This is a genomic window from Candidatus Edwardsbacteria bacterium (assembly GCA_031082425.1).
Lineage (GTDB): Bacteria > Edwardsbacteria > AC1 > AC1 > EtOH8 > UBA2226.
Window position 1 is genome coordinate 1 of record JAVHLB010000002.1, and the last position, 115,343, is coordinate 115,343.

General features: G+C 56.2%; 97 protein-coding genes and 3 tRNA genes (1 of these 100 running past the window's edge). 13 read left to right on the forward strand and 87 right to left on the reverse strand.

The annotated features are described in order from the left end of the window. Window positions 1-26: 26 nt before the first annotated feature. The 40 genes from RDU76_01845 to RDU76_02040 form a co-directional block, all read right to left on the reverse strand. Complete coding sequence (locus tag RDU76_01845) at window positions 27-446, reverse strand: hypothetical protein (GenBank protein MDQ7797673.1); 420 nt, start codon at window positions 444-446, stop codon at window positions 27-29. Next, the gene (locus RDU76_01850; protein ID MDQ7797674.1) at window positions 446-1,060 is read right to left on the reverse strand and encodes a hypothetical protein; all 615 of its coding nucleotides are present in this window, start codon (window positions 1,058-1,060) and stop codon (window positions 446-448) included. Before RDU76_01850 ends, RDU76_01845 begins: the two co-directional genes overlap by 1 nt. Beyond that, on the reverse strand, window positions 1,047-1,460 hold the full coding sequence (locus RDU76_01855; protein ID MDQ7797675.1) for a hypothetical protein: 414 nt from the start codon (window positions 1,458-1,460) through the stop codon (window positions 1,047-1,049). Before RDU76_01855 ends, RDU76_01850 begins: the two co-directional genes overlap by 14 nt. Window positions 1,461-1,651: 191 nt before the next feature. Continuing rightward, the gene (polA, locus tag RDU76_01860) at window positions 1,652-4,258 is read right to left on the reverse strand and encodes a DNA polymerase I (GenBank protein MDQ7797676.1); all 2,607 of its coding nucleotides are present in this window, start codon (window positions 4,256-4,258) and stop codon (window positions 1,652-1,654) included. A gap of 56 nt (window positions 4,259-4,314) precedes the next feature. Beyond that, complete coding sequence (locus RDU76_01865; protein ID MDQ7797677.1) at window positions 4,315-5,997, reverse strand: hypothetical protein; 1,683 nt, start codon at window positions 5,995-5,997, stop codon at window positions 4,315-4,317. Between the two features lie 115 nt (window positions 5,998-6,112). Continuing rightward, entirely contained in the window at window positions 6,113-7,924 is a 1,812-nt protein-coding gene (locus tag RDU76_01870) for an ABC transporter ATP-binding protein (GenBank protein ID MDQ7797678.1), read from the reverse strand. An 82-nt stretch (window positions 7,925-8,006) separates the two neighbouring features. Then, window positions 8,007-9,794, reverse strand: coding sequence for an ABC transporter ATP-binding protein (locus RDU76_01875; protein ID MDQ7797679.1), 1,788 nt, complete (start codon window positions 9,792-9,794; stop codon window positions 8,007-8,009). A 53-nt stretch (window positions 9,795-9,847) separates the two neighbouring features. Then, on the reverse strand, window positions 9,848-10,966 hold the full coding sequence (gene rsgA / locus RDU76_01880) for a ribosome small subunit-dependent GTPase A (protein MDQ7797680.1): 1,119 nt from the start codon (window positions 10,964-10,966) through the stop codon (window positions 9,848-9,850). Window positions 10,967-11,581: 615 nt separating this feature from the next. Further along, complete coding sequence (locus RDU76_01885) at window positions 11,582-12,445, reverse strand: cation diffusion facilitator family transporter (protein ID MDQ7797681.1); 864 nt, start codon at window positions 12,443-12,445, stop codon at window positions 11,582-11,584. A gap of 105 nt (window positions 12,446-12,550) precedes the next feature. Further along, complete coding sequence (gene typA, locus RDU76_01890; protein ID MDQ7797682.1) at window positions 12,551-14,386, reverse strand: translational GTPase TypA; 1,836 nt, start codon at window positions 14,384-14,386, stop codon at window positions 12,551-12,553. 20 nt (window positions 14,387-14,406) lie between these two features. Beyond that, entirely contained in the window at window positions 14,407-15,441 is a 1,035-nt protein-coding gene (locus tag RDU76_01895; protein ID MDQ7797683.1) for a HEAT repeat domain-containing protein, read from the reverse strand. Between the two features lie 23 nt (window positions 15,442-15,464). Further along, entirely contained in the window at window positions 15,465-16,697 is a 1,233-nt protein-coding gene (locus RDU76_01900; GenBank protein MDQ7797684.1) for a lipoprotein-releasing ABC transporter permease subunit, read from the reverse strand. Between the two features lie 85 nt (window positions 16,698-16,782). Continuing rightward, window positions 16,783-18,258 carry a lysine--tRNA ligase gene (gene lysS, locus RDU76_01905; protein ID MDQ7797685.1) on the reverse strand — a complete coding sequence of 492 codons (1,476 nt, stop codon included), beginning with the start codon at window positions 18,256-18,258 and terminating at the stop codon, window positions 16,783-16,785. 99 nt (window positions 18,259-18,357) lie between these two features. Next, window positions 18,358-18,819 carry a hypothetical protein gene (locus RDU76_01910; GenBank protein ID MDQ7797686.1) on the reverse strand — a complete coding sequence of 154 codons (462 nt, stop codon included), beginning with the start codon at window positions 18,817-18,819 and terminating at the stop codon, window positions 18,358-18,360. Next, window positions 18,807-21,311 carry a mannose-1-phosphate guanyltransferase gene (locus tag RDU76_01915; protein MDQ7797687.1) on the reverse strand — a complete coding sequence of 835 codons (2,505 nt, stop codon included), beginning with the start codon at window positions 21,309-21,311 and terminating at the stop codon, window positions 18,807-18,809. The genes RDU76_01910 and RDU76_01915 overlap by 13 nt, the downstream gene beginning before the upstream one ends. A gap of 2 nt (window positions 21,312-21,313) precedes the next feature. Beyond that, window positions 21,314-22,540, reverse strand: coding sequence for a putative sugar nucleotidyl transferase (locus tag RDU76_01920; GenBank protein ID MDQ7797688.1), 1,227 nt, complete (start codon window positions 22,538-22,540; stop codon window positions 21,314-21,316). A gap of 140 nt (window positions 22,541-22,680) precedes the next feature. Beyond that, complete coding sequence (locus tag RDU76_01925; GenBank protein MDQ7797689.1) at window positions 22,681-24,723, reverse strand: OmpA family protein; 2,043 nt, start codon at window positions 24,721-24,723, stop codon at window positions 22,681-22,683. 80 nt (window positions 24,724-24,803) lie between these two features. After that, window positions 24,804-25,778 (reverse strand): RluA family pseudouridine synthase, encoded by a 975-nt coding sequence (locus RDU76_01930; protein MDQ7797690.1) that lies wholly within the window; start codon window positions 25,776-25,778, stop codon window positions 24,804-24,806. Between the two features lie 8 nt (window positions 25,779-25,786). Beyond that, on the reverse strand, window positions 25,787-29,143 hold the full coding sequence (locus tag RDU76_01935) for an ABC transporter substrate-binding protein (GenBank protein ID MDQ7797691.1): 3,357 nt from the start codon (window positions 29,141-29,143) through the stop codon (window positions 25,787-25,789). Beyond that, the gene (murI, locus tag RDU76_01940; protein MDQ7797692.1) at window positions 29,140-30,033 is read right to left on the reverse strand and encodes a glutamate racemase; all 894 of its coding nucleotides are present in this window, start codon (window positions 30,031-30,033) and stop codon (window positions 29,140-29,142) included. The genes RDU76_01935 and murI overlap by 4 nt, the downstream gene beginning before the upstream one ends. A 34-nt stretch (window positions 30,034-30,067) precedes the next feature. Then, a complete protein-coding gene (locus RDU76_01945) occupies window positions 30,068-30,868 on the reverse strand; it encodes a GNAT family N-acetyltransferase (GenBank protein ID MDQ7797693.1) in 801 nt (266 codons plus the stop codon). A 73-nt stretch (window positions 30,869-30,941) separates the two neighbouring features. Further along, complete coding sequence (locus RDU76_01950) at window positions 30,942-32,144, reverse strand: N-acetylmuramoyl-L-alanine amidase (GenBank protein ID MDQ7797694.1); 1,203 nt, start codon at window positions 32,142-32,144, stop codon at window positions 30,942-30,944. Next, window positions 32,141-33,211 (reverse strand): hypothetical protein, encoded by a 1,071-nt coding sequence (locus tag RDU76_01955; protein MDQ7797695.1) that lies wholly within the window; start codon window positions 33,209-33,211, stop codon window positions 32,141-32,143. Before RDU76_01955 ends, RDU76_01950 begins: the two co-directional genes overlap by 4 nt. Window positions 33,212-33,220: 9 nt before the next feature. Next, window positions 33,221-34,135 carry a GNAT family N-acetyltransferase gene (locus RDU76_01960; GenBank protein MDQ7797696.1) on the reverse strand — a complete coding sequence of 305 codons (915 nt, stop codon included), beginning with the start codon at window positions 34,133-34,135 and terminating at the stop codon, window positions 33,221-33,223. 210 nt (window positions 34,136-34,345) lie between these two features. Beyond that, complete coding sequence (locus RDU76_01965) at window positions 34,346-35,614, reverse strand: PEGA domain-containing protein (protein ID MDQ7797697.1); 1,269 nt, start codon at window positions 35,612-35,614, stop codon at window positions 34,346-34,348. Further along, a complete protein-coding gene (locus tag RDU76_01970; GenBank protein ID MDQ7797698.1) occupies window positions 35,595-36,095 on the reverse strand; it encodes a ferredoxin-thioredoxin reductase catalytic domain-containing protein in 501 nt (166 codons plus the stop codon). Before RDU76_01970 ends, RDU76_01965 begins: the two co-directional genes overlap by 20 nt. After that, a complete protein-coding gene (locus RDU76_01975) occupies window positions 36,092-36,370 on the reverse strand; it encodes a glutaredoxin family protein (protein MDQ7797699.1) in 279 nt (92 codons plus the stop codon). The genes RDU76_01970 and RDU76_01975 overlap by 4 nt, the downstream gene beginning before the upstream one ends. A gap of 9 nt (window positions 36,371-36,379) precedes the next feature. Then, window positions 36,380-36,961: a DOMON domain-containing protein gene (locus tag RDU76_01980; protein ID MDQ7797700.1), complete on the reverse strand. Its 582-nt coding sequence runs from the start codon at window positions 36,959-36,961 to the stop codon at window positions 36,380-36,382. 19 nt (window positions 36,962-36,980) lie between these two features. After that, window positions 36,981-37,616, reverse strand: coding sequence for a DOMON domain-containing protein (locus tag RDU76_01985; protein ID MDQ7797701.1), 636 nt, complete (start codon window positions 37,614-37,616; stop codon window positions 36,981-36,983). Window positions 37,617-37,651: 35 nt separating this feature from the next. Then, window positions 37,652-38,161: a flavin reductase gene (locus RDU76_01990; protein ID MDQ7797702.1), complete on the reverse strand. Its 510-nt coding sequence runs from the start codon at window positions 38,159-38,161 to the stop codon at window positions 37,652-37,654. A gap of 24 nt (window positions 38,162-38,185) precedes the next feature. Further along, window positions 38,186-38,551, reverse strand: coding sequence for a hypothetical protein (locus RDU76_01995; GenBank protein ID MDQ7797703.1), 366 nt, complete (start codon window positions 38,549-38,551; stop codon window positions 38,186-38,188). A gap of 21 nt (window positions 38,552-38,572) precedes the next feature. Next, the gene (locus RDU76_02000) at window positions 38,573-38,938 is read right to left on the reverse strand and encodes a hypothetical protein (GenBank protein ID MDQ7797704.1); all 366 of its coding nucleotides are present in this window, start codon (window positions 38,936-38,938) and stop codon (window positions 38,573-38,575) included. Window positions 38,939-38,952: 14 nt separating this feature from the next. Continuing rightward, on the reverse strand, window positions 38,953-39,807 hold the full coding sequence (locus tag RDU76_02005; protein ID MDQ7797705.1) for a 2-oxoacid:ferredoxin oxidoreductase subunit beta: 855 nt from the start codon (window positions 39,805-39,807) through the stop codon (window positions 38,953-38,955). A gap of 3 nt (window positions 39,808-39,810) precedes the next feature. Next, a complete protein-coding gene (locus RDU76_02010) occupies window positions 39,811-42,870 on the reverse strand; it encodes a T9SS type A sorting domain-containing protein (protein ID MDQ7797706.1) in 3,060 nt (1,019 codons plus the stop codon). Further along, window positions 42,867-44,621 (reverse strand): 2-oxoacid:acceptor oxidoreductase subunit alpha, encoded by a 1,755-nt coding sequence (locus RDU76_02015; protein MDQ7797707.1) that lies wholly within the window; start codon window positions 44,619-44,621, stop codon window positions 42,867-42,869. Before RDU76_02015 ends, RDU76_02010 begins: the two co-directional genes overlap by 4 nt. A gap of 49 nt (window positions 44,622-44,670) precedes the next feature. Continuing rightward, entirely contained in the window at window positions 44,671-45,495 is an 825-nt protein-coding gene (locus tag RDU76_02020; GenBank protein MDQ7797708.1) for an MBL fold metallo-hydrolase, read from the reverse strand. Window positions 45,496-45,535: 40 nt separating this feature from the next. Then, window positions 45,536-46,702, reverse strand: coding sequence for an HD domain-containing protein (locus RDU76_02025; protein ID MDQ7797709.1), 1,167 nt, complete (start codon window positions 46,700-46,702; stop codon window positions 45,536-45,538). Window positions 46,703-46,814: 112 nt separating this feature from the next. After that, window positions 46,815-47,009, reverse strand: a complete 195-nt coding sequence (locus RDU76_02030; protein ID MDQ7797710.1) for a rubredoxin — start codon at window positions 47,007-47,009, stop codon at window positions 46,815-46,817. Between the two features lie 27 nt (window positions 47,010-47,036). After that, window positions 47,037-48,212 carry a tetratricopeptide repeat protein gene (locus tag RDU76_02035; GenBank protein ID MDQ7797711.1) on the reverse strand — a complete coding sequence of 392 codons (1,176 nt, stop codon included), beginning with the start codon at window positions 48,210-48,212 and terminating at the stop codon, window positions 47,037-47,039. Next, the gene (locus tag RDU76_02040; protein MDQ7797712.1) at window positions 48,209-48,889 is read right to left on the reverse strand and encodes a hypothetical protein; all 681 of its coding nucleotides are present in this window, start codon (window positions 48,887-48,889) and stop codon (window positions 48,209-48,211) included. The genes RDU76_02035 and RDU76_02040 overlap by 4 nt, the downstream gene beginning before the upstream one ends. A 142-nt stretch (window positions 48,890-49,031) precedes the next feature. Here RDU76_02040 and RDU76_02045 point away from each other — a divergent pair, with 142 nt between their 5' ends. The 5 genes from RDU76_02045 to RDU76_02065 all read left to right on the forward strand — a co-directional run bounded on the left by RDU76_02045 (window position 49,032) and on the right by RDU76_02065 (window position 51,667). Beyond that, a complete protein-coding gene (locus RDU76_02045) occupies window positions 49,032-49,751 on the forward strand; it encodes a UDP-2,3-diacylglucosamine diphosphatase (protein MDQ7797713.1) in 720 nt (239 codons plus the stop codon). Window positions 49,752-49,777: 26 nt separating this feature from the next. Continuing rightward, window positions 49,778-51,055: a phosphopyruvate hydratase gene (gene eno / locus RDU76_02050; GenBank protein ID MDQ7797714.1), complete on the forward strand. Its 1,278-nt coding sequence runs from the start codon at window positions 49,778-49,780 to the stop codon at window positions 51,053-51,055. A gap of 9 nt (window positions 51,056-51,064) precedes the next feature. Beyond that, a complete protein-coding gene (locus tag RDU76_02055) occupies window positions 51,065-51,391 on the forward strand; it encodes a septum formation initiator family protein (protein MDQ7797715.1) in 327 nt (108 codons plus the stop codon). A 49-nt stretch (window positions 51,392-51,440) separates the two neighbouring features. Further along, window positions 51,441-51,517 (forward strand) — tRNA-Met (locus tag RDU76_02060). A gap of 73 nt (window positions 51,518-51,590) precedes the next feature. Beyond that, window positions 51,591-51,667 (forward strand) — tRNA-Met (locus tag RDU76_02065). Window positions 51,668-51,937: 270 nt separating this feature from the next. Here RDU76_02065 and RDU76_02070 read toward each other — a convergent pair. The 14 genes from RDU76_02070 to RDU76_02135 form a co-directional block, all read right to left on the reverse strand. Further along, window positions 51,938-53,752: a peptidylprolyl isomerase gene (locus tag RDU76_02070; protein MDQ7797716.1), complete on the reverse strand. Its 1,815-nt coding sequence runs from the start codon at window positions 53,750-53,752 to the stop codon at window positions 51,938-51,940. A gap of 192 nt (window positions 53,753-53,944) precedes the next feature. Next, a complete protein-coding gene (locus RDU76_02075) occupies window positions 53,945-55,354 on the reverse strand; it encodes an aminopeptidase (GenBank protein ID MDQ7797717.1) in 1,410 nt (469 codons plus the stop codon). Between the two features lie 31 nt (window positions 55,355-55,385). Beyond that, entirely contained in the window at window positions 55,386-56,699 is a 1,314-nt protein-coding gene (gene tig / locus RDU76_02080) for a trigger factor (GenBank protein MDQ7797718.1), read from the reverse strand. Between the two features lie 125 nt (window positions 56,700-56,824). Further along, window positions 56,825-56,909, reverse strand: a tRNA-Leu gene (locus RDU76_02085). 303 nt (window positions 56,910-57,212) lie between these two features. Continuing rightward, window positions 57,213-59,615, reverse strand: coding sequence for an LPS assembly protein LptD (gene lptD / locus RDU76_02090; protein ID MDQ7797719.1), 2,403 nt, complete (start codon window positions 59,613-59,615; stop codon window positions 57,213-57,215). 79 nt (window positions 59,616-59,694) lie between these two features. Then, a complete protein-coding gene (gene lspA, locus RDU76_02095) occupies window positions 59,695-60,243 on the reverse strand; it encodes a signal peptidase II (GenBank protein ID MDQ7797720.1) in 549 nt (182 codons plus the stop codon). A gap of 7 nt (window positions 60,244-60,250) precedes the next feature. Further along, a complete protein-coding gene (locus RDU76_02100) occupies window positions 60,251-60,649 on the reverse strand; it encodes a TraR/DksA C4-type zinc finger protein (GenBank protein MDQ7797721.1) in 399 nt (132 codons plus the stop codon). Window positions 60,650-60,664: 15 nt separating this feature from the next. Continuing rightward, window positions 60,665-63,916: an isoleucine--tRNA ligase gene (gene ileS / locus RDU76_02105; GenBank protein MDQ7797722.1), complete on the reverse strand. Its 3,252-nt coding sequence runs from the start codon at window positions 63,914-63,916 to the stop codon at window positions 60,665-60,667. Between the two features lie 49 nt (window positions 63,917-63,965). Next, window positions 63,966-64,844 carry a CsgG/HfaB family protein gene (locus tag RDU76_02110; protein MDQ7797723.1) on the reverse strand — a complete coding sequence of 293 codons (879 nt, stop codon included), beginning with the start codon at window positions 64,842-64,844 and terminating at the stop codon, window positions 63,966-63,968. 107 nt (window positions 64,845-64,951) lie between these two features. Then, window positions 64,952-65,866, reverse strand: a complete 915-nt coding sequence (locus RDU76_02115; GenBank protein ID MDQ7797724.1) for a PfkB family carbohydrate kinase — start codon at window positions 65,864-65,866, stop codon at window positions 64,952-64,954. 68 nt (window positions 65,867-65,934) lie between these two features. Then, on the reverse strand, window positions 65,935-66,762 hold the full coding sequence (locus RDU76_02120) for a purine-nucleoside phosphorylase (protein MDQ7797725.1): 828 nt from the start codon (window positions 66,760-66,762) through the stop codon (window positions 65,935-65,937). After that, the gene (locus RDU76_02125) at window positions 66,759-67,490 is read right to left on the reverse strand and encodes a DivIVA domain-containing protein (protein ID MDQ7797726.1); all 732 of its coding nucleotides are present in this window, start codon (window positions 67,488-67,490) and stop codon (window positions 66,759-66,761) included. The genes RDU76_02120 and RDU76_02125 overlap by 4 nt, the downstream gene beginning before the upstream one ends. Window positions 67,491-67,508: 18 nt before the next feature. Then, complete coding sequence (locus tag RDU76_02130) at window positions 67,509-67,814, reverse strand: YggT family protein (GenBank protein MDQ7797727.1); 306 nt, start codon at window positions 67,812-67,814, stop codon at window positions 67,509-67,511. 130 nt (window positions 67,815-67,944) lie between these two features. Then, the gene (locus tag RDU76_02135; GenBank protein ID MDQ7797728.1) at window positions 67,945-68,631 is read right to left on the reverse strand and encodes a YggS family pyridoxal phosphate-dependent enzyme; all 687 of its coding nucleotides are present in this window, start codon (window positions 68,629-68,631) and stop codon (window positions 67,945-67,947) included. 220 nt (window positions 68,632-68,851) lie between these two features. Between RDU76_02135 and RDU76_02140 the strand changes: the two genes are divergently transcribed. The 8 genes from RDU76_02140 (at window position 68,852) to RDU76_02175 (ending at window position 76,010) form a co-directional block, all read left to right on the forward strand. Then, entirely contained in the window at window positions 68,852-71,002 is a 2,151-nt protein-coding gene (locus tag RDU76_02140) for a PBP1A family penicillin-binding protein (GenBank protein ID MDQ7797729.1), read from the forward strand. A 71-nt stretch (window positions 71,003-71,073) separates the two neighbouring features. Then, window positions 71,074-71,427, forward strand: coding sequence for a GIY-YIG nuclease family protein (locus RDU76_02145; GenBank protein MDQ7797730.1), 354 nt, complete (start codon window positions 71,074-71,076; stop codon window positions 71,425-71,427). A 51-nt stretch (window positions 71,428-71,478) separates the two neighbouring features. Beyond that, window positions 71,479-72,222 carry a hypothetical protein gene (locus RDU76_02150; GenBank protein MDQ7797731.1) on the forward strand — a complete coding sequence of 248 codons (744 nt, stop codon included), beginning with the start codon at window positions 71,479-71,481 and terminating at the stop codon, window positions 72,220-72,222. A gap of 20 nt (window positions 72,223-72,242) precedes the next feature. Beyond that, window positions 72,243-73,172: an alpha/beta hydrolase gene (locus RDU76_02155; protein ID MDQ7797732.1), complete on the forward strand. Its 930-nt coding sequence runs from the start codon at window positions 72,243-72,245 to the stop codon at window positions 73,170-73,172. 1 nt (window position 73,173) lies between these two features. Further along, entirely contained in the window at window positions 73,174-73,647 is a 474-nt protein-coding gene (locus RDU76_02160; protein MDQ7797733.1) for an isoprenylcysteine carboxylmethyltransferase family protein, read from the forward strand. Between the two features lie 40 nt (window positions 73,648-73,687). Continuing rightward, window positions 73,688-74,569: a hypothetical protein gene (locus RDU76_02165; GenBank protein ID MDQ7797734.1), complete on the forward strand. Its 882-nt coding sequence runs from the start codon at window positions 73,688-73,690 to the stop codon at window positions 74,567-74,569. Between the two features lie 21 nt (window positions 74,570-74,590). After that, the gene (locus RDU76_02170; protein ID MDQ7797735.1) at window positions 74,591-75,343 is read left to right on the forward strand and encodes an MBL fold metallo-hydrolase; all 753 of its coding nucleotides are present in this window, start codon (window positions 74,591-74,593) and stop codon (window positions 75,341-75,343) included. Window positions 75,344-75,356: 13 nt separating this feature from the next. Further along, on the forward strand, window positions 75,357-76,010 hold the full coding sequence (locus tag RDU76_02175; protein MDQ7797736.1) for a YkgJ family cysteine cluster protein: 654 nt from the start codon (window positions 75,357-75,359) through the stop codon (window positions 76,008-76,010). Between the two features lie 80 nt (window positions 76,011-76,090). Here the strand turns inward: RDU76_02175 and RDU76_02180 are convergent, their stop codons facing one another. The 33 genes from RDU76_02180 to RDU76_02340 form a co-directional block, all read right to left on the reverse strand. Further along, window positions 76,091-77,479 carry a tryptophanase gene (locus tag RDU76_02180; protein MDQ7797737.1) on the reverse strand — a complete coding sequence of 463 codons (1,389 nt, stop codon included), beginning with the start codon at window positions 77,477-77,479 and terminating at the stop codon, window positions 76,091-76,093. Between the two features lie 127 nt (window positions 77,480-77,606). Continuing rightward, on the reverse strand, window positions 77,607-78,647 hold the full coding sequence (lpxD, locus tag RDU76_02185) for a UDP-3-O-(3-hydroxymyristoyl)glucosamine N-acyltransferase (GenBank protein ID MDQ7797738.1): 1,041 nt from the start codon (window positions 78,645-78,647) through the stop codon (window positions 77,607-77,609). Continuing rightward, window positions 78,644-79,603: an OmpH family outer membrane protein gene (locus RDU76_02190; GenBank protein MDQ7797739.1), complete on the reverse strand. Its 960-nt coding sequence runs from the start codon at window positions 79,601-79,603 to the stop codon at window positions 78,644-78,646. Before RDU76_02190 ends, lpxD begins: the two co-directional genes overlap by 4 nt. Before the next feature lie 28 nt (window positions 79,604-79,631). Beyond that, entirely contained in the window at window positions 79,632-81,836 is a 2,205-nt protein-coding gene (gene bamA, locus RDU76_02195; protein MDQ7797740.1) for an outer membrane protein assembly factor BamA, read from the reverse strand. A 210-nt stretch (window positions 81,837-82,046) separates the two neighbouring features. Further along, complete coding sequence (locus RDU76_02200) at window positions 82,047-84,527, reverse strand: ATP-dependent Clp protease ATP-binding subunit (GenBank protein ID MDQ7797741.1); 2,481 nt, start codon at window positions 84,525-84,527, stop codon at window positions 82,047-82,049. Window positions 84,528-84,571: 44 nt separating this feature from the next. Beyond that, window positions 84,572-85,642 (reverse strand): ATP--guanido phosphotransferase, encoded by a 1,071-nt coding sequence (locus RDU76_02205; protein ID MDQ7797742.1) that lies wholly within the window; start codon window positions 85,640-85,642, stop codon window positions 84,572-84,574. Further along, window positions 85,639-86,148 (reverse strand): UvrB/UvrC motif-containing protein, encoded by a 510-nt coding sequence (locus tag RDU76_02210; protein ID MDQ7797743.1) that lies wholly within the window; start codon window positions 86,146-86,148, stop codon window positions 85,639-85,641. The genes RDU76_02205 and RDU76_02210 overlap by 4 nt, the downstream gene beginning before the upstream one ends. A gap of 178 nt (window positions 86,149-86,326) precedes the next feature. Then, window positions 86,327-89,572 (reverse strand): transcription-repair coupling factor, encoded by a 3,246-nt coding sequence (mfd, locus tag RDU76_02215; protein MDQ7797744.1) that lies wholly within the window; start codon window positions 89,570-89,572, stop codon window positions 86,327-86,329. Between the two features lie 657 nt (window positions 89,573-90,229). Further along, window positions 90,230-91,009: a GNAT family N-acetyltransferase gene (locus RDU76_02220; GenBank protein MDQ7797745.1), complete on the reverse strand. Its 780-nt coding sequence runs from the start codon at window positions 91,007-91,009 to the stop codon at window positions 90,230-90,232. Between the two features lie 59 nt (window positions 91,010-91,068). Continuing rightward, window positions 91,069-92,445: an MATE family efflux transporter gene (locus RDU76_02225; protein ID MDQ7797746.1), complete on the reverse strand. Its 1,377-nt coding sequence runs from the start codon at window positions 92,443-92,445 to the stop codon at window positions 91,069-91,071. Between the two features lie 192 nt (window positions 92,446-92,637). Beyond that, window positions 92,638-93,429, reverse strand: coding sequence for an abortive infection system antitoxin AbiGi family protein (locus RDU76_02230; GenBank protein ID MDQ7797747.1), 792 nt, complete (start codon window positions 93,427-93,429; stop codon window positions 92,638-92,640). 29 nt (window positions 93,430-93,458) lie between these two features. Continuing rightward, entirely contained in the window at window positions 93,459-93,830 is a 372-nt protein-coding gene (locus tag RDU76_02235) for a cupin domain-containing protein (protein ID MDQ7797748.1), read from the reverse strand. Window position 93,831: 1 nt separating this feature from the next. Beyond that, window positions 93,832-94,206, reverse strand: coding sequence for a DHCW motif cupin fold protein (locus RDU76_02240; GenBank protein MDQ7797749.1), 375 nt, complete (start codon window positions 94,204-94,206; stop codon window positions 93,832-93,834). Window positions 94,207-94,615: 409 nt separating this feature from the next. Next, window positions 94,616-95,605, reverse strand: coding sequence for an alpha/beta hydrolase-fold protein (locus RDU76_02245; GenBank protein ID MDQ7797750.1), 990 nt, complete (start codon window positions 95,603-95,605; stop codon window positions 94,616-94,618). Between the two features lie 141 nt (window positions 95,606-95,746). Further along, window positions 95,747-98,185, reverse strand: a complete 2,439-nt coding sequence (locus tag RDU76_02250) for a heavy metal translocating P-type ATPase (protein MDQ7797751.1) — start codon at window positions 98,183-98,185, stop codon at window positions 95,747-95,749. Next, window positions 98,182-99,609: a tetratricopeptide repeat protein gene (locus tag RDU76_02255; GenBank protein MDQ7797752.1), complete on the reverse strand. Its 1,428-nt coding sequence runs from the start codon at window positions 99,607-99,609 to the stop codon at window positions 98,182-98,184. Before RDU76_02255 ends, RDU76_02250 begins: the two co-directional genes overlap by 4 nt. 10 nt (window positions 99,610-99,619) lie before the next feature. After that, window positions 99,620-100,252: a histidine phosphatase family protein gene (locus RDU76_02260; protein ID MDQ7797753.1), complete on the reverse strand. Its 633-nt coding sequence runs from the start codon at window positions 100,250-100,252 to the stop codon at window positions 99,620-99,622. A gap of 94 nt (window positions 100,253-100,346) precedes the next feature. Continuing rightward, window positions 100,347-101,468: a tRNA guanosine(34) transglycosylase Tgt gene (tgt, locus tag RDU76_02265; GenBank protein ID MDQ7797754.1), complete on the reverse strand. Its 1,122-nt coding sequence runs from the start codon at window positions 101,466-101,468 to the stop codon at window positions 100,347-100,349. A gap of 112 nt (window positions 101,469-101,580) precedes the next feature. Next, entirely contained in the window at window positions 101,581-102,600 is a 1,020-nt protein-coding gene (gene queA, locus RDU76_02270; GenBank protein MDQ7797755.1) for a tRNA preQ1(34) S-adenosylmethionine ribosyltransferase-isomerase QueA, read from the reverse strand. 143 nt (window positions 102,601-102,743) lie between these two features. Further along, on the reverse strand, window positions 102,744-103,511 hold the full coding sequence (locus RDU76_02275; protein MDQ7797756.1) for an ABC transporter ATP-binding protein: 768 nt from the start codon (window positions 103,509-103,511) through the stop codon (window positions 102,744-102,746). Further along, the gene (gene cbiQ, locus RDU76_02280) at window positions 103,508-104,317 is read right to left on the reverse strand and encodes a cobalt ECF transporter T component CbiQ (protein ID MDQ7797757.1); all 810 of its coding nucleotides are present in this window, start codon (window positions 104,315-104,317) and stop codon (window positions 103,508-103,510) included. Before cbiQ ends, RDU76_02275 begins: the two co-directional genes overlap by 4 nt. A gap of 101 nt (window positions 104,318-104,418) precedes the next feature. Then, on the reverse strand, window positions 104,419-105,465 hold the full coding sequence (locus tag RDU76_02285) for an energy-coupling factor ABC transporter permease (protein ID MDQ7797758.1): 1,047 nt from the start codon (window positions 105,463-105,465) through the stop codon (window positions 104,419-104,421). A 32-nt stretch (window positions 105,466-105,497) separates the two neighbouring features. Further along, window positions 105,498-106,364 (reverse strand): zinc ABC transporter substrate-binding protein, encoded by an 867-nt coding sequence (locus RDU76_02290; protein ID MDQ7797759.1) that lies wholly within the window; start codon window positions 106,362-106,364, stop codon window positions 105,498-105,500. 16 nt (window positions 106,365-106,380) lie between these two features. Further along, entirely contained in the window at window positions 106,381-107,076 is a 696-nt protein-coding gene (locus tag RDU76_02295; GenBank protein MDQ7797760.1) for a hypothetical protein, read from the reverse strand. A 97-nt stretch (window positions 107,077-107,173) separates the two neighbouring features. Then, on the reverse strand, window positions 107,174-107,599 hold the full coding sequence (nikR, locus tag RDU76_02300; GenBank protein MDQ7797761.1) for a nickel-responsive transcriptional regulator NikR: 426 nt from the start codon (window positions 107,597-107,599) through the stop codon (window positions 107,174-107,176). A gap of 17 nt (window positions 107,600-107,616) precedes the next feature. After that, window positions 107,617-108,153: an epoxyqueuosine reductase QueH gene (locus RDU76_02305; protein ID MDQ7797762.1), complete on the reverse strand. Its 537-nt coding sequence runs from the start codon at window positions 108,151-108,153 to the stop codon at window positions 107,617-107,619. Window positions 108,154-108,156: 3 nt separating this feature from the next. Beyond that, window positions 108,157-109,038: a 4-hydroxy-tetrahydrodipicolinate synthase gene (gene dapA / locus RDU76_02310; GenBank protein MDQ7797763.1), complete on the reverse strand. Its 882-nt coding sequence runs from the start codon at window positions 109,036-109,038 to the stop codon at window positions 108,157-108,159. A 75-nt stretch (window positions 109,039-109,113) separates the two neighbouring features. Then, window positions 109,114-109,767: a deoxynucleoside kinase gene (locus tag RDU76_02315; protein ID MDQ7797764.1), complete on the reverse strand. Its 654-nt coding sequence runs from the start codon at window positions 109,765-109,767 to the stop codon at window positions 109,114-109,116. Window positions 109,768-109,770: 3 nt separating this feature from the next. Beyond that, window positions 109,771-110,292, reverse strand: a complete 522-nt coding sequence (folK, locus tag RDU76_02320; GenBank protein ID MDQ7797765.1) for a 2-amino-4-hydroxy-6-hydroxymethyldihydropteridine diphosphokinase — start codon at window positions 110,290-110,292, stop codon at window positions 109,771-109,773. Next, window positions 110,289-110,804, reverse strand: a complete 516-nt coding sequence (locus tag RDU76_02325; GenBank protein MDQ7797766.1) for a dCMP deaminase family protein — start codon at window positions 110,802-110,804, stop codon at window positions 110,289-110,291. Before RDU76_02325 ends, folK begins: the two co-directional genes overlap by 4 nt. A gap of 3 nt (window positions 110,805-110,807) precedes the next feature. Then, window positions 110,808-111,221, reverse strand: coding sequence for a hypothetical protein (locus RDU76_02330; GenBank protein ID MDQ7797767.1), 414 nt, complete (start codon window positions 111,219-111,221; stop codon window positions 110,808-110,810). A 3-nt stretch (window positions 111,222-111,224) separates the two neighbouring features. Beyond that, on the reverse strand, window positions 111,225-112,532 hold the full coding sequence (gene glyA, locus RDU76_02335; protein MDQ7797768.1) for a serine hydroxymethyltransferase: 1,308 nt from the start codon (window positions 112,530-112,532) through the stop codon (window positions 111,225-111,227). Window positions 112,533-112,567: 35 nt separating this feature from the next. Then, window positions 112,568-115,343, reverse strand: the 3' portion of a protein-coding gene (locus RDU76_02340; GenBank protein MDQ7797769.1) for a FlgD immunoglobulin-like domain containing protein. Its footprint extends 272 nt past the window's final position; 2,776 of the gene's 3,048 nt are visible here — the last part of the coding sequence; the start codon falls outside the window, past its right edge; it ends in the stop codon at window positions 112,568-112,570.

The window sequence follows — 115,343 nt, forward strand, 5'->3', positions numbered from 1 at the left end:
GGGGCTTTTTGAAAATAAGCTATAAACTATTTTTCTTCAATAATCTTCACTTCAAAGGTGTACACCGGTTCAATACAATCAACTTCCTTTTTTTCTTTAAAAAGGTGTAGCTTAAAAATAATTTTACCAACATCTGGTATAACATAATTATTCACTAAAGCAAGATTTATATATTTTACTGCTTCAGGTATTACTAACGCACCTTCAACCTGTGCTAATTTTCCTTTTGTATCATGTAATAACTCTAATAAAAAAGCATCAGGATTTTCTGCTTTTTTATCCACTATACATCTTATAAAAATACCCAACTTAATCATTGCAGGCAATACTGGCTTTTGCCCTTTTCTCTGGGTAAAATTTATATCACCATAAAGGCCAACTAGTGTATGTTTTTCACCTATTTCAAAACGGATATCATCACAAATTATAAAATCAACTAATTTCATTAGATTAATGCTCCTCTTATTTGATTACTGCTACTTGCATTAATAACGGGGGCACACTCAGGCTCTTTTGTATATTCAAGTTTTATGCTTAAATTAGTAATTGTGGCCTTTGCATGCAATGATTCTGGGTAATATCCATCCCGCAATACAACCACGTCCAACGCTGCTATTGCATTTTTAGCTAATAACTCATTAGCGGTATGACTATCATATTTTGTATCTGCTACTTCAATAATCCATGGGTATGTTTTAATTATTCTTAGCAAAGCTACACCCGCAGCCGAAAGATCTCTACCTGCTTTCCACTGGGACATGGTCCGTTGTGGTAATTCCAAAGCGCGTTCCATTGCCGCTAAGCTGTAGCCCATCTTTAAAAATGATCCCAAGATTAACGCAATAGATTCTTTTTTAGATCTCGCTAAAGCTTTGCTGTATGAATCTTCGGCAATATTATCGCCCGAAAAAGTTGCTTCACATGTATTGCATTTAATTACTTTTTCTTTAAATGGCACAATCGTACCAAAAACTGCTTGTGCTGTATCTTCATTATAACTAACAGTTGTATTCTTTGACCCACAAGCAGAACATTTGTTAGAATTTTTAAATATTTTCATTTTTTTCTTCTAAATGTTTTTGTTGTTCGACTACTTTCATTAATTTATCGCCGAAGGAAGTATCTTGTTTATTATTTGGTTTAAAAGATTTAATTGCCCATTTTTTTTCATATTTTATATACATAAATGCAATATACCCTCTTTTTAACCCCGTCTTAAAACCATATGCATAAACATTAACCGGTATGTGTGGTTTTGGATTGTTCTTCCAAGGCTCAACATCCTGTAAAACTAGTTCCTCTAACCCATCATTTGAAATAAATTTAAAAATACTTTCTTCTGTCTGCAAATTGAAAAAGGTACGTGCATCTTTTTTTGCATCCAAAAATACACGTATATTACGCTTAGCCTTACAAGCAGCCAAGAAATCGTTTAAAATCTCACGTGATTGGCTATACATGTAAGGTTACCGAATATGTAAAATTTATTGCTTTATACATAATGTAACACAACGTTACCCTTTTGTCAATGGTTTTATACGTTACGATACGTTTTATTTCTTATTGTGTTAATTTCTCTTCCAGTGCGTTCATATTATCCGGCGTGATAATGAATTAGCAAATCGGTATTTATCCATGTCCAATATACGACTCAGTGCGCCTGGAACCAGTTCTCCCCCTCGCCCATCTCCACCACCACCGGCACCGAGATCTCGATGGCGTTCTCCATCTCCTGCTTGACTATCTTTTTCACCCTGGCCAGCTCGCCCTTCTCCACCTCGAACAGCAGTTCGTCATGCACCTGCAGGATCATCCGGCTTTTCAACTTTTCCTTTTGAAATATGGCCTGAATGTTGACCATGGCCAGTTTGATCAGGTCGGCGGCCGTCCCCTGGATGGGGGTATTGACCGCGGTGCGCTCGGCAAAGGCCCGCCGCTGGCCGTTGTCGGAGTTTATCTCCGGTAGGTAGCGCCGGCGGCCCAGCATGGTGCAGACAAAGCCGTCCTTCTTGGCCTGGGCGGTGGTCAAGGCTATCCAGGCCTGAACCTGGGGAAACTGTTGGAAATATTGTTCTATGAAGGCGGCCGCCTCGCCCACTCCGATGCCCAGCTGCTGGGCCAGGCCATATGGTCCCATGCCGTAGATAATGCCGAAATTGATGGCCTTAGCCTTGCGCCGCATGTCCGGAGTAACTTCGTTACTTTCTATGCCGAACACGGCGCAGGCCGTCTCGGTGTGAATATCGCGCCGGGACTTGAAGGCCTGCTGCAGGCGCTGGTCCCCGGATAGGTGCGCCACCAGCCGGAGTTCCACCTGGGAATAATCGGCCGATAACAACAGATGGCCCTTCTCGGCAATGAACCCCTTGCGGATCTCCCGGCCCACCCCCTCCCGCATGGGGATGTTCTGGAGGTTGGGATCGGAGGAGGACAGCCGTCCGGTCTCGGTCAGGGCCTGGTTGAAAGTGGTGTGCAGCCTGCCGGTCCTTTCGCTGACCAGGGCCGGCAGGGCATCCACGTAGGTGGATTTTAACTTGAACAGCTGGCGGTAATCCAGGATCAGCCGCGGCAGGGGATGGACGTTGGCGAATGATTCCAGCACCGAAACGTCGGTGGAGTATCCGGTCTTGGTCTTTTTGGCCTTGCCCACCTTCAATTTCTCGAAAAGGATCACCCCCAGTTGCTTGGGAGAATTGATGTTGAACTCTTCGCCCGCCTCTTTATATATCTGCTTCTCCAATTTGCCGATCTGCTTTTCCAGATCGCGTGACATGGTTTTGAAAATATTCAGGTCCAGCAGGACCCCGAACGATTCCATCTCCGCCAGCACCGCCAGCAGGGGCATCTCCACCTTTTGGAACAGCTCGGTCAGGTTTTTTTCATCCATCTCCCGCTGGAATTTTTCCTTGAGGGATTTTATGGCGTCCAGCCTGCGCCCCAACAGCTGATCGCGGGTCTGGTCGTCGATCTCGAATGCCAGCTCGGTCTGCTTCTTGGCGGATGGCTGGGCCGCCTCGAAGGCCAGGCCCAGATGCTCCCCGGCCAGGGAATCCAGGGACTGGTGATGCCTCCAGGACGGGTCTATCAGATACGATGCCAGCATGGTGTCGAACATCGGGCCGCCCATATCCAGGTCGCTCTTTCGGATGGTAGATTTAAGATCATGGCCGATCTTGGTGATCTTGTGGTTCGCCCAAATCGGCTTGAGCTTGGCCAGGTTCTTGTTCTCCACTATCAGCGGCTTGCCGTCCACCATCACCGCCGCCCGAAACATTTGATCTTGGCGGAACTCCGGCTCGAAATATAATTCCCCGGTCTTCTTGATCTTGCCCAGCACCAGCTCCAGGTCGGTCCCCGCCTTGACGGTCTGGAACTCCACGCTTTTCACCTGCCCGGCCTGGAACTCCCTCAGCAGCGAACCAAACTCCAGTTCCCGGAACAATTGGGACACCCTCTCCCGGTCCGGCTCATGGACCCTCAGGTCCGACAGCGAGACCAGCGGCAGTTCATCCAGGTGCAGGGTCACCAGTTCCCGGGACATCACGGCCTGCTCCCGGTTATCCTCCAGAAGTTTTTTTATGCGGGGCTTCTTGACCTGGTCCAGATTCTGATATAGGTTATCGAACGACCCGAATTCTATTATCAGCTCGGTGGCGGTCTTGGGTCCGATGCCCGGCACGCCCGGGACGTTGTCCGCCGCATCTCCGGACAGGGCGAAGATGTCCTTGATCTTGTCGGGGATCACCCCGTATTCCCGTTGGACCTCGGCCGGCCCGAAGATCTGCTCCTCGTTCTTGCCGGTCCGGGGGCGGATCACCTTGATCTTGTCAGTGACGATCTGCAGCAGGTCCTTGTCGCCGGTGACTATATAGCTGGGCCAGTTCTTGGCCTCGGCCTGCTTGGCCAGCCCGGCCAGGACGTCGTCGGCCTCGTAGCCGTCGTTCTCCAGCACCGCTATCTCCATGGCCCTCAGTACCTGTTTGATGCGCGGCAGCTGCGCTTTCAGCTCGTCCGGCATGCCGGGACGCTGGGCCTTGTAGGCCTCGAACTTTACGTGGCGAAAGGTGGGGGCCTTGGTGTCGAAGGCCACCCCCAGATAATCCGGCTGATGTTTCTTGAGCAGATTGACCAAGATGGTGGCAAAGCCATAGCTGGCGCTGGTGTTCTCCCCCTTGGAGTTTATCAGCGGGTTGCGGATGAAGGCAAAATAGGCCCGGTAGGCCAGGGCCGTGCCGTCGACTAGCATTACTGTAGGCATGACCATTCACCGATTTTAAAATTAAGAAAGAAATATGGAATGTGCAAAATAATGTCCTACCAATGTGATTGTTTATAAAATTCTGTTTTCTCTAAATGCCTCATTGCCTCTTTTAAATTAACAACTGCTACTGCATGAAAATCTTTCTCTGTCTTACGATAACATAGAACATATGCCGTTGTTCCGTAATCTTTCACTTCCCATATTTGTCTTGGTTTTTCAACATAAAAAGAACCTTCATGGATCAAGCTATTCATATCAATTACGTGAATCCTGCTTAGGTGTGGTTCCATATATAATAATTTCCTAAAATCTTCATTTACATACCAGGGCTTAAAATCACTTATACATTCCAATGTTTTCTCTACAGCATATGTATTTAAATTTATTTTGAGAAATCTATCGTGATTTTTTGCATACATATAACCATTAGATACATGATTTATAAAACCAAGGTTTCTTATGCCTTTTTCATTAAAAGAAATCACCTTTTTATTATTTAAATCAATCTCCACAACGTCAATACCACACAAATATATCTTGTTACATGCTTTATCAAAAAAGCATTTATTGCAATATTCTATTTTTGGATAAAATAACACAATAGAATCTATCATCTTATCAGTCTTGGCGTCCAATCTTCGGATTATTAGGCGATGTTTATAACTGTTAATAATAAAAACATATTTCTCGGAAACAACATAACCACATAAATTTTTCAAACTATCAAGGTCAGCTACTTTTTGCTTCTTATTAGTTTTGAAATTATAAACCCAAAGACTTCTTACCTCAGTCCCTTCAAAATAATAACCCTTAGATAAAGTCGGATGATTCGCTGTATAAATTTGATATTTTTTATTTTCTGTTAAATATTCCCACTCGGGAAGACAATTTACAATATACGTTGCATCACCGCATATATAATCCTTTATTATGCTGTCTCGATAATCTGTATTTTTTTCAGGGAAATATCTTTGAATGGTTTTTTGATTTTGAACATCGTCAATATATACATCTATGTTATATTTTTTCACAACACTCAAACCAAGCCATCGACAAAAATTAACCGACATGTCTTCCGTCGGTTCCCAATTTTTAAAATGCCAGGATATAGTATCATTCTTTAGTTCGTAGTTTTGAGGAGATGCTACCAACTTCGTATGTTTTAATCTTTCTTTAAAATATTCATTTGAAAGGTCAACATAAATATCTGCTTTTCCTATTGGCCCTTTCCATAATGCACCTGTTTTTACGACATAAGACAACGATTCTACTTCCACAATACCCGGACGATATGCCATTCCGTTTATTGTATAATTAAACTCAATTAGCACAGTTTCCTTTGGTTTCCAGTCAACATACCATGTCTTAAATTCGTTAAACGGCAAAGAATCTAATATTTGATATTTAGTATATTCGTTTTTCTTTTTATATTTGGCTCTATGGGTGGACGCTGTGGTTTTATTGCCATTAATCATAAGTTCGTAACCACCTATTTCACCAGGAAAAGCAACCAGCATTCTGACATTTTTATTTAAGGTGTTTTTCATCCAAAATTTGCACTCAACTTGGTGGTCGCTAATATTAACGATTTCCTTTTCCATTTCTACCGGCACTTCTTCAGTGGCCGGCATTATCACATTACCAATTTGGGTTGTAACCGGCAAGATATCAGCAAAAGAATGGCTGTTAAATATGCAATACCCTATTAAAAGAATATTGAAATAATATTTCTTCATGTTATCACTATCCAACAAAGGTTAATTTTGTTATTAAGATATCACACCCTATTCTAAAAAACAAGCAAAAACAAGAGCCTCCGGAATACCCGGAGGCCCTGGCAATATTTTCCATTTATTTAATTTTTACATTCCCATTCCCGTTCTCTTGGAGTTTCTCCTTCTCCCGAAGGGTCACATAATAACCATCTTTGGCCATCAGCTCTTGGTGGCTGCCCTGCTCCACGATCTGGCCATCTTTGAGGACCAGTATCTTGTCGGCCCGCTCGATGGTGGAGGTCCGATGCGAAATGATGAAACAGGTGACCTTCGGCAGTTTCTCATTGAGCTCTTGCCAGACCAAGGCCTCGGTGGTGCCGTCCAAAGCCGAGGTGATGTCGTCCAGAATCAATATCTGGGGATGCCCCTGAGCGATCCTCTCCACGATGGCCCGGGCCAGCGATGCCCGCTGTTTCTGGCCGCCGGAGAGGCTGGTGCCGCGCTGCCCGATAATGGTGTCGTATCCCTTGGCAAAGCCTTTGACCTCCTTCTCCAGCTGGGAGATGCGCCCGGCCTCCACCGCCCGTTCCTGATCCACCTCTTCCCGGTGGAAGATGACGTTGTTGAGAATGCTGTCCGAGAACAGCAGGGCCTCCTGCGGGGCATAGCCGATGATACTGCGCAGCCCGGCCAGGCTGAAATCTTTTAGGTCAATGCCGTCGATCTTCAGCGAACCGGAAGTCGGATCGTGCAGGCGGAGCAGCAGGTGCACCAAGGTGGTCTTGCCGCAGCCCACCTCTCCCATCAGGGCCACCTTCTGCCCCTTGTCAACCCTGAAACTAATATCTTTAAGCTGCAGCTTATCGCTTTTCCCATAGCCGAACGATACCTTCATAAAATTAATTGACCGGTTGAAGGATATTTCCCTGGGGCTGGCCGGATCGCTGACCTCGGCCAATGCTGTCTCCAATTCATGGGCCCGGGCATAGGACACCGAGCCCCGCTTGGCGGTCACGAAGAAATACCCGATGTTCCACAGGGGTTCGATCAGCATCAGGCTGTAGGTGTTGAAGGCCACAAAGCTGCCCAGGGTCAGGCTCCCCTTGATGACCAGGTATCCGCCCACCAACAGAACCACCAGAACCCCCAGCTGATCGATCAGGATATTTGACGAATTGAACAGCCCTTCCGACTGGATGCTTTTTACCTCGGCCTTTATCCGGTGGTCCATGGCCCGGGCGAAACCCTGCCTCTGATGCTCCTGGCGATTATAGACCTTGAGCACCCGGATCCCGGAGAAGCAGGCCTCCAGAAAATCATTGACCGCCGAGATGGCGCCCTGCAATTTATGATAGCGTCTCTCAAAGGTCCTCTCGTTGAACAGAAACAGCCCGGCCACCACCGGCACCGGCAGCAGCGAAAAGGCCGCCAGGGTGGGGTTCATCCGGAACATCACTATCAGAATGAAGCTCAACAGCACCAGGCCCTGCACCGCCCGGAACAGTCCGGAGCAGGTGAACCAGGATAGTTTCTCCGCCAGGTCGTCGGTCAGCCGGGTGACCACGTCCCCGGTCCGGTAGGAGGACAGGGTTGACGGCCCCAGCCGGGTGAGGTTGGCAAAGATGTTGTTCCTGAATTCGGCCTCGATATTCATGTTGGTCCAGCCCCGGGTGGACATCAGTATCCAGTTGACCAGGGCCGCCCCGGCCCCCAACAGCAACAGATACAGCACGTAGCGGTTCAACTGATGCGCCGGAAGCTTGTTGACCAGACCGTCCACCACCATCTTGAAGAAGATGGGGTAGCTGATGGCCAGCGCGGTATAGACCAGGGTCATGATCAGCAGCACCAAAAGCTTTAGTTTGTGCGATCCCCAGTAGCGATAAAGCCATCCGAAGATGAGTTTTAAACTGCCGGTGTCTTTTTTATTTTCACTTTTATTTGACATATAAACCTAATACATTTTTATTGTTGAATAAATGCTTTGAGTCATTCCCGCGCAGGCAGGAATCCATAATTAATAATGATCATCAAGCAAACTGTATCCGGTACAGCTTGGCATAATAACCATTTTTTTCTAAAAGTTCCGAATGTCTGCCGGATTCCACGATCCGCCCCTTGTGAACCACCATTATCTTATCGGCGTCCAGTATGGTGGAGAGCCGGTGGGCCACGATAACCGCGGTCCTGCCCTCCAACAGGCGTTTTATGCCCTGCTGGATCAGCCTTTCCGACATGGGGTCCACCGAGGAGGTGGCCTCGTCCAGGATCAGGATCTGGGGGTCGAAGGCCAGGGCCCGGGCGAAGGATACCAGCTGGCGCTCGCCCTGCGAGAGGTTGGCCCCCCTTTCGGCCAGTTCCGAGTCCAGTCCGCTGGGCATCTTGTCCAATATCCTCTGCAGTCCCAGTATCTCTACCGCCCGGTCTAGCTGCTCTTTGGTCATCTCCGCTCCCAGGGTCAGGTTCTCCCGCACCGTTCCCGGAAACAGGAACACATCCTGCAACACCAGGCCGAAGTGCCGGCGCAGTTTGTCTAGGGATATTTCCCTGATGTCGATCCCGTCGATGGATATCCTGCCCGCCTGGGGGTCGTAGAACCTCAGCATCAAATTGATGATGGAGCTTTTTCCCCCGCCGGTGGCGCCCACCAGCGCTATCTTCTCACCCTTGGTGATGGTAAAATTGATGTCGCGCAGCACCCAGTCCGGCTCGTCGTTCCCGGCCCTGGTGACATAGGAAAAATCAACGCCTTGGAATTCAATTGAATTCTTAAAAATGTCCCAGCTGCCGCCCGAAGCGGCATTGATCACCTGGGGTTCGATATCCATGATCTCAAAGACCCGCTGGGCGGCGGCAAAGGCCCGCTGCATGATGCCTACCTGCTCGGAGAAAGCGTATACCGGCATGAAGAATTGCCTTAAATACCCCAGAAACAGCACCATGGCCCCGATGGTCAAAAGTCCCTGGGCCACCATGTTTCCGCCCACCGTCAGGATGATGGCCAGCCCGATTATTTCGAATACCCCCACCAGGCTGAAGAAACCCATGGTCAGCACATCCGCCGGCAGCAGGGTCTTGATATACGACCGGTTGAGCTGAGCCATCTTTTGTTTGACCGCGTTCTCCCGGGAAAAGGCCTGGATCACTTTCATGCCCTGGACCATCTCGGTAAGATAGGCCACGATCTCGGCGTATTTTTTGCGGACCACCAGGAATAGCGGCCGGACCTTTTTCTGGAACAGGATGGTCAGCAGGAATATCACCGGGACCAGGGTGGAGATCGCCAGGAAAAGCGGCAGGCTGACCTTTATCATGATAAAAATCATCCCGGCCAGGCTGACCACCGCCCCCAGCACGGTGAACATGGTGGAGGTGAACAGCCGGCGGATGGCCTCGGTATCGCTCTCCACCCGGGCGATCAGCCGTCCCACCGGGTGCTGGTCGAAATAGGCGATGTCCAAGCCCAGCATATGGCCGAACAATTGCTCCTTCAGGGCTGAAACTATCCGGACCCCCAGCGATTCCAGCACCACCAGCATCAGGTAGTTGACCCCGAAGGTGGCCAATTGAAGCAAAACATACAGCCCTACGGTTATAAGCAACCCGTTGAAATCCGAACCGGCGATGTTGACATCTATGGACCGCTTGAGCAATAGCGGAGGCAATAGTCCCAGCCCGGATGACACCACCAGTATCAGCCCGCCGCCCAGGATCCTCATTTTGAAGGGTTTCAGCAGCGGCAGCATCCGTTTTAACATCTGTCGGTCGTATATTTTCTTCCCGGCGGGAAGATCGTCCAAATTTTCGTCGAACCACATATGTTTGTCTCTTTTTTTATGATTTGCGTTAATTCGTTGAGATTCGAGCCGCGTCAAAGAGTTGTTGAATCCTTATTTATATGTCTTCTAGTCTTGGCGATGGCCTTCCATCTCTTTGACTGCTCCATCCGAACCTTGGCATTGTGCCGCGCTTCCTGGAACCTAAGCTCCCGTTGCAGTTTCAGGAAATTCTTAAATCGGACCTGGGCAACCTCCCCTTTTTCCAAAGCCAGCCTTACGGCGCAATCCGGCTCATCCTGGTGGCGGCAATCATTGAACCGGCATTGGGCAGCCAACTGTTCGATGTCATCGAAGGTTTCGGAAAGCCCCTGTTCACCCTCCCAAAGCTGCAGCTCCCTCATGCCCGGGGTGTCTATCACGATGCCCCCGCCCTCCAGAAGGTACATCTCCCGGCTGGTGGTGGTGTGCCGCCCCTTGTCCTTGTAATCGGACGTCTCCACCACCTTGATGACATCCCGGCCCAGCAGCCGGTTGATGATGGTGGATTTCCCCGCACCCGAGGAGCCGATGAATACCGAGGTCCTGCCGTTTTGAAGATATGGCGACAATTGCTCCAATCCCTCCCCTTTAGCCGCGCTGATGGCATGAACCGAGACCCCCACCGCGGTCTTTTCCATTTCCACGATCTTGGCGTCAACTTCGGTGCAGAGATCGGACTTGTTGAGCAGTATCACCGGGACCGCCCCGCTGTTCCAGGTTGTGACCAGGTACCGCTCGATCCGGCTGGGATTGAAATCGGCATTGAGAGCGGCCACGATAAAAGCGTAGTCGATGTTGGCAGCTATCACCTGCTCCTGCGAGGTGGCGCCGGCGGCATTCCGCGAGAACTTTGTTTTCCGGGGCAGCACCATCCTGATAATTCCGGAGTTATGCTGCTGGTCATGGATCATCATCACCCAGTCGCCCACCGCCGGAAAGGCCGGCTCCGGTGTCTCTCCGTTCGGAGAGGTGGTCTCGTTGTTGATCTTATCCCTCATTTTGCCCGATACCTGGGCGGTGACCTCGCCGCCCCCGGTCAGGACCTGGCATAAATTGGTATGGACGGCCGAAACCCGGCCCACCAAAAAGTCATAATCGTATTTGGCCTTGTTTTTTATTTGTTTCAGATGTTCCTCAAAAAAAGGATCCCACCCGATGTTTTTCAGGTCCATGGTATGATTTCCTTATTGTGCTGTTTGGGTTTTGGACATTGGCCTGTTCTATAGGTTTTCAAAGGCCAACATCCATTTTTCAATTCAGCAGCGCTTTGCCGCTGATGACCCGTGAATCATTTGATAAACTGTTATTAATGATCTGTTGGATCACATACAATTTACTCAATTCGGGGTCGCTTTTAAGACATTGTTCCAATATCTTCAGCATAATCTGTCCCCCCTTCGTTGTCGTGGCTGAACTTGCCCTTACATTTCCCTCCCCTGATGTTTAGGAGAGGGGCAGGGGTGAGGTCAAATAAAAAAGCCACAGGTTTTATTGTTTTCCTGCGGCTTTTATGGTTTACCATCGTAAAATGGCAAAAGAAAAAGGCCACAGGTTTTGGTGAACCCATGGCCCGTAAAATTATTCAGATCATACGGTATGGCCGATGGGCGCACCTATCCCACGATCAGTCGCGGGAACTGCAAAATTGCGATATTTAAGCATATCGTGGATCATTTCTTGCTATCGCCCTCTCGGCACTAAAAGGTTAACGGTTTTTGTTGACAACCGGATTGTATACCAAATAGTATATCTTGTCAAGAGAAATTTTTTAATAAAACCAAAAATCTTCATTTCTTGGGCGGGGTTTCCACATGGATGGTCATTGAGACCTCCGGCATCTCGCTCTGCAGATCCTCCTCCAGATGATCGGTCAGGTTGTGGGCCTCCTCCACCGTCTTATCACCTTTGACGGTCAGATGCAGCTCGCCAAAGACCTGATTTCCGCTGCGCCGGGTCTTGATATCGTGAAAATCCAAGAACAGTCCGTCATGTTTTTTCAGAATTTCTACTATTCTGGCCTCCTCCTCGGGGCAGGACTGGTCCATCAATCCGGTGGATGATCTTTTGATCAGGTCTATCCCCATTTTTACCAATAGTAATGCCACTCCTATCGCCAAAGCCGAATCCAGGAATGCCCACCCGGTGAACTTGGCCACTATCAGCCCCGCCACCACGGCTACCGATGACAGCACATCGGAAAGCAGATGTTTGGAATCCCCTTCCAGGGCTAATGAATTGAACCGGCGGGCGGTTCTTATCAGCATCCACGACAGCAGGCCGTTCAAGGCGGTGGCCGCCAGCGAGACGACCAGCGCCAGGTTGACATTGAACAAATCTACGGGATGCAGCAGCCGGACCACCGCCTTCTCGGTTATCAGCACCGCCGCTACGATTATCAGAAATCCCTCGATCAGGCTGGAGATGTTCTCCACCTTCTGGTGTCCATAGTTGTGGGACCTGTCGGCCGGGGAGTCCGCCAGATAGACGGCGTACAGCATTATGCCCGAGGCGATGATATTGACTATGGATTCCATGGCGTCGGACAGCAGTGCCACCGAGCCGGACAGGAAGTACGCCACCAGCTTCATCCCGAAGATCACCAGCCCCCCGGCCAGGGTGAACAGGGCCATGCCTTTTTTGGTAATGCTCATAAAATTGATTTGAATAATATTACAAAATCAACCATGGCTATAAACCGTACCAGATAAATAAGATCCTTGGTGTCTTTGTGGTGAAGATATATTTACTATCCGGTATTATTCCTCGGCCTCCGCACCCGGTTTGACCCGGCGGGACCGGCGGCGGTCGATGTCGGACAGTATCTTCTTCCTTAACCGGATGGCCTTGGGGGTCACCTCCACCAGCTCGTCATCGGCGATGAACTCCAGCGCCTCCTCCAGGGTCATGATCTTGGGCGGGGTCAGCCTTATGGCCTCCTCGGAGGTGGATGAACGCTGGTTGCCCAGCTTTTTGGCCCTGGTGACATTGACCACCAGATCGTTCTCCTTGGGCCTTTCCCCGATTATCATTCCCTGGTAGGCCCGGTCGCCCGGGGCCACGAACAGCATTCCCCGCTCCTGGATGGAGTCCAGCGAGTAGGAGGTGGCGGTGCCGGTCTCCATGGCCACCAGCACCCCGTTGACCTGGGCGCTGATCTCACCCCGGTAGGTCTGGTAATCCAGAAAGTTGTGATGCATGATGCCGGTCCCCCGGGTGTCGGTCAGAAACTGCCCCCGGAAGCCTATCAGACCCCGGGCCGGAATGTTGAATTCCAGCCGGGTTCGGCCCTTTCCGTCGGCCTTCATGTTCTGCAGCTCGGCCTTGCGCTGGCCCAGTTTCTCCATCACCGCGCCCACATAGGCATCGTCCACGTCTATCACCAGGTACTCAAAGGGCTCGCAGGTCTTTCCATCGATCTCCCGGAGGATGACCTCGGGCCGGGATACCTGCAATTCGTAGCCCTCCCGCCGGATGGTCTCTATCAGAATGGACAGGTGAAGCTCCCCCCGCCCGGAGACCTTGAACGAATCCGGCGATCCGGTGTCCTCTATCTTCAGCCCCACGTTGGATTTCAGCTCCCGGGCCAGCCGGTCCCTGATCTGGCGGGAGGTCACGTAGGCCCCATCCTGCCCGGAGAAGGGGCTGTTGTTCACCGAGAACAGCATGGAGATGGTGGGCTGGTCGATGTCCACATAGGGCAGGGCCTGGGGATCCCCCGAGTCGGCGATGGTCTCGCCGATGTTGATCTCCGGAAATCCGGCCAGGGCCAAAATATCCCCGGCCGTCACGTCCTGCACCTCTATCCGCTTAAGTCCCTCGAAGCCGTAGATCCGGGTTATTTTCTCGATCTTGGTGGTCCCGTCCTTCTTTATCCGGGCCGCCGACTGTCCGGATCGTATCCTCCCGTTGAGGATCCTTCCGATGGCCAGCCGCCCCACGTAATCGTTGTAATCCATGCTGGTGACCAGCATCTGCAGTGGCTTGTCGGGATCCCCCGGCGGAGACGGCACCTTATCTATTATCACCTCAAAAATGGGTATGATATTGTTCCCCGGTTTTTCCAATTCCATGGTGGCAATGCCCGATTTGCCCGAGGCGTATACCACCGGAAAATCCAGCTGTTCATCGGTGGCGTCCAGGGAGACGAACAGGTCGAACACCTGGTCCAACGCCCAGTGGGGCCGGGAATCCGGCCGGTCTATTTTGTTTATCACCACTATGGTCTTAAGATCAAGCTTGAGGGACTTTTGCAGCACGAACCTGGTCTGAGGCATGGGGCCGTCCACCGCATCCACCAGCAGCAGGACGCCGTCCACCATCGACAGCACCCGCTCCACCTCGGAACCGAAATCGGCGTGGCCCGGGGTGTCTACGATGTTGATTTTGTATCCGTTGTAATGGATGGAGGCGTTCTTGGAGAAGATGGTGATGCCGCGTTCCCGCTCCAGAGGGTTGGAATCCATCACCAGTTCGGGCACCTCCTGGTTGTCCCTGAAAAGTCCGCTCTGCCGGAGCAGGGCATCCACCAGGGTGGTCTTGCCGTGGTCCACGTGGGCGATGATGGCGATATTCCTTAGTTTCTTGTCAGTCATCTAATTAATCAGTCCTTATCCTAATTTTTCTTTCCCGGTTCCTGCAGGATCTTGTAGGTTAGGTCGTCCTTCTTTTCGATCCGGAATCCCTGTTTGGTCAGCGCCTCATAGGCCGCACTGCGGACATAATCGTCATCGTCGTCCAGGGCTTTCTTGAGAGACTTGACGGCCTTCTTGTCGGTCCAACCCTCCAGGCTCTGGGCGGCGGTGGCCCTCACCTCGAACTTGTCGTCCTTCAATGATCTCTGCAGGAATTTAAACACCTTGTCATCATGGATGGGCGAGACCAATTTTATCAGGTTTACCTTGACCAGTCTTGAGTCGCTTTTCTGAAACTTCATCAACGAATCGAGCCTGGCCTCCAAGCTGTCCGGTGGGAAAAGCTTTAAATTTTTATGCGCCAGGGTGGTCAGATTTTCTTCGCCCAAACATCGTATGAAAATATTCATGGCCGGATAATACGGCCTGGTTGAAAGTTCCAACAGGGCGTTCTCTTTAAGTTCGTCCGGAGCGTTTTCCAGCAAAGAGACCCATTCAGCCGCCCGCTTGGATCGTTTGGCCCGCTTGGCTGAGAGGTATTTTTTGATGCTTCCCAGGTAGAATTCCCGGCTGGAATCCGCTACCGCCAACATTCCCTGCTTGTTGGCGAAGCATTCGTAATAGGACATTCTGGGTAATCCATATCTGGTTAGAAATTTCCCGGAAAGGCTGTTGGGCTTTAAAAAGGCAATGACATTCTGGCCCAGGGTAAAATACCGGGGATCGGCCCGGAATTCAGGGGATTGGATGACCATGACCTCTTTTATCTTCGGGCTGCCCTTGACCACCTCCAGCACCTTCAGCCGGTAAAGATAATCGCCGACGATCTCCTCTGGTCCGCTGTTTTTTTTCTTTTTAGCCGCCAGTTCCTTCGCTTCCTGCACATTGGCATAGACTATCAACGGAGAGGAATCTATCTTATCGCCCATGGTATAGACCCGGTCGAAGGCCCTCACTGGCTGTGCCGATAGCCATAAAGTTGATAGAATGATGGAGAGTATGGTTTTGTTTTTCATTTAAAATATTTTACCTTAGTTTATTATTCATATCTAATGGCTTCCACCGGGTCCAGACGCGATGCCTTCCAGGCCGGGTAGATGGTGGCCAGAAAGCTGATCAATACCGCCGCCACCGCCACCAGGACGAAATCCCAAGGCTGGATCTGCACCGGCAGTTTGTTGATGAAATAGACGTCGGCCGGCAGATCGATGAACTGGTACTTGGCCAGCAACAGACACATCACATAGCCCAGCCCCAGCCCCAGCAGGGTCCCCACCAGGCCGATCATCAGCCCCTCGTAGACGAATATCCGCATGATGCTGCGGGAGGTGGCCCCCATGGATTTGAGGATCCCTATCTCCCGGGTCTTCTCGATCACCGTCATGATCAGGCTGGAGATGATGTTGAAGGCCGCCACCATTATGATCAGCACCAGGATCAGAAACATCACCGTCTTCTCCAGCTTGAGGGCCGAAAAAAGACTCCAGTTCAGCTGCATCCAGTCGTTGTAGCGGTACTGGGCAGGGCCGAGCTTTTTGACGATCTCCCGCCCCACCTGCTGGGCCTGGTAGATGTCCGTGATCTTGACCTCGATGCCGGTCACCGCAGCGCCCATGTCCAGAAAATCCTGGGCCTCGTTGAGGCCGATAAAGGCCAGGGTGGAATTATATTCGTACATTCCGGCGTCGAACACCCCCGCCAGCCGGAACTGCCTGGCCCGGGGCACCAGCCCCAAAGGTGTGGCCCGGGCCGCCTGGGGCGAAGCCACGGTGACCGTGTCGCCCAGGTGGGCCACCAGCCGGTCGGCCAGATCGATGCCCAAAACAATGGCCGGCAGGCTGTCGGAATAGACGGTAAAATCATAATCCCCGGTGATCATATTACGGGAAATATCGGTGACCGATCTTTCTATTTCGGGATCCACCCCCCGCAGGACCACTCCGTCCACCCGGCTGCCCACTGCGATCATGCTCTTGGTATAGATGAAGGGCGAACTGCTGATGATGCCCGGCAGGGAATCTATCCGGGCGATCAGTTCATGATAGCCTTCGATGGGCTGGTTGTGGTATTTGAGAATTATCACATGGGCGTTGGTTCCCAGTATCCGGTTGCGCAGGTCGGTCTGGAAGCCGTTCATCACCGAGAGGACTATCACCAGGGCCCCCACCCCCACGGTGATCCCGGCCAGGGAGATCAAGCTGACCACCGAGATGAATCCGGTCCTTCGTTTGGCCTTGAGATGCCTTAAGGCTATGAAAAATTCGTAGGACATTCAATTATTTTGCAATTTGCATTTTAAAATTTACTGCTCCACCTCTACTGTCTACCGTATACCCATCTTGACTTTTATATCTGAATCATTCCGGCTTCATGGTGGGGAAGAATACGACCTCCCGCACCGAGGAGGAATTGCTGACGATGGCGAAGAATCTATCCAGCCCCACCCCGAACCCGCCGCAGGGCGGCATCCCGTGTTCCAGGGCCTCCACGAAATCCCGGTCGTACATCTGGGCCTCGGCATCGCCCTTCTCCCGCAGCCGGGCCTGCTCCTCGAACCTGGCCCTCTGGTCCAGCGGATCGTTGAGCTCGGAGAAGCCGTTGCCCACCTCGGCCCCGGCGAACAGCACTTGGAAGCGCTGGACATACCCTTCCCTAGTGGGGTGTTTCTTGGCCAGCGGAGAGACGTCCAGCGGATGGTCTATCAGGAAGCACGGCTGAATGAGCTCCGGCCGGACGAATTTTTTATAAAGCTGGTCTATCAGGCGCCCCCGTCCCAGCTTGGGATCGGGCTTGAGGCCCATCTCCTTGAGCTTGGGTATCAGCGATTCGGTGGTGGGATACTGGTCCAGGTCCACCCCGGACTTGTCTATCAGCAGCTGGCGGTAGTCATACCGGGGCCAGGGGCCTTTGAAATTGAGCGCCTGGTCCTCGAATTTGATCTCCAGGCTGCCGAAGGTCTTCTCCAGCAGGGTTATGTACATCTCCTCCACCAGGGGCATCAGCTGGTTGTAATCGGCGTAGGCCCAGTAGAACTCCATCATGGTGAATTCCTGCAGATGCTGGGGGCTCATCCCCTCGTTGCGGAACACCCGGCCCATCTCGTAGACCTTCTGATATCCGCCCACGATCAGCCGCTTTAGGTGAAGCTCCAGCGATATCCGCAGGAACATGTCGATGTCCAGGGTATTGTGATGGGTGCTGAAGGGCTGGGCGTCCGCCCCGCCGGGGATCAGCTCCAGGCAGGGCGTCTCCACCTCCATGAACCCCTTGGTATCCATGAAATCGCGCATGGCCCTGACGAATCTGGTGCGCTTGATGAACAGCTCTTTGACCTCCGGGTTGGCGATCAGGTCCAGGTATCTCTTGCGGTAGCGCAGCTCCACATCCTGCAGGCCGTGAAATTTTTCCGGCAGGGGCAGCAGGGACTTGGACAGCAGGACCACTTCCTTGGCGTGGATGCTTACCTCCCCGGTCTTGGTCCGGAAGATCTTTCCCGCCACGCCGATGAAGTCACCCAGATCGTACAGCTTGAAGGCCCTGTAGTTCTCTTCGCCCACCTCGTCCTGGCGGACGTAGCATTGTATCCTGCCGCTGTCGTCCGACAGGTGCAGAAAGGCGGCCTTGCCGTGCCCCCGGATGGCCACTATCCGGCCGGCCGCCTTAACCTCGCGTCCCGATTCGATCAGCTGGTCTGGGGCGGCCAGTATCTCGGCCGCCTTGATGTCGGCCTGATAGGAATAGGGGTAGAGATCTATCCCCATCTTTTTCAGTTCTTCAAGCTTATGGATTCTCTCGGCCCTTTCCGGGATCTGGTTTCCCAAATGTTCGGACATTTGATTCTCCTGGTTTACTGCTGGGTGAAGTGTATAAAAAACACCGAACCTAAAATTTCAGTTCGGTGTCGTCTGGTTCTCGGTAATTATACCTTAAAATCAAAAGATTTTCAAACCCTCGACCCCGATTATCTGCCATTTCTTACGTTTTTTTAATTTAAGCGTCAACTTGGCCGGATTGCCGAAGGAGCCCAAAATAAACCCCTGCTCACCTCCCCGGCTCACCACTACGATGACCCCGATGGTGTCCACCGCCTCAGCGCCCATTACCTGAACCTTTTGGTCGTTAAGGGTGACCTTGGCTTTTTCGAACTCCCGGAAGAATAGGGTCAAACTGGTGTCCACTTTGGGCTTGTCGAATGGATCGCAATAAAAATCAGAGGCAATGTTATCCATGATCAGCGATTTGTTCTTGGTCAGGAAGGCCTTGGTGGTCCGCTCTACGGTGGCCTTGACCCTGGCCTTGGGGCTCAGCCAATTATTATAGATAACTGCAAAGACGATCAGGACCGCCAGGAAAATAGCGGCCAAAACGATCCTGTTTTTGCCTACTTTAAGCATTCTTCTATCTTCCTGGTGTATTCATTCACCAGCTCCTGGGCCCGGTTCTGGTCGTCGGCCTCGGCATTGATGTGGAACAGCTCCCGGTTGGGATCGGGCAGCACCTGCACCCAGTCCCGGCCGTAGAACAGCTTGATGCCGTCGATGAACTGTTTCTCCGGGTGGTCCTTGGTCTGCTCCATCAGGGTCCGCAACACCAGGCCCTTTTTGCTCCAGGGGCAAGGGATGTTCTTCTTGACCATGTGGCTTGGGGGGATCTCGGAAGTGATGCTCCCCAGTTTGCTTCCGGTCAGCGCCATCAGCTCCAGTATCTTGGTGATGGACAGCATGGCGTCGAAGGCCGGCTGGAATTCCGGGAAGATATAGCCGCCCCGGCGGCTGGCCACAAAGGCCACGTTCTCTCCGGCGGCCTCTTCGATCAGCGACCGGTTGTCTATCCGGCTGCGCTTGACCCTGACCTGGTATTTCCGGGCCATCTCCTCGATGGCCCGGGAGGCCGTCACCGGCACCGCCAGCTCCTTGACCTTGCGGCCCTTCATCACCAGCAGGCAGACCGCCGCCAGAGCCTGGTCCTCGTCCATTATCTTTCCCTGCTCGTCCACCAAAAAGACCCGCTCGGCACCGCTGTCCAAAAGAAAACCCACATCGGCCTTTATGGACTGCACCATCTGGGACAGCCTTTGCTGGGCGGCGACAAAATCATCCCCGCTCTTGGTGAGCTTCTCCGGGTTCTCAAAGGCGTTCAGGGCCACCACCTCGATGCCCAGCTCCCCCAGGATGGAGGGAAAGATCCCGGCCGCCGCGCCGTAGGCGTAATCTATCACCACCTTGTATTTGGCCTCCCGGATGGCCTGGGTGTCTATATGCGACAGCAGCCCCTCCCGGTAGCCCTCCATCACCCGGTGGGGAAATTCAATCACCCCGGTGTCCTCGGGCTGGGCCCTTGAAAAATCCTCCCGCAAAAACATCCGCTCCAGGTTCTTGATCTTGCCGGCCGGGAGGTCCTTGCCGTCCTTGTCGAAGAAGATGATGTCCACCATCTTGGGATCAAAGGGCGATTTTCTGGTGTGCAGCCCGCCCTGGTCCCCGCCGGTCTTGAGCTGGTAGCGGACGATGGGGATGGGCAGGGCCCGCAGTTCGTGGACCTTGACCCCGGCCGAAAGAAGCCCGGATATCACCGCCCGGTTGATCATCCGGCTGACCGGGTGGCTGTCCCGGCTGGTCAGCACCACCGACCCCTTGCCCAACAGCGCCCCATAGGCCGCCCCCAGCTTGGCGGCGAACTCCGGGGTCATCTCCATATTGGCCAGCCCGGTCACCCGGGGCCCGGCAAAGAACTCCTTGAACCAGCGGTCGCCCCAGATCAGGCTGGAGGTCAGCACCGCCTGGTCGTCCACCGATTTCCCCGGCCACACCTTGACATTGGCGCTGACCCGGGCCTGGCTGCCTATCTTTACCTGGCTGCTGAGGATGGCGTGCTGTTCGATCACCGCCTGGCTGCCGATCTCCACCCCTTCGCAGACGATGGCCTCCTCGACCCGGGCCTGGTCGCCTATCCGGCAGCCCGACCAGATGATGGAATGCTCGACGAAGGCGTCCTGGCCGATATGGCAGTCATTGCCGACGACCACGTCATGCAGGTGGGTCCCCTGGCCCACCGTGACGTTCCGGCCCATGATCACCGCCCCGGTCAGCCGGGAATTCTTGGCGTTGATGCTGGAGCCCTTGCCCACCCAGATGTCCTTGCCGATCAGGTTCAGGCGGTCGCCCTCGATGTCCACCCGGACCTCGCCCTTCAGGGCGTCCAGATGGGCCTGGCGGTACTCGGTGATGTTGCCGATGTCCCGCCAGTATCCGTTGGTGATGCAGCCGTAGAGCGGCTTGTTCTGGGACAGGATCAGGGGAAAGAGGTCCTGGGAGAAATCGAACTCTTTTTTAACAGGTATCAGGTCGAAGACCTCCGGCTGGAAGACATAGATCCCGGTGTTGATGGTGTCGGAGAACACCTGCCCCCAGGTGGGCTTCTCCAGGAAGCGGCTGATCCGGTCGTCCTGGTCGGTGATCACGATCCCGTACTCCAGCGGGTTGGCCACACGGGTCAGGGTGATGGTGGCCAGGGCCTTCTTTTTATTGTGAAAGGCAATGATCCCACCCAGGTCAAAGTCGGTCAGCAGGTCGCCGGATATGACAATGAACGGCTCCTTTAAAAGCTCCCGGGCCATGCCCACCGCCCCGGCGGTGCCGTAATCGGCGTCCGGCCGGATGTAATCTATCTTGACCCCGAAATCGCTGCCGTCGCCGAAATAGTCCGAGATGCTCTCCGCCTGGTGGAACAGCAGGGCCACCATCTCGGTGATCTGGTGCTCCTTCAGCAGCATGATGATATGTTCCATCATCGGCCGGTTGACCATGGGAACCATCGGCTTGGGTATCTGGCAGGTCAGCGGCCGCAAGCGGGTGCCGAAGCCCCCGGCCATGATGATCGCCTTCATTGCTATTTCCCCCCGGATATATTTTCCCGGTCCCGGGCCGTAGCCTCAAAGATCTTTTTCATCAGCTCGGCATCCCTCTCCGGCATTTCCATTTTTCTCCTGGCCATCACCATCCGGCAGGTGGCCAGGACCTTCTCCAGCTTATGGTCGTGGAACAGGTCGCTGCATCCCCAGCTGAAGGACGGCAGGTATTTTTTCACCGGCCCGCCGAAGATGTTGCAGCCGATCCCCACCACCGTTCCGGTGTTGATCATGGTGCCGATGGCGGTCTTGCTGTGGTCGCCGATGAAACAGCCAGCCTTGATCCGGCCGGAATCGATATGTTTTCCGTTGGCCCAGACGACGATATTGCCATAGTTGTTCTTGAGATCGGAGTTGCAGGTCTGGGCCCCCAGGTTCACCCAGCTGCCCAGATAGCTGTGGCCCAGAAACCCGTCGTGGTGTTTGTTGGAGAAATCCAGCACCACCGTTTCCTCTACCTCCCCGGCCAGCTTGCAGCCCCGCCCGACGGAAACCCCGGGCCGGAGCTTGGCCCCGTCTATCAGGGAATCGGGCCCGATATAGCAGGGGCCCTCTATCCGGCTGAAGGGACGGATCACCGCCCCGGCCTCGATGATCACCGGCCCCTGCCGGGTGTCTATCACCGATCCCGGCTCGATGAATGCCTGGGCGGATGATTTCAGATCGCTGCGTTTCCCCAACAGGTATGACCCTTTGGGCAATGGGAGGGAGCTGCCCTTGAAATAACCGGCATCTTGCGCTATGGCCTGGCTATTGTGATCGACCAATTCCCACAGGTGGCGAAACATCTTGGCCGATGACGAAATTTCTTTGGCCCCTTCGGCCAGCTTGAGCAAAATGCTTTCATCTGGATCGGAGGACAATACTTTCCCGAGGCCCGAGGCATCGTCCAGCTTCAGGGCGGCGATAAAGCCTTCTCCGGTGACCGCCGCCTTCCCTTTGCTTTTCAGCAAGGTGGACAGGTCCTTTTGGGAGATGAAAGCCCTCCCGTTGACCAGAAGTAACGGCCCTTTGCCGATCTCTATTCTGTTGGAAAAGGCACTCCTTTCCCGGCTGGTCCATTGGTAAATGACCGCCGACTTGACACCTTTCTCCAGCCGCTGTTTCAGCGAAAAAGCCCCGCACTTCAGGTCCCAGACCGGGCGAAGATAGGTCAGGGGGTAAAGCTCGGGATACAGATGATCCTCGTATAAGATGATATGATGCATTTGACTGATTACCATCGGGTTGATAGATGGTTAATAATAGCCTAATTGCGGGGTTATTGTCAACCTGAAAAGATGGCATGTGCAATAACAAAAAGGCGAAGGATGTCCCCATCCTTCGCCTTGCTCATGATGACAGCCGTTTACTGCTGGCTCATTACCACGAATTCTATCCGGCGGTTGGCCGCCCGGCCCCTTACCGTCTTGTTGGTCTCCATCGGCATATCCTCGCCGTAGCCCACCGCTGTCAGCCGTTCTCCGGCTATGCCATGCTTGTTGATCAGGTAATTGCGGACCGAGTAAGCCCTGGCCTCGGAAAGCTTCTGGTTCCTGGCGGCGCTGCCGCGACTGTCGGTGTGCCCGCCGATCTCCACCTTGATGGTGGGATTCTCCTTCAGCAGCTTGGCGGCCTCGTCAAGAATCGGCATCGAACTGGCCATGATATCGGCCTTGCCGGAGCGGAACTTGATCCCGGATAGCACCACCTTCTCGCCCTTTTTGGGGATCATCCGCATCTCGAAGTTCTGGATGAAGGTCTGCTTGTCGTTGACCGGGGCCGGGGCGGTCTCGATGTTGTAGCCCTCGGCATGAGCCTGGATGTTGTAGATGTTGGGAGGCAGCTGGGTGCTGTAGATGCCGGTCAGCAGATCGCTGGTGGCTGGGTTGTCCATGGCCTTCCTGTCCGGGCCGTAGAAATATAACGTGGCGCCCATGGGGTTGCCGGTCTTCTTGTCCACCACTTTTCCGGTGATGGTCCCCTTGGGATATTCTTTTCTCTTGATGGGGAAGTCCATCATCAGGGTCTGGCCGTCGGCCACGATCGCCGGGCGCTCCTGCCACAGGAATGAGTCTCCGGCCGATACCCTCATCCGGTAGGTTCCCGGAGGAACGGTGATGGAGAAGCTGCCGTCTATCTTTTGCAGGATCGGTTTGGCCTGCCCGGCGGAGTCCACCAGGTAGCCCGGCATGGTGATGGTGGCCATCAGGACGGAATCGGTGTTGGCGATCAGCACCTTGCCCGAGATCACCCCCTGGGGCACCGGCTTGGCCTTGGCCAGGGTCTGGGAGGCGACCGAGAATCCGAACAGGGCGTTCCATTCCGGGGCCGAGGAATTGCTGGTCATCTTGAACTCGCAGCCCCCGTCGATGGTGAAGCCCCCCGGGGTCTTGAACCGGATGCCGGGGGTGATCCTGGCCGGACTGTTGTAGAAGAATGACTTTTTACCGCTAAGTTTTTCTCCACCGGCTTCAAGCACGAAGGTAACATAAGGACCGGCGTCTATCTCCAGGCCGAGACCCCAAAGTATCTGATTTTCCCTGACCACGGTGGTTTCCTTGGCGGGATGGGTCCAGCTGTCCGGATCCACCATCAGCACCGAATCCACATAGCTCCGACGGGCGGTTGAATCCAGTAACAGGGTATCCCGGGCAGGGACCAGCTGGGAATAGTCAACCATAAAAGCTGGCTTGGCGCTGCCGGCCTTTAGATACCCGATGTTGCCGTGCAGCGAGGCCGGGCCCAGAGACAAAGTGGTCAAAAACTTGGCTCCAAAATCGGTGCTGTGGGGGATCAGATTGCCAAAGCCATGGGTGGCCAAAAAAGAATCCGGCTGTTCAGCCAGGGTGGTATTGTCGGTATATATATATTGAGTGGTACCGGGAAACCCGATGGAGACAAACGGCTCTAATCCCACGGCATAGGAAAACTTAGCCCGTCCGTAAACCTTGGAAGGATAGCTGCCTTTTACTTTTATCAGCAGATCTCTCAGCCAGAATTTTGCCAGATCGTTGTTGATGCCGTCATAACGGATCCGGTCGGATATCACCCCCTCCACATTGGAGTGCTTGTCATACACCGCATACATCCGGGGGGCGATGGAGAATTCAAAATAATCCAGCGGAGCATAGGTGATCGATAATCTGGACCAAGCCGTATAATGCTGGTCTCCTTTGCCTCCGGTCATGGTGTCGCCCTGAAAGAGAAGATCGCCCTTTAACAATGACCGGGAGGAAAGGTCCGATTCCAAAAAGCCCACCCCCAGCATCCCCTTGCCCAGGGTTCGGGCCGATGAGACCTTGAAGGTTCCGCAGCCTCCGTCGAAGGCCGGCGGATTATAGGCCTGCCCGGTAGCAATTAGTAATGCAGACATTATTGCCGCCAATGTCAGCGTTTTGATGAACCTCATGATATTCCTCCTAACCAGTTATTTGTGTCAAAAATATAATAAGTTGAAATATACCAATTTATTATCCTGTTTGTCAAGGGCTAAAGGGCTTTCAGGGTTTTGATCAGCCCCTGGATATCGTCCGGAAGCGGAGATGAAAACTCCAGATATTTTCCGGTGACCGGGTGGACGAACCCCAGGACCCCGGCATGCAGGGCTTGGCGGCCGATGGATGACAGGATACTTTCGGCCGGACCGGGATCGCGCCGGGCAAAAGCTGCTATCACCTGTTTCCCGGTGCCGCCGTAGGTAATATCACCAACTATGGGATGCCCCAGATGCTTGAGATGCACCCTTATCTGATGGGTGCGGCCGGTCTCCAGCTTCAGCTCCAGATGGCTGGCTATCCGGTACTCTCCCAGCACCCGGTAATGGGTGATTGCATTTCTCCCCCGGATGGCCGAGACATCCATTTTCTTGCGGTCGAAGGCGGAGCGGCCGATGGGGGCGTTGATGGTTCCCGCCGGCTCCTCCATCAGGCCCCAGGCCAGCGCCTGGTAACGCCGGGTGATCTGGCGGGCCCCCATCTGCCGGGCCAGGACGGCGTGGGCCTGGTCGGACTTGGCCACCAGCAGCAGGCCCGAGGTGTCCTTGTCCAGCCGGTGCAGTATGCCGGGCCGCTGGCCGTCTCCGGCCTCCGAAAGTTGGTCAGAGTGATGGAGCAGGGCGTTGACCAGCGTCCCGCTGTAATTGCCGGCCGCCGGATGGACCACCATACCGGCCGGCTTGTTGACCACCATCAGGTCGCCGTCCTCGAACACCACCTCCAGCGGGAGGTCCTCTGCCTGGGGCCGGTCTCTTTTCAAGGGTCCGGCCTCCTGCCGGAGATGGATCCGGTCTCCGGAACGGACCAGATAGGAGGGGGCCGACCGTCGGCCGTTGACGGTTATGTTGCCCGATTGGATCAGGCCCTGTATCCGGTTACGGGAGATATTCAGGCCCTGGCAGATAAGATACCGGTCCAGCCGGACCGGGGTCTGCTGGGAGGATACGGTGATGTCGCTGGGGATCGCCATCTATATTTTCATTCCGTCTCCATCCAGCAGTCCTTCAGCCGGGCCGCCCCCATGGGGCGGATCCGGCAGCCGTGGACGTAAGGATTGGTGGCGGTATATTTCATGGAGTGATAGAGGAAGACCCAGGGGGCATCCTCCACCACCAGCTGCTCTATCTCCCGGTAGAAATTCAGGCGCTCCACCGGGCTCCGTATCGCCAGGGCCCGGATCAGCATCTCGTCGACTTTTAAGGATTTATAGAACGAGGTGTTCCCCGGCCGGCCCCAGTTCTTGGAGTGGAACAGCGGATAGAGGAAGTTGTCGGGATCCCCGTTATCGGAGGACCAGCCCCGGACCGAAAGGGCCGCCTGCCCTTCGTAGGATCTCTCCAACAGCTCCTTCCAGGGCAGGGGATTGGCCCTCAGCATTATGCCCGCCTTGCGGCAATCATTGATCATTATCTCGGCCCTCTCCATCTGCTCCCGGTTGTCCCGGATATCCATCAGATACTCTCCCGGCAGGCCGCTGGGGTAGCCGGCCTGGGCCAGCAGGGACTTGGCCTTTTCCGGGCTGTAGTCATATCCCTTCAGGTCGGGGTTGTAGGCCGCCAGCCCCGGCGGGAAAACCCCCCGGGCCACCGTGGCCTCGGCCCGCAGGCTGCTGGCATCGATCAGGTTGTTCTTGTTTATTGCATAGTTCAGCGCCTGTCTCACCCGCTTGTCCACGAAGGGCGTGGCCATGCTGACGTTGATGCAGACATACTGGATGTTCAGGGCCGGAAGTTTTTCCACCAGGCAGCTTCCCAGGGAGCAGATCGCCTCCCTCTCCTTGCCCCTGACCTCCAGCTGGTCTATCTCCCGACGCTCCAGCTTTTGGCTCCGCTGGTCCTCGGGAATGTTTATATGGTAGATGATCCCCCTCAGGGAGACCTTCTGCTCGTAATAGTCGTTGAACCTGTCAAGTTCGATTTTGCTGCCGGGTATCCATTCCTTAAACTTAAAGGGACCGGTTCCGACGGGATTACTGCTTAAATTGCCCCCGGCCTTCAACACTTCCTCCTTGGGAACAATGGCCGTTACCGAGGATGCCAGATTCGCCAGAAAAGGCATATAGGCCGATTCCAGCCGGATGACCAGGGTGTGCGAATCAATGATCCTGATCCCCTTGACGGAATTGGTCCGGCTGGCCCGGAAATCGGCCGCCCCCTCTATCATGTCCACGAAATAGGCGTTGGGAGAATTCAGGCCCGGGCTCAAAAGCCTCTCCAGGGTGTATCTCACATCATCGGAGGTCAGCTCCCTGCCGTTGTGGAATTTGACCCCCTTCTTGATATTGAAGGTCCATTCCCGGCCGTCGCCGGATATGCTCCAGTGGGTGGCGATGGCCGGCAGCACGTTGACCCCGGCATCGAACTGCACCAGGCCCTCGTATATCTGGGCCACCACTTCATTGGAGGTGGCGTCGGTCCTCATAGCCGGGTCCAGGGTCAGCGGCTCCGAGGGCAGGGTTAATTTCAATATCCCGCCGAAATCCTCTTTGATGATCCGTTCGTCTATCTGGCCGAAAAGCTGTCCGGCGATCTGCCCGAAGCCCAGCAGGGATTCATGGGCCTGTTTGAACAGCCGCTGGATCATCTCCAAGTTGCTGCTGACCGCCCGGAATGAATTGGCGTATTGGGAATATACCTCCACCAGGCCGTTGCGGTCGGCCGCCTGGGCGTCTATCCCAATCTTGGCGCTGCTCCCGATGGCGGACAGTCTTCCGGTCTCCTCCAGCACTTTGTTCAAGGAGATATCGGCCTGCGAGATATCGGTCAAGTTGAGGCCGACCATCTCAATATTCCGGTCCAGCAGCGACACGGTGTTCAGGAACTGCTTCTGGAGTTCCGCCAGCATCGGCGTCATCTTGGCCGAATCGCTTTCGGCCTGCAGGGCCAGACCTCTGGTCTGTGAGACTATCGGCTCCAGCTCCTTGGTCCATTGCCCCATATCGGCCACCTCCACCGCCGAGTAGAAGGCCAGAAGCTTGACCTGCTCCGCAAAAGAACGGATCCCCTGGCCGGTCTCCTGAAGCTCGGCCAGGTCCCGGGAGATGCCGGCGCCGGTGGCCCTGAATTCATCCAGCAGGCTGCGGAGCAATCCCAGGTTCTCGGTGGAGATTCTCAGGTTTTTCTGGAGGCCATCGGCCCGGCTGGTCACCGATTCCAGCATCAGCACTACTTGCTGGACCCCGTTGCCCAGTCCGTCGATGCCCCCGAACAGCCGTTCCATTTCGGCCCATACCTGGGTGGAGATCTTCTCCTCCTGCAGGGCGGTGCTCTTAAGCCCGATGACCGATTCCTGCAGTCCGTGCCAGTGGCTGACGGAATACCCCAGGGCCGATTGGAGATGTTTCAATTTTATGGCTATCTCCCGCAGGATGGAAGGGGCGGGCCGTTTCTGCCATACCGCCCGGGCCATCTCCAGCTGCTCCCGGACAAACTCTATCTGCCCCACGCTGGCCATCTCGGTGGTCAGCACCGAGGCCACCACTTCCTGGCTTATGCCCAAATTGGCAGTGATCTGGCTGATATCGGCAATGCCTGAAAGCAGCCGGTCCTTTATCTCATGCTGGCTGTCGGAATGCCGGCGCATCTCCTGAAATCCCTGCACTATCAGCTGGTTGGCCTGGTAGATGTCCGACAGTTCGGCCTCCATGGCTGTCGAGCTCTCCTTGAGGCTGGCCGCCAGGTCCTTGGCCCGGCTCAAACCCTGGACGGCCCGGGCTATCTTCTCCTTCAGCGATGAGTCCAGCCCGGGGGCTTTTCCCGCGGTTTTCCTCAGCTCCTGGGACAGCAGGTTCATGTTCTCGGCGATCACCCCGAAGCCCCGGCCCACATTGCCGGCATGAAAGGCCTTGATCTCGGCGTTCCGGGAGACCTGGCTGATGGCCAGGGACATCTCGGTCATCACCGCCACCAGGTCCTGCAGTTGCTTGGATATCTCCGACAGGCTCTCCAAGCCGCCGGCCAGTTGGCGGTTGAGTTCCAGCGATTGGTCGAAGGAGGTTATCAGCGATTTGAGGACCGCCTCGGTCTCCAGGATCACCTGGTTGTAATCCAGGCTGGTATCCAGCACCATGGCGGAATATCCGGCGATCTCCTCCTGTCCCCGGAATATCTCGGTAAGTTTATCCTGGAATTCCTGGATGACCGTCAGATGGATATTGTCGGCCGCCGAAAGCTGCTTGATGCCCTCCATTATGGCCGGAAGCAGGTCGGTGAACTGGCTGATCTTGGTGAGATAGTTGTTCAGATCGTTCTCCGAAAGCCGGTTTTCATAGGTATGGCCGGGGTTTTCCATGGCGGCGGCCGTTCTCTGGCTTTTATTTATTTGGAAAATATTCATCCCGGAGCACCTTCATTTTCGGCGTTCAGCGGCATATGCCGGGGGTTATCCAGCAGTTTTACTTCTTTGAGTTCTATCTTCTCGGAGGAGATATCCTGTCCCATGAAGATCTTGGCCAGGTTGTCAAAATGGCCGCACTGGTCGGTGGTCAGGTAACGGCAATTGCCGCCGGTGGAAATAAGCAGATCCATTTCCGGATGGCGCTTAAAATACCCGGCCAGGCTGGGCGCCACCAGCTCATCCTGGGAAAGGATATTGATGTCCCGGGGTATGATCTTTTCGATCTGTTTTTTAAGCAGCGGATAGTGAGTGCAGGCCAGAAGCAGGGTATCGATTTTAGAACTTTGGATCTCGGTCTGCCGCCAGTATTTTTTTATGTAATATTCCAATCCTTCTCCCTCCAGTTCCCCGGCCTCCACCAAAGGCACCAGCAGGGGGCAGGCCTGCTGGACCAGCTTCACCGAGGGGGCGTGATTGGCCATCTCCATCACGAAGCTCCCGGAGTTGACCGTTCCGGCCGTTCCCCACAAGGCCACGGTGTCGGTCTTGGTTTTGCTTTGAATGGACTCCACCGTGGGCCGGATCACCCCCAGCACCCTCCGTTCGGGGTAGGTCTTGGGCAGGTACTGCTGCTGGATGCTGCGCAGGGCCTTGGCGCTGGCGGTATTGCAGGCGATGATGACCAGCGGGCAGCCCTGGGAGAACAGAAACTGCACCCCCTCGGCGGTGAATTTGAGCACCGTCTCGAACGAGCGGTTGCCGTATGGCGTCCGGGCGTTGTCGCCCAGATAGATGTAATCGTACTGCGGCATCAGCTCCCGGATTCTGCGGAAGATGGTCAGCCCGCCGAACCCAGAGTCGAATATGCCTATGGGTGAATGATGGGACATTATATTTGTTTATATTATGATAAGGTATTTATGGTCATCCCAGGTTCCCCGCGATCCGGCCGAACATTTTGTCCGGCTGCCAGGGAAACCTTTGGCCCCGGACCATCCTGGTGGCCCGCTTGGTTTCCCTGAAACCGTTTTCCTGCATAAAGACCATCCCCGGCCGGTTTCCGGCGGGCAGCACATTTTTGATGGAGCGCGATAATTTCAGCTTCACCAGTTCAATTCCGGCCCGGTGGTTCTCCGCCATGATCAGGCCCTCGCCCAGGCCGGGGAGATAATAGCCATCCATCCCTCCGCTGGATAGGTGGAGGTATGAATTCTGAAGGTGTTTTTCCAGCAGACGGCTTCGCCCTTCGCCCGACAGGATCCGGTCCAGCTCCAAAATACGGGCCCGGTGCTCCTCCTGGAAACCGGAGATGTTTTCCGGGATCTTCCGGTCGGCCAAAGGGGTTTCCCTTTCGTAAAAGACATATTCTTCCTGGTCGGCAAAGCCAATCTTTTGGTAGACTGGGCGGCCCAGTTCGGTGGCAATAAGGGAAGCGGTTTTGCATCCCTGTTCCCGGGTAAGGTCCAGCAAATGGCTGGTTATTTCGCTGCCAATGCCCTGTTTTCGGTTTTCGGAGCTGACGATGATGTGGGCCAGCCAGGCCGTGCCCTCCAGGATGATGGCCGCCCCGATACCGGCGATCTTTTCGTTGACAGACGTTTTTACCGGGAAACAGAACGGCGATTCCAGATAGAATTTGAAGCTGGGGACGATATCACCCCAGCCCTCGGGCTGCAAGGGGCCGAGACTGTCGAGGTCTTGGTTTGTTATTTTATCGAATATCATATTTTGAAGATGGTCAGCCGGCTGAACCCTGAGTCGAAGATGCCTATTGTCTGAATGGGCGGTCAACTGCATTTTAATTCGGCTCTGCCCTGCCGAACTTGCATTTATAACGCTTGGCGAATTCCCTCAGGCCCTGGGCGATCCCTTCGGCCACGCTCTGCCGGAAAGTGGTCTTCTTCAGCAGCCTCTCCTCCTCGGGATGCGAGATGAAGGCTGTCTCCACTAGCACCGACGGCATATAGGCTCCGTTGAGCACATAGAACCCGGCCTGGTTGACCCCCCGGTTGGGGACCGCCAGTCCGGCCGACAGCGCCTCCTGGATCCACTCCGCCAGGTCGCTGGATTCTTTCAGGAATTCGTTCTGCATCACGTCCCACAGTATCAGCTGGATGTCATCGAAATTGGCGTTCTTCTTGTCCGGCTGCTCGAACTGGATGGCGGAGTTCTCCATGGCGGCGGTGGCCCGGGCATCGTCGGTCTTGGCCAGCGACAGGAAATAGGTCTCCACCCCCCGGGTGGTGCTCCGGTTGCGTTTCTTCTTGGGAGCGGCATTGCAGTGGATACTGATGAATATGTCGGCCGCCTCCCGGTTGGCAATGGCGGTGCGGTCGCCCAACGGGATGAAGACATCATCATCCCGGGTCATCACCACCTTGACCCGGTACTTGTCCTCCAGGATGGTCTTCAGCCGGAAGGCTATGTCCAGGTTGACATCCTTCTCCAGCAGGCGGTTGGGGCCCACCGCTCCCGGGTCCTTTCCGCCGTGTCCGGCGTCGATCACCACTTTCTCGATCACCCTGGCCTCCTGGGGCAGCCGCGGCCTGGCCTGCGGGATGCTGACCTCGCGGGGATCCAGCATTCCCAGGCTCAATTTGCGGCCCTGGGGATCCCAGCCCACCCCCTTGCCCCAGATGGGGATCAGAAAGCGGGTGAACATCTCCAGGGGCACCCACAGCCCGGATTCATACAGCCTTACCGGGTGGTAGAGATTGTAAGATTTGCCGTCCAGCAAAAAGAAGGTGTTCTCCGCCGAAAGCCTCAAGGTATGGCCCGGCAGTTTTACCTCGGCCCGGCCCTCAATATCCGACCAGGCAGCCTGACCGGACCAGGGGCCCATCAGGTCAGCCAGGGACAGGTATTCTTCATGTTCGAATGACAGGGTGCCAACCACCGTGGTTCCGCCCTTGGCGTCAATCACCGTTATGTTTGACTGCCCCAGCAGGGCGTTCATTCCCGATATTGCCAGCAATAGCGATATAAAGATTGTTCTTTTCAATTCAAACCTGCTGATTGGTGGATCTGTTTGACTATCTTTTTGGCATCATGATTCTGTTCCAGCCATTGGCGGCCCTCCCGCCCCAGTTTTATGCGCTGCTCCCGGCTGTTGATCAGCGGCTCCAGTTTTTGTTCGATATTCTGTTGGTTTATGGAAACAATGGGATGGCTGGTCCCGGCCGCCTCCATCTGGGAAGCGATGCTGCTGGCCGCCGGGATCCCCATGGCCAGCCACTCCAGGGCGCTGATGCCGTATCCCAGAACTCCCAGCTGGTCTATTCCGATATCGCAGGTGGCCTTCAGCTCCAGAGCCCGGAGATGCGGCTGGTTCTCGATCAGCACCAGCTCCACGGGATATCTTTGCGACAATTTGTTCACGGCGTCGATGATCCGGTCCGAGCCCTTGGCCGCCCGGTTGGTGGGTGAATGCCCGATCCTGACCTTTTTCCCGGCCGACGGATCCGCGACCTTGAAGCCGGAAAGATCAAACGGAAAATATAGGTGCTGGATGCCGGGATATAGCTTCAAATGGTCCCACTCCAGGGTCAGGGTCAGATCGGATATCTTATCCATGCCCGGCATGACGCCTCTTCGCCGGAGATCGCTGCCCAGGTAACAGCAGATCACTTTTTTACCGTCCTGATGCCATTTGGAAATGAAATCATCGTTCTTTAAAAACCCGTGGCCGCCGTCCAGCTGGTAGGCATCGAATGAATCCAGCCGGTATTTTTTTATATACCCCTTTATCAACGGGCGGGTCATCCGGTCCCGGACATTTAATAGAAGGCCGGCCAATTGATTGGCCGGCTTCCAGACTGGCGGGATCTGGCGGGGCTGGGCCAGGCCGGTATCCTGCAAAAGCCTGGATTTAGGATAACATATTTTTTTCAATTTGGCAACAATTTCCGGTTGCCAAAGGGGCAGCCTCAGGCAGATATCCTCCTGGTATCCCCGGCCGTCGTGGTGCAGGGTAAGCAGGCGGCTGTAATGCCCCAGCTCTTTTTCGGCCTTGACGAAGGTTATGGGAACCCCGGCGGTGTTGTATGGCGCGATATGAAGTATCCGCATGCTGGATCTTTAAAATCTTAATTCAAATGTTTCCCGCAGATACCCCCGGGCCCCGAAACCCTCCTTGAACCGTCCCAGGCCCCAGTTGGGCTGCATGTTCAGGGTGAAGGTGCCTAGGTCCAGGTATTTGAACCCGCTCTCCCAGCCCCATTTTATCACCTGGTGATAGACCGAGTTCACCGGGCGATGCTCCTGGTAATCCTGGTCGTGGCTGATGTAGAAGGCCAAAAGGACCCGGGGATTGCAGATGAAGACCGTCATTCCGGCCGCCGGGGCCTTCCCCAGGTAGGAGGTGAACTGAAGTATGTTCTTCGGCAGCAGCTTTTTCAACCTCTTCAACTCTGCCAGAGTATGGGTGGGTTTGACGTTATGCCGGGCACTCAGGTTCTTCTCCAATATATGATAGAACTCATCGATATCTTCGCTGACTCGGACCGTGACGCCTGATCTGTATGATTTTCTGAGGGCGGTCCTGGTCTCCGGCTTGAAGCTGCTTATGATCGCCTCCTCCCCGGGGAATTCCAAGGGGATGACGGCGCTGATCTCCCTCTTCAGATAGGAATAGCCCAGTTTGGCCAGGCTGAAATCGATGTATTGATTGGGCTGCTGCATATAGATCAACGGGGGCTGGGTGATCAATACCCGCTTGACCCCCTGGCGGGACCAGTATTCGGTGGCCGCTTCGGCCACCCGGTTCATCTCGGCTATCCCCGACCCTGCGGCGACCACCAAGCCGCCATAGGAGGCCCCGCCGTAGGATATCACCGTTTTGCTGCCCTGCTCGTCCTTAATCAGGGCCGGCATCACCGCAGCCAGCCGCGCACCGTCGTACAGCATCAGGTGATGGTTGTCAAACCGGCCCTGGGGATGATAATCCAAAAACTGCTGCCGGTGAAAAACGGTGCCGTTATTGGCAGCAGCCACGAATGCCTCCCATTGACTGCGGAGGTTATTTTTATAGGGCTTTATCTGTATGGTCATGTTTCCCGACAGTTTGGTTTATAGGGAAGGGCGTCGTCCGGCAAAAATCATCATACCCTATGCTTGACCTTGTAGAATATATCACAAAACAGCTTAATATTCCAGCCTTTTAACCCCAGGGCCATCGCTTAATAGACGATAATCGTTGATCGCTCACAAACTCATTTCTACCGTCACCAACATCCCGGTATTCAGCATAAGCAGATGCTTATCATCATATGATAATAATTTTACCAATTTATAAGCAACAGGTCCAAAGCCGTTGTATATCTTCGAAGTCTGTTCCCAGTCTGGGACATATAATGTGCCCAACATATTATCCATGGCCCAAAAAACATAATCGCGGCTGTTGGACCAGCAGCAGCCGACCACAAATTGGCCGGCCAAGTCTCGACCGGAGGTGGCGCTGGTCCAACTGTCTTTTCTTACGATGGTATAGGTCAGGTCGTCTCGGCTGCTGAAGCCAACCTGGGTATATTCCCGGTCCCAAAAGATCGCGCCGGGAGAGTTCCCGGTGGTAAGATCTTTCAGTAATGCCCCGGTTTCCAGGTCGAACAGGCAAAATAAATTAGACCCGCTTAGCGTAACATATATCCTGGAGGGATCGCCTCTATCGAAGGAAATATCCGTCGGGCATCCGGGGGTATTGATGGTCTTGATCACCGAACATAACCTGGGATCTATCAGAAAAAGTTTTTTATTCAAACTGTCGGCCGCCACCAGTATATTGCCGTCCGGGGAGAAGGTCAAGGCCGAAAAATATTTTATATCGTTCAGCCTGATTTCGCGCACCAATTTACCGGACATTAATTCATACCCGGACAATTTTTCCAGGGTGTCCGATTTGATGGAGCTCTTTTCCAGGGTATCCGGACTTATTGTGGTGATGAAAACTCTGTTGGCAGAGCGGTGGGCGGCTATCAATCTCTGCGGCCCGCCGACGTCTATCCGCCCGGTCTCTGATATCTGCCCGCTGGCGTCTGCCCGGACTATGGTGATGGTTTTACCGTAATCGTTAGCGTTGGATAAAAAGATCTCCCCGGGTTCACCGGAAAGACACATATCCCCTGCCGTTATATCCAAGGTATCCTTTCTCAGCAGGGATATGGTGGAGAGGTCCTTATATACCCTCCTGGTCTGCCCGGGCTCGATCTCAAGCGAAAAATCCAGCGCTTTATAATTATTATACCTCAGGGTAAAATTATGCAGCCCCACCGTTATTCCGTCCATCTTTACCGGAGTTATCCGATGGGTCATATTGCCGTCCAGCAACACCTCTGCCCCAGGAGGATCGCTGCTGATATATACCGAACCCACATCGGGATACACCGGCTTATGCCGGCACCCGGCAAATATCACCAGTCCGGCATAAGCAAAAACCAGCCGAAAGATCGTTCTTTTGCTAAATCCGATATTCCTCAAACCTCTCCTTCTTGGCCCGGCAGATGGGACAGACCGGGGGGGCCTCCGGCCTGGCGCAGAGATACCCGCAGACCTGGCATCGCCAGGTCTTTATTTTATTTTCCCCTTGATCTTCGGGGATCTCATTATGAGCCTCCGAATCCTTGGATCCGGACTTGATTTCCTTTTCCCTTCTTTCCGGGATCGGTTCAGGGGATGAGCCCTGGTCGACATATTCCTGAGTGACATACAGCGCGCAATAGCAGCGCCCGTATTCCGCCAGGTCCGGATCGCGGTACTGGCAGGGGCAGATTATATCCTGATCCTGCATTCTGTCTCCCGAAGCCCTCCGGCAGGGGCAGTTCCAGTATCCCAGCTTCTCCTCGTTAACGGCAATGCCCTCTATGATCCCTTCCAGGATCTCCCGGTCGGGATTCAGCAGATACCCCTCCTTATCGGCCAGCTCCCGGACCTCGGCCTCGATCTCCTTTATCTTCCTCATGACAATGCCTTCCTGATCTCCGGCTCCTTGAAGCCCACTATAACCCGTTTGCCATCTATCACCATGGTGGGGAAGGTCCGGCCGGGGTTGTACCGCCCCACCTGGTCCATGGCCCGCTCCTCTTCCTCCCCATCCAGCAGGTCGACGAAGAGGTATTCATATTCGACATCAAGGGTGTCCAGCAGTTTTTTCGTCTTCCGGCACCAAACGCAGGTGGACAGGGCATACAGCATGATCTGGTGGACCCGGTTGGCCCCTTTGACTTTGTTGGCCATAACAACTCCTCACTTGCCGGTTTTCTCGGCTTCTCTGGCCAGCAGCAGCATATTTGCCGACTTCTTGGTATGCTTGGAAATTTTTACTTTGTCCTTATGATAGGCCAGCAGGAACGGAAGGTTTTGTCCCGGCTTGATCTCCTTGCCGTTGGAAAGTTTCAGGGGGAGGATAAATTCCAATATTGTCCGGCCCTCCGCCGCTGCCGCTTTTCCGGCCGCCAATTTGGGCTTTTCAACCGGGGCATGGCGAAAGAAAGCCTTTCCCAGATGCTCCTCCGCCACCCACTGCCCGGCGCCATCCTTAAAGCCTATTATCATGTCGGCCCCGTTCATCTTGCCCGACCCCAGTCCGATGGCCAGCCAGCCCGATCCCGGACTTTTCAGGGCCGCTTGGAGGTTGAAGCTGTCGGCCTGCCAGAAAACCATGATGCCGGTAACAGGATCGGTAAAAGAATGCCGGTACTCGTCCTTATCTATCTTGCCGTCCACCGTGCTGGAGCATCGATCATATTGAGGCAGGAGGCATATGGTCTCTCCGCCCCAGGCCGATATCGACAGCAACAGACAGAGTATCGAGAACACTGTCTTCATTTGGCTCCTCCTCGGTAAATTATTTTTCATCGGTTTTTTTGATGGTATCGGTCTGGGAACTGGTCTGCACGGGCATATCGTCGGCCCTCTCCGGTTTTCCCAGCAGCAGGGTCCCGGTGTTCTTTTTGGAAGGACGGCCCTTGAAGGAGGTTTTTTTGCTGTGAAAGGCCAGAACATATGACATCGGCTGGCCCGGCACTATCACCTGCCCGTTGGAAAGGGCCAGGGGCATGGCGAATTCTATGACGGTGCCGGTGGGATTGGATCCGGTGGCAAAGTTCACCAGGGAGGGCTTGTCTATGGGCTTGTGGGTGGAGACCCAGCTGCCCACATGTTCGTCCACCCTTCCGCCGCCTGGTTTGTGGTATCCGATGACCATGGAGGTCCCCCTGATCTTGCTGTTGCCGAAGGCGATGGCCACCCATCCCCGGGCCGGGCTCTGCAGGGCGACATACAGCAGCCTGCCGTCGCTCACCCAGCTGACGCCGATGCCGGTCTGGGAATCCACGAAATTGGTGGGGTATTCCTCCGGCCCCACCTGCCCGTCTACCTTGACGCTTACCGTGTTCAGATTCAGTATGCCGTGCGGTTTGCTTTGGGCCCAGCAGAACGAAGCCGATAAAAGGCTTAACGAAATCAAAATAAGTTTTTTCATTTTTTGTCTCCTTGAATTTATATTTTTGGTCATTTTTATTTTGCCAGGCAGTTGAGCACCTCTCCCACATACATCCGGTGATAGTCCTTGATGGGGTAGTTCTTGTGGATCTCGGGGTCCAGAAATTTCTGGGGATCGATATCATGGTAATATATCTTGCGGCATTCCAGCACCAGGCGGGCCTGCTCGTAATATACCGCCCCGGTCACCCCCGAAAGCGGGGTCAGTCCGGTCTCCTTGACCTTGTCGACGTTCCGTCCTGACTTGGTGCCGCAGAGCTCCAACACCTTCCGGTATTTCTCCGGGTAAACCGAAAGGCTGTAATACTGCTCCCGCTCCATGAACCCGTAGGTATGGCGGTTGGGACGGACAAAGCAGAAGGCCACCGGTCTGTGCCACAGTATCCCCAGCCCGCCCCAGCTGGCGGTCATGCTATTGAAGGAACCAGCTTTGCCGGCAGTTATCAGCATCCAATCCTTGTCGATCAGCTTGAAAACATTATCGCCGATCTGCTCGGGGTCGATATTTTTAAACTGGTTTGCCATGGATATTCCTCGCCTTCTGGTTTATTATTCCTGTTCCGCCAGCCAGTCCAGGGCCCGGTCAATGCTGTCAAAAAGGTGGATCTTGCGCCCGATAAGCGTTGACAGAGTCTGGTAGACCACCTTCTTGATGCCGGTGATCCCCACCGCCGCGCTGGCCTTGATATGGGGGGTCACCTCCACCGAGAATTTTTTCAGGCGATCCACCGCCTGGGGCGAATAATGGGTGTTTACCAGCACGGTCAGCAGCAGCACCGATTTCTCAGGGCGGCCGGCGATGATGCCCTGGGTCCGGTCGAAGACGGCAATGTTCTCCTCGATGCTCTTGGAGTCGGTCAGGTCCTGTACCAGGATCTCCCGGCCTTTATGGTTCAGATATTTCACCCTTTCCATCTATCGCCTCCTGGTTGATTATTACTGCTGCCCGGCCAACCAATCCTTGGCCGCCTCCGCGTCGTCGAAGGGCATTATCTTCCGACCGGTTATCTTAATTATGGTGTTAAAAATCAGGCGCTTGATCCCGGACACCCCCACCACCGCGCTGGCTTTGATAAACGGTGTGTTCTCTTTGGAATATGTCTTGATGGCATCGGCCCCCGACGTGTCGTAATGGGTGCCGCTGACATTGGTCAACAATAGGACCGATCCTAAGGCCTGGGTCTTGACCAGCCTGGTTCCGTTCTGCAGGGTGGCAATGCTCTCTTCCACATTTCTGATGCCGGAGATGTCCACCACCAGAATGTCCCTGTTTTTGTGTTTTACAAAATATACTCTTTCCAAATTACTCCCTCCGGTCATTTAAAATCATTTATCAGTGAATTTCTTTTTTCCTGCTCGATCTCTAGGTTCAGTAAGGATGTCCGGGAAATCTGGGGCAGCTGTTTTTCCAAGGGAACCCGGTTGTTTCTGTAGATGATGCCGGTCGGTATTTTGTCCCCCCACTCCTGGGCCCTGGCCAAGGCCGCTGTCTTGTCGTAGGGGTCGTACTCCGGCGGCAGTTTATAAACCCTTTCCTGGTACCACTTGAGGGTGTTGACCTTGTTAAAGGTTATGCAGGGCTGGAGGATGTCGATGAACGAGAAGCCCGGGTTTTTCAGTCCCTCGATGATCAGTTCGGCCAACTGCCCGGCATCCCCGGCAAACCCCCGGGCCACCATGGAACATTCACTGGCAATGGCCATGGTCAGGGGCTGTTCCGGGAAATTGAAATTGCCCAGCGGGGTGGTGGGGCTGGCAAAGCCCGATTCCGAGGTGGGCGAGGTCTGACCCTTGGTCAGCCCGTAGATCTGGTTGTTGTGGACCAGGTAGGTAAGGCCGATGTTCCGTCTGGCGGCATGGATGAAATGGTTGCCCCCCTCGGCATAGCCGTCTCCGTCGCCACCCTCGGCAATGACCTGGAGCTGGTGATTGGCCAGCTTGATCCCGGTGGCCACCGGCAGGGCCCGGCCGTGCAGACCGTTGAACAGATTGCATTTGAGATAATGCGGCAGCTTGGCCGCCTGGCCGATCCCGGAGCTGAAGACCGCCTGATGGGGCGGTATTTCCAGGTCGGATAGGGCCTGCTTGATGGCCTTCAGGATGGAGTGGTTGAAACAGCCGGGGCACCAGGCTATCTCATCCGGGCTGTTATAGATTTCGGGATTAAGCATACTTCACCTGATTATCATCATCTTCTTGGACCGGGTAAGATCGGGGGTGCTGAGCCGGTAGAAATAAACGCCGCAGGGGACGGGACGGCCCTGCTGGTCCCGGCCATTCCAATAAACCGAATACTGTCCGGCGTTCTTTTCCTGGTTCACCAGGTCGATCACCTTCTGTCCGTATACGTTGTAGATCGAAATTGATACCCGGCCCCTGGCCGAACTGGAGTAATTGATACTGGTCCCGGCCTTAAAGGGATTGGGGTGATTCTGGGATACCAGGGATTCATATTTTTTTCCGGGGACAGGCGGCGATTGCCAGGGCTCCAGTATCCTGAGGATATCGGCACCATCGGAAATATAAATATTCTCCCCGGAAAGGGCCGCCGTCCAGATGCTGTTCCCGCTGCCGTAATGTCCGGTTTGCCGTGGCACTGACGGATCGCTTACATCGATGACCGCCAGGCCTGCCTGGCCACCGGCCACACAGACCGTACTGCCGCTGACAGCCAGTCCCCGGGCATAGCTGTCGGTGATGCAATATCCGGCCTCAGCGGGATGGTTGGGATCGGTGATATTGACGACCCTCAGACCGTGATAGCCGGCGGCCACGTAGGCATAGTTTCCTGAGATGGCGATATCATATGCCGTCCCCGGCAGGCTTAGGCTGGCGGTAAGAACAGGATTGGAGTTATCCGTAATATCTATAACCTGTATCCCGTTGGCGCCGTCGGCAATATAAGCAAAGTTGTCTTTCAGGTCCAGCCCGTAGGCATTGCCCGGCGTGTTGTAATATCCGGTTTCTGCCGGAGAGGTTCTGTCCGTGATATCAATTATTCTTAAGCCCTGGGATTCGTCGGCCAAATATGCGTGATCACCCGCCGTCATTACCTTGTAGGCAAAGCCGGGGCTGTCCCAGCTGCCGACCGCAATCGGCCTTGTCGGGTCCTTAACATTTATCAGGCTTAAGCCGCTGCCACCGTCAGCCACCGCAATAACGGTGTCCGCCATATCTATCCCGAAAGGAGTCCCGGCGGTCCGAATGTAATTTATCTCCTGAAGATTGTCGATCTCTGATATGTTCAGTATCCTTAGACCGGAGACCGCATCCGCCACATAGGCCAGACTGTCCCTGATCAAAATGCCATAGACCGAAAGAGGGATGTCGTAGGCCCCGGTTTCGGTCAGAGCTGTCTTCTGGGCGACATCCACGATCCTGATGCCGGCCCGGCCGCACAGCAGATAGGCATAGTTGCCGTTGATCACCGCCGTTTCCATGGAATCGGGTACGGCATAAAATCCCAACCCGCCCATATCTTCCAGGTCCGACAGGCCGGCGACCTGCAGGCCCGCATATTTATCGGTGATATAACTGTAGCTTCCCGATACCGTCACATCCTTGGTCTTGGTGGAGGTAAAATACGTGCCATTGCCGAATTGATCGTACATTCGCAGCCCCTCATCGCCGCCGGAGACGTACAATCGGCCATCATTAAAATCCACCGAATAATTATAATCCTTGGCCGAACGGCTTGCGTTGGGCCACAATAAAAACCTTATCTTGTTAAAAGCGAATGAATCTTCCACCACATAAATATCCTGATAATCATAGCTGCCCATAGCCGTGTATAATGTAAGATAATAGTCTTTGTTGGCGATTATCGACCCCGCATATCCTTCCAGTTCTATCCGGGCCGTATCGATCGGGATGGCGGGCGTTTGGACGGAGATCATGCTGACCCCGGAATCCCCGTCCGCCAGAAAGGCATACCTTCTCTTATCACTCATAACCGCGGTGGTCACATCGCTGGCAAAGCCCGGACTGTCCCAGAAGCCTATCTCTACTGGGTTTACCGGGTCACTGATATCCACCACTCTTAAGCCCGCATTGCCGGCGGCGACAAAGGCATAATTTACCGGGATGCTGACCGATGAGACAATGTCCGGGGAATTATAGCGCCCCGCGATTGTCGGCATGACCGGATTGCTGATATCGGCTATGCATAACCCGGAATCTACATCGCTGATGTAGGCATAGCTGCCCTTGATCAGCATGTTTTTGGCATAACCCGGGGTATCGAACTGTCCGGCCAATACCGGATTGTGGATCTGCGATATTTCTATCACCCTTAACCCGCCTATCCTGTCGGCCAGATAAGCATGATCGTCTATAAGGCAAATATCCACCACGTTATGGGCTGTTTTAAAATACCCCGCCTCCCCGATCTTGCCTGAGGTGGCCGCATTTATGATCCTCAGCCCGGCGAAATCAGCGGCTACGAAGACATTATCCCCGGATCTGACAGCCGCTTTGGCCTTGCTTGGCAACCTAAGCCGGGATGACGTCACCGGGACGGAGATATTGGAAATATCCAGAACCCTCAGGCCGGAGTCCCCGGCCGATACATAGGCATAAATGCCTGAAACGGAAACATCGTAAACATACCCCAGGCTGTCATAGCTGGCGGCAAGTGCCGGTGAGGTCGGAAGGCTGATATCTATTACCTTGACGCCGTTTTCCCCCGAAGCCAGGAAGGCATGATCTGCCCCCAGTCCCAGACCGGTTATCTCTCCCGGGAAATTTATCTTCCCCACCGGCACGGGATTGGCCGGATCGGTGATGTTCAGCACCGTCAGCCCCTGGCTGTCCACTGCCACATAGGCATACGGCCAATTGATCTCAATATCCCTGGCCCGCCCCTCCGTTTTGCAGGTTCCCAGGATACGAGTGCGGTAAGGGTCGGCCAGCTCGATGATGCTGACCCCGGAGGAGTCATTGGCAACATAGGCATAATTGCCGTATGCGCATACCCTGTTGACATCGCCGGCCACGACGGTCTCGCCGGTAATGAACGGCCGGGCGGGATCATCGACATTGAGCAGATTGATCCGGCGTCCGCTGCCCATCAGGATATAGTTATGACCGTTGGCGGCGTATTTATTAACGGCGTTGGTAAGCCCGTAGTAGGGCCAGACCCCCACGGTCCTCAGGTTGAGGGAATCCTGGGCCAGACACTCTCTGCTCAACAACGTCAACAGCAGACATATCGATATGTCCAATACTTTTTTCATAGAGATTTATAACTATCCGCAACGAACTTTGCGGTCATCGGCCGGCCGTCAAATTTTCTTATCGAGCCCCAGGCCTTGATCCCCAGTTCGGTCAGCAGCAGTTTTTCCAATTGTCCGGTGGCGTTCTGCTCTACCACAACGATCTTGGAAAATCCTTTCGATATTGCCCTGATCTCCGATGACAGAGGGTACGGCTGTTTTATATGCAGGCCGGATATCTTTTCGCCCTTTCTGGCCAAAGCCTCCACGGCCTCCATGACCGGCCACTTGGTGGTGCCGAAGCCGATCAGCAGCACCTGGTCGCCGGTGCCGCACATCACCGGGGCCAAAGATTCATCCTGCAGACCGTGAAACTTCTTCATCCGCTTGGCGGTCATCTGCCGCCTGACCGAGGCGCTCTCGGCGATGTGCCCCTCCTCGCCGTGCTCGTCGCTGTCCCAGTAGCCCACCGCACCGGGACTGCCGGGGATCAATCGGGGCGAGATCCCGTCGGGAGCAAGCTGGTATCTTTTATACTCTCCTTTGGATCCATCCCAACTGTCCATCAATTTTCCCCGGTCGATGGACAGGGAAGCCGGGTCGATATCATCCACCGTCCAAAAGGAATCGTTCAGGTTCTGGTCGCCCAGGATTATCACCGGGATCTGGTAGCGGTCCGCCAGGTTGAAGGCTTGGTTCATGCAATGGAGGGTCTCCTCGGCATCGCCGGGAGCCAGGATGGCCCGGGGGAATTCGCCGTGCCCGCCGTACAGGGAAAACATCAGGTCGCCCTGTTCGGTGCGGGTGGGAAACCCGGTGGCCGGGCCGGGCCGCTGGGCCAAGAAGATGACCAGCGGGGTCTCGGTCATCCCGGCCAGCGAAAGCCCCTCGGTCATCAGGGCGAAGCCGCCGCCCGAGGTGGCGGTCATGCTGCGCACCCCGGCATAGGATGCCCCCAGCGCCATATTGATGGCCGCGATCTCGTCCTCGGCCTGCTCCACGATGATGCCCAGCTCCACCTGCTGGGAAGCGATAAATTCCATGATGCCGGTGGAGGGCGACATGGGGTAGGCCGACAGGAACTTGAGCCCGGACAGGATGGCCCCCAGCCCGGCGGCCTGGCTGCCGTCCATCAACAGCCTGGCTTTCAACTTGCGACTTTCAACTTTTAACTGGCAGTATGGGCAGGTTCCTTCCGGGAAATTTTTCCGGGCATATTCAAATCCCGCCCTGGCCGCCCGGATGTTGGCCTCCACCATGGCGTCGCCCTTGGCGTTAAATATATCCCCCAGGGTATCGGCCAGTACATCGAAATCGTATTCCATCAGATTGAAACACACCCCGCAGGCCACCGAATTGACCAGGATCTTGTTCTGTCCGGCCTCCACCGCCAGTTTTTCCATCGGCACCGGGAACAGATTCAGTTCATTATTTTGAATTTTAAGATCTTCATTCTTGCCCTGAGCTTTGTCGAAGGGTTGCAATTTGTCGTCGTAGACGATGACCCCATTGGTTATCATCTCCCCGCTGTGCAACTCTACGGATTCCGCATTCAGGGCTATCAGGATGTTGCTCTTCTCGGCCAGGCCGCCCACCGGCTGGTCGGAGATGCGGATGGTGGCGAAATTGTGGCCGCCCCGGATCCGGGACATCAGATCCTGGTAGCAGTAGATGTAATATCCCTGACGGGTGAGCGACCTGGCCAGGATGGTGGAGATGGTCTGCATGCCCTGGCCGGCCGCCCCGGCTATTTTGATGGTGAGGTCTATCATGTTTTCATTTAGCCCGGCCCTTAAGGGCCGGGCTAAAATTCAAACCCTCCTAAAGTTCCAGTTCCTCGCCCTCCCTGGTCCCGAACAGCTTCACCTGGGTGGTCTCCTGCATCTGCTTGACGATCCCATCCAGCTGATCGTCGGTCCGCTCCGGATCGTGGTGGAAGAACCCCAGCCGCTTGACTTCGGCCTCCTCGGCCAGTTTTATGGCCTCGCTGAAGGTGGAATGCCCCCAGCCCCGGGTCTTCTTCATGTCTTCCTCGGTGTACTGGGCGTCGTGCACCAGAATGTCCGCCCCCCGGCAGAAGGCCACGAAATCCTGGTAAGGGGTGGCCGGCTTCTCCGCCCGCAGTTCGTTGTCGGTGATGAAGACGAAGGTCTTCTCCCCGTCCCTGATCCGCAGGCCGTGGGTGGGCACCGGATGGTTGTTCAGGATGGTGTCGAAGTGCACCCCGCCGAAATCGAAGCCCTTGGAGTCTATGATCTCGAACTTGACCTGGGATTGCACCTCCTGCAGGTCGGCCGGAAACACGTATCCGTCCATCTGATTGTAGAGGGTCTGATACAGCCGGTCGAAGCTGTCGTTGGCGCTGACGAACATCAGTTTGAAACGGGGCATATAAATGGGAAGGAAGAACGGCAGCCCCTGGACATGGTCCCAATGGGCGTGGGTGATGAAGATGGGGATGGTGGCCGGATCCTTTTCCTTGAGGAGCTTCAGCCCCAGCTTCCGGATCCCGGTGCCGCAGTCGATGATCATCCGGTAGCCGCTGGAGGTGATCACCTCGGCGCAGGTGGTGTTGCCGCCGTAGCGGCTGGTGTCAAAACCAGGCGCCGGGATAGAGCCCCGCACCCCGTAGTAAGTGATTTTCATTCGTCCCTCCCAGTTGTATTGATTATATGACAAACAATGTTCATATCTCTTTGTATCTCTGATAGATCTCCATCACCCCGTCCATCCCCTTTTCAAAGGCAGCGATGACCGCCGGGTCAAAATGGGTCCCGGAGCCGTCCTTGATTATCCCCATGGTCTCCTCGATGCTCATGGCCGCCTTGTAGACCCGCTTGTTGGAAAGCGCGTCGAACACGTCGGCCAGGGCCACTATCCGCCCTTCGAGGGGGATATCCTCGCCCTTGACCTTGTCGGGATAGCCGGTGCCGTCCCACTTTTCATGGTGGCTCAGGGCAACCTTCCGTGACAGCTGCAGCAGGGGGATGTTGGAATCCTTTAATATTCCGGCCCCGATGGTGGTGTGCGATTCCATGATGATCCGTTCCTCCGGGGTCAGCCGCCCCGGCTTCAGCAGGATGCCGTCCGGGATGCCCACCTTGCCGATGTCATGCATCGGGCTGGAGAGCCGGATCAGCTCCACCCGCTCGGGAGGCATCCCCATTTTTTCGGCGATGATGGCCGAGTAATGGCTCATCCGGCGGATGTGGTTGCCGGTCTCCTTGTCCCGGTACTCGGCGGCGATGCCCAGCCGGAAGATGGTGTCCAGGTGCGCCTCCCGGATGTCGTCGTTGAGCTTGGCGTTCTTGATGGCCACCGCCGCCTGGGAGGCCATTGATAACAGCAGCTCCTCGTCGCCCCGGCCGAAGGGGATCACCTGCCCCGCCGGGGCCATGGCGTTGATCAGCTGCAGCACGCCGATGATGCCCCCCTGGTTGTCCTTCATCGGCAGCTGGATCATGGAGCAGGTGCGGTATCCGCTGCGCTGGTCAAAGGATTTGTCGAAATGGTATTCGGCATCCTGGGGGATCCGGTAGGCGTCGGGGATGTTGACTGTCACCCCGTTGTTGGCCACGTAGCCGGAGAGGCTCTGATTGGAGATGGGAATATTGAAGGGCTTGAAGGGTTCGGCCTGCTGGGATTGGCCCAGCTTTCTGGCCAGGGTGTCGTTCTGACTGACCACGAATTTCAGGGAATCGCCCTCTTTTATGTACAGGCTCCCGGCATCGCAGTTGGCCAGCTCCCGGGCCTGGGTGACGATGATATCCAGCAGCTGGTTCAGGTCGCGCACCGAGGATAGGGCGATCCCTATTTTGACCAGCTTTTCCAGGACGGTGCCGCATTGTTCCATATTCTCATCCCCTGAAATGATTTTCTTGAAAGGTCAGACCGACCTCTGGGCCGGGATAAAAGGATCTCCGGCCGGCGGTGCTGACTTATATCTAATGCAAAGGGGAAGAGGACTACTCATCCTCCTCCCCGCCTTCCTCCTCAAAATCGTCGTCGATGATCTCGAAAATATCCTGCGACGCGCCACAATCCGGGCAGACCCAGTCCAGCGGAAGATTGTCAAAATATGTCCCGGGCCTGACGTCTCCGTCGGGGTCGCCGGCCTCCGGATCGTAGATGTAGCCGCAAACGTTGCACTTGAGCTTCATGATGCCCTCGTCATTATGTTTTTTGTATTAAAGTTTGGTGATCTTGCTCAGCAATTGATCCCGGGCGATCAGCCTGTCCAGCTGCATCAGATAGACATCGCGGTCGCCGCCCCGGTCCGAATCGTACAGCATCTTTTTGCCGTCGGGGGTGAAGCCGAAGACGAAATCCTCCGAAGCATTGTTGGTCAGCCTGAGGGAACGCTTCTGATCCGGCTGATAGAGATAGATCTCGTCGTTGCCGTCACAGACAGAGACATAGGCTATGGATTCGCCGTCCGGCAGAACTATGGTCGGTATCCCCGAACGAAATGACGGAACATCGATCTCGGCCGTCCGGCCGTCGCTGATATCAACCGACAGCAGGAAGCTTTGGTTCTGGCTCTCCCTCTGCACTATCAGGCGGTCGGAGCAGAGCCCGAAATAGGCCACCTCTCCGGTCTGATCCTCAAAAAGAACCTGGGATGAGTTTTCTTTTTCGGGGTGGCCGGCCCCCAGGGACATCCTCCACACGGCATATCTGCCCGAGCGGTCGGAGACCCAGAAGACCTCCTGGCCGTCGGGCGAAAAGCATGGCAGCCAGTCATCGCTTTTGCTGTAGGTCAGCCTGGTTACCTTTTTGGCAGACAGGTCGTAGAGATATACCTCATCGTTGCCTTCGCGGTCGGAGACGAACAGCAGTTTGCTGCCGTCGGGCGAGAACGACGGCCCGTAATCCACCGCCGGGTGGTTGGTGAGCCTCTGCTGGTCCCCGCCGTCGCCGGACATGATGTAAAGTTCGGCATTGCCGTCCCGTTTGGATGAAAAGGCGATCCTTTTCCCATCCCCCGAGATGCAGGGAAAGGCGTCATTGCCTTTGGCCCCGGTCAGCCTGAGCGAAGGGTAGGGCTCTAGCCCCAGGTACAGTGATATCCTCTGGCGCAGCAAGGTGTCGTCAGCCATCTCCCGGTCCAGCTGCCCCAGCAGGGAATATTCCTTTACTGCCAGTGCGGCCGAGTCACACAGGCAGTAGGTTCTGGCCAGCAGATAGTGGGCTGAGGCGTTACGGGGATTTTGGGACACGGCCTGTTCGAATTGAGCCAGGGCCCGGGACAGATCGCCCATCTCCAGAAATTCCCGTCCTTTGCTTACGGCCCTGCGGTCTCCGCAGCCCAAAGCGGCCAATATCAGGAGCGAGACCGTGGCGGCCCTTATCAACCGGCTCATATCCGCTTTTTATTTACCGTTTTGACCGGGGCCGGTTTTTCCCAGGAGAACAAGGCAAACAATTTTTCATCGTTGGTGTACTCCAGTATCTTGCCCTGTAAAATCAGGTTGTTGTAGCTTTTCAACAAGGCCCGGCAGGTCTGGCTGTTTCGGCTTAAGCCCGGCTTATGGCCGTCAAGCTGTTTCTGCAGGCTGGCCTGCTGATTGGCCAGGGCGTCCATTTTGGGCTTTTGTTTCTTGGCCAGCAGGCTGTTGTTCCTGGTTGATTGCCTGAGATCGGACAACTTCTGTTTTGCATCCGCCAGCCTGCTGATGGCCTCAACCGCCTTGGCCTCCAGGGTGAGGAATGCCACCCCGGCAGCAAGGCAGGAATCCATGGCCGCATTTATTGCCGGATATTTTTTCAATTCCTGGGAGGTTTGGTTGTCCTGGATCATCTTCTGGCTGCGGCCGATAAGCTCGTTATAACTGGGAAGGTATTGGGCCTTCTGCTCGGGGGTCGAAGCCCCGACCTTGTCCCTGATGGCTCCTATCTCCTGATGCAGGATATAAAAGTTCAGGACATTGGGGGTTATGCCCTGGGAGATATCGGCCTTTTTTTTGCCGCAGCCCAGGGCGGCCATAATCGTCAGTGTCAGGACCATCGCTGTGCCCTTGGCCCACGCTTTCTGTTTCATTTTTCCCTCATTCGAAATGTCGATAATCCATTTTATGCATACCGGCGGCAAATGTCAATAAAAATATATTGCCTTTTAATAAACCATATGCTATAGTCTTACTTGTTGGTAACATTAGCATGAAATATTTGAAAAAGTCAAGGTGATATATTTTATTTCCGATGTCCACCTGGGCTCGGCCGGGCACTCCGGAAGCGACCGGGAGAAACTGTCAAAATTGGGTCTGCTTTTTGACCGGATCACCGGTCCGGGCGACAGGCTTTTTATTCTGGGCGACCTGTTCGATTTCTGGTTCGAATACCGCAGCGTGATCCAGAAGGAACACCTGGAGATCCTCGGCCGGTTTAAAGACCTGAGATCCCGGGGGGTGGCGGTCGACCTGCTGGTGGGCAACCACGATTTTTGGATAGGCGATTTCCTGAGCCGGGAGCTGGGAATAACGGTTCATCGCCAGTCCTTGGCCCTGGAGTCCGGCGGAAAAAAGATGTTCCTGGCCCACGGGGACGGCCTGGGAAAGGGAGATCTGGGATATAAGATACTGAAAGTTGTCTTGAGAAATCCCTTTACCATCTGGCTGTACCGCCTGTTGCATCCCGACCTGGCCATTCCTTTTGCCAAATGGTTCTCGCAGGTCTCCCGCAACCACCTGACCAGGGACATGCACCTCGATCCCGGCCCGATGCTGGAGGTGGCCCGGGAAAAATTCGCCCAGGGATTCGATTTCGTGCTGCTGGGGCACACCCATCTGCCGACAGTTCATGAAGAGAACGGCAAGATCTATATCAACCTGGGGGATTTCATCGCCAGCTTCTCCTATGCGGTATTCCGGGATGGCATTTTAACCCTGGAATACATAAAATAATCAACCTATTTTCCGGAGGTTTTATCATGACCGCCATCGCCAAGATCCATGCCCGGGAGATCCTGGATTCCCGGGGCAACCCCACGGTTGAAGTGGATTGCCATCTGGCCTGCGGAGCCATGGGCCGGGCCGCCGTCCCCTCCGGCGCATCCACCGGAATCCATGAGGCCTTGGAACTGAGGGACGGAGACCGGAACCGTTATGGCGGCAAGGGCGTGCTCAAGGCAGTAGAGAACGTCAATTCCGCCATCGCCCCAGCCCTCTCCGGCCGGGAGGCCAGCGAACAGAAGGCGGTGGATCAGGTCATGCTGGACCTGGACGGAACCGACAACAAATCCAAGCTGGGAGCCAACGCCACCTTGGGAGTCAGTCTGGCGGTGGCCCGGGCTGCGGCGGCCGCCTCGGGCCAGCCCCTGTACCGCTACCTGGGAGGGGAGGCCGCCACTGCCCTGCCGGTCCCCATGTTCAACATCATGAACGGGGGGGCCCACGCCAACTGGCAGGGCACCGACCTTCAGGAATTCATGATCGCCCCCTTGGGCGCTCCCAGTTTTGCGGAAGCCCTGCGCTGGGGCAGCGAAACCTACCATGCCCTGAAATCCGTGCTCAAGGACAAGGGCTATTCCACCGGAGTGGGAGACGAAGGAGGATTCGCCCCGGCCCTGAAGACCAATGCCGAGGCCCTGGACCTGATCATCCAGGCCATCGAGAAAGCCGGATACCGCCCCGGGGAGCAGATCTCACTGGCCCTGGACCCGGCCTCCAGCGGCTTCTACCAGGATGGAAAGTATAATCTGAAAACCGAGGGCCGAAGCATAAGCTCAGAACAAATGGTGGACATGTACCAGCAGTGGTGCCAGAAATATCCCATCATCGTCATCGAGGACGGATTGGCCGAAGACGACTGGGATGGCTGGAAACTGCTGAACCAGCGCCTGGGGGACAAGATTGAACTGGTGGGGGACGACCTGTTCGTCACCAATGTCAAACGCATCGCCAGAGGTATTAAGGAGAAGGCGGCCAACGCCGTCCTGATCAAGCTCAACCAGATCGGCACCCTGACCGAGACTCAGGCCGCCATCGAGATGGCCTATCAGGCCGGCTGGAAGGCCATGGTTTCCCATCGCAGCGGAGAAACGGTGGACAGCTTCATCGCCGACTTCACCGTGGCCATGAAGACCGGGCACCTTAAAACGGGGGCTCCCTGCCGCGGGGAAAGGCTGGAGAAGTACAACCAACTGCTGCGCATCGAGGAGGAACTGGGGCCGGCCGCCCATTACCCCGGCAGGTCCGTATTCAAATGATAAAGCACCATGCCCCGTTCCGGCGCACATAGGAGCAGCTCCACCAAGGCCGTTCTGGCCCTGGTGATATCATCATTTGTGATCGTGATCCTGATGTTCGGGATGGGGCGCTACGGCTGGATTACCATGCTCCGGGTGGACCGCCAGCAGAAGCGGATAAAAAAGGAGATGCTGGCCAACCTGGCCCACAGCGAGATACTGTGCCGGGAGATCAGGCGTCTGAAGACCGACAGCTTTTATCTGGAATCCCAGGCCCGTGAGAAGCTGGGGATGACCCGGCCCGGGGAGACCTCGTACCGCTTCTACCCGGCCGACTCGCTCAAGAAAAGACCTTGACTTTGGGCCGGTTCTTTGGTATCATTGCATAATTGATCTTAATAAACGTCGCGGGGTGGAGCAGCCTGGTAGCTCGTTGGGCCCATAACCCAAAGGTCGGAGGTTCGAATCCTCCCCCCGCTACCATAAATACAGGCCCTAGTAATGAGTTTAGTGGCACTAGAAACTTTACTGGGGTTTTTAAATGTCCCTCGATAGTGGCGGCTTAGCTCAGTTGGTTAGAGCAGCGGAATCATAATCCGCGTGTCCGGGGTTCAAATCCCTGAGCCGCTACCAGAAAATACCAAAGCCAGACATATGTCTGGCTTTTTTTGTGATCGTCCGTGGTTTCCCTCCGGCAACCCGGCTTCGAAGTAAGGCGACGGCGCATCCGCCGACGCTTGGCAGACAATCATTCCTGTCCTCCTACGGCAGACTACTGTCAGCGCTGGGGCATTTATGGCACCGGCGGAAAATCCCTGAGCCGCTACCAGAATTGTAAAGAGCCGGAGTCTTAAGACTCCGGCTCTCTGCTATTAACTGATAACTATCAACCAATAACCAAAGCTACATTCCGGCCACCCGGTAATCCCGGATATTGGCGTTATTCTGCAGGCTCTGGTACCAGTTCTGAATGGCCTCATTCTGTTTCTTCTGTATCAATTCCTGCTCCAGCTTCCCGGCCTCCTGGTTGAACAGCTCCTGGTTGATGGGATTGTGGCTGTCCACCCGGATGATATAGACCGCCTGGTCGGTGGCCACCGGGCCCGACACCGTCCCCGGGGCCATGGAAAAAGCGGCGGCGAAGAACTCGTTCTGGTTCCCCACGTTGGGCACAAAATCAGCCCGGCTGAATTCGCCGGTGGTCTCCAGCTTGGCATTGGCGGCCTTGGCCGCCTTCTCCAGGTCGCCGGGCTTCGCGATCTGGGAACGCAGGCTCTGGGCCATGGCCCGGGCCTCGGCTTTGGCCATCTCCATCAATATCTTGGCCTTTATCAACTGCTCCACCTCGGCCAGGGGCTTGATGCCCTTCTTCTGGCGGTCCAGTATCCTGGCCACCACATAGCTCTGTCCGTTGTCCAGCACCGGACTGACGCTTCCCCGGCCCTCGTCGAAGGCAAAATTGACCAGCTCCGGCATGGAGCCCAGCCGGGGCACATAAAACCCCCTGGGGAAGAAGCCGGTCTTTACGATCTCCAATCCCTGCTCGGCGGCGGCGGCCTCAAATCCCTTCTCCTTGACGGCATCGTTGAAGATGTCGGATCTGATCCGCAGGTCGGCCAGGGTCTCCTCGCTGGCCCTGATGCGCAGCAGGATGTGCCTGGCCCGGACCATGGGCTGGCCCTGCTCGGTCTTCTTCTCTTCCACCTTGACTATATGCCAGCCGAACTGGGTCTGAAAGGGCAGGGATATCTTCCCCGGCGCCATTTCAAAAGCCACCTTCTCGAACTCGGGGATCATCTGCCCCCGGCCGAAGAAACCCAGGTCTCCGCCCTTTTCGGCCGTTCCCGGATCCTCGGAGTAGGTCATGGCCAGTTCGGCGAAATCGGCCCCCGGGGCCCTGGCCTCCTGGTATATCTCCTCTATCCGGTCCTTGACAGCCTGGAGGTCCTTTTCGGTGGGACTCTGGGCAAAGGCCACGAACTCCAGGTTGGCCCTCTCCGGAGCCTGGTATTCTGACCGGTGCTCCTGGTAATATCCGGCGATCCTATCCTGGGATATCTCCTGGTTGGGGTTGTAGAAAGCCCCCAGCGGGATGGCTATATAGCTGGCCCTGACCCGGTCGAATTTTTCAATGAAGGCCTCCTTAAGCTCCTGGTCGGTGACCCTGATGCCGGCCACCAGCTGCAGCCTCAGTTTTTGCAGGGGCAGCTGTTTTTTGATCTGGATTTCGTAATCCAGCAGCCAGGGCATGCTCTGGGGATGGCTGATAAAGGCATGGTATTTCTGGATGTCGAAAACCCCGTTGGTCATCAGGTTTTCGTTGCCCCTCAGCTCCTGGGGCGGGCTGTTCCTGATGATGCTGACCACTTCTTCATCAAAGGTCTTTATTCCCAGCTTGCGGTAGGCCTGCTGCAACAGCATCTCCTCCACCAGCGACTGCCAGGTCTGGTTCTCTATCTGCTTGGCGGTGGCCTCATCCGGCTCGCCGCCCGACTGCTGGCGGTAATTCTGCATGTTCTGCCGGTATATCTCCTGGTATTGCCGCAGGCTGATGGACTGTCCGTCAACCTCGCCCACGATGCCCTGGGCCAGCTTGCTCTGGCTCTTGCCCAGGTTCCCGCCGGTCCCGGTAATGATGAACCCGAAGCCCACCACCATGGCCACGGCCACGATCCACATGATCACCTTCATCTGGCTGCGCATAGCCTTCATTATCATATCTGGTAATCTCCCTTTTTTATTCCTGATGTTTTATATTTAGGACGCTTATTTTCGCAGATTAAATCGACCCTCCCGGTTGATTGGAATTCCCGCGATCGATTGGCGGGTATCTGCGTTTTTCTGCATCCTAAGATTTAAATTTCAGTACCTGCATATTAACGCATCGCTTCTTTTGGGGACGGACGATCCTCATCCCGCCTGGTAAAACGCCAGATAGCCCTGGTAGCTGGCATAGATGTCGGCCACCGATACCACCTCGAAGGGCGAATGCAGGGACATCACCGCCGGGCCGCAGTCCAGCACCTCCATCCCCAGCTTGGCCAGGAATTTGGCCACCGTGCCGCCGCCGCCCTCGTCCACCTTGCCCATGGCGCCGCACTGCCAGGGGATGTGGTTATCGTTGAATATCTTCCTGACCCAGCCCACGAACTCGGCGTTGGCGTCGCTGGCCCCGCTCTTTCCGCCGTGCCCGGTGTATTTGATCATCATCAGGCCGTAGCCCGCCCGGCCGGCGTTGGACATCTCATGCACCCCCTTGAAATTTGGCTCCACCGCGGCATTGGTGTCGGCCGAGAGCACCCGGGAGCGGGACAGGCATCTCCGGAGGGCCGCCTCGGAATAATCCGGCTTGTTCAGGGCCATCAGGTCGCCCAAAAAGTTCCACAGGAACATGGCCTGCATCCCGGTGTTTCCCTCGGAGCCGATCTCCTCCTTGTCCACGCAGGCCGCCACCACGGTCTTCTTGGGATCCCTGACGTCGAAGATGGCCCGGGCCGAGGTATAGCTGCAGACCCGGTCGTCGTGGCCGTAGCCCCCCAGGAAGCTTCTGTCGAATCCGATGAAGCGGGATTTGATCAGCGGCACCATCTCGATCTCGGAGCTGATCAGGTCCTCCTCGTCCATCCCGTATTTCTTGTTCAGGTGCTCCAGCACCGCCAGCTTGACCCGGCTCTTGGCCTCGGCGTCGTCCACCGGGATCCCGCCGCACAGCACCACCAGCTCCTCGCCCTTGATGGTCTCCCCGGATTTACGGTCGGCCTGTTCCTTCTTGTTGAGATGGGGCAGGATGTCGGTGATCACGAAACAGGGATCATCGTCGTCGTGGCCGATGGCCAGGTCCACCTCCTGTCCGTTTCGCAGTATCACCTTGCCGTACAGCCCCAGCGGGATGTTCACCCACTGGTACTTCTTGACCCCGCCGTAATAGTGGGTGCGCAGCAGGGCCTGTCCCAGTTCGTCATCCTGATACAGCGGCCTTTGTTTCAGGTCCAGCCGGGGCACGTCCAGGTGGGAGGCCACCAGGTTGGCGCCGTTCTCCAGAGGTTCCTGTCCCAGCACCGCCAGGAAGATGTTCTTGCCGCGGTTGATGGCATAGACCTTCTGCCCGGCCTTCCAGGACTTGACCTTCTCCACCGGCAGGAAGCCCTGCTGCTCGGCCAGCTCCTTCAGGCGTTCCACCGCCAGTCTTTCGGTGCGGCCGGCATCCAAAAACCCGGCGTATTCCCTGGCAAAGCCGAAATATCTTTCCCGCAGTTTGGCGTCGGCCCGCTCCCAGACGCTTTTATTCTCCAGCATCAGTTTGCTGCTATCGTTGGACATTGCTAGGCTCCCATTTATATTAAGTTATTGATCATTTCTTGTCCGCGATCTTCTCCAGCTTGACCTCGGCCCACTGGGCCAGCATCTGCCCGGCCTTATTGGCGGCCAAGCGGTCCTTGAGGTCGTCCATCCGCTCCGGATTCTTTTGCAATACCTTTCTGATCTCGGCCGGATCGGTGCGGTTATGCCGGGCCCAGTCCTCTATGGCCTCTTCGATCTCCTCCGGCCCGGCCTGGATGTTCTCGGACTTGACCACCTGGGCCAGGAACAGGTCCTCCTTTATCTTCCACTCGGCGGCCGGCTTGTACTGGGCCAGCATCTTCTCCTGGTCCCAGCCGCATTCCGGGCAGTCCTTTTTGTCGGGATGGTTGTGCTGGCGCAGATGCCTTTCCTTGGCCTCGGCCACCATGCCCTCGGTCTGCTCCTTTACCAGCGATTCCGGGAGCTCCACCGGGTTCTCGTCTATCAGGGCGTTGACCGCCTGGATCCGCACCCCCTCCATGGCCTCGGTCTCGGCCCGGGCGACCATGCCCGATTTGATCTTCTCCCGGAGCTCCCCTATGGTCTGGTACTCGCTGACCTTCTTGGCGAAATCGTCGTTCAGCTCCGGCTGTTTCTTCTCCTTGACCTCCTTGACCGTCACCTGGAAGACCACCGTCTTGCCGGCCAGCTCCCGGGCCTGGTAGTCGTCCTTGTACTGGACTGATATATCCTTGACGTCGCCGGCCTTGACCCCGGTCAGATTATCATTGAACTCCGGCATCACCTGGGCCGCCCCCAGGTCGATGGTATAATTCTCGCCCTGGGATTTCTCGGGATGGTCCACCCCGGAGATGGGCTTGAAATCTATGATCACCCGGTCGCCCTGGGCCGAAACCCGGTCCACCGTGTTGTATTCGGCGTAGATGTTCTGCAGGAACTCGATCTCCCGGACCACGTCCTCATCGGCCACCTGGCGCAAGCGTTTGACCGCCGGCAGGCCTTGGTAGCGTTTGAGGGTTACGGCCGGCAGGATCTCGAAGGTGGCCTTGAATTTGAGCATTTTATCGGAGGTGATGTCCAGGTCCGAGATCACCGCCCGGTTGACCGGTACCAGCTTGTTCTCCACCAGGGCCTTTTCGTAGGACTCCGGCACCAGGCGCTCGATGGCCTCGGCCTCGATGCCCTTGCCGAACCTGGCCTCCAGCACCGTCCGGGGCACCTTGCCGGGGCGGAAGCCCGGGATCTTGGCCTTTCGGCCGTACTCCTGGTACAGGTCCTCGATGGCCTCATTCAACTGCTGGCTGGGCACCTCTATCTCGAATATCCTCTGCCAGGATTTGGGCTCTTTGATCTCGACTTTCAAAACTGCTCCTTAGATTTGTATATTGAATTTTTGAGTTTTTCATTCCCCAGGGGACAGCTTGCTGAAACCGGTTAAACTTCTTTAACTTTTAACCATAACCGTATGTAGAGACTTTTCTGCCATTTTGGTGCGAAGGGGGGGATTTGAACCCCCACGCCTTGCGGCACCAGATCCTAAGTCTGGCGCGTCTGCCAGTTCCGCCACCCTCGCTGGTTTTTGATATGAAAGTTAATTATAACAGATAAAAATTATACCGTCAAGATAAACGACTGGCGTTCAAAGCACTGTAAATTCCATGGCTTTTCCTCAAGGCCCGGCATAACAACCTCCCCGGGTTTATGCCCTTTGGTGGTATTAAAACACGTAAACTTTGTGTCGTAAGAATTCCTGGTAGAAAAAAGATTTATGGATCCAGAAAGCCTGTTCAACCCGCTAATGCTTTGGTTCGTCCTAGTCTGACCAGCAATAAAATCCCCGAAGATCCGTGTTCTATTCGTGCCCCATCCCCGGCAGCTAATATCCCGAACTGCCCGATTTGGGTATGTGGACCTTCAGCTCCGGTATGGCCTTCAGGTTTATCCGGAATTCGTATGACCAGTAAACGCCGCTTCGGGTGCTGCTGAACCTGGCCTCCCAGCAGTGCAGGTCCCGATAGATGGAGTAGCTCTCGGACACCATCTCCCCGGCCTTTAAATTGTAATACTTGCCGTAGCTGACCTTCCAGTTCCTGGTGATGTCAAAGTTCAAGGTCCCCTGCAGATTGGCGTTGTCGTAATAGCGGCTCCAGTTCTGGTCGTATCCCAGATTGAACGACCAGGGCAGGCCGACCTTTATCCGAGGCCGGACCTCCCGGCGGTCCAGGCTGTCGGCCATCAGAGAATCTGGTTTCAACGAATCTCCGGATGCTGTCAGCAGGGAGTCCGGCAGGCTAAGACCTGAATCTTCGGCAGGCAAGGCAATCGAGGTGTCCCGCCCGGCGGAATCGGGCAGGATCTCCCTTTTGCCCAGCCAGGTCCCGGAGAACCTCAGGCCCAGATACAGGCTGGTGTTATCCGACCGCCGCAGATAGGGGTCGTAATAGGAACTGAGGCGGCAGTCAAAATATCGGTTGCCGGGAAGCAGGCTGCTGTTGAAGCTGATGCTGGACCATTTTTTATCGGTGCTGAGATAGTTGTAGTTGGCCCCCAGCGAGGCCGAGGCCAGGTCCAGCTTGACCGTCTCCTTTCCCTTGGGATACCGGGTCTGGAAACTGTTGTTCAGCGACAGGCTCATCGAGCTCTGGCGGTACATCCCCCCGATGGAGCCGAAGTTTTGGAACCGGGACTGGTTGATCTCCGGGGCGTAGGAATAGGACAGGCTGGGCTGGAGCACGTGCCGGAAACCCTGCAACCGACCGATCTTCAGGGGCAGGATGCCATACAGGGTGGTGGTGGCCGAAAGGCCGCCGGAATACAGCCAGCGCCAGGCGTTGGGCCGGCCGAAGACGTCCCGGTCGAACCAGGTGCCCCTCAGGGTCAGCCGCGGATTCAGGCTGATCCACCGGAGAAGCTTGATGTTGGAGCCCAGCTCGGCCCGGTTATCCCAGCCCTCCCTCAGGCTGACGCTCAGGGAATCGCTGTTCCTCTGCACCAGGGCCAGGCTGTTGCCGGATACATTCAGTGCTCCAGGTATCAGCTCCTTCTGGTACAGGCTGAAGGAAACCTCCGGCAGCCGGCTGGAGGTGGTCTGGAGGTCCAGATTATCGTAATGGTCCAGCGCCGCCCGCATTGATGCCCGGCTCCAGGAGTGGTTGAAGGAAAAATAGGAGTGCAGGTTCCGGTCCAGCCTCTCCTCCAGGGATTCGGAGAAATCCCGGCTGTAGGATTTGTCGCTGACAAAATTACCAGCGCCGGAGATGGAGGTCCTTCTTCCCAGGGTATGCTGATAGAGGCCGTTCAGGGTCCATCTTTTGCGGAGCGGGGCCTTGTCCTCCAAATAGGAAAAATTGAGGTTGGAGGAGATTTTACCCGGCCGGATGTAGCGGGCCTCCAGATTGCCCCGCCATCCCACCTTCTCCAGCATGTCCACCGCCACCATGGCATCGGCCTGGTCGCTGATCACCTGGTAATAGGCGATGTTCTTGGCGAACACCCCCTCGTAGGCGCTGGACCCGAAGCGCGGCACCATGAAGCCGGAGTGCCGGTCCCTTCTTAAGGGAAAGAACCAAAAGGGAATGGCCAGCACCGGGACATCGCTGAAGCACAGCACCACCGGCTGAACGACGATCTTGTCATCCAGATAGATCTTCATCCGCCGGGACCAGAAATAATAATGCGGCTGATCGGCGTCGCAGGTGGTGTATTTTCCATAATCGACATTCAGGGTGCGCGCCTCCACCTGCCGGATCTTCCTCCCCCAGTAGCGCCCCCGGTCGAACTTGGTCCGGCCGTTGTATATCCAGCCCCTTCGGGCCTTGAAGTCATACACCATCCGGTCGCCGTAGATGGAGTCGCTGCGGTCGTACAGCACCGGGTCCTTCCGCACCGTCAGGGTCTGCCGCCTGGTGTCGAATTCGATGGTGTCGCCCACCACCTTGATATCCTTGTAGCGCACCTGGGCATCGCCCGACAGCTGGATCAGGCTGTTCCTGACATCGTATTCTATAGTGTTGGCCCGGTACCTGATGGCCGTCCGGCTGCTGTCGTCGCCGGGCAGGTCCCAAAGATCATCGGCAGCTGCCCGGAGGCTGTCGTCCGGATCTTCCGGTTGGGCAGGCGCCGCAGCGGAGCTTCCCTCCGGCAGCCTATCAGCAAACAAGGCCTCCGGCCCCTGAGCCTGGCCGGGCGACGGATGCCCCAGGATCAAGCCCCCGATAAATAACAACAGCGGCCAGCTTTTTAAAGGCTGCCGCCAGCATATATTTGAAAAACGGTTCATTATCCGCAATAGGTTGGATGTTGCACTGGTGAATAGGGATCGCAAAAACGTTAAAAAATCAACTCCCGCAGGGACCCCTTCATTCGGGCCTGGCCTGCGACTCCTCCTTGAGGGTGATCAGCAGCAGCATTATCACCCCTATCAGCACAGCGCTGTCGGCGATATTGAAGGTATACCAGCGCTCCAGGTGATAGCCGCCGAACTTTACCAAGCCCCACTTGAACGGGGCCAGGCTGATGTCGGGAAACTCGCAGTCGATGAAATCCACCACCGCCCCCTGGCGGAAGCGGTCCAACAGATTGCCGGCCGCCCCGGCCAGGATCATCCCCAGGGACACCGCCGCCAGAACATTCCTTCCCTGCCAGCGATAATAGAAATATATTATAGCCGCCAGGGCCACCAGGGAAAGCGGCAGCAACAGATACCGGGTCCAGGGGCCAAAGGAAAGGCCCATCAATCCGTTGGGATTGAGAATGTAACTGAAGCGCAGCAGGTCGCCCAGCACCTGCCGGCTCTCGCCCAGCGTCATGGAACCCTGCACCAGTATCTTGCTGGCCTGATCCAGAAAGAAGACCACAATGGCCACGGCCATCAGGATCACCCGGTTATTGAGGCTGTTGTTGGTCACCGGCCGTCTAGTGAGGTTGGTTGTTCTTGTTCTTGGTCTCGTTCTCCTCGGCGATCCGGCATTTTATGCACAGCTTGGCGTGGGGCACCGCATCCAACCGGTCCCTCTCGATCTCCTTGCCGCACTTCTCGCAGGATCCGAACTTACCGTCCTTCATCCGATACAGGGCCTGGTCTATCTCGTAGAGGTCCTTCCCTTTGGAGGAAACCAGGAAAACGCTCTTCTCCTTTTCCATGGTATCGGAGCCCTGATCAGCCATGTGAAAGGAGTAGGAAGACAGATCGCCGGAGGCCTCTTTCTGGTTCACCATCAGTTCGCCGTTCTCGATGCTGCTCAGCTCCGACAGGCATAGTTTTCTCTCCGCGATCAGCTTCTGCTCGTAATGCTGCAGGTCTTTTTTGTTCATACCAATTCTTCCCCCTTAGGTTTGTGCGTGATTGATTGCTATTGTTATTTCTTTGCCGTTGATCTCAATTTTTTGCCCGGTCACAACGCCGACCTTCTGCAGGGTCACCGCCAGCGTCTCCGCTTTGATATAACGGTCATGTATTTTCATGGCCGCCTCCAGCTCGGCGTCGCCCGAGTAGGTTATCCTGATCCGGTCGGCCACCTCCAGTCCGGAATCCTTCCGCAGGTTCTGGATCTTGTGCACCAGCTCCCGGGCCAGGCCTTCGGCCAAAAGTTCCGGGGTCAGAACGGTCTCCAGTGCCACCAGGTCCTGGCCTTCATTCTTGACACTGAACCCCGGCTTTGATTCGGTGGTTATCTCCATATCCTCGATAAACACTTCCACCGGCATTGAAGCCTGTAAAGTGAATTTGCCATCCTGCATCAGTTGTTTGACCTGTTCACTGGTCATTTTGGGCACAAGATCCTTGACGATGCCCGCCAGATTTTTATATCTAGGACCAAGCCTCGAGACCAGCCCTTTTGCCCTGTATTGGATCAGCTTTTCCGGATCCTCGATGGCTTCCACGGTTTTGACGTTCACTTCATCCTTGATCATATCCTGATATTTCTCAACGATCGTCCAATCTTTCTGTTTTTCGCCTTTGTAGAGCAAACGGGCCAGCGGCTGGCGGACCTTGAGTTTAGAGTCTTTGCGGGCGGCGTGCCCTAGAGATACGGCTTTGCGCACCAAAGACATCTCCTGAGACAACTGCTGATCGATGAATTTTTCGTTTGCCTCCGGGTATTGCGCCAGATGAACGCTCTCCGGGGCGGCGGCATCGGCCGACCGCACCAGGTTCTGGTACATCTCCTCGGCCCAGAACGGCATGATGGGCGCCATCAGTCTTATCATGGTCTCCAGGCAGGTGTACAGGGTCAGGTAGGCGGCCTCCTTGTCGGAGTCGGATTCCGATTTCCAGAACCGGCGCCGGGACCGCCGCACATACCAGGTGGAGAGGTCCTCGGTGAAGGCCTCCAGTTTCTTGCAGGCCGAGGCCGCATCATAGTCATCCAGATTCTGGCGGATGTTCTTGACCAGCAGGTTCAGCTCGGAAAGGATCCAGTTGTCCAGCAGGGTCAGCTGGCATTTGTCCAGCCTTTTACCCTTAGGGACGAAGCCGTCCAGCTTGGCGTAGGTGATGTAGAAGGAATAGACGTTGTGCAGGGTCAGCAGCTTGCGCTTGAACTCGGTGGCCGTGTGGTAGCCGAAATTCAGGTTGACCACCGGGTTCTGGCAGCAGAACACCCAGCGCATCAGGTCGGCCCCGATCTTGCCGGCCGCCTCATCGAAGGGGATGGAGTTGCCGGCCGACTTGTGCATGTCTTCGCCCTTCTCATCCTTGACCTGGGCGTGGCCCAGCAGACATTGGAAGGGCGCCCTTCCCTCCAGCACGGTGCTCATGGTCAGGATGGCATAGAACCAGTTGCGGAACTGGCCCTGCAGGCTCTCGGTGATGAACTCGGCCGGGAACCACTGCTGCCAGTACTCCCGGTTGGCGGGATAGGCCTGGGAGGGGTCGTAACGGTATTTCCCGGACCTTTCCTTGCCGGGGGTGTAGCATTTCTCCGGCGGCATCACCGTGGAGAACATCACGATCCCGGCGTCCAGCCAGGGATTGCCCACATCGTGGATGCGCGCGGCGTCCTGGCCGCACTTGGAGCATTTCACCCTGACCTGGTCCACCCAGGGCCGGTGCGGGGTGTGGCCGTCGAATTTGTCCCAGCCGGAGACGGCCCGGATCTTCAGGTCCTGGTAACCGCCGGCTACTTCAAAATTGCCGCAGGCGCACTGGAAGATGGGCAGGGCCAGCCCCCAGTAGCGTTTTTTGGAGATGCACCAGTCTCCCATGTTCTTCAGCCAGTCCAGCTCCCGGTCCAGCCCGTAGTCCGGGATCCAGCGGGCCTGGCTGACCGAATCCATGATCCGGTAGCGCAGGCTTTTGTTTTTCTCCTCGGCGGTGACCTGGCCGTAGGGCTTGTCGTAGACCGGACCCATGCTGATGAACCACTCGTCCACCAGCCGGAACACCAGTTCCGAGTGGCAGCGCCAGCATTCGGGATAGCGGTGGGTTATCTTCTGGGCGTAGTACAGCACCCCCCGTTTCTTCAGGTCCTCGACGATGGCCTCGGCCGCTTGGCTTACGTTCTGGCCGGTCAGCCAGTCGAAGCCTGGGAGGTAGACCCCGGCCTCGTCCAGCGGGGCCACTACTTTCAGGTCCTCGATCTTGGAGAGGGCAAAGTCCTCCTTGCCGCAGCCCGGGGCGATGTGCACCATTCCGGTGCCGTCCTCTTCGGTCACTTCCTTCCAGGCCACGGTGCGGTGCTGGATGCCCTTCTGGGCCGGCAGGTGATCGAACGGCCCTTCATATTTAAGGCCCACCAGTTCCCGGCCGGGCAATTCGCCCAGGATCTGGTAATCGTTTTTCAGGACCTCCTTGCGGCCCTTGGCCAGGTAATAGACATTTCCCTCCTGGCGCACCTTGAGATAGGTGAAGTCGGGATGCACCGCCACCGCGGTGTTGGAGGTCAATGTCCAGGGGGTGGTGGTCCAGACCAGCAGATATTCCCTGTCGCGGCCCAGGATGGGCAGGCGGACGTAGACGCTCTTGTGGGTCATCTCCTGGTAGCCCTCGGTGGCGATCTCCATGTCCGAGAGGGCGATGCCGCAGCGGGTGCACCAGGGCATGACGTCGGTGCCCCGGTAGATCCAGCCCTGGTCGTGGCATTTTTTCAGGAAATGCCAGATGGCGTAGTTGTTGTCCGGGGCCATGGTGAAATAGGAGTTGTCCCAGTCCATCCAGTAGCCCAGCCGCCGGGACTGCTCGGTCTGTACCTGGGAGAACTTGTCCACCCGCTCCTTGCATTTCTCCACGAATTTATCTATGCCGTAGGTTTCGATGTCCTTTTTGGACTTGAAGCCCAGCTCCTTCTCCACCTCCACCTCCACCCACAGACCCTGGCAGTCGAAGCCGTTCTGGTAGCGGGCGTCGTAGCCCTGCATGGCCTTGTAACGGTGGTACAGGTCCTTGTAGGTGCGGCCCCAGGCGTGATGCACCCCCATGGGATTATTGGCGGTGATCGGTCCGTCCACGAAACGGAATTTTTGAGCCGCCCCGCGGTTCCTGGCCGCCAGTTTTTCGAAGGTCTGGCTGTCTTCCCAGAACTTTTGTATCCGTTTTTCCAGTTCGGGAAAGTCCAGATTTTGAGGAACGCTTTGGTACATTGTCAGCCTTGTTGAGTGATACTGAGGGTTATATATGTGTCATCTGAATTTAGAATTCTTTGCTTAACGCCAACGCCGGGCGTTTATCGAAAGGCGTGACCTGAAAGCTCAGGCCCAGTTTTTTACGAAGGTTGGCATTATAACTGCTTACGCTTTTCACCGCCACCACGCAGTCGGTCACCCTGACGCCCAAATGGATAAACCCCCAAGTCTTTTTCGATTCGTCCTGTTTCTCAACCCATAAACTTTGGGTCATCAGCCCGGCCGTCAGGAAAAGCACCCCCGCTTTGTAATTTTTGGCGTAAAAGTTGCCGCAACCTGGGATCACCGACCAAAAGATAGCCCAACCCTTCGATTTGGATTTGTCCTCGTACTGTGCCTCCATGAAGCCCCGCATCATGGTCTCGGTCTGCTGGTTCATCTGCTGCTGGACCGGGACCTTCTCCTGGGGCTTGAGTATCCCGGCCAGTTCCTCGGCCGATTCCCGCATGCCGGCGGTCAGCAGGAAATCCAGCTGACCCTGATAATCCCTGGTGGCTGTTTTTTCCACCTTGCCGGTCTTGAGATCTATCAGCCGGACCTGGGCCGAGTAGATGTTGCCCACCTTGCCGGCCGAACCGCCGACCATCTTCTGCACCGGCAGCAGCCTTCCGGCCTCCACCAGGCAGGCGGTCTCGTCGCAGGCCCCGGTCTGCTGGAAACCCTGCTCCTTGAGGATCTCATCCATCTTGTCCCGCTCCAGCACGTCGAAGCTGTCGGTCCTCTGCAGTTCGATGGTCAGGCGCTCGGTCAGGAATTTGGATTCGGTCTCGGAGATGTCCGAACCGCGCAGCGGCATCACCGCCACCGCGGTTTTTTGGGCAGCCTGAGCCAGGGCGATCGACGCCGTCATGATCAAAACCATTGCCGACATCAGAGTTTTTTTCATTACCCTTCTCCCAGTTTCAATTAAAGGTCAATGTTTATCACCTGCCTAAAAAGATGTTGCCAAAAAATCAGTGGGTATCTGTCCAATCCGGGTTGATCCGCGTTCCATTACACCTCGGTCTCCTCAAAATGCGACAGCTTCTTGAATTCCTTGAAGCGTTTTTCGATCTCCTCCCGGGTCAATGTCTTCAGCCGTTCCAGGGAGAAGCTCTCCACATTGAAGGAGGCCATCACGCTGCCGTAGATCATGGCCCGGCGTAGGTTTCGGTCATTTATCTCACCCTTGGATGACAGATATCCCATGAAACCGCCGGCGAAGGAATCGCCCGCGCCGGTGGGATCATACACATCCTCCAGGGGATAGGCCGGCACGGTGAAGGCCGTATCATCTGTCAGCAGCATGGCCCCGTGCTCGCCTTTTTTTATCACCAGGATCTTGGGGCCCATGGCTCTGATGGCCTTGGCCGCCTTTATCAGGTTGGGCACCCCGGCCAGCTGCCGGGCCTCGGCGTCGTTGATGAACATGATATCCACCTTTTTGATGGTCTTCAACAGTTCGTCCTTCTTGCCGCTGATCCAGAAATTCATGGTGTCGCAGCCGATGGCTTTCGGTCCCTTGACCTTGGAGATGACGTCCTGTTGCAGCACCGGGTCGATATTGGCCAGAAAGAGAAATTCGGTATTTTCGTGCTCCGGTTTCAGCTTGGGCCGGAATCCCTCGAAGACGTTGAGGTCGGTGGCATGGGTCTTGGCCTCGTTCATATCGTATTGGTAGGAACCCGTCCAGCGGAAGGTCTTGCCCGGCACCACTTCCAGCCCGGAGAGATCGACCCCCCGCTGGGCCAGAAACTCGATATTATCTTTTGGGAAATCCTCCCCCACCACCCCCACCAAGCTGACCTGGGTGAAAAAACTGGCGGCCGAGGAAAAATACAGGGCACTTCCCCCCAGGGCCTCCTTGGTCTCCCCAAAGGGCGTTTTGACCGAATCCAATGCGATGGAGCCGACCACTAACATGGGCATAAATGTCTACCTTTGTTCAAAAGTTCAAATCGTTGAGGACGTTTGATCGTTTCAACCCTGTTTAATTTTTATACCTTTATCTTGGCTATCACGCTCTTGACCAGCTGTACGAACTTTTTCTCGGCCTGGCCGGCCACCGCTATGACCTCCTCCAGGCTGACCGATCTCATGGCCTCGGGAAAGCCCATGTCGGTGATGATGGAAAAGCCCATCACCTTCATTCCCGAATGGCGGGCCACTATCACCTCCGGCACCGTGGACATGCCCACCACATCGGCCCCCAGCAGGCGGACCATCCGGTATTCGGCCCCGGTCTCCAGGGTGGGACCGGTCAGCGCCAGGTAGACGCCTTTCTGCAGTTTGATCTTCTCCTCCAGGGCGGTTTGCTCGGCCAGCTTCTGCAGATCCATATCGTAGAGGTTGTACATGTCGGGGAATCTGGGGCCCAGCTGGTTGAAATTTTGGCCGATCAGGGGATGGTCCCCCATCAGGTTGATATGGTCCGAGATCAGCATGATATCGCCGGCCCGGTGGGCCGGATTGACCCCGCCGCAGGCATTGGAGACAATCATGATCTCCACCCCCAGCGCCTTCATCACCCGCACCGGGAAGGTCACCTGCTGCATGTTGTAGCCCTCATAGTAATGGAAGCGGCCCTGCATGGCCATCACCGGTTTTCCCGAGAGATGCCCGAATATCAGCTTGCCGGCGTGGCTCTCCACGGTGGACACCGGAAAATGGGGGATCTCCTGGTAGGGGATGGCATCCTGGATGTCTATCTCCTTGACCAGCCCGCCCAGGCCGGTGCCCAATATGATGCCGATCCTGGGGCTGACCCTGGTTTTGCCCTTTATATGATCGGCCGCCTGGTCTATCATTTTGATCATGCCGCTCATTTCGCTTCCTCTCTGTCGCTGTGGTCGATCTCTCCTTCGGGCTCCGGCCCGTCGTTGATCAGCGGCGGCAAGTCGTCCTTCTCGGACTCGGCCGCCGGAATTTCATCGGTCTCGCGGATCTTGGCGGTGCTCATCAGGGTGCTCAGCATCTTCTTCATATCGGCCAAGCTGGGCTCATCTTGGGAGATCTCCGGCTTGGGCTGCTCCGGCGGCTGGCTCCCGGCCCGATCTTCCTTCTTCATGGCCGAGAATATATTGGTCTGGATCCTGATGCCCGAATCCATCTCCTGGGTCTGCAGCATTTCCAGATGCGAATCCACCAGACTGCGCAGCTTGGCCAGGTAGCTGCTGCGGACGTTCTTAAGGTCGGCTATCTGGCGCTGCAAATCCATCAGCCGGGCCCGGGCTTCGCCGATGATCTGGTCGGCCTTGAACTGGGCCTCCTTGATGAACAGCTCGCCCCGCCGTTCGGCGTTGTCCCGCAGTTCGTCCGAGGTCTTCTGGGCCGACATCAGGGTGTCCTGCAGGGTCTTCTCCATCCGGCGGTAATCGTCAATCTTGCCGTCCAGCCCCTGCATCCTCTCGGCCAGGCTGGTGTTCTCCCGGATCAGCTCTTCGAACTCTCCGGCCACCATCTCCAGGAAGGCCTGGACCTCGGCCGGGTCCAGCCCGCCCATGGGCTTCTTCTTGAAGGTCTGTTTTCTTATATCCAAGGGGGTCAGTTTCATGGCGACTCCTCCTTAATTTCAATAGATTTTTAAACGATAACCGTATTCGATCAGGCTGGCCACCAGAAAATTCCTGACGAAGAATATGGCCAGTATGGCCAGCATCGGAGAGAGGTCCAGCCCGATGCTCCCCAGCGGGACCACCCTCCTGATGGGCCTTAATACCGGATCGGTCAGCCTGGCCAGCAGCCGGACGATGGGATTGAAGGGATCGGGGTTGACCCAGGAGATCAGCGCCCGGATTATGATCACCCACATGTAAACATCCAAGGCCAGGGCCAGCGCTTTTCCCAGTGCGATTATGAAGTTTGCCAAAAGGATCATTTATCCGTCGTTATTAATAAAGATTAACCGTGATTGCCTGATTTTTTTGCCGCAAAGACGCCAAGAACGCAAAGATAATTTTATCTGGATGTAAATGTTTCGCCTGTCTTCGTGTGTTTCGTGGGCAAATTCACCGGCTACCGAAGATGGCGCTGCCCACCCGGATCATGGTGGACCCCTCCTCGATGGCCATCGGGTAATCTCCCGACATCCCCATGGACAGGTGCTTCATTTCGATGTTGGGTATGGCTTGAAGCCTGATCTCATCGAATATGTTTTTCAGCATTCTGAAAGATCCCCGGACCCTGGCGGTGTCATCCGTCAGCGGCCCCACTGTCATCAACCCCAGTACCTTTATCCCCTTTATATCCTTTAGGTCCCTTATGGCATTTATAACCTCTTTAGGATCAAATCCAAACTTCTGCGGCTCCCCGGAGGTGTTGACCTCCAGCAGAACCTCCTGATTTTTGCCCATCTGCCGGGCCCTCCGCCCCACCTCCCGGGCCAGAGCGACCGAATCTACGGAGTGGATCAGGGAAAAGATCTCCACCGCCTTTTTGGCCTTGTTGGATTGCAGGTGTCCTATCAGGTGCCACTCTACCCTGGTGCCTATCTGGGAGTATTTATCCAGAGCCTCCTGCACCCGGTTCTCCCCGATGATGTCCACCCCGGCGGCTATGGCCAGTTCGATAACCTCGGCCGGAAAGGTCTTGGTGACCGCCACTAGGGTGATATCCTCCGGTCGCCGCCCGGCACTCCGACAAGCATCGTCGATGCTTTTGCCAAGCCGCTTTAGATTATCCCCTACTTGTTGCATAACATATTATTATATCTCATTTAAAGCCCCATTTGCAATACAAAAATGCCCTCCATCAACATTGCTGGGCATTGTTTTCTGCTTGACTATCCTTTATTTTAGGTTTAGAATTATCCTGATCAGTGGGGCTTCCGACGCCATCGTCTTTTTCTGAATGGACTGCCGGCACGAAACCCCGTCATAATCGTTATCTTTTCAACCTTTTACGGAAAAATCGATCATGGCAAAATTCTACCGGGGAAAATTTCCCATCACCTTAAACCGCAAGGCCCGGAGGAACTTTTTCCGGATCCTCTTTTTACTGGGGCTGTTTTTGATATTTGTGACGGGATTCGGGGCCGGCACCTTCGCCTTCTACAGCCGGGGGCTGCCCTCCACCCGGGCCCTGCAGGAGATGCAGCCCAAACAGGGCACCAAGGTCTTCGACCGCCACGGCCATCTGATCTACGAATTCTCCGAGGAGCATCGGGTGGTGGCCCCGCTGGCCCGGATACCAAAACACCTGATCGAAGCCACCATCGCCATCGAAGACCGCAGTTTCCGCTCTCACTGGGGGGTTGACATTTTCGGCTACGCCGCGGCGGTCAAGGATTTCATGCTGCGCCGCAGCAAGCGGCTGCGGGGCGCCTCCACCATCACCCAGCAGCTGGCCCGCAACATGTTCCTGACCCAGGACCGCACCCTGTCGCGCAAGATCGCCGAGGCCATACTGGCCATGAAGATCGAACGGCTGTTCTCCAAGGACGAGATATTGGAGCTGTACTTCAACCAGATAAACTACGGCCACGGGGCCTACGGGGTCCAGACCGCCTCCCAGATGTATTTCGGCCGGGACGTGGACAGTTTGACGCTGCCCCAGGCGGCCCTGTTGGCCGGGATGCCGCGGGGTCCATCGATATACACCCCCTACACCCATCCCGAAGCGGCTTTGAAAAGAAGGAACACCGTGCTGGAGGCCATGGTGGCCACCGAAGCCATCACCAGGGCCCGGGCCGATTCCGCCCGAAAGACGGAGATAGTGGTCAAGCCCCGCGAATTGCGGCTCAATGACGCCCCCTATTTCGTGGAGGAGGTCCGCAAATACCTGGAGGCCAAATACGGGGCCAATGCCATCTACCAGGGAGCCATGCAGGTCTACACCACCCTGGACCTCAAGCTGCAGAGAGCGGCCAATCAGGTCTCCGAGCGCTGGATGGAACAGCTGGAGGACCTTTACCGGCTGGTTCCACGGCGCAGGGATTTCAAAACGCCCAAGGTCGAGACTGATATAGTCAACACCCCCTATATCCAGGACGCCCTGCTGGCACTGGATCCCGGTAACGGCCACATCCTGGCCATGATCGGGGGCCGGGATTTCCTGATCAGCAAATTCAACCGGGCCATCCAGTCCCGCCGCCAGGCCGGCTCGGCCTTCAAGCCCTTCATCTACACCGCCGCCATCGACAACGGCTTTTCCCCCGGCGACGTCATCCTGGACGCCCCCATCGTGATAGAGGATGACGGCTCAGGCAACCCCTGGTATCCCCGCAATTACGACGGTAAATTCGACGGCCCCACCTCCCTGAGGCGGGGGCTGGCCCTGTCCAAGAACCTGATAGCGGTCAAGCTGATCCAGAGCGTCGGGCCCTCCACCGTCATCAGCTACGCCCGCAAGATGGGCATTCGGACCCCGTTGCCGGCGGTGCTGTCGCTGGCCCTGGGCTCGGCCGACATCAGCATGATAGACATGGTCAGCGCCTACGGCGTTTTTGCCAACCGCGGGATCCGGGTGGAGCCGCTGATGATCCTTAAGGTGCTGGACAAGAACGGCACCGTGTTGGAGGAGACCCATCCCTACGCCGAGGAAGTGCTGTCCCCCCAGACCGCCTACATTATGGCCAACATGATGAAGACGGTGGTGGACCACGGCACCGGGATTGCGGCCCGCAGTCTGGGATTCACCCGCCCGGCCGGGGGCAAGACCGGCACCACCAACGATTACACCGACACCTGGTTCGTGGGCTACACCCCGGACCTGGTGTGCGGAGTATGGGTGGGCTTCGACCAAAAGAAGACCGTGGCCGAGGGCGCCACCGGGGCCGGGCTGGCCCTGCCCATCTGGGCGGCCTTCATGAAACAGGCCACCGACAGCCTGCCAGTCAAGGATTTTTCGGTGCCGGGGGACATCGTCTCGGCCGCCATCTGCACCGAGTCCGGACTGCTGGCCACCCCGGCCTGCCCCAGCCCCAGGAGCGAGATATTCCTCAAGGCCAACCTGCCGGCCAGGAGCTGCGATATCCACCGTCTGCAGAACCTTAACATGCAGAGCAAGGATTATAATTTCGAACAACTGGACCGCGGCAGCCTGAACGATCCGGATTTCAAACCGTGACATAATTGTCATTCTCGCACTTCATTTCATTCAGTATAAACTCCGGCGGGAATCCAGAGAGAAGAATATTGATGACCGATAGAAAGAAACTGATAAAAGAATACAAGCAAACGCTCACCCCGATGGGCATTTTGCAGATAAAAAATCTGACCAACGGCAGGATATTGTTAATGAAGGCCAAGAACCTTCCCGGCATCATCAATAGCCAGAAGTTCACGCTTAAGAACGGATCTCATCCCATTTTGGCTCTGCAGAAGGACTTTACCAGCCTGGGTGAAAGCAATTTTTCCTTTGAAGTGCTTGATCATCTGGAGCCCCGGGAGGGTGTCAGCTACGATTACACAAAAGACCTTAAGGCCCTGGAGGAGATCTGGATCGAAAAGCTCCAGCCTTACGGCGATAAGGGCTATCATACCAAACGATGATGGAGTCCGCCTGTCCGATATTAACTTTACAAAACCGTCATGGAGGGACCAATGAAATTTCTGGTTTATTTTATCGCCGGTTTGCTTTTCTTTTGTACCGGGTCCGGCCTTTTCGCCCAAGGATTTATTGACCTTGAAGCAGGGGCGGCCTTCACCGGATACAATGACGTTCAGATCCCCAGCGACAGCGGAACCAGGTTCTCCCTGGCCGACGAGATCGTATCATCCCCCGCTGTGGTTTTAAGGGCCCGTGGAGGTTTGACCATGGCCGGGAGACATAGCATCTTTATCTTGGCGGCGCCCCTTACCGTCCGGGGGACCGGGATCCTGGAGAGGGATATCACCTTTCAGGGGAAAATATTTCGCCAGGGCACAGAAATTCATTCCACCTACCGCTTCGATTCCTACCGGTTGACCTACCGCTACACAGCGATTGAAGGACCGGTTTTCATTATGGGGGCTGGGCTGACCGCCAAGATCCGCAGCGCCGATATCTCCCTGATGAACGATTCAGCCTATGCCCGCCGCAGTGATCTGGGGGTGGTACCGCTGATCAATCTGATGGCCAAGTATAAGATGACCGAGAGGACCGGCCTGCTGTTGGAGAGCGACGCCCTTTGGTCGCCCTACGGCCGGGCTGAGGATGTTCTGCTGGCCTTTCAATACAGCCCCAAGGAAAGCCATACCCTCCGGATAGGCTACCGGATGCTGGAGGGCGGCGCCGACGGCGGTGGCAAAGTGTACACCTTTTCCCTGTTCCATTACCTGACGGCCGGCATCACAGTAAAATTCTAATATACCATTTAGGATATTTTATGCCCAGCTGGCAAAGCCGCCTTTTTATCTTTCTGCTTAAATACCGGCACCTGCTGAAATTTCAGAAGAAAAGGACCACCACGGTCGACGGGGACACCTCCCTGCAGGCTCTGCGGGCCGAGGTCGAGCGGGGGGCGGACTTCTTCGGCAAACTGCCGGACGGCTTCAGCCTGGCCCCGGTCATGATCGGCAATCTGACGGCCGAATGGATGAGGCCCCAGGATGCGCCCCGGGACAAGGCCATCCTCTATTTCCACGGGGGCGGGCTGGTGGTGGGCTCCATCCGGGCCCACCGGGGCATAGTGGCCAAGTTCGTAAAAAAGTGCCGGATACAATCCCTGTTGTTCGATTATTCCCTGGCCCCGGAGCATCCCTACCCCGCCGGATTGAACGATTCGGTGGCCGCCTACAAGTATCTGCTGGCGCACGGCATCAAGCCGGAGAATATGATGTTCATGGGCGACTCCGGCGGCGGCAACCTGGTCTTTGCCACCCAGCTGGCCCTTAAGGAACAGGGGCTTCCCCTGCCCGGCGGGTCCATCGCCCTCTCGCCCTGGACCGACCTCAGCAACTCCGGCGAATCCTGGACCTTCAACGCCCAAAAGGACACCCTTTGCTGGAAGGAATCCCAGACCACCTTCAGCCGGTACTATGCCGGGGAGAACGACCCCAGGCAGCCCCTGATCTCGCCGCTGTTCGGGGACCTACGCGGCCTGCCGCCGATGCTGATCTTCGCAGGAGGCGACGAGACCCTGCTCAGCGACTCCACCCGCCTGGCCGAGAAGGCTAGGGCCGCCGGGGTTGATGTTACATTGATCGTGGGCCAAGGCCTGTTCCACTGCTACCCGGCCTGCGCCCCCATGTTCCCCGAGGCCAAAGAGGCGATGGAGCAGATCTGCGGGTTTGTCAAAAAGCATTTGAAGGCCTGATATGGATCTCATAGGCAAGACCACCATCAATCCGATCCTGTTCTACACCGGTAAAATATCCGGTTACTTAACCTGGATCATATTACTGTTGTCGGTGCTGGGTGTCCCAGCCATAGAAACATATTCGTCTTCGCTGTTAAAATACACTGCTTATGTTTTATCCCTGGTTGGCCTTTCACTGATCGTCGTAAGCCTGATCAATCTTGGACGATCCACCCGGCTGGGCCTGCCGCAGGAGGACACTGTTTTAAAGACCGGCGGCCTGTACCGCTTCAGCCGCAACCCGATGTACCTGGGCTTTGACCTACTGACCCTGGCTTCCATCATATATACAATGAATATCGGAATAATATCACTTGGACTATACAGCCTGATAGTTTACCATTTGATAATTCTGGGAGAGGAAAAGTTCCTGTCAAAGAGCTTTGGTAAAGCTTATTATGATTACCGGCAAAAAACCCGAAGATATTTGTAATAATGTCCCCTGCCATTAGAATGAAAGGAGCTGCCATAACATGAACAACAATAATGAAACCGCTTTTGGCACCCCATTTGAACGGATCTTTATGGGGCTTCTGTCCATCGTGACCGGCATCATTCTTATATTTTTGGCGGTCAACGGCCCCCTGTTTTTACATCAGATCAAATACAGGACGGCAGAGATATTGAACAATCAGCTGATCGGCCAGGATCTGGTGAACCTTTTCCTGTTAAGCGTCATCCTGATCGCCGGCGGGGCGACACTTTTCCTCAAGAAACAAATATCAAAGCATCTCTTGATCATCACCCCGCTCTATCTGATATACTATGTGCTGAGCTACACCATCGGCTGGGAGTGGAGCTCCCCGGAATATTCCGGCAACAGCCAGGGGTACACCTTCTATTTCCTTTTCATCCTGATCGCGTCCCTCCTGATCCTGCTTTATTCTATTTCCATCTTTCCCAAGAAGGTGGAAAGCCGCTTCAAGAAAAAGCCTCTGATCATCTATTCGGTCCTGTTCTCGTTCTTCCTGCTGGTCTTTGCCTCCATGTGGGTCAAGGAGGTATTGGAGGTCATGGCCACCGGCACCGCCCGGGCCTATGACATCGCGCCCACCGCTTTCTGGGTGGTGCGTATCTTCGACCTGGGATTCTCCATCCCGCTGGGATTGGTCAGCGTCTATCTGTTATGGACCAGGCCCGATACCACCTACTCCATACAATACCTGTTCTATGGCTTTTTCCTTACAATGATATTAGCGGTCAACGCCATGGGGTTGGTGATGTATTTCAACCATGACCCCACATTTATGATGCGGGATCTGGTCGTTTTCATCATCCTGGCCCTGATCGTTTTCTCCGGATTCATCTATATTCAAAAAAATTACCGGGTCCTCCCTGACAACCAGTCCTTGTAAACTGCGAATATTTCTTGCGTCATGAAAATAACAGTCCTCTGCGAAAATCAGGCCGGTCATAATGGCTCCAGATTCATTCTGGCCGAATGGGGTCTTTCTCTATTGATAGAGGCCGGAGATGTCAATATCCTCTTCGATGCTGGACATACCAATGTTTATTGGCACAATGCCGAACAGTTGAAGATCAATTTGAACCGAACGGATTTCATAGTGCTGTCGCACCACCACTGGGATCACGTCGGCGGGTTGCAACATCATGGTTTTAAGACCAAAAAGAAACTCGTGGCTCATCCGGAATTGATCGCCCAGCTGCCGGCAAAAGAGACCCGAAAGATAAAAACGGATTTCAGGATCATCACCTCTGCCGAACCGCTGGAATTTTCCCAAGGTATCTTTTATCTGGGGGAGATCCCCCGGGTAAATAATTTTGAAAAAGGATTGTTCAAAAGGAAGCGGATGCCTGACGATTCAGCGATGGCCATCAAGACCAAGAACGGCGCGGTGGTCATCACCGGCTGCTCGCATTCCGGCATCTGCAACATATGCCAATACGCCAAGCAGGTGACCGGACAGAAGCTTTACGCCGTGATCGGCGGGTTCCATTTGTTTGGGAACGATCCGAAGGCGGTGGAAGGGACCGTCCGTTATTTTAAAAAGGAACGGCCCGAACATATCTATCCCATGCACTGCATAGACCTTTCCACCCTGGCCAGATTTTATGATGAATTCGGTATAAGGAAATTATCTGCCGGCGATAACATTTTAATACCATGAAAAACTGCAAACGATGCGCTATCCAAAAAGTATATCCAACATTGAAGAAAAACGTCCCCCTGCCGGTCAGTTTTCAGCCTGGCTGCGCCGTTTCCGGAAGGCATTGAAAAATGAGACCGGGATCAATGTAAAATGCGGCGATTGCAATGCCTGCTGCAGATCTTCGCAATTCATTCATGTCAAACCGGGAGAGACTGAAACTATCGCCAGAATAGATAAAAGACTGTTGTTCCCGGCGCCGGGCCTTCCCAGGGGCAATATGGTTCTTGGCTATGATAAGGACGGTTGCTGCCCTATGCTGATAAAGGGCCAGTGTTCGATCTATGAAGACCGCCCGATAACCTGCCGTAATTATGACTGCCGGATATTCGCCGCGGCCGGTATAAATGCCGGAGGCAAGGAGAAAGAGCTTGTCAATCAGCAAGTGCGCCGATGGAGATTCAAATATAAAGATGCGCTGGACCGCCGGCAGCATTCGGCAGTAATGGCGGCGGCTGAGTTTTTAAAAGAAAACGCCAGAATTTTCCCAGCCGGGTCCTTATCAGGCAACCCCAGCCAGCTAGCCATTCTGGCCATCAAATGTTACGATGTATTTTTAAGACCAGATCTTCTCAGAAACAAAAAGGAAACCGTCCAAAAGATGATATCGAAAGTACAGCAGATTTGAAAAGCCCCGCTTATATAAAGCGGGGCTTTTCAATCCCTGAAATAAATCATGTAAATCCTGTCAAAAAGGCATCCTGATACTCAGGCCGGTTTCAGTTCCACCGTGAAGTGCCTCATGATGGGCGCCTCGCGCACGATGGCGTATCCCTTCTTTATCTCGTTTCTTCTGTCATAGACGTTCTTCAGACACTCTGCCACGTAAAGCATGTGGTTATCGCTGTAGACCCGGCGCGGAATGGCCAGGCGCAGCAGCTCCAGCTCCGGGTAGCGGTTCTCCCGGGTTTGGGGATCGCGGTCGGCCAAAAGAGTTCCGATCTCCACTCCCCGCACCCCGCCTTCCTTGTAAAGCTCCACCCCCAGGGTCTGGGCTATGAACTGCTCCTGGGGAACATTGGGCAGGAATTTCTTGGCGTCCACGAAGACGGCGTGCCCGCCCACCGGCTGCTGGATGGGAATGCCGCAAGACATCAGCTTTTCTCCCAACAGCCCCACCTGACGGACCCTTGATTCAAGATAGTCGAACTCGGTGGCCTCGCGCAGGCCCACCGACAGCGCGCCCAGGTCCCGTCCGGCCATCCCGCCGTAGGTGATGTAGCCCTCGAACACGATGTTGAAGGTGCAGGATTTCTCGAACAATTCCTTGTCCCTGAAGGCGATGAACCCGCCGATGTTGACGATCCCGTCCTTCTTGGCGCTCATGGTGCATCCGTCCACCAGATCGAACATCTCACGCACTATCTGCTTGATGCTTTTGTCCGCAAACCCCGGCTCGCGCATTTTGATGAAGTAGGCGTTCTCGGCAAAGCGGGCGGCATCGAAGAACAGCCTGATCCCGTATTTCTTGCACAGGGCCGACACCGCTCGGATGTTCTCCAGCGACACCGGCTGTCCGCCCGAGGAATTGCAGGTGACGGTGATCAGGCACAGCGGAATGTTCTGCTTGGGATATTTCTTGAAGACCGCCTCCAGCTTGTTCAGGTCCAGGTTGCCCTTGAAGGGATGCAGGGAGGAAGTGTCAAAGGCCTGGTCGATGGTGCAGTCCAGGGCCTGGGCCTTGCGGAATTCGATGTGGCCCTTGGTGGTGTCGAAGTGGCTGTTGCCGGGGACCACGAAGCCCGGGGACTCCATGCCCATCAAAGCCGAGAACAGCACGTTCTCGGCCGCCCGGCCCTGGTGGGTGGGCAGAAAATACGGCATGCCCAACAGCTCTTCGATGGTGTGCTTCAGCTTGTAGTACGAGCTGGCCCCGGCGTAGGATTCATCGCCCAGCATTATCTCGGCCCACTGGGCGCTGCTCATGGCACCGGTGCCGGAGTCGGTCAGCAGGTCCACGAACACCTCATCGCTTTTCAGGTTGAACAGGTTGTACCCGGCGGAGGCGATCAGTTCCTCCCGCTCCTGGCGGGTGGTGCGGCGGATGGGTTCCACCATCTTGGTCTTGTATGGCTCGGCGAACGGCAGCAAATTCATTCATCCTTCCTTGACAGTCATTTTATATTGATTTTTTACGTTCATATGACCGGCCCCTCCCCTTACGGAGAGGGGCCGGTCATCAGGAGTTACCTGTTCACGGGATTGTCACCGGGATAATGCCCCGCTATTTATCTTTCAGTTTCTCCTCCAGCTCGGCTATCCTTCTCTCCATGGCATTGATCTTTTTGATGTAATTCGGCAGCAGGGCCACGCTGGCCTCCCGGCGGCGGGCCTCGGAATGTTTCTTGGCCGGATAGCCGGAAGCCACCGTCTTGCTGGGTATGGATTTGAGGACCCCGGATTGGGCGCCAAAAGTAACGTCATCGCCTATCTTCAGGTGTCCGATGATGCCGACCTGTCCCCCCATCACCACCCGGTCGCCGATGAAGGTCGACCCGGCCACCCCGGACTGTCCGGCCACCACTCCGTCTTTTCCGATATGAACATTGTGGGCGATCTGCACCAGATTATCTATCTTGGTCCCCTGTTTGACTATGGTGGGCCCCAGGGCCCCCCGGTCGATGGCGGTGTTGGCCCCCACCTCCACGTCGTCCTCCAGGATGACATTGCCCACTTGGGGGATCTTGAAATATTTATCTCCGTCCTTGGCGTAGCCGAATCCGTCCGATCCCAACACCACCCCGCCGTGCAGGATGATCCGGTTGCCTATCCGGCAGCCCTCCCGTATGGACACCTGGGGATAGATCAGGCAATCGTCCCCGATGGTGCTGCCCTGGCCGACATAGCACAGGGGCATGATCACGGTATTGGCGCCTATTCTGGCCCCGGCTTCGATGATCACATAGGCCCCGATGGTGGCGCTCTTTTCTATCTGGGCCGTGGTATCGATGATCGCCGTAGAATGGATGCCCGGACGGGGCTTTATTTTGACGGCATTGTAAAAAAAGGTCACCGCCTTGGCGAAGCTTAAGTATGGGTTGTCGGAGACTATCAGGGTCCGCCCCTGGGCCGCAACATTTTTGGGGACGATGATGCAGGAGGCCCTGGTGGATCCCAGATATCCGGCATAACTGGGATTGGCCAGAAAGCTCAGTTGGCCGGGCTGGGCCTCCTTCAGGCCCGCCAGGCCGGTCAGTTCCACATCCGGGCCCTGCAGCTGCCCCCCGCACTCCCTGGCCAGCAGGCTGGCTTTGTATCCGCTCATTGCTGGGATATCCTCTGGCTGATTTTTTCCGCCAGGCTTTCACAGCCCGCCACCAGCTCGCCTTCGCCATCTACCTTTTCGCTCTCCTCGGCTATCATCTGGTCGCGCTCCACGTTGTATACCTTGATGGTGATGGTTATCTGATTGTTGGCCAGGTTCTGGGTGATCTGCCCCAGGGTCATATAGCTGGCATCGAGGATCTTGGCCATCTCCAGGCCGCGGGCCTCCTTGACCTCGGACTTGGAGAGCCCCTTGTCCTTTACGATATCCTCAACCTGTTTCTTGGCCACCGGCTTCAGTTTCTGCCCCCTCTCCAGCGCAGTGAATATAAACTCCTGAGCCTGCTTGCCGAACTTCCTCTTGATGGCCTCGGCGTCCAGCTCCCAGACCGGAAACAGGGCGATGCTGGGCAGAACCTTGACGGCCATTCCCTCCTCCTTGGCCAGCTCCTCCAGCACCTGCTCGGTGATGTCCAGTTCCTTGGAGGCGTAGACCACCAGTCCCGAGGATGAATCCAGCACCATCAGCAGGTTATTGTCCAGGGCCACCCGCTTGACCACATTCCCTATCTTCTCGGCCATGGGCTTGGACAGCTCGCGGTTCTTCTGGTCGGCCTTTCCGCCCGGATCGAAGATCTCTTTTACAAAGGCCTCCAGCTCCTGTTTCTTGAGGGCTATCTCCTCCTTTTTGGCTTTGCGCCGCTCGCTGCTGATCACCAGGTCCGTCAGCTCCAGGCTTTTCTCCAGAGAATCCACCATCTTGCGTTTGGCTGAGATCTCCTTGTTCCAGCCTTCTATGATCCGGTTCATCTCCTGCCGGACGTCGGCGGCCCCCCGGTACTGGGCGAACACTGCCTTGGAATCCAGGTAGCCCACCTTCTGACTGTAGGCGCTGCCCGGCAAAAACAAGACCGCCAGAAGCAGGAAAAATATCTCTCGGGGATATCTGATCTTCATAGCCAACGCCTTTCCCTATTTTTAGTGATTAAAACGAGGTCCCCAGCTGGAAATGCAGCTGCCATTTGTCCGACTGCACGTTCTTGTCCCAGTCGAATCCCCATCCCCAGTCCAGGCCCAGGACGCCCAGCATCGGCACCTCGGCCCTGACCCCCAGGCCGGCTCCCTTGTACAGCACCGAGGGATGGATCTTGTCATATTGGGTCCAGGTGTTCCCGGCATCGGCGAAGGCCAGCAGGTAGACGCTCTGGTTGAAGCTGTATTTGACCTCCAGGTTGCTGATCAGCATTATCCGGCCGCCGTAGGTGGCCCGGTTGATGCTCTGGTCGGGATAGCCCCTTACCCCGTCGTCCCCCGAGCCGCCGATGCGGAATCTTTCGTAAGCCGGCACCGTGGAAGGGCTGCTGTAGCCGTCCACCACCCCGGTCTTGGCCCGGGCCATCCCCACCAACTTCCAGAACAGCGGCCGGTAGTGCCGGTACTCCAGCAGGTATTTCTGAAAATTGATCCGGCCCCCCAGGATGCCGCCGGCGTACTTGGCCAGACCCACCGTCCGGGTGCCGCGGCTGGCGTTGAAGGGCCGGTCCCGGCTGTCCCTTACCAGCGTAAACGAGGTGCTCGATGATATGGATGGGAATGCTTGAGTGCTCATGGCTTGCGCAAAAGATTCGGACATATCCGTGATATTGATCCGCTCCAGGCTGTAGGACCAGTAGCCCCGGGTGTAATCCAGCCAGGGGATGGGGCGCCCCAGACTCAGACTGCCGCCGGTCTTTTTCTGAGTGTACTCGGAATAGGTATATTGGGTGTGATAGACATTGACGCCCACCGAGGTCGGGGTGTCGAACAGCCAGGGCTCGGTGAAGCCCAGATCGACGTTGAACTTCTTGTTGCTGAACTCGGTCTTCAGGTTCACCTGCTGTCCCCGGCCCAGGAAATTGGGGACCCCGATCTGCACGAAGCCGGCCAGGCCGTCGGTGGCCCCGTAGGTGGTCCCGATCTGGAACTGGCCCACCGTCTTCTCCTTGACATCAAAGATCAGGTCGATGTTGCCCAGGGTGTCGGCCGGCTGGTAGTTCAGCTGGACGTCCTCGAAATAGCCCAGGGTGAATATCTCCCGCTGGCTGCGCATCACCTTGGAACGCCGGAACAGCTCGCCCGGCTTGACGGTCAGCACCCGGCGGATCACCTTCTCCCGGGTCTTGGTGTTGCCGGAGATGATCACCTTGTTGACATAGGCCGGTTTGTTCTCGATGATGTTATAGGTGACGTCCACCGTGGAATCCCGCAGGTCCTGGAAGGGCTCGATGTGGCAGTAGATGTAGCCCTCCTCGGTATAGATGGAGAACAGGTTCTCCAGGGTCTTGTCGGCGTCGTCTATCCGGAAGATCTTTTCCGGCTTGAGCTCGGTCATCCGGCGGAGCCTCTTGGAATCGATCTTGTCGTTGCCGGAGAATTCCACCTTGCCGATCCTGAACTCCGGCCCCTCGGCCACGTCCAGGTGGATGCTCACCCGGTCCATCTTCGGGTTGTAGGACAGGGAATCCTGCCTGGCGGCTATCTCCAGGTGGCCGTGGTTCTTGTACAGCCGGGTCACCCGTTCCAGGTCCTGGGTCAGGGTGTCCTGGTTGAATGATCCGCCCCGGAACCAGGGGATCACCTTCCAGACCAATGTCCAGCCCCGGGGCTTGGTCTTCATGGCCTTGATGACGGCCCCGTCGGACAGGGCCTGGTTGCCGCTGACCAGTATCTCCTTGACCCGGATCTTCTTGCCCTCCTCGATCTTGAACCGGACCGCATAGCGGCTGCCCGACTCTATCAGGGTGTCCTCAACCTGGGCGTTGAAGTAGCCCTTCTCCATGTACAGGGCCCGGATGGTATCCTTGGATTGGGCCAGGTACTGGGGATCCAGAAAACTGCCGGGCTTGAGGGCGATCTTCTCCTCCAGCTGGTCGGATTTGATCTTCTTATTGCCCAGGAATTCTATCCTCTCCACGATGGCTTTTTCCGTCACTGTAAAAATCAGCAGATATCCACTCTCGGTCGAATCTTTGGCCACCGCCACCTCGGTGAAGTAACCCAGCTGGTATATCTTCCTCACCGCTTCGGAGATGTTGTTCTCGTTCAGCTGGTCGCCCGGCATTATCCCCGATGCGTTCAGCACCACCTCCGGATCGATGCGCTCGATACCCTCTACCCTAAGGTCGGCTATAACGGCGGCATTGGCTGGCAAGATTTGACTAAAGCACGAAACTATCAAAACTATTGGCAAAAATATAAAGCGCTTCATGTATGTCTTTCTTTTTTAGTTATCGGTTTTACTGTTCTAAAAATCATCGGCGGGAATTGGATTGTAATTATAACATTCATGGATAATGCAGTCAATTGAAAACCTTTCCCATTAAACATGACCAGGCTGGCTATGGCCAGCCTGGTCATGGATTCATTTCTTCACCCTGGGGGGTTTTTTCCCGACCCCTCCCCTGGTTTTTCCCGGGGACTGGGGAACGAATTTCAAGACCTCGCCCTCGACTTCTATCAGCACCCTGTTCCCGAATTTGATATCGGCCTTCAGGATCTCCTGGGACAGCGGGTCCTCCACCATCCTCTGGATGGTGCGGCGCAAAGGCCTGGCCCCGTAGGTGGGGTCGAATCCCCTGGCCACCAGCAGTTCCTTGGCCTGGGGCGAGATGCCGATGGTGATGTTCTTTTCCTTAAGCCGCTGGGAAAGCTGTCCCATCAGAATGTCCACGATCCGGCCCATCTCCGGCCGGCCCAGGGAATTGAATACCACCACCTCGTCCACCCGGTTCAGGAATTCCGGATTGAAGGTTTTCTTAAGCTCCGACATCACCTTGTCCTTCATCTGGTCGAAGGCCAGCAGCTGGTCGTTCTTCTGGAATCCCAGGCTGACGCCCTTCTTGATCTCCCGGGCCCCCAAGTTGGAGGTCATGATCAGCACCGCGTTCTTGAAGCTTACCTTCCGGCCGTAGGAATCGGTCAGCTGGCCGTCCTCCAGCACCTGCAGCAGCATGTTGAACACGTCGGGATGGGCCTTCTCTATCTCGTCCAGCAGGACCACCGAATAGGGCTTGCGCCGGATCTTCTCGGTCAGCTGGCCGCCCTCCTCGTACCCCACGTAGCCCGGAGGGGCCCCCACCATCCGGGAGACGGCGAACTTCTCCATGTATTCCGACATATCCACCCGGATCAGGGCGTTCTCGTCGCCGAACAGGAAGGAGGCCAGGACCCTGGCCAGCTCGGTCTTGCCCACCCCGGTGGGGCCCAGAAAGATGAACGAGCCCATCGGCCGGCCGGTGTCCCGGATGCCGGCCCGGCTACGGCGCACCGCCCGGGAGACGGCCTCCAGGGCCTGGTCCTGCCCCACCACCCGCTTCCTGAGTTCCTCCTCCATCCGCAATAAGCGGGCGGACTCCTTCTCCTCAAGCTTGACGATGGGGATCCCGGTCCAGCGGGAGATCACATAGGCGATGTCCTCCTGGGTTATCTTTACCGCCACCAGGTCGCGGCTCTTCTTCCAGGCCTCTCGCAGCCGCTCTATTTCCCGGCGCTTGTTCCTCTCCGAATCCCTTAAGGTGGCCGCCTTCTCGTAATCCTGGCCCTTGACCGCCTCCACCTTGTGCGCTTTTATGTCCTTGAGCTGGTTCTCCAGGAATTTTATCTCGGCCGGCGGCTCGGAGGTGGACAGCCTGGCCCGCGATCCGGCCTCGTCCAGCACGTCGATGGCCTTGTCCGGCAGATAGCGGTCGGTGATGTAGCGGTCGGACAGCCGGACCGCCGATTCGATGGCCTCATCGCTGTATTTAACCTTGTGGTGGTCCTGGTATCTTTCCTGCAGGCCCTTTAATATCTTCAGCGATTCGTCCACCGACGGCGCCTCCACTATGATGCTCTGGAAGCGTCGCTCCAAAGCCCCGTCCTTCTCGATATGCTTGCGGTACTCGTCCAGGGTGGTGGCCCCCACGCACTGCATCTCCCCCCGGGCCAGGGCGGGCTTGAGCATGTTGGAGGCGTCCAGCGCCCCCTCGGCCCCTCCGGCCCCCACGATGGTGTGCAGTTCGTCCAGAAAGATGATGTTGTCCTGGGTCTGGCGCAGCTCGTTCATCAAGGCCTTCATCCGCTCCTCGAACTGCCCCCGGTACTTGGTCCCGGCCACCACCGCGGCCAGGTCCAGGGCCATCACCCGCTTGGACAACAGGGGCTCCGGCACCTCGCCGCTGATTATCTTCTGGGCCAGCCCCTCTATGATGGCGGTCTTGCCCACCCCGGCCTCGCCGATCAGCAGGGGGTTGTTCTTCTTGCGCCGGGACAGGATCTGAATGACCCTCTCTATCTCCCGGCTGCGCCCGATCACCGGGTCCAGCTTGCCGTCCTGGGCCAGCCGGGTCAGGTCCCGGCAGAAATAATCCAGGGCCGGGGTCTTGCTCTGCCCGTTTGATTGGAGCGTCGGCGATGATCCCGGCTCGCTGGACAGCAGGCGCATGATCTCTGAGCGCATCAGCTCGGTGCTGAGGCCCAGCGACACCAGGGCCCGGGAGGCTATGCCGTCCTGATCCTCCATCAGGCCCAGCAGCAGGTGTTCGGTGCCCACATAATTGTGCTGGAGGGTTTTGGCCTCCTCCACCGCCAGTTCCATGGCCCGGCGGGCCGACAGGTTGAAGGGCAGCTCGCCCATCAGGATGGTCTGGCCGCCCTTGGGCATCAGCTCCTCCACCTTGCGGCGGATCTGCTCGGTGCTTACTCCCAGGCTCAGCAGCACCGCCACCGCCACCCCCTCGCCCTCCCGGAGAGCGGCCAGAAGGATATGCTCGGTGCCTATGTAGTCGTGCTGCAGGCGCCGGGCCTCCTCGCGGGCCAGGAACAGGACCCTTCTGGCCCTTTCGGTGAATCTATTGTCTTTCATGATGATTACTTATTGATATTGGACTGTTTTGAGGTTGGAAAAGTTTAAATAAAATCCGCCATGACCGCCCTGACCATTTTGGCCCTTTCCCCGTCCCGCTCATGGGCCTCCATCCTGGCGTCCAGCATGATCTGCAGATGGGCCGGCTGGGTGGTGATCAGCAGTTTGTTCAGGGCGTTAAGCCCCATCCTGGGAAACAGGCCCAGGAAAATGCCCAGACGCAGGGAGGATGTCAGCTCCAAAAATTCCCGGGAGGAAAGCATCCGGGCGTTGGCCAGGATGCCGAAGGCCCTCCAGATGTTGTCCTCGGTCTGCCGGCGGACGTGATCCATGATGTATCGGCGGGCCTCCAGTTCCTGTTCCATCAGGCTGCGGCCCACCCGCTCCACATGCTCTATTATCTCCAGCTCGTTCCGGCCCAGGGTGGCCCGGTTGGAGATCTGGAAGATATCCCCGGCCACCTCGCTGCCCTCGCCGTAGAATCCCCGCACCAGGATCCCCTCAGCCTCCAGCTGGTTTAAAAGTTTTTCTATCCTCTTGGCCCGCACCAGGGCCGGCAGGTGGATCAGCAGCGAGGCCCTTAAGCCGGTCCCCAGGTTGCTGGGACAACAGGTCAGAAATCCCCACTCCGGGGAATAGGCCATCGCCAGTCTCCGCTGCAGCTGATCGTCCACCTGGTCGACTATCCGGAAGGCCTCGATCAGGTCCAGGCCCGGCAGCAGGCTCTGCATCCGGATGTGGTCCTCTTCGTTGATCATCAGGTCCAGCGACTGGTTCCTTCCCACCAGCACCCCGGCCCCGTTCTTTTTGTCCATCAGGTCGGAGCTGATCAGCCGGCGCTCCCACAGGGCCGTCCTGTCCAGCTGGTTCAGGACCTCCAGGTCGAAAAAGGCCGCACCGCCGAAATAATTGATCGCTGACGAAGCTTTTCTGACCTCCTCCCGGACCAGGCTGCGCTCAGCCTGACCGGAACGGCCGGGAAAAATATGCTCCGCCAGATTGCGGGCCAGCCGCACCCGGCTGGAGATCACCACTCCGGGGTCGCTGTCCGAGGCTGTCAGCCATCCGGCCTCCTGGCCGATCAGGCCCTGTATGCCGTTGTCGGGAAGGTTCATTTGGTCCCGCTGGTCTCCAATTGTTTGATCTGGTCGCGCAAGGCTGCCGCCCTCTCGTATTCCTCTTTGAGCACCGCTGCCTGCAGGTCCAGCTTAAGCCGCTCCACCCTGTTTTCGGAGGGCGCGGCTTTGATCTCACCGGGGGCCGGGGCGGCCTTGCCCAGATGATCGTTGAGGCCGTGTATCTGCCTGACCAGGGGCTTGAGACTGGCGTTAAATACCTGGTAGCAGCCGGGGCAGCCCAGCCGGCCCAGCTTTTTGAAATCGGTCAGGGCCAGCCCGCATCGGGGGCATTGGGTCTGATTATCCTCGTCCTGCTCGGCGCTGATATCGCGGATCATCCCGGCCAGCATGTCCCCCAGGGAGGACAGGGCCAGGTTCAGGCTCTTGGCCAGGCCTTTCAGCTCGGCGCATTCCCGGCACAGGTTGTAGTCGGTGTTCCGGCTGTCCCGCACCTCGGTATAGCGCATCACCGCCTGGTTCTTTTTGCACAGATCGCAGATCATAATGAGTTGTTCAATAATTTTTAAATATTGAGGAATAAACTCCCGCACCCATTCAGACTGTCGGGCATGATAGATTTCTCAGGGTGACATACTTACATATCAGCTAACATAAGTAAATATAGCCATTAAACCCCGCTTTGTCAACCCCTGGCAACCTAAGTGGGATTGCTGGAAGTTTTCAATTTCCGGCGGTGAAAAGCTCCCCGGAAACGGCCGATATGTCCGGCCGGCTGCCCAGGGCTATCCTGGCGCAGAAGCTCTTCCCGGCGATGAACTCCAGGGGCTGGCGGATGGTCCGGACCAGCTTCTCCAGCTTCTCCCGGGAGGGATTGCGGTCCTCCGGCCACCAGACCTCCAGTTTTGATCCCTCCCATTTTATCCGGACCGCGCCCAGGCTGGCCGCCCCCAGCCGGAGCCGGGCCGCCTCGATAAGACGGCTGACCTCCTCCGGCGGCGGGCCGAACCGGTCGGACATCTCTTCTCGGATCTTCTCCAGTTTCTCCATGTCGCCGGCCTTGTTCAGCTGGCGGTAGAGGTTGATCCTCTCGTTGGGATCCTCCACATAATCCTGCGGGATCAGGGCCCTTCCCGGGATCTCCACCCTGACGTCGATCTGGGGCACCGCCGGAAGCCCTTTCAGCTCCCGGACCGCCTCCTCCAGCAGCTGGCAGTAGAGCTCGAAGCCCACCGCGATCATGTTGCCGTGCTGCTCCCGCCCCAGAAGGTTGCCGGCGCCACGGATCTCCAGGTCCCGCAGGGCCAGCTGGAAACCGGAGCCCAGCTCGGACAGCTCCTCGATCACCCTCAGCCGCTTGCGGGCCGTCTCGTTGATCCGCCCCCCCTTGGGGATGATCAGGTGGGCGAAGGCCCGCTTGTTGGAGCGCCCCACCCGGCCCCGCAGCTGGTACAGCTGGGCCAGCCCGAACTTGTCGGCCCGGTTGATGATGATGGTGTTGACGTTGGGCATGTCCAGCCCCGACTCGATGATGGTGGTGGCCACCAGCACGTCGTAGCGCTTGGCGGCGAAGGCCAGCATCACCCGCTCCAGCTCCCGCTCCTCCATCTGGCCGTGGGCCAAGGCCACCTCGACCCCCGGCACCAGGCTGGCGATGTAGGCGGCCATGGCGGCGATGGATTGCACCCGGTTGTGCAGGAAGAACACCTGGCCGCCCCGGTCGGCCTCCCGCAGGATGGCCTCTTTGATCCGGTCGGCGTTCCACAATGACACTTCGGTGATCACCGCCAGGCGGTCCTTGGGCGGGGTCTCGATGTTGGAGATGTCCCGGGCTCCCAATAATGACATGTGCAGGGTCCGGGGTATGGGGGTGGCGGTCATGGTCAGCACGTCCACCGCCTTGAACAGCTGCTTGAGCTTCTCCTTGTGGGCCACCCCGAAGCGCTGTTCCTCGTCCACCACCAGCAGGCCCAGCTTTTTGAACTGGACGTCCTTCTGGATCAGGCGGTGGGTGCCGATGACGATGTCCACCTCGCCGGCGGCTATGGCTTTGATGACCGTCTTCTGGTCGCCGTGCTTGCGGAAACGGGACAGCATCTCCACCTTGACGGGATAATCGACCAGCCGCTCCCGGAAGGTCTGGTAATGCTGTTCGGCCAGCACCGTGGTGGGCACCAGCACCGCCGCCTGGCGCCCGTCCATCACCGCCTTGAAGGCCGCCCGGATGGCCACCTCGGTCTTGCCGTAGCCCACGTCGCCGCACAGCAGGCGGTCCATGGGCCTGTCGCTCTCCATGTCGGCCTTGATCTCCTCGATGGCCCTCAATTGATCGACTGTCTCCTGGTAGATGAAGGAGGCCTCCAGCTCCTTCTGCCACAGGGTGTCGGGCGAGAATTTTACCCCCGGCTGGGATTTGCGGGCCGCATACAGGGCCAGCAGCTCCTTGGCCATGTCATGGGCCGAACGCTTGGCCCGGGCCTTGGTCTCCTCCCAAACCGCCGAGCCCAGCTTGGAGAGGTTGGGATGCTGACCCTCCTCGGCCGAGTATTTCTGGATTCGCTTCAGCTGGTCCACCGGCAGGTACAGCTTGTCGTTGTCCCGGAAGATCAGCAGCAGGCATTCGGTCTGGCTGCCCCCGATGTCCAGGCTGCGCAGCCCCTGGTACTGGCAGATGCCGTGGTCCACGTGCACCATGAAGTCGCCCTTCCTCAGGGCCTCCAGGCTGCGGATGGCCCCGCCCCCCTTGAAGAACCTTCGGGACCTTCTCCGTTTCTCCCGGGCGAAGATCTCCCGCTCGGTGACGGCGCACAAAAGGGCCTCGGGAAAGATGAAGCCGCTGTGCAGCCCGGCCACCGTGATCTGGCTGACCCGGGCCCTGGTCTGGCCGTCGATGATCTCGTTCAGGCGCTCCTGCTGTCCCTGGTTGTCGCACAGCAGAAAGATCTGATAGTTGTCCTGGTGCAGCTTTTCGATCCTGGCCCCCAGCAGGTCCAGATTGGACATGAAGGGCTCCACCGGCTGAAGGCCGATGCGGACCATCTCCTCGGGAGCCTTTTCCTCGGACATCCCGAAGCCGGCCCCGGAGGTGACCAGCAGGCGGCCGAAGGTTGCCAGCCCCCGCCGGAACTGTTCGCCGGAAGCGAATCGGTTGTCGTTGAGCATGTCCCGGTATTCCTCGGACAGCTCGGCCCATTCGGAGGAGATCTCGCCCGGCTCGTCCATGATCACCAGGCAATTCTCCGGCAGGTGCTCCAGCAGCAATGCCGTTCTCTGGGAGGTCTCCAGCCGGGGCAGGATGGTGACATTCTCCAGCCGGGCGGTGGAGCGCTGGTCCAGCAGGCTGAAACGGCGCAGCGAGACCAGGATATCGTCGTCCAGCTCCAGCCTGACCGGCCCCTCCTCGCTGTACCCGGCGATGTCGATGATGGAGCCACGCAGGCTGATGTCCCCGATGCCCGACACCACCGGCTGGCGCTCATAGCCGGAGTCTATAAGACGCTCCAGCAATTCCTCCCTATCGATCTTCATGCCCAAAGAAAGGTCTATCCTGCGCTGGCCGAACTCGGCCGGGTTGATGGTGCGCTGGATGACCGACCGGGCCGAGGCCAGGATCAGGGCCGGCTGTTTGTCGGATAACGCCTGCAGGCATTCCATCCGGCTGCCCACCAGTTCCACGTCCGGCTCCTTCTGGTCGCCCGGCAGGATGTCCCAGGCCGCCCACCATCTGATGTTGTCCGGACCCAGCAGGACCGAGAGATTGTCCCGCTGCCGCTCGGCCTCCTCGTCGCCGGGGGTGATCCACAGCAGGGTCCGGGGCCTCTTGGCGTAAAGACCGGAGACGACCACCGACTTGCCGGCCTCGCAGGGCCCGGTCAGGCCGAAAAGCTTCTGCTCCGAGGCATACAGCTTAAAAAGCTTGTCAAATGACGGGCTTTGGCAGACCGCTTTTGAAAATTTATCCCAAATCATGAATTATGGATTTTGATTCTTTATGTTTTTATTTGTATATATCTGGAAAGAAACTATTTTTGCAAAGTATAGCCCCTTGCTACTTTCTTGTGACCAAGAAAGTAGCCAAAGAAGTCTTCACCGCCCAGTTCTGCGGATAGCAAGGCCTACGCCCCGGCATTCATTGAACCAGAGCAAGCAGGATGCACATGGCACAATGACTGCTTTTTCGGGGCTGAAGCATAGCCGCTCCACTTAAAGGCTGACCCCACCCACACTCCTTCCCCTCGAGGGGAGGGAGGCCACCAGGCAGGGAGAGGTTGGGTCGCATCAGCGCTGCTGTCTGGCTAAAGCTGCCGTGAAAAATGTCTTGCCTGCGTAAGCCCTGTTTCGTGATCAAGACATTTAGGCAGCTGGTTTCGGGGCTACCGGGCAGCGGTGCAGCGACAGTTCTCTTTGTAGCTTTCTCTTCAAAGAGAAAGCGGAACAAAGGAAATGACACATGCTATCGTAATTTATTTCAAAATACAGAAAAGGATTCCTGTGTTTCGTGGGCAGCGTCCCCGAACCGCAAACGCCGAAAGGCCAAGGCCCCGCTAACATGGGGGGTCTTGGCTGTTCTTATAATTGATCAGAAATAATTATACACCGAAAGGATATTTTTGTAAAGCCTTATGATCAGGTGCGGTAGGCCATGAATTCCCCGTATTCCCCGCAATATTCAAAACCTATCTTCCGGTAGCATCTGACGGCCCCGGCATTGTCGGCCTTGACGTTGAGCCCGATGACGTCCACCGTCTTCAAGAGATTTTGACAAAGGGCGGCGGTGGCCTTTGTCCCCAGCCCCTGGCCCCGCAGTTCCGGCAATGTGGCGATGTTTCCCAGCGCCGCCACTTTGTACTGCGGCGAGTAGACATGGATCCCGGCGATGCTTACCAGTTTCCCGTTCTGCCGCAGGCCGAAGTACTGTCCGGTCTCCAGCATCCGGGCATCGAACCAGTTGCCGGGATAGCTGGCGGCGTAGAAATCCGATATCTCTTCCCTGTGGGAGGCGCCCAATGGCATGGTCCCGGCAGTATCGATATTTTTTAGAACCTCCGGCCGGGACAGCACCATCTTATGGTGGGTGCCGTGTGATTCTAAGCGAAATTTTTCTTTCAAGATCGCTTCCAGGCCCGGGGTCAGATGACAGTAGAACCTGTCCGGCAATTCACCGGCCAGCTGAGCCAGAAGCTCTTTCATGAAAGGGGATCCCGGCTGGTCCAGGGCCAAAAGGACCGGCAGTTCGGTGCCCTTATATAACAGGGCGATGGCCTTTGTTTCCCCGTCAACCTGATGCGCATACCAGGTGGTGTAAGGAAAGAAGAAATCATCCAGGTCGCCCAGCTCGTAGAGGTGCAGGGCGGGGTTTTGGCGCAGGAACGATTCGATGATGGTCTTGCCCGTTAAAATTTTCATAGTACGCAGATCAACGCAGATTCAACTGATACCTTTGAATAAATAAACAAGATCCGTGTTCATCCGTGTCCCATTAAAGGCGTTTCCCCAGGCAAAGCTTTCTGGTTCAGCTTTTTCACCTCCCTCAGGATCATCACCGCGGTGATGGAGGCGGCGGTCAGGTCGGCGATCGGGCCGGACAGCCACACCCCGTCGATCCCCAGCAGCGGCGGCAGGATCAGCACCATCGGGATCAGCACGATCACCTGGCGCAGCATATTGAGGAACATGGAGATCCTGGCCTTGCCGATGGCCTGGAAGAAGTTGGAGCCCACCACCTGGAAGCCCACCACCGGGAACATGAACAGCAGGATCCGCATGCCGCGGACCCCTATCTCGGCCAGCCGGGGATCGCTGGTGTTGAACAGCGAGATGATGAAATTCGGGAATATCTCCACCGCCAGCCACCCGCTTACGGTGATGCCGGTGGCCGCGATCAGGGCCAGCTTGAGGGTGCGCTTGACCCGTCCGAAATTCCTGGCCCCGTAGTTGAAGCCGATGATGGGCTGGGAGGCCATGTTGATGGCGATCACGCAGAACACCACCATCATGGCCACGCTGTTGATGATCCCCATGGCCCCCACCGCCAGGTCCCCGCCGTACTTGATCAGCTGGATGTTGAACAGGGCGTTGATGACGCTGCCGGCCAGCTGCATGGCGAAGGGCGCCATCCCGATGGAGAAGATCCCCAGCACGATCTTCTTCTCCAGCCGCATATTGGCGGGATGCAGTCGCAGGCCGGTCTTATTGCCGGTGAAGTGCAGCAGCACCCAGGCGCTGGTGATGGCCATGGAGATCACCGTGGCCACGGCCGCCCCGGCCACTCCCATATGAAAGACGAAGATGAACAGAGGGTCCAGCAGGGCGTTGGCCGCCGCCCCGATCAGCATGGTGTACATGGCGGCCTTGGCGTGGCCCTCGGCCCGGATCATGTTGTTCATGCCGAATCCCAGCCCCTGGAAGATATTTCCCCACAGGATGATGGTGATGTACTGCTTGGCGTAGCCCAGGGTGTCCGGCCCGGCCCCGAACAGGGCCAGGATGGTGTCCCGGAAGATCAGCCCCAGCACCGTTACGCCCAGGGAGATGATCACCAGCAGGGTGAAGGCGTTGCCCAGGATCTTCTCGGCCTCCGGCTTGTTCTGCTGGCCCAGCCGGATTGATACCAGCGAGGCCGAGCCCATGCCCACCAGCATGCCGAAGGCCATGGCGATGATCATGATGGGAAATGTGACCGACAGGCCGGACAGCGCCAGCGCCCCCACCCCCCGCCCGATGTAGATCCGGTCCACGATGTTGTAGAGGGTGTTGGCCAGCACGCCGATGATGGCCGGCAGAAAATATTTCAACAGCAGTTTGCCTACCGGGGTCTGCCCCAGTTCCTGGGAACGGTCCAAAATAGTTGCTCCTACGAAGTTTTTACCATTGCCCACGAAACACACGAAATTTCACGAAAACAATTTAGACATTTTAGTGTTTTTAGTGGGCTAAAAAAAACAGTGCGGGCAGCGAAACCCGCACCGTGTTAGGTATTATAACTGAAAATATTTATTTATTCAATATTCTATATACAATAAAATATACAGCTTTTATATATCTACACCATAGTCTTCTCGTATTTGTTTGATTGTAATAATACGCGTGGTTAATATATTCACAGCATCAGAGCCAAAATGACCTTTTATCATTTCAATTTTTCTGATTAACGGTAAAATTTCAGTTTCATCATTAATAATCAAATATTTTATGTCTTCCGGTTCAAAATCAAGTTTATGCTTTTGGGATAAAGCTCCATTATATAAATCGTCTACTGATCCACTATTATATGTTTCTGCGGCAATTGCCCATGGTAAATCATTTTCTACCTTTGGCACATAACGCCACTCACGTTCATCATAAAATCTTACTCTTTTAATTTTATCCTCTCTTTTTAATTTTCCCTCATATGGTTTTATAAAACTCAATAGCCCTTGCTCACTATTTTGTGCTTTTATTGCTTCACCATGATTACCACAATTTTTTTGTTTATTTAAAATATTCAATGTTGTTTTTATAATATTATTTATTTTTGTATCTTTTCGTATATATAAGACCGGAGAAACCCCATTTTTTACACCCCATTCTTTCGATAAACCGATACCATATGAACCATATGTTTTTATATGTTTATTAATATTGAACAATGGCAAATCACAAAAACATACCATTGGTATTTTGAGTCTATATTTCTCTTTCCTATTACCAAACATTATTGTATAGTCTTCTATACAATAATGGGGGCAAAAGGAATTTTTCAAAATGCCAATTAAATTATCCATACTTTTTGTAAAATGGAATAGCGAATTAGCACTTACTGAGCTGTCATTTTTACTCATTTTCATAAAAATGCCTTATATAATTTATTTAAAAACTATAACTCAAGTCTCTCAAAGCTTTTCTTGGTGATCTCCGATTTCACCTTCCCGGTGTGCTCTATCCCGGCCGGTTCGAACAGCATCAGCTTCACCAGCCCCTTGGGCACCACCCGATGCTCGGTGCCCCGCTTCACTATGTACATCTCGCCCGCCTTCAATATGGCGCTGCCGCCCTTCTCCTGGACCTCCAGCTCCCCGTCCAGCACATAGAACATCTCGTCCTCGTGGTCGTGGGTGTGCCACGGCACCTTGTCGCCCTGGCACTTCACCAGCATCACCAGCTGTCCGTTAAGCTCGCCGATGATTTTCGGGGAAAAAGTGTCCTGGAACATCCCAAAACATTTTTCCAGGTTTATCGCTTTTGGCATATCACTCCTGTTGAACTGTGTTTGCCGGGTTAAGTTTCAGGAAATCCCCGTCGATGATCAATAATTTCGCCCCCTTTTCCGTCACCGAGCGGTGCGAGCTTAATTCATCCGAGACCACATAGGTCATCCCCCGGTTCATGGCCTGTTTTGTCCCGTCCTGGGACTCACTGACAAAATCCCCTTCCAGGCAATGCACTATATGACCTTTCTGGCACCAATGGTCGGCGACATACCCTCTGGAATATTCGACCAACCTCACCCGCAGTCCCTGGAATTGAATGGTCTGCCAATAGGCAACCCCGGTCTCCCCCTTATGTTCGGTCCTGGGAACCTTTGTCCAGTCGATGGCTTGAAATGCGATATTCTGGGTACTCATAGATCCTCCACAATGTTACTTCAAATAACTATACACCCCGCCCCAGGCAAAAATCAAGGAAATTTTGGCGCCCAGGGTGTTTAGCGATAGGCTAAAAACCTATCGCTTGGTTTCATCAAGGCCGCAGTTGCGGCCTCCACGGCAGGCTTCGACAAAGCCTAGTTGAATAACCGCGATATTATTTCCTGTCCGCCTTTGGCGGAATGGTATCGCTGAATAAAAACCAAGCCCGGATGGGCTTCCATCCGGGCTTGACCTAACCCCCCGCCCCTTCCCTCGTTCAGCCGCCGTAGCCAAACAGGGCATAATATTTAAGCATACTTTGACGAAGGAGGCAGGGAAGGGGATAAAGGGGTTGGGTTCGTAAAAATCCCTCTCCAAATTCATTTGGAGAGGGGCAGGGGTGAGGTCAGTACTTCTCTATCCACTCTATGGCCCGGACCAGCTCAAAGTCGGCATCCCCCGGCAGGGCATGCCCCACCCCGGAGAAGAAATTGAAGCTGGCGGTGATCCCGGCCTTGGTGAACTGCCTGATGGCCTGGATATTCTTCTCTATCCTCTCCTCCGGCTCCAGCTCGCCCATCAGCACATAAAATATGATCTTATTTTTGGCGGCTTCGGCCATCAGGGGATCCAGTTCGGTCCCATAGCCCGGACCGATGGGAATGGAGCCGATGAAGAGGTCGGGATGCTTCAGGCCCAGGTAGTAGCTGTAATATCCGCCCTGGGAGAAGCCGGCGATGATCATCCGCTTTTCGTCTATTTGATACTTGGCCTTCAGCAAGGCGATGGTCTCCATGATCCTTTTATCCGCCGGCTCCCATTCCCCCCAGTTGAAGCTGTTCTTGCCCATCACCTCCGGGGCGTAGGGACAGCAGACGATGTAGCCCTTCTTGCTGCCGGCCGCTTTGAAGGCCTTGGAGAAGTTCACCGGCTCTCCTCCGAAGCCGTGCATGGCTATCAGCAGGGGGTATTTTTTTCCCGGATCGAACCCCTCGGGCAGCAGCACCACCGGTTCGTTGGTGCGGCCCTTTATCTTTTCCATTAATTTTGCCGACCGGGCCAGGGCCTTTTTATAGCCCTTGGATTTGCGGATGTTGTTAAAATCCTCGTCCTGGTCAAAATTGTACATCCCGGCATCGATGGCCTGGTTGAGCCAGGCCAGCGCCTGCTTTTCATCGCCCAGCAGGCTGTAATTGCAGGCGATGTTGTAGATCACCGTGGTGTGCCCCGGCCGGAATCTTAGTGCCGCCTGGTACTCTTCGATGGACTGCCGGTACAGCTTCTGCCCGTAGCTGGTGTTGGCCATCTGGATGTAGACGGCTCCCGAATCGGTCTGGGCCGCTGCCAGAGAGGCCAGGCCCAGCAGGGCGATGACGAGAAGCATGAGTTTTTTCATATCAGCTCCTTTTCTATTGTTAGAATAAAATACCTAAGTCTAGTGAAACTTCACCGCAAAGACACAAAGAACGCAAAGCATGATTTAAATGGTTCCTTGGCGAACTTTGCGCCTTGGCGGTTTAAATTGACGCTTCTACTTTCACGGCTTCCACTTTCTCAGCCTCAGGCTGTTGCTCACCACGCTGACCGACGAGAAGGCCATGGCCAGGGCCGCCAGCATGGGGTTCAGCAGTATCCCCCAGAGGGGATACAGCGCCCCGGCGGCCACCGGTATCCCGATGACGTTGTAGAAGAAGGCCCAGAAAAGGTTCTGCTTGATGATCCTGAGAGTGGCCCGGGAGAGCTTCAGCGACCTGGCGATCAGCTCCAGGTTGTCCCCCATCAGGATGATGTCGGCCGATTCGATGGCCACGTCGGTCCCCCGGCCCATGGCTATCCCGATGTCGGCCTGGGCCAGCGCCGGTGCGTCGTTGATCCCGTCGCCCACCATGGCCACCTTGACGTTGCCGGCCTGGGCTTTCCTCACCTGCTCCGCCTTGTCGCCCGGCAGCACCTGGGCCATCACCTGGTCGATCCCCAGCTGTCCGGCGATGTTCAGGGCCGCCTCCCGGTGGTCCCCGGTGATCATGGCGGTCCTCAGGCCCAGGCCCTTGAGGCCGGCGATGGCCCGGACGGCATTCTCCCGCAGGGTGTCGGCCACCGCGATGATCCCGGCCGGACGGGAGTCGATGGAAATATAGACCACGGTCTTGCCCTCCTGCTGCAGTCGGCCGGCCAGCTTTTCCAGCTTGTCAAATGAGATATCTCTCTCATCCATCAGTTTTTCATTGCCCACTTCCACCATCCGGCCGCCCACCCGGCAGCTGAGGCCGGCGCCCGGTAGGGCCTTGAAATCCCAGGCTTCCAACAATGATATTTTCTTCAGCCGGGCGTAATCGGTTATGGCCCGGCCGATGGGATGTTCCGAAGAACCCTCGGCCGAGGCGGCCAGGGCCAGCAGGTCCTCCTCGGTGAACTCCGGCATCACCGCCACGTTGGCCACGGCGATCCTCCCGGAGGTCAGCGTCCCGGTCTTGTCGAACAAAATGCTGGTGATGCTGCCGGCCTGTTCCAGCACCTCGCCCCGCCGGATCAGTATCCCCAGCTCGGCCCCCCGTCCGGTGCCGGCCATGATGGCGGTGGGGGTGGCCAGCCCCAGGGCGCAGGGGCAGGCGATCACCAGCACCGCCACCGCGTTGATCAGGGCCATATTGAATGACGGTCCCCAGATCAGCCAGGCGATAAAGGTGGCGGCGGCCACCGCCATCACTACCGGGACGAAGATGGCGGCGATCCGGTCGGCCAGCCTCTGGATGGGAGCCTTGCTGCCCTGGGCCTCCTCCACTAATTTGATGATCTGGGCCAGCACCGTTTCGCTTCCCACTTTATCGGCCCGAAAGCGGAAACTGCCCGTCTTGTTGATAGTGCCGCCGATGATCTTGTCGCCGGTGTTTTTGTCGGCCGGGATGCTCTCCCCGGTGATCATCGATTCATCGATGGAGGAATACCCCTGGGTGATGACCCCGTCGGCGGCGATCCTCTCCCCCGGCCGGACCATTATGATGTCCCCGACGATAAGCTGCTCCAGAGGAGTTTCTATTTCGCCGCCTTCCTTGAATACCCTGGCGGTCCTGGCCTGCAGGCCGACCAGCCGCTTGATGGCCTCCGAGGTCCGGCCCCGGGCTTTGGCCTCCAGCATTCGGCCCAACAGGATCAGGGTGATGATCACCGCCGCTGAATCGTAGTAGTAGGCCGGTTCCCGTCCCGCCCCGGCGAAGAATTCCGGCCAGAAGGTGGCCGCCAGGCTGTAGCCGAAGGCGGCAGTGGTCCCCACCGCCACCAAGGTGTTCATGTCGGCATTGCGCCGTTTTATCGAGGCCCACAAACCCTGGTAGAACGGCCAGCCGGAGAATATCTGGACCGGGGCCGCCAGAGCCAGCATCACATAAGGATCATAAAGCCAGCGGGGAACAAAGGGAAGAAGCATGTGCATCCCGCCCAAAAAGACCGGAACGGCGAATATCAGGGCGAATAAAAACCTTTTTTTGAGCGACAGGTAATATTCCTCCCGCCGGGCATCCCCGGAGACCGCCGGAGCACCTGGCACATTTTCGGATTTGGCGGATCCTTCCGGCACCTGGTATCCGGCTTCTGTTATGATGGTTTTTATCCTCTCCCTATCCGTCGCATCCGGAAGATAGGCGATATCGGCCCTCTCGGTGGCCAGGTTGACGCTGGCCGAGATAACGCCCGAACTTTTCGCCAGGGCCCTCTCCACGTTCAGCACGCAGGAGGCGCAGTGCATGCCCCCCACCGGCAGGGAGAGCTTTTGGACAGGAACCTGATAGCCCGAATTATTGATGGCTGTAACTATCCCGGCGATATCGATCCGGCCTTCATCGTATTCGATGAAGGCCTTCTCGGCGGCCAGGTTGGCGCTGGCCGAAACTATCCCGGCGAGCTTTTTCAGATGCTGCTCGAGGTTATTGACGCAGGAGGCGCAGTGCATCCCGCTGACGGGGATCTCGGTTTTTTTCATGTATACTCTCTCGTCTTGACTGGTTTCCTGGCCCGCAGCCGGTCCATCCTTATCCTGTATTCCACATCCCGGGTCTGGTCATACAACTTTTCCGAAAGCTCTCCGGCTGCCTCAAGGTAATCGTTATCGCCGGTATGCCGGTAAAGCCCGATGCAGGCCCCCATTTTGATGGATTCCGATGCTTCACTTTCAGCCAGTTCTTTTAATCCCTTGAGTGCCGAAGCTTCCCCCTGTTCCAGTTCCAGCAATAAAGACAAAAATCCCATCACGGCTGTCTGCTCGGGATCCTCCTGTTCCCGGTTCAACGATGCGGCCTGCCGGAGCAAATTGGAAGCTTCGGCGGGATTATTTTGTTCCAATAAAAGTTCTGCCAGGGTGTTTAAAATGATCACCCTCAGGTTGGTCAGCTTGCTTTTGCCGGCAATCTCCAGGGCGGCGCGCAAAAGGCTTTGGGGCTTGTCCGGGTCCCCGGCCAACTCCTCAAGTTTGCTCAGGTTCACCAGTGCTATGATCTGGCCCGGACAATCCTCCATTTCTTCGGTAAGTTTTTTATGCTCCTCAAGATGATGTCTGGCCTGATCCCACCGGCCAAGCTGCAGGCAGACCACCCCCTCATTCCCCGTGGCCACGGAAACCACCCGGATATACCCTATTTCCGAAGCCGCCTGGACCGCCTTATGCAGATATTCCAGCGATTTTTCCAGCTGGGCCTGTCTCTTAAACAACAACCCCAGATTGCAGGTCACGCCGCAGAGGGTCCTTTTGTCCCCGATCTTGGTGGCCAGCTCCATCTGCCTTTGCATATGCTCAATGGCCGTATCATATTCGCCCTGGTACAGGTACATATTGCCGGAATTCCCCTCGGCCAGCGAAACTCCCAACAGGTCGCCGGTCTCTTCGGCCAGCTTCTTTTGCTGCCGGTAGCATTCCAGGGCCCGGTCCAGCATCTTCTGCTCGGCATAGATCACCCCCAGGTTGCCCCAGGCTATCCCCAGCTCCATTTTATTCCCGGTTTTTTCCGCCCAGTCCTTTCGTTCGGTAAAACATTCTATGGCCTTCTGGTAATCGCCCTGCTCCCCATAAACCCCGCCCATGGCCCCCATGGCCTTAGCCACTCCCCCCTGATCTCCCATGATCCGAAAATACCGCATGGCTTCTTCCAGGCATTTCTGGGCTTTGGGGTACTCGCTTTTAATTCTGTTTAATTCGCCCAGGCGGAAAAGGCTTTCGGCCCTTTCGTGGTCTGCCCCCAGGCGCTCCCCGGCAGCCAGCACCTGCTGATACAGATCGCCCGCTTTGTCCCACAATCCGGCCACCACCTGGACCTCGGCCTTCCTCAGGGCGATGCCGCTGGGATAGCCCTCTTTGCTGCCGTCGGCTGACGATATCCAGTGCCGTTCTATTTTATAGCATCCCTTGCGCATTATCTTGGTTTTAAAAATCCATCTGTTTGATATTCAATTGGTCCAGATGATTGGTATCGTTCAGGCAGGTCAGCACGAACCTTTTCCCGTCCCATTCCAGGGTGGTCAGGCCGCAGGGCGAAAGTTTTATGTTCCAGAATCCCTCCGGCCCCATGTTCAGCATCCTCATCAGGATCAGCTTGAGGATCACCCGGTGGGTGACCACGGCGATGGTCGATTCTATGGGGTGGTCTTCTATCATCCCCTTGATGGCCCTCATGGACTGGGCCTGGACATCCTTGATGTTGCTGGCCCCCGGGATCCTGGCCTTCCAGGGATTCTCCCGCCAGGCCTGGTATTGCTTGGGATACTTCTGCTTCACCTCCTGGTGGGCCAGCCCCTCCCACTCCCCGAAGCACATGTCCACCAGCCCGGGTCCCACCATCACCGGCAGGCCCTGCAGACGGGCGATGGCCTCTGCGGTGTACATGGCCCGCTTGAGCGAGCTGGAATAGATGGCATCTATCCGGCGCGATTTAAGCCGCTCCCCCAGGGCCTCGGCCTGCTGGCGCCCGGTCTTGTCCAGCTCGATGTCCTTTGACCCGCGGAAGATCTGCTCTTTGTTCCATTGGGTCTGGCCGTGCCTGACCAGTATCAGTTCCACCTATATCTCCTTTGAAACGTGAAACCCCTTCCATTATACCGATTATATCCCTAAAAGCAATATAAATGATGGAATATTTTAAAAGCCAGCAGGGTCATTGCTGGCTGTGATATCTGTCAAGAAATCCCCGGCTCCATTCATCAAACTTGTCATCTGATATGGCCTGCCTGATATTTTCCATCATCGCCAGGTAGAACCGCAGGTTGTGCACCGTGGCCAGGTGGGCGGCCAGTATCTCCCCGGACATGAACAGGTGCCGGAGGTAGGCCCGGCTGAAGTTGCGGCACAGGTAGCAGTCGCAGGACTCGTCCACCGGGCCCAGGTCGTCCTGATGAACGGCGTTCTTCATGGCCAGCTTGCCCGAAGAGGTGAACAGGCTGCCGTTGCGGGCGTTGCGGGTGGGGATCACGCAGTCGAACATGTCCACCCCCAGGGAGACGCCTTTGATGATGTCCTCTGGGAATCCCACTCCCATCATGTACCTCGGGCTATCGGAGGGAAGGACCTGGTTGGCGGCCTCGATGGCCTCCCAGGTGGCCTCCTTGGGCTCCCCGATGGCCAGCCCGCCGATGGCATAACCTTCGAATCCTATGTCCAGCATCTCCCGGGCGCTGCGCTGGCGCAGTTCCGGCCGGGTGCCGCCCTGGACGATCCCGAAAAGCGCCTGGCTTTCTCTGTCGCCGTCCTTCAGCTCCAGGAATTTTTGGCGGCATCTTCTGGCCCAGCGGGTGGTCCGGGCGGTGGAGTCCCCGGTATATTCAGGGCTGGAGGGATAGGGAATGCATTCGTCGAAATTCATGATGATATCGGCCCCCAGGTCGACCTCCAGCTGCATCACATTCTCGGGGGTGAATTTATGAGAGGAGCCGTCCAGGTGCGACTGGAACTCCACCCCGTCCTCTTTGATCTTCCTGAGATCGGCCAGGCTGAAGACCTGGAATCCCCCGGAATCGGTGAGGATCGGCCGGTCCCAGCCCATGAACTTATGCAGGCCTCCGGCCTTTTTGACCGTCTCCTGCCCGGGCCTTAAGTACAGGTGATAGGCATTGCCCAGGATGATCCGGGCCCCGGCCGCATCAAGATCCTGCGGGGTCATGGCCTTGACCGTGCCCTGGGTCCCCACCGGCATGAAGATGGGGGTGGGGACCTCACCGTGGTCGGTGGTGATCACCCCCTGCCTGGCCCGGCCGGATGTATGTTCTAATTTGAATTGCATCTTTTCACGCTGGACTTCATAGGTTATAGTTTTTATGAATAGACCTCCCCTTCATCCCCTCCTTGAGCTTGTGCTGAGTATATCGAAGTGCAAGGAGGGGGTTGGGGGTGGTTCAGACTATCAGCATGGCGTCGCCGTAGCTGTAGAAGCGGTATCTTTCTTTGATCGCCTCCCGGTAGGCCTCCATCACCTTCTCCCGCCCGGCCAGGGCCGACACCAGCATGATTAGGGTGGATTTGGGCAGATGGAAGTTGGTGATCAAGGCATCAACGATTTTGAACTGATACGGCGGGTAAATGAATATCTCGGTCCAGTCCGACAGCTGGCCGCTCTGTCCGAAGCTCTCCAAAGCCCGGCTGGTGGTGGTCCCCACGGCGATGATCCTCCGATTTCCTATATCCGATTTATTTAATTTTTTCCCCACTTCATGGCTGATCTGATAGTACTCCGCATCCATCTTGTGCTCCCGGATATCCTCGGCCTCCACCCCCTTGAAGGTTCCCCAGCCGACATGCAGCAGGATCTCCAGCACTTCCACCCCTTTGGTCTTGATCCTCTCCATCAGCTCCGGGGTGAAATGCAACCCGGCGGTGGGCGCCGCCACCGCTCCGGCATCCTTGGCATATATGGTCTGGTAGCGGTCCTTGTCCGCCTGATGGGGATCCCGGTCGATATAGGGCGGCAGGGGCACCTGCCCCACTTTTTCCAAGGTTTGATAAAAGTCACCCTGATGAGTGAATCTGACCAGCCGCTGTCCGCCCGGGCGGTATTCAATTATCTCGGCCTCCATCATTCCATCCCTGAACTCGACCTGGGCCCCGGGCATCAGGCGGCGGCCGGGACGAACCAAGCAGTTCCACAGGCCTTCAGCCTCCTGCCGCAATAGAAGGATCTCCGCCTCCCCGCCGGTTCCTTTTTTATGGCCGATCAGCCGGGCCGGGATCACCCTGGTATTGTTGACCACCAGGATATCGGAGGGCCTTAGGTACTCAACAATATCACTGAACCGGCGGTGTTCTATCCGGCCGTCACCGCGATAAAGCACCATCAGCCGGGAGGCATCCCGCTTCTCGGCGGGGCTTTTGGCGATAAGCTCCGGAGGGAGATTATAGTCAAAGGAGGAGAGTTTCATATTCGTCAGAATCGTCAGCTGTTTTATTTTGAATCATACCTTGAATTTATTATAGCATATGATACTAGTTTGTTCAATTCATAAAAAAGACGCCTTTAAAGGCGTCCTCGAAAAGCATCTATATTTGATCCACCTGATCAGCGTTAATCTGTGCCCGATTTCGATCTTCCGCACACCGGGCACCCTTGCAGGCTTAACGGGATCTCCAGGCCGGCCTCCTCCATCAATACCTGGTTCGTCAGAATATCTTTGGCCGGGCCGTCGGCTATGGCCTGTCCGTCTTTCATGACGATGACCCGCTGACAGATCTCCAGCACCATATCCAGATCGTGGGAGGTGATTATCTTGGTATGCTCGAATCCCCTGAGTATATTCATCAAACGCCGCCGGGACTTGGGGTCCAGCGAAGAGGTGGGCTCGTCCAGTATCAGGATGTCCGGGGACATGGACAGCACCGAGGCGATGGCCGCGGCCCGCTTTTCCCCGGCCGAGAGATGGAACGGGGCCCGGTCTTTAAGATGCAGTATGCCGACCTGTTCCAACGCCGAGACCACCCTTTGCTCCACCTGGGGTTCGTCGATCTTCAGATTGCGCGGGCCGAAGGCCACGTCGTCATGGACCGTGGTCATGAAAAGCTGGTCATCGGGATTCTGGAACACCATTCCCAGCCTCTGCCGGATCATGTTCAGGGTGTGCTTGGTAAGCCTGACCTCGCCGATGACCACCTCGCCCTTTGCCGGGGCAAGGATGCCCGTCAAAAGCATCAGCAGGGTGGATTTTCCGGCCCCGTTGGCGCCGATGATGCCCACCGATTCCCCGTGGTGGATGCGGAAGGACAGGCCGTTGACGGCCTGATGGCCGTCGGGATAGGAATAAAATAGATCCTTGGCCTCGGTGATATGATGGCTCATCTTGAAACTCCCGTCATCACATTTCCCAGCCACAGGGGAAGGTTTATCAGGCGGGACAGAATAAAGAATGCGCCCCAGGTCAATACATACATGGTGTCGCCCCAGCCCGTCCCCGGCCCTTTTCCGGTATGGTATTCGCCCCTGAAGCCCCGCAGGCACATGGCATCATAGACCCTCTGGGCCCGGTCCATGGTCCTTATAAGGATCTGCCCCAGCAGCGGACCCCATACTTCCCGTTTAAGCCCTTGGGAACTGAAAGCCCTAAGGGCGTGGGCCTGGACGGTTCTGGCGGCCTCCTCCAGCAGAACGGATATGTACCGGTAGGTCAGGATCGTCTGGAGGACGAATATCCTGGGAACTTTAAGTTTTCTCAGGGAAAGTGCCACCCCCTCCATGCCAGTGGTGGCTATCAGCAGCAGCGCCGAGGTCACGGCCAAGGTCCCTTTTAAAAATATTGACAGGAAGATCAGCCAGCCGGACGACATCGTATATCCCAATATATTCACCGTGCTGTGGTCGAATAACGGATTCAGAAGGCCTATCCCCACTATCATCGGTTCGATGTACAAAAGACGCTTTAACAGGGGTCCCGGGGGTATTTTCGCTGCTGCTGCAACGAATACCGGAAAGAATACCAAAGGCAGCAGGGCAATGGTGGCGTGCTTGTCGTAGGAGACCAGCAGCACCGTGTAAACCAGGGTGGCCAGCAGCTTGGCCAGGGGATGCAATCGATGGATGAAGGAATCCCGACTGGCCAGTTCATCGAACTGCCGGATATTATATATGGCGTTTATGATATTGGACATATACTCAATAAAATTTTACCACTAAGGCACCAAGACACAAATATTTATTCATAAAGTTTATAAATTGCGCCTTGATATCCTATCAACGGCCTGTTTGTCCTTTAGGCTGGCTTTTTCCTGGTTTTATTGCTCAGGTTGATAATGAAGCCCATGAAAGCCGCCAACAGCAGGGTCATTATGCCGCCCACCAGCCCGGAGAGGCTGGTACCGCCGTTGACCGCCGGCCATTTTTCATTTTGTTCCCCGGCCGGCCTTTCGCTTCCGGAAACCTTGAACCCGTAATCCGGCAGAAAAGCGGTCTTATCCTGCACTGCGGCCAGTTTTTCATAAGCAGGGTCGGCGGCCTCCAGTTCTTCCTGGCCGGAGGCTTTGAACATGGCCCATTCCAGCCCGTCCGGATGGGAGGAGGCGAACCAGGAGAGCACCGCCCCGGTCAGTACCGCCGCCGCCGCCAGCCCGGTCATCACCTTTTTAAGGGACAGGCCGCCGCCCAGGGCCTGGTTCAATGACGCCTTTTCCATGATCTCCGGCCGGGCCTTCCAGACGAAGGATATCACCGCCGCGGTCACCAGGCCCTCCACGATCCCTATGGCCAGATGGATGGGCTGCATCAGGAGAACGAAAGTGCTGAACGGCAGTTCGGTCTTGCCGGAGAACAGCGTTTCCAGGACCACTGCGAAAGCCCCCAGCTGAAGTCCAATGATGGCGGCAGCCATTGAAGCGATCATGATCCGTTTGGGGGAAATATCTTTCCCGATCATTTTTTTATAGATCAGCGGATAGGCCACAAAACAGGTGAAAAAACCCATATTGAAGATATTGGAACCCAGAGCCAGCAGGCCGCCATCGGCGAAGAACAGGGCCTGAATTATCAGGATGGAGGACATGGTCAGAAATCCGGCATAGGGGCCCAGCAGTACGGCCAGCAGCAACCCCCCGCCCAGATGCCCGCTGGAACCGGTGCCGGGTATTGAGAAATTTATCATCTGGGCGGCAAAGATGAAGGCCCCCATCACGCCCATCAGGGGAATTTTTTTCTGGTCCAACCCGTCTTGGACCTTTTTGATGGAATAGGCGGCCGCACCGGCGGTGGCGGCCCACATTGCTCCGCCCACCACCGGCGAGATCAGGGCATCTGCCATATGCATGGTTCATGACTCCTTAGATGTTTCTATTAGGGCTATTTTAGCGCTTCCTTCAGCACTGCCAGATTTTTTTCCATGGCAATGATATAGGCCTCCGGTTCCATGGGTCCGGTGACCGCGGGATCAAGGCTATACATCTTGGCCCCCGTCTCCCTGGCTATGGTCTCAGCCGACTTGGCCGGATACTGGGGCTCGGCGAAGATGGCTTTGACCTTGTTCTTCCTTACCAGTTCGATGGTTTGGGCCAGGTCGCCGGCGCTGGGCTCGGAGCCCGGCTCTCTTTCTATCACCGCCAGGATGTTCAGCTCGAATTCCCGGGCGAAATAGGGAAAGGCCTCGTGAAAGGTGATGATATTCCTGTTTTCAACCTTTTTGAGCGCCAGATGCATTTTTTCCTTCAGCGCTTCCAGCTTGACCAGATAGCGCTGGACATTCTCCCGGTAATAGCCGATATATCCGGGATCGGCCCTCTCCAGACCGGCCTCGATATTGCGCACCTGCCAGATGGCCCCGGAGATGCTGGCAAATATATGGGGGTTGGCGTGGCCCTTTTCTTCGATCAACTCGATATCCTTGCTGGCATCTATCACTGACAGCTTGGTGTTCTGCCGGATCACATCGTCCAGAAATGACTCCATCCCGGCCCCGTTGATCACCAGAATATCAGCCCGGCTCAGGGTCTTCATGTCCTGGGGCGTCATCTGATAGTCATGCAGGCAGCCGGTGAAAGGCGGGGCCAGGTTGATCAGTTCGACCCCGGGAACATCCTTGACGATATTGGCGGTCATGATATACATGGGGTAGAAGGAGGCGACCACCGTCAGTCGGGCTGGCTCTTCCTTTTTTGAGCAGCCGGCCAGCAAAATCACCGCCGATGCCAGCGACAAAGTCCAGGTTTTCATTTTCCTCTCCTTGTTGTTAAAATCCTGCGGTGATGCCCGTGGTGATTGTGGTCTGGGGGCCGCGCTGATCATGAATTCGGATGCCCAGGTCCCAGTCAACCGGACCCAATCTAATCGAGCCGCCTATCAGACCGCTGTTCCCAATGACCCCAGTCCGGTCATCAAGCATCTCTCCGCCAAGCTCGGCGCAGATCCGGTATTTTTCGGCAAAGCTATATTCGGCCGCCAGGGAGGTCCCGATGCTGCCCCGGACCAGGGCTTCCCCGGATGAATTATAGCCCAGGTTATAGTGCAGGCCCAGATCTCCGTATTCCCGGCTGAAGATAAGATTGAGGCCGTATCCGGCTGAGCCGGTCTCGAAGCCGGCGCTTAAGGAGATATCCGGCAGTGTTTGATGTTCTTTCATAAGAGTCATTTTAAAGCCCACTTCCAGCGGCGACATCCCCCAGCCAACAGTGTTTCCGTCGGCATCCTGATCGGTGCTGTGGGAAAATCCCAGCCCGAGGTCCAGACGGTCGGTCAGGCCGTGTTTGATGGCGATACCCGGGGTCTGGCCGGTCCCCTCCGGGCGGTACTGACAGTGGTCGAATGACATTTCCGCTTCGGTTTTGCCCCTCTCCACCGTTCCGGCATCGTCGGTGTCCAGCGGCCGGGCGGCCTGCGCCCAGCCGGCAAACCAAACCAGCATGATCCCCAAAAACACCCTCAGCATCCCGGGACTCCTTGCCCTATTATAAATTAAAATCGTGCTACGTTTATAATAATTGTAGCACGAATGATAAAACCTGTCAAGATAAATTATTCTGCCGTCAGTGCAGCACCCGGCAGCTGGCCTGGGAAAGCAGGCACTGGCCCACCCCTTTCAGGGCGCCGATCCGTCCCTGGAGGTCCTCCAGTTTTTCCACCGGCCCCCTGACGATGATGGTCTCCATGCAGTGGTGGTGGTCCAGGTGGACATGCTGGGAGGCGATGATCTCGGCGTCGGCATCATGCTGCAGGGCCAGCAGTTTTTCCACCAGGTGCGGCCGGTGGTGGTCGTAGATTATCAGGATGGCCCCCACCATCTCCTGGCCCCTCTCGGCCGCCTGGGCCGCCAGCAGGTTCCGGATCATGTCCCGGATGGCCTCGGAGCGGTTGGTGTACCCCTTGCGCCGGATTAGTTTTTCGAATTTCCCGACCAGGCTCTCCTCCACCGAGACCCCGAAGCGCAGGATATTTTCCTTTTTCTGATTCATCGTCCTTTTTTGATCTCTTATATTTTCTTTTTGGTTTTCATATATCGGTCCCGTTCGCTGAAGATACAGCCGCAGTATTTCTGGCGGTAAAGTTCCAGTTCCCTGGCCCTGGCCCGGCCGTCATCCCAGCCTTTCCGGAAATCGCGATACAGGAACTCCACCCCGTATTTTTTGCCGATATCATTCCCCAGATCCTTGATCATATCATGCTTCTGATAAATGCTGTAAAGGAGGGTGGTCGAGAATGAGTCGTACTTTCCTCGCATCGCTTCCATTGCCGTCGCTTCCAGCCTGGTCGAATAACAGGCCCGGCAACGGTCCTCCAGCAATGCCCCAAGATTCTCCTCCAGGGGATATTCATCGCGATAGATGATCTTCAGATCGTTTCTTCGGGCAAAATCCCTGACCGAGGCCAGCCGCGCCCGGTATTCCTGGTAGGGATGGATATTGGGGTTGAACCAGAAACCGGTGATCCCCGCCTTTTCACCCGACAGCGACTGGTGCGGATAACAGAGGCAGGGGGCGCAGCAGATATGCAGCAACAGCCGGGACATCGGCTAGATTATCAGCCCGTATTTTTTCAGCTCGGCTTTGAGCAGTTTCTTGGTGGCCTCCGACACCTCCACCAGCGGCATCCGCATCTCGGCATGGCACAGCCCCATCAGATTCAGGGCGGCCTTGACCGGCCCGGGGCTGGTCTCCACGAACAGGGCCTTGATCAGGGAAAACTGCTTGAGGTGTATCTTTCGGGCCCCATCAACCTCCCCCTTGAGGAATTTATCCACCATTTTGGCGGTATCCTTGGGGGCGACATTGGCCACCACCGATACCACCCCTTGGGCCCCGATGGCCAGCATCGGCAGGGTCAGGGAGTCCTCGCCGGAGAACACCGCCATCTTTTCCCCGCATAGGGTGATTATCTGGCTGACATTGTCCAGGTTTCCCGAGGCCTCCTTGATGGCCACGATATTCCCGATGGCGGCCAGGCGGCAGACAGTGGCCGGATCCAGGGAGACCCCTGTCCGGCCGGGGACGTTGTACAGCATGATCGGCAGTTTGGTAGCCGAGGCCACCGCCTTGAAATGCTGGTAAAGCCCCTCCTGGCTGGGCTTGTTATAATAAGGAGTGACCACCAGCGCCCCGTCCACTCCCATTTTCTCCATCTCCTGGGTCTTGGTGATGCTTTTCAGGGTGTCGTTGGTGCCGGTATAGGCCAGGACCTTCATTTTGCCCTGGGCCTTCTTCAGGGTTGTTTCGACGATCTTTTTGTATTCCTCCGGCAGGACCGTCGGTCCCTCCCCGGTGGTGGCGGCGAAGACCACCCCGGCGGTGCCGTTGGCCGCATGAAAATCTAAAAGCCGTTCCAGGGCCGGTACGTCCAGGGTACCGTTTCTGAACGGCGTTACGATTGCCACAAAAGAGCCTTTCCAATCTATCATCTTAATCCCGCTCCCTAATATTATTTATCGGTATGATTATTATCATTTTCAGTCCTCGGTTCATGGTCTCGGCTTCTACCTCTTGCCCTTGCTGCCCACCGGCACATAATACCGGGTCCCGGGATGGGGCTGGCAGATCTTCTCCACCAGGTCGTTGAAATCATCCTGGTTGTTCACGAAATCTATGTCGTTGACATTCACCACCAGCAGCGGGGTCTCGGAATAATGGAAAAAGAAATGATTGTAGGCCTCGGAGAGCTCGGACAGGTATTCCCGCTGCATGCCGTGCTCGAAGGGCCGCCCCCGGTGTTTGATCCGCCGGAGCAGCACGTCCACCTCGGCCTGCAGGTAGACCACCAGGTCGGGCTGGTTGATGTTTCTCTCCAGCAGCGGCAGCATATGCTCGTAGAGCGAGATCTCGTTCTGGTCCAGGTTCAGGTAGGCGAAGATCTTGTCCTTGGCGAACAGGTAATCGGACACTATGCCCTGGCTGAACAGCTCCTGCTGGAAAAGGTTCTGCTGCTGTTTGAAGCGCGACAGCAGGAAGAATATCTGGGTCTGGAAGGCGAAGGCCCGGCGGTCGGAGTAGAACTTGCTCAGGAAGGGGTTCTCCTCCACCTCCTCCTGCACCAGCCTGGATTTGAAGCGCTCGGCCAGCATCCGGGCCAGCGAGGTCTTGCCCACCCCGATCACGCCCTCCACCGCTATGTAGTTGGGTATCTGTGCCATCTTTTAATATCTGCTCTTATCTAATTTTCTCACGCCCTGGCCCTTGGCGTCCAGGCCTGCCAGGATTTCGCTTATTTTCTTTTTGCTGCAGGGGTCGACCAGCTCCGGGGCGATCTCCAGCAGGGGGATCATCACGAAGGCCCTCCTGGCGGCCTGGGCATGGGGGAGGGTCAGCTGCTCGGTGCTGGTCACCAGCTGATCGTAGTACAGGATGTCCAGGTCGATGATCCGGGGTTCGTTCTTCAGTTGCCGTTTCCGGCCCAGGTGTTTTTCTATCCTCTGCAGGGAGATCAGCAGTTCGGCGGCCGGCAGCCGGGTCTCGATCTCCATCACCGAATTGAGGAACTTCGGCTGGTGGACGTTGCCCACCGGGTCGGTCTCGTAGACCGACGAGGTGTTCCTGATGATGACGCCCGGGACCTGCTCCAGCGCGGCGATGGCGCTCCGGATGTTTCCCAGGCGCTTGCCCAGGTTGGAGCCCAGCCCTATGTAGGCCCGGACGGCCTTGTCCTGGGATGTCTTCATGGCCGGCACTTGATTGTTTCGAGTTTTGCCTCCCGGAGCATCTGGCGGGACAGCTCGTCGGGATAGCCCTCCAGGAATACCACCTTCTTGATCCCGGCGTTGATGATCATCTTGGAGCACAGCACGCAGGGATGATGGGTTATGTAGATGGTGCCCCCGGCCAGCGACACCCCGCAGGTGGCCGCCTGGATGATGGCGTTCTGCTCGGCATGGATGGCCCGGCAGATCTCGTGCCGCTCCCCGGAGGGCACTTTCAGCTGCTCCCGGAGGCAGCCCAACTGGTCGCAATGCTTCATTCCCGAAGGAGCCCCGTTGTACCCGGTGGCCAGTATCCGCTTGTCGCGCACCACCACCGCCCCCACTTGGCGCCGCAGGCAGGTGGACCGGGTGGAGACCATCCGGGCCAGGCTGATGAAAAACTTTTCCCAGCTGGGCCGGGTTTTTCCCCGGGGCAGGACCTTGGCCCGGCCGGATCTTTGGGCCGGTCTGGCGGCCTTCTTCTTAAGCGGCATTGCCTATTTCTTGCTTTCCAGGGCGATGTCCGGCTCGAAGGACAGCTCGCTGTCCTTGGCCGAAAGGCACAGGGCCAGCACGCTCATCTGGTGGAGGGCCATGGCCTCCTCCAGCCGCTGCCGGGTTATCATCTCCAGCTCCACCAGTATGTCGCCCAGCCGGCCCCCGTTCTTCTTCTGGTGGTCGACCGCCCTCTTGACCTCCTCCGGGCTCAAATGGCCGCCGGCGGTCAGGATCTCGCCGATCAGCTTCTTGCGCTCGGCCGAGGAGAAGCCCGAGATGGAGCCCCCTTTGAATTCCACGTATTCGGTGTATTCGGGATTGTCGATGGTCAGCACCCCGGACCAGTGCTCCTTGATGGCGGTGCCCACCACATCCCCGAACTGCACCTTGCCTAGCTGTTTGATCTCTCCCATTTCTTATCCTTTCAATCGGTTGGGATACAGGGGAAATTGCCGGCACAGCTCCCTGATCTCGCCGGATACCTCTTTGATCTTGCTCTCGTTTCCGGTATGGGACAGCACCCGGTCGATCATCCCGGCCACGGTCTTCATCTCGCCCTGCTTCATGCCCCGGGTGGTCAGGGCCGCGGTGCCCATCCGGAACCCGGAGGTCACGAAGGGGCTGCGGGTGTCGAACGGCACCATGTTCTTGTTGACGGTGATCCCGGCGGCGTGCAGGGCGTTCTCGGCCTCCTTGCCGGTGATGGTCTTGTTGCTCAGGTCGATCAGCATCAGGTGGTTGTCGGTGCCGCCGGAGACTATCTGATATCCCCTCTCCACCAGGCTGGCGGCCAAAGCCCGGGCGTTGTCTATCACCTGCTGGGCGTAGAGCTTGAAGGACGGGTCCAGGGCCTCCTTGAAGGCCACCGCCTTGGCGGCGATGACGTGCATCAGCGGGCCGCCCTGGATGCCGGGCATCACCGTGCTGTCCATCACCTCGGACATCATCTTGAGCCGCTCGCCGGCCTTTACTTTTATCTTGATCCCGAAGGGGTTCTCGCTGTCTTTTCCGATCAGCACCATCCCGCCCCGCGGGCCGCGCAGGGTCTTGTGGGTGGTGGTGGTCACCACGTGACAGTGGGGGATGGGCGAGGGGTGCAGCCCGGCGGCGATCAGGCCGGCCGGATGGGCCACATCGGCGAACAGGAAGGCCCCCACCTGGTCGGCGATCTCCCGGAACTTGGCGAAATCGTAGTGCCGGCTGTAGGCCGAGGCCCCCACGATGATCATCCTGGGCTTGTGCTCCCGGGCCTTTTTGGCCACATCATCCATGTCGATGTACCCGGTCTCCTTTTTGACCCCGTAGGAGAATATCTGATACATCTTACCCGAGAAGGAGACCGGCGAGCCGTGGGTCAAATGCCCGCCATGGGCCAGGTCCATCCCCAGCACCGTGTCGCCCGGCTGGCAGTAGGTAAAATAGACCGCCTGGTTGGCGGTGGAGCCGGAATGGGGCTGGACGTTGGCGTACTCGCAGTCGAACAGCTTCTTGGCCCGGTCCCGGGCCAGGTTCTCGGCCACGTCCACGAACTCGCAGCCCCCGTAGTAGCGCTTGCCGGGATAGCCCTCGGCGTACTTGTTGGTCATCACCGAGCCCTGGGCCTCCATCACTTCTTCGGAGACGAAATTCTCCGAGGCGATCAGCTCCAGGCCGTATTCCTGGCGCCCGGTCTCGTCGATGATGGATTGAAAGATCTCGGGGTCTTTGGTCTTAAGATCGCTCATTAAAAAATACTCCTGTGTATATTATATTTTATTAGTTATTTTACAATAATAATTTTGGCAGTGGCCGCCTGCTCCCCGGACTGGAGGCGCACCAGATAAACCCCGCTGGATACCCTTCGGTTGCCGGCATTGCGTCCATCCCACTTCATCTGGTAACTGCCCGGCTGCTTGTTCTCGTGTATCAAATTCCTGACTTCCTGGCCTATCAGGTTGTAGACCTTCAAAGAAACCCGTCCGCTCTGCGGGAGAGCGTATTCAATTGTATTGCTGTGAACCCGCAGCTTTAAATTTTGAATTATTAATTCTGAATTCTGAATTTGGTCATTAGTCACCCCGGCCGGGCCGTAGCCCTGGTAAATTCTAAGGCCGTAATTACCGTCCGCCACATAAGCTAAACTATCTGCCACAAAAAGGCCATAAGATGTGCCTGGTGTATTATAGTAGCCTGCCGGAGAAGGGCTGGACGGATCACCTATGTTGATAACCCGGAAACCAGAACTAGAATCAGCCACATACGCGTTCTGGCGGGAAACAAACACATCCAAAGCGGTCCCGGGTGTGTCATAGTACCCGGCTTGAACAGGGATCACTGGATCGCTGACGTTTATTACCCGAAGCCCGGAAAGGCCGTCCGCCACATAGGCATAGTCGCCGATGACCTTGACCCCCTTGGCGTTTCCAGGCGTGTCATAATACCCGACCTCGTCCGGGGCTGATGGATCAATGATATTGATGATGCGCAAACCGTTGGCGCCATCAGCCACATAAGCATGATTTCCCGAAACTGCCACGCCGCATGACAGCCCCGGAGTGTCATAAAAACCGGTTTCCGCCGGGCTGGCCGGATTGCTGACGTTGATTATCCTCAATCCACTCCCGTAGTCGGCCACGTAAGCGTAATTGCCTTCAACCACCACATCATATGTGGCCCCGGGAGTGCTGAATACACCGGCCTGGACCGGGCTGGCTGGGTTGCCTACATTGATTATCCGCAAGCCGTTTGTATCCTCCGCCACGTAGGCATAATTGCCCGACACCGCCACTCCATAGGCGTGTCCCGGAGTGTTGAAATAGCCGGCCTCGATGGGTTCGGCGGGATCGGTAATATCTATTATCCGCAGCCCAATGGTATCGTCGGCCACATAGGCATAATTCCCGCTCACCGCCACATCCCGGGCCTTTGTACAGCTGGCAATCGGCTGATATTGCCCGGCCAGCGCCGGGGTGCCGGGAAAAACAAAATTGATGACACGCAAGCCGGAACTGCTGTCGGCCACGTAGGCATAGTTGCCGGATACTGCCAGATCATAGGCTCGGCCTGGCGTATCGCAATAAAACGCTTCCGTTGGGCTTGAAGGTGTGCTTACTTTGATGATCCGCAGGCCCTGTCCTCCGTCGGCCACATAGGCATACCCGCCGGATACCTTAACCCCGTTGGCCGAACCAGCAGTATTAAAGGTTCCTGTCAAACTGGGGCTGGCGATGCTGCTGACGCTCACTATTGCCAGCCCGGCACCGCCGTCGGCCACATAGACATAATTGAGAAGATATGCCACATCAAGAGCATCTCCGGCGGTATCATAACTTCCGGCTAATACCGGGTTGGCAGGATCTAATATGTTTACAGCGACCATACCGGAAGGTCCGTCGGCCACATAGGCGTACTTGCCGGAGACCACCACTTTATAACAATTGCCTGAGGTATTGTAACTTCCAACTTCGTACAGGCTGTCCGGGTCATTTACATTTATTATCCTCAGTCCGGCGCTGCCATCCGCCACATAGGCAAAACTGTCGATCACGGCCACGCCCCGGGCAATACCCGGCGTGTCGTATGAACCGGCTTCATTTGGATTGGTGGGATCGCTGATATCGATCACCCTCAAGCCTGAACCGTAATCGGCCACGTAGGCATAATTGCCGGAGACGACCACATCGCTGGCCATACCCGGGGTATTTAAAGTACCGATCTCGTTGGGGCTGGCAGGATCACTAATGTCAATTATGCGCAACCCGGCGCTGTCATCCGCCACTACGGCATTATTGCCGGATAGAGCCACGCCATAGGCATTTCCCGGTGTGTCATAATATCCGGCCGGAGCAGGCAAGATGCCATTATTGCATTTTATCACCTTAAGACCCAATGCCCCGGCAGCCACATAAGCGTAATCACCCAACACCGCTATGTCAGATCCCGTTATGCTGTACTGTCCGGTTAGGATGGGGTTGGTTGGATCTTGGATGCTGAAAATCCTTAAACCGCCCGCAAAATACGCATGCTCGCCGGATAATGTGACCGGCGCCCCTGCGGCTTGTTCGTAAATAGCTGTTTGGGCTGGTGCTGAAGGCGTACTGATCCTTATTATCCTGAAATCGTATAACGTCTTGAAAATACAGTAATCACCGTAAACAGAAACCCTATAACCTTCATTCCCTATCCCTGTTATCCCCGTGTTACCCACTTTAAGGGGGCTTGCCGGGACAGTCGCATCAACCACAAACATTCCGGTAGCGCCGGCAAGATATACATAATTCCCGGCCGCATCCAGGTCCGCGCAGTCATATCCGGGTCCGTCGCCGCCATAATATGTGCCGACGCTGTCTGGATTGGCAGGATCGGTTATATCGTGAACTATAAATCCATTGGCAGATAAGCTATATACATAATTGCCTGACGTTGCAATTACTCGTGACTTCCATGGGATAGTGCCGGTCAGCGTGGGATTCACCGGGTCACTGGCATTAATTATGCTGGTTCCGTAACCCGATGGGTCAAGCGTATATTGTGCTTGTGCAACGAGTATATTGTTG

Coding starts and splice junctions, on each gene's coding strand:
- cbiQ (MDQ7797757.1), bottom strand. CDS start 104,317: ATGTCCAATATCATAAACGCCATATATAATATCCGGCAGTTCGATGAA.
- RDU76_02165 (MDQ7797734.1), top strand. CDS start 73,688: ATGAACAACAATAATGAAACCGCTTTTGGCACCCCATTTGAACGGATC.
- RDU76_01910 (MDQ7797686.1), bottom strand. CDS start 18,819: ATGCTTAAAGTAGGCAAAAACAGGATCGTTTTGGCCGCTATTTTCCTG.
- RDU76_02025 (MDQ7797709.1), bottom strand. CDS start 46,702: ATGGAACAATGCGGCACCGTCCTGGAAAAGCTGGTCAAAATAGGGATC.
- RDU76_01920 (MDQ7797688.1), bottom strand. CDS start 22,540: ATGCATCATATCATCTTATACGAGGATCATCTGTATCCCGAGCTTTAC.
- nikR (MDQ7797761.1), bottom strand. CDS start 107,599: ATGAATCAGAAAAAGGAAAATATCCTGCGCTTCGGGGTCTCGGTGGAG.
- rsgA (MDQ7797680.1), bottom strand. CDS start 10,966: ATGGACCTGAAAAACATCGGGTGGGATCCTTTTTTTGAGGAACATCTG.
- RDU76_02330 (MDQ7797767.1), bottom strand. CDS start 111,221: ATGGGAGAGATCAAACAGCTAGGCAAGGTGCAGTTCGGGGATGTGGTG.
- RDU76_01885 (MDQ7797681.1), bottom strand. CDS start 12,445: ATGAGCATTACCAAAAAAGGCATGGCCCTGTTCACCCTGGCCGGGGGG.
- typA (MDQ7797682.1), bottom strand. CDS start 14,386: ATGACTGACAAGAAACTAAGGAATATCGCCATCATCGCCCACGTGGAC.
- polA (MDQ7797676.1), bottom strand. CDS start 4,258: ATGCCTACAGTAATGCTAGTCGACGGCACGGCCCTGGCCTACCGGGCC.
- RDU76_01955 (MDQ7797695.1), bottom strand. CDS start 33,211: ATGCGGATACTTCATATCGCGCCATACAACACCGCCGGGGTTCCCATA.
- RDU76_02290 (MDQ7797759.1), bottom strand. CDS start 106,364: ATGAAAACCTGGACTTTGTCGCTGGCATCGGCGGTGATTTTGCTGGCC.
- mfd (MDQ7797744.1), bottom strand. CDS start 89,572: ATGATTTGGGATAAATTTTCAAAAGCGGTCTGCCAAAGCCCGTCATTT.
- RDU76_02035 (MDQ7797711.1), bottom strand. CDS start 48,212: ATGAGCCGGTTGATAAGGGCCGCCACGGTCTCGCTCCTGATATTGGCC.
- RDU76_02250 (MDQ7797751.1), bottom strand. CDS start 98,185: ATGAAAAAAACCGAGATCCCCGTCAGCGGGATGCACTGCGCCTCCTGC.
- RDU76_01935 (MDQ7797691.1), bottom strand. CDS start 29,143: ATGAATATTTTCCAAATAAATAAAAGCCAGAGAACGGCCGCCGCCATG.
- RDU76_02295 (MDQ7797760.1), bottom strand. CDS start 107,076: ATGCTGAGGGTGTTTTTGGGGATCATGCTGGTTTGGTTTGCCGGCTGG.
- RDU76_01930 (MDQ7797690.1), bottom strand. CDS start 25,778: ATGGCGATCCCCAGCGACATCACCGTATCCTCCCAGCAGACCCCGGTC.
- RDU76_01850 (MDQ7797674.1), bottom strand. CDS start 1,060: ATGAAAATATTTAAAAATTCTAACAAATGTTCTGCTTGTGGGTCAAAG.
- queA (MDQ7797755.1), bottom strand. CDS start 102,600: ATGAAACTCTCCTCCTTTGACTATAATCTCCCTCCGGAGCTTATCGCC.
- lysS (MDQ7797685.1), bottom strand. CDS start 18,258: ATGTCCGAACATTTGGGAAACCAGATCCCGGAAAGGGCCGAGAGAATC.
- RDU76_02070 (MDQ7797716.1), bottom strand. CDS start 53,752: ATGATAATGAAGGCTATGCGCAGCCAGATGAAGGTGATCATGTGGATC.
- RDU76_02180 (MDQ7797737.1), bottom strand. CDS start 77,479: ATGAATTTGCTGCCGTTCGCCGAGCCATACAAGACCAAGATGGTGGAA.
- RDU76_02190 (MDQ7797739.1), bottom strand. CDS start 79,603: ATGAAGATCAGATATCCCCGAGAGATATTTTTCCTGCTTCTGGCGGTC.
- RDU76_02110 (MDQ7797723.1), bottom strand. CDS start 64,844: ATGAAAAAAACTCTGATGTCGGCAATGGTTTTGATCATGACGGCGTCG.
- RDU76_02230 (MDQ7797747.1), bottom strand. CDS start 93,429: ATGAAAATGAGTAAAAATGACAGCTCAGTAAGTGCTAATTCGCTATTC.
- RDU76_01845 (MDQ7797673.1), bottom strand. CDS start 446: ATGAAATTAGTTGATTTTATAATTTGTGATGATATCCGTTTTGAAATA.
- RDU76_02040 (MDQ7797712.1), bottom strand. CDS start 48,889: ATGAAACAGAAAGCGTGGGCCAAGGGCACAGCGATGGTCCTGACACTG.
- RDU76_02285 (MDQ7797758.1), bottom strand. CDS start 105,465: ATGCATATGGCAGATGCCCTGATCTCGCCGGTGGTGGGCGGAGCAATG.
- RDU76_02145 (MDQ7797730.1), top strand. CDS start 71,074: ATGACCGATAGAAAGAAACTGATAAAAGAATACAAGCAAACGCTCACC.
- RDU76_02210 (MDQ7797743.1), bottom strand. CDS start 86,148: ATGATCTGCGATCTGTGCAAAAAGAACCAGGCGGTGATGCGCTATACC.
- RDU76_02115 (MDQ7797724.1), bottom strand. CDS start 65,866: ATGCCCATGTTAGTGGTCGGCTCCATCGCATTGGATTCGGTCAAAACG.
- RDU76_01990 (MDQ7797702.1), bottom strand. CDS start 38,161: ATGGCAAACCAGTTTAAAAATATCGACCCCGAGCAGATCGGCGATAAT.
- RDU76_01975 (MDQ7797699.1), bottom strand. CDS start 36,370: ATGGCCAACAAAGTCAAAGGGGCCAACCGGGTCCACCAGATCATGCTG.
- dapA (MDQ7797763.1), bottom strand. CDS start 109,038: ATGATAGATTGGAAAGGCTCTTTTGTGGCAATCGTAACGCCGTTCAGA.
- RDU76_02130 (MDQ7797727.1), bottom strand. CDS start 67,814: ATGATCCTTTTGGCAAACTTCATAATCGCACTGGGAAAAGCGCTGGCC.
- RDU76_02010 (MDQ7797706.1), bottom strand. CDS start 42,870: ATGAAAAAAGTATTGGACATATCGATATGTCTGCTGTTGACGTTGTTG.
- RDU76_01915 (MDQ7797687.1), bottom strand. CDS start 21,311: ATGAAGGCGATCATCATGGCCGGGGGCTTCGGCACCCGCTTGCGGCCG.
- RDU76_01855 (MDQ7797675.1), bottom strand. CDS start 1,460: ATGTATAGCCAATCACGTGAGATTTTAAACGATTTCTTGGCTGCTTGT.
- RDU76_02305 (MDQ7797762.1), bottom strand. CDS start 108,153: ATGTCCCGGCTGTTGCTGCATATCTGCTGCGCCCCCTGCCTCTGTTAT.
- glyA (MDQ7797768.1), bottom strand. CDS start 112,532: ATGAGCGATCTTAAGACCAAAGACCCCGAGATCTTTCAATCCATCATC.
- RDU76_02005 (MDQ7797705.1), bottom strand. CDS start 39,807: ATGCTTAATCCCGAAATCTATAACAGCCCGGATGAGATAGCCTGGTGC.
- RDU76_02135 (MDQ7797728.1), bottom strand. CDS start 68,631: ATGCAACAAGTAGGGGATAATCTAAAGCGGCTTGGCAAAAGCATCGAC.
- RDU76_02020 (MDQ7797708.1), bottom strand. CDS start 45,495: ATGAAAATCACTTACTACGGGGTGCGGGGCTCTATCCCGGCGCCTGGT.
- RDU76_02140 (MDQ7797729.1), top strand. CDS start 68,852: ATGGCAAAATTCTACCGGGGAAAATTTCCCATCACCTTAAACCGCAAG.
- RDU76_02055 (MDQ7797715.1), top strand. CDS start 51,065: ATGCCCCGTTCCGGCGCACATAGGAGCAGCTCCACCAAGGCCGTTCTG.
- RDU76_01925 (MDQ7797689.1), bottom strand. CDS start 24,723: ATGAGGTTCATCAAAACGCTGACATTGGCGGCAATAATGTCTGCATTA.
- lptD (MDQ7797719.1), bottom strand. CDS start 59,615: ATGAACCGTTTTTCAAATATATGCTGGCGGCAGCCTTTAAAAAGCTGG.
- RDU76_02150 (MDQ7797731.1), top strand. CDS start 71,479: ATGAAATTTCTGGTTTATTTTATCGCCGGTTTGCTTTTCTTTTGTACC.
- RDU76_01875 (MDQ7797679.1), bottom strand. CDS start 9,794: ATGTGGTTCGACGAAAATTTGGACGATCTTCCCGCCGGGAAGAAAATA.
- RDU76_01970 (MDQ7797698.1), bottom strand. CDS start 36,095: ATGAGGAAGATAAAGGAGATCGAGGCCGAGGTCCGGGAGCTGGCCGAT.
- RDU76_02015 (MDQ7797707.1), bottom strand. CDS start 44,621: ATGATAGACCTCACCATCAAAATAGCCGGGGCGGCCGGCCAGGGCATG.
- RDU76_01895 (MDQ7797683.1), bottom strand. CDS start 15,441: ATGAAAAACAAAACCATACTCTCCATCATTCTATCAACTTTATGGCTA.
- RDU76_02160 (MDQ7797733.1), top strand. CDS start 73,174: ATGGATCTCATAGGCAAGACCACCATCAATCCGATCCTGTTCTACACC.
- RDU76_02205 (MDQ7797742.1), bottom strand. CDS start 85,642: ATGAACCTTCCCGACAACGGCATACAGGGCCTGATCGGCCAGGAGGCC.
- RDU76_02240 (MDQ7797749.1), bottom strand. CDS start 94,206: ATGAGTACCCAGAATATCGCATTTCAAGCCATCGACTGGACAAAGGTT.
- RDU76_01980 (MDQ7797700.1), bottom strand. CDS start 36,961: ATGAAGACAGTGTTCTCGATACTCTGTCTGTTGCTGTCGATATCGGCC.
- RDU76_02175 (MDQ7797736.1), top strand. CDS start 75,357: ATGCGCTATCCAAAAAGTATATCCAACATTGAAGAAAAACGTCCCCCT.
- RDU76_02220 (MDQ7797745.1), bottom strand. CDS start 91,009: ATGAAAATTTTAACGGGCAAGACCATCATCGAATCGTTCCTGCGCCAA.
- RDU76_02030 (MDQ7797710.1), bottom strand. CDS start 47,009: ATGAAGCTCAAGTGCAACGTTTGCGGCTACATCTACGATCCGGAGGCC.
- ileS (MDQ7797722.1), bottom strand. CDS start 63,916: ATGTACCAAAGCGTTCCTCAAAATCTGGACTTTCCCGAACTGGAAAAA.
- RDU76_02315 (MDQ7797764.1), bottom strand. CDS start 109,767: ATGGCACAGATACCCAACTACATAGCGGTGGAGGGCGTGATCGGGGTG.
- RDU76_02075 (MDQ7797717.1), bottom strand. CDS start 55,354: ATGTCCAACGATAGCAGCAAACTGATGCTGGAGAATAAAAGCGTCTGG.
- tgt (MDQ7797754.1), bottom strand. CDS start 101,468: ATGCAATTCAAATTAGAACATACATCCGGCCGGGCCAGGCAGGGGGTG.
- RDU76_02170 (MDQ7797735.1), top strand. CDS start 74,591: ATGAAAATAACAGTCCTCTGCGAAAATCAGGCCGGTCATAATGGCTCC.
- RDU76_02275 (MDQ7797756.1), bottom strand. CDS start 103,511: ATGAGCCATCATATCACCGAGGCCAAGGATCTATTTTATTCCTATCCC.
- RDU76_01945 (MDQ7797693.1), bottom strand. CDS start 30,868: ATGATATTCGATAAAATAACAAACCAAGACCTCGACAGTCTCGGCCCC.
- RDU76_02245 (MDQ7797750.1), bottom strand. CDS start 95,605: ATGAAAAAACTCATGCTTCTCGTCATCGCCCTGCTGGGCCTGGCCTCT.
- murI (MDQ7797692.1), bottom strand. CDS start 30,033: ATGTCCCATCATTCACCCATAGGCATATTCGACTCTGGGTTCGGCGGG.
- RDU76_01865 (MDQ7797677.1), bottom strand. CDS start 5,997: ATGAAGAAATATTATTTCAATATTCTTTTAATAGGGTATTGCATATTT.
- RDU76_02200 (MDQ7797741.1), bottom strand. CDS start 84,527: ATGAAAGACAATAGATTCACCGAAAGGGCCAGAAGGGTCCTGTTCCTG.
- RDU76_02325 (MDQ7797766.1), bottom strand. CDS start 110,804: ATGCCGCTTAAGAAGAAGGCCGCCAGACCGGCCCAAAGATCCGGCCGG.
- RDU76_01985 (MDQ7797701.1), bottom strand. CDS start 37,616: ATGAAAAAACTTATTTTGATTTCGTTAAGCCTTTTATCGGCTTCGTTC.
- RDU76_01870 (MDQ7797678.1), bottom strand. CDS start 7,924: ATGTCAAATAAAAGTGAAAATAAAAAAGACACCGGCAGTTTAAAACTC.
- eno (MDQ7797714.1), top strand. CDS start 49,778: ATGACCGCCATCGCCAAGATCCATGCCCGGGAGATCCTGGATTCCCGG.
- lpxD (MDQ7797738.1), bottom strand. CDS start 78,647: ATGAGCGGATACAAAGCCAGCCTGCTGGCCAGGGAGTGCGGGGGGCAG.
- folK (MDQ7797765.1), bottom strand. CDS start 110,292: ATGAAGACATCCCAGGACAAGGCCGTCCGGGCCTACATAGGGCTGGGC.
- RDU76_02120 (MDQ7797725.1), bottom strand. CDS start 66,762: ATGAGCGGCATGATCAAAATGATAGACCAGGCGGCCGATCATATAAAG.
- RDU76_02155 (MDQ7797732.1), top strand. CDS start 72,243: ATGCCCAGCTGGCAAAGCCGCCTTTTTATCTTTCTGCTTAAATACCGG.
- RDU76_01900 (MDQ7797684.1), bottom strand. CDS start 16,697: ATGTCCTACGAATTTTTCATAGCCTTAAGGCATCTCAAGGCCAAACGA.
- RDU76_02235 (MDQ7797748.1), bottom strand. CDS start 93,830: ATGCCAAAAGCGATAAACCTGGAAAAATGTTTTGGGATGTTCCAGGAC.
- RDU76_01995 (MDQ7797703.1), bottom strand. CDS start 38,551: ATGGAAAGGGTGAAATATCTGAACCATAAAGGCCGGGAGATCCTGGTA.
- RDU76_02125 (MDQ7797726.1), bottom strand. CDS start 67,490: ATGAAACTGACCCCCTTGGATATAAGAAAACAGACCTTCAAGAAGAAG.
- RDU76_02255 (MDQ7797752.1), bottom strand. CDS start 99,609: ATGCGCAAGGGATGCTATAAAATAGAACGGCACTGGATATCGTCAGCC.
- RDU76_02100 (MDQ7797721.1), bottom strand. CDS start 60,649: ATGAACAAAAAAGACCTGCAGCATTACGAGCAGAAGCTGATCGCGGAG.